Source organism: Verrucomicrobiia bacterium (genome assembly GCA_035495615.1).
In the GTDB taxonomy this organism is placed as follows: Bacteria; Omnitrophota; Omnitrophia; order Omnitrophales; family Aquincolibacteriaceae; genus DATJFP01.
In genome coordinates, this window is record DATJFP010000071.1 from 1 (window position 1) to 113,810 (window position 113,810).

The 113,810-nt window shown below is 57.5% G+C and carries 118 protein-coding genes, 3 tRNA genes and 3 pseudogenes (1 of these 124 running past the window's edge); 116 read left to right on the top strand and 8 right to left on the bottom strand.

Going from position 1 to position 113,810, the window contains the following annotated elements; genetic code table 11:
* The 80 genes and pseudogenes from VL688_08675 to VL688_09070 all read left to right on the top strand — a co-directional run.
* Window positions 1–587 (top strand): efflux RND transporter permease subunit (locus VL688_08675; GenBank protein HTL48116.1); only part of this gene is annotated, 587 nt, incomplete at its 5' end.
* 1 nt (window position 588) lies between these two features.
* Window positions 589–3,705: an efflux RND transporter permease subunit gene (locus VL688_08680; GenBank protein ID HTL48117.1), complete on the top strand. Its 3,117-nt coding sequence runs from the start codon at window positions 589–591 to the stop codon at window positions 3,703–3,705.
* Between the two features lie 30 nt (window positions 3,706–3,735).
* Window positions 3,736–4,365, top strand: coding sequence for a hypothetical protein (locus tag VL688_08685; GenBank protein HTL48118.1), 630 nt, complete (start codon window positions 3,736–3,738; stop codon window positions 4,363–4,365).
* Between the two features lie 258 nt (window positions 4,366–4,623).
* Window positions 4,624–4,696, top strand: a tRNA-Thr gene (locus VL688_08690).
* Between the two features lie 121 nt (window positions 4,697–4,817).
* Window positions 4,818–6,017: an elongation factor Tu gene (tuf, locus tag VL688_08695; GenBank protein HTL48119.1), complete on the top strand. Its 1,200-nt coding sequence runs from the start codon at window positions 4,818–4,820 to the stop codon at window positions 6,015–6,017.
* Between the two features lie 214 nt (window positions 6,018–6,231).
* Window positions 6,232–6,309: transfer RNA gene (locus VL688_08700), tRNA-Trp, on the top strand.
* Window positions 6,310–6,546: 237 nt separating this feature from the next.
* A complete protein-coding gene (gene secE, locus VL688_08705) occupies window positions 6,547–6,732 on the top strand; it encodes a preprotein translocase subunit SecE (protein HTL48120.1) in 186 nt (61 codons plus the stop codon).
* A 5-nt stretch (window positions 6,733–6,737) separates the two neighbouring features.
* On the top strand, window positions 6,738–7,271 hold the full coding sequence (nusG, locus tag VL688_08710; protein ID HTL48121.1) for a transcription termination/antitermination protein NusG: 534 nt from the start codon (window positions 6,738–6,740) through the stop codon (window positions 7,269–7,271).
* 14 nt (window positions 7,272–7,285) lie between these two features.
* Window positions 7,286–7,717 (top strand): 50S ribosomal protein L11, encoded by a 432-nt coding sequence (gene rplK / locus VL688_08715; GenBank protein ID HTL48122.1) that lies wholly within the window; start codon window positions 7,286–7,288, stop codon window positions 7,715–7,717.
* Between the two features lie 16 nt (window positions 7,718–7,733).
* A complete protein-coding gene (rplA, locus tag VL688_08720) occupies window positions 7,734–8,426 on the top strand; it encodes a 50S ribosomal protein L1 (protein HTL48123.1) in 693 nt (230 codons plus the stop codon).
* Window positions 8,427–8,433: 7 nt separating this feature from the next.
* Window positions 8,434–8,967, top strand: a complete 534-nt coding sequence (rplJ, locus tag VL688_08725; protein HTL48124.1) for a 50S ribosomal protein L10 — start codon at window positions 8,434–8,436, stop codon at window positions 8,965–8,967.
* Window positions 8,968–8,995: 28 nt separating this feature from the next.
* Window positions 8,996–9,445: a 50S ribosomal protein L7/L12 gene (rplL, locus tag VL688_08730; GenBank protein ID HTL48125.1), complete on the top strand. Its 450-nt coding sequence runs from the start codon at window positions 8,996–8,998 to the stop codon at window positions 9,443–9,445.
* Between the two features lie 84 nt (window positions 9,446–9,529).
* Window positions 9,530–13,321: a DNA-directed RNA polymerase subunit beta gene (gene rpoB, locus VL688_08735; GenBank protein ID HTL48126.1), complete on the top strand. Its 3,792-nt coding sequence runs from the start codon at window positions 9,530–9,532 to the stop codon at window positions 13,319–13,321.
* A complete protein-coding gene (gene rpoC / locus VL688_08740) occupies window positions 13,318–17,364 on the top strand; it encodes a DNA-directed RNA polymerase subunit beta' (GenBank protein ID HTL48127.1) in 4,047 nt (1,348 codons plus the stop codon). The genes rpoB and rpoC overlap by 4 nt, the downstream gene beginning before the upstream one ends.
* Window positions 17,364–17,753, top strand: a complete 390-nt coding sequence (gene rpsL / locus VL688_08745) for a 30S ribosomal protein S12 (GenBank protein HTL48128.1) — start codon at window positions 17,364–17,366, stop codon at window positions 17,751–17,753. Before rpoC ends, rpsL begins: the two co-directional genes overlap by 1 nt.
* A 9-nt stretch (window positions 17,754–17,762) precedes the next feature.
* Window positions 17,763–18,230 (top strand): 30S ribosomal protein S7, encoded by a 468-nt coding sequence (gene rpsG / locus VL688_08750; GenBank protein HTL48129.1) that lies wholly within the window; start codon window positions 17,763–17,765, stop codon window positions 18,228–18,230.
* A 13-nt stretch (window positions 18,231–18,243) separates the two neighbouring features.
* Window positions 18,244–20,334: an elongation factor G gene (gene fusA, locus VL688_08755; GenBank protein ID HTL48130.1), complete on the top strand. Its 2,091-nt coding sequence runs from the start codon at window positions 18,244–18,246 to the stop codon at window positions 20,332–20,334.
* An 18-nt stretch (window positions 20,335–20,352) separates the two neighbouring features.
* Entirely contained in the window at window positions 20,353–20,661 is a 309-nt protein-coding gene (gene rpsJ / locus VL688_08760) for a 30S ribosomal protein S10 (GenBank protein HTL48131.1), read from the top strand.
* A 9-nt stretch (window positions 20,662–20,670) separates the two neighbouring features.
* On the top strand, window positions 20,671–21,417 hold the full coding sequence (rplC, locus tag VL688_08765; GenBank protein ID HTL48132.1) for a 50S ribosomal protein L3: 747 nt from the start codon (window positions 20,671–20,673) through the stop codon (window positions 21,415–21,417).
* 31 nt (window positions 21,418–21,448) lie between these two features.
* Window positions 21,449–22,216 (top strand): 50S ribosomal protein L4, encoded by a 768-nt coding sequence (gene rplD / locus VL688_08770; protein HTL48133.1) that lies wholly within the window; start codon window positions 21,449–21,451, stop codon window positions 22,214–22,216.
* Window position 22,217: 1 nt separating this feature from the next.
* On the top strand, window positions 22,218–22,505 hold the full coding sequence (gene rplW, locus VL688_08775; GenBank protein ID HTL48134.1) for a 50S ribosomal protein L23: 288 nt from the start codon (window positions 22,218–22,220) through the stop codon (window positions 22,503–22,505).
* Between the two features lie 22 nt (window positions 22,506–22,527).
* Complete coding sequence (gene rplB / locus VL688_08780) at window positions 22,528–23,355, top strand: 50S ribosomal protein L2 (protein ID HTL48135.1); 828 nt, start codon at window positions 22,528–22,530, stop codon at window positions 23,353–23,355.
* Window positions 23,352–23,651: a 30S ribosomal protein S19 gene (gene rpsS / locus VL688_08785; protein ID HTL48136.1), complete on the top strand. Its 300-nt coding sequence runs from the start codon at window positions 23,352–23,354 to the stop codon at window positions 23,649–23,651. Before rplB ends, rpsS begins: the two co-directional genes overlap by 4 nt.
* Window positions 23,652–23,787: 136 nt before the next feature.
* Window positions 23,788–24,099, top strand: a pseudogene (rplV, locus tag VL688_08790) (50S ribosomal protein L22).
* A gap of 129 nt (window positions 24,100–24,228) precedes the next feature.
* Window positions 24,229–24,849: pseudogene (gene rpsC, locus VL688_08795) on the top strand (30S ribosomal protein S3).
* A 164-nt stretch (window positions 24,850–25,013) separates the two neighbouring features.
* The gene (gene rplP, locus VL688_08800; GenBank protein HTL48137.1) at window positions 25,014–25,424 is read left to right on the top strand and encodes a 50S ribosomal protein L16; all 411 of its coding nucleotides are present in this window, start codon (window positions 25,014–25,016) and stop codon (window positions 25,422–25,424) included.
* Between the two features lie 2 nt (window positions 25,425–25,426).
* Window positions 25,427–25,636, top strand: a complete 210-nt coding sequence (gene rpmC, locus VL688_08805; GenBank protein ID HTL48138.1) for a 50S ribosomal protein L29 — start codon at window positions 25,427–25,429, stop codon at window positions 25,634–25,636.
* A 41-nt stretch (window positions 25,637–25,677) separates the two neighbouring features.
* A complete protein-coding gene (rpsQ, locus tag VL688_08810; GenBank protein ID HTL48139.1) occupies window positions 25,678–25,923 on the top strand; it encodes a 30S ribosomal protein S17 in 246 nt (81 codons plus the stop codon).
* Complete coding sequence (gene rplN / locus VL688_08815) at window positions 25,920–26,288, top strand: 50S ribosomal protein L14 (protein HTL48140.1); 369 nt, start codon at window positions 25,920–25,922, stop codon at window positions 26,286–26,288. Before rpsQ ends, rplN begins: the two co-directional genes overlap by 4 nt.
* 2 nt (window positions 26,289–26,290) lie before the next feature.
* A complete protein-coding gene (rplX, locus tag VL688_08820; GenBank protein ID HTL48141.1) occupies window positions 26,291–26,599 on the top strand; it encodes a 50S ribosomal protein L24 in 309 nt (102 codons plus the stop codon).
* 11 nt (window positions 26,600–26,610) lie between these two features.
* Complete coding sequence (gene rplE, locus VL688_08825; protein HTL48142.1) at window positions 26,611–27,168, top strand: 50S ribosomal protein L5; 558 nt, start codon at window positions 26,611–26,613, stop codon at window positions 27,166–27,168.
* Window positions 27,169–27,174: 6 nt separating this feature from the next.
* Window positions 27,175–27,360, top strand: coding sequence for a type Z 30S ribosomal protein S14 (locus VL688_08830; GenBank protein HTL48143.1), 186 nt, complete (start codon window positions 27,175–27,177; stop codon window positions 27,358–27,360).
* Window positions 27,361–27,369: 9 nt separating this feature from the next.
* Window positions 27,370–27,768, top strand: a complete 399-nt coding sequence (rpsH, locus tag VL688_08835; GenBank protein ID HTL48144.1) for a 30S ribosomal protein S8 — start codon at window positions 27,370–27,372, stop codon at window positions 27,766–27,768.
* A 7-nt stretch (window positions 27,769–27,775) separates the two neighbouring features.
* The gene (gene rplF, locus VL688_08840) at window positions 27,776–28,312 is read left to right on the top strand and encodes a 50S ribosomal protein L6 (GenBank protein HTL48145.1); all 537 of its coding nucleotides are present in this window, start codon (window positions 27,776–27,778) and stop codon (window positions 28,310–28,312) included.
* A gap of 3 nt (window positions 28,313–28,315) precedes the next feature.
* Window positions 28,316–28,675, top strand: coding sequence for a 50S ribosomal protein L18 (gene rplR / locus VL688_08845; GenBank protein HTL48146.1), 360 nt, complete (start codon window positions 28,316–28,318; stop codon window positions 28,673–28,675).
* Window positions 28,675–29,283, top strand: a complete 609-nt coding sequence (gene rpsE / locus VL688_08850) for a 30S ribosomal protein S5 (GenBank protein HTL48147.1) — start codon at window positions 28,675–28,677, stop codon at window positions 29,281–29,283. Before rplR ends, rpsE begins: the two co-directional genes overlap by 1 nt.
* Window positions 29,280–29,711, top strand: coding sequence for a 50S ribosomal protein L15 (rplO, locus tag VL688_08855; protein ID HTL48148.1), 432 nt, complete (start codon window positions 29,280–29,282; stop codon window positions 29,709–29,711). The genes rpsE and rplO overlap by 4 nt, the downstream gene beginning before the upstream one ends.
* A gap of 16 nt (window positions 29,712–29,727) precedes the next feature.
* Window positions 29,728–31,083, top strand: coding sequence for a preprotein translocase subunit SecY (gene secY, locus VL688_08860; protein ID HTL48149.1), 1,356 nt, complete (start codon window positions 29,728–29,730; stop codon window positions 31,081–31,083).
* Window positions 31,080–31,739 carry an adenylate kinase gene (locus VL688_08865; GenBank protein HTL48150.1) on the top strand — a complete coding sequence of 220 codons (660 nt, stop codon included), beginning with the start codon at window positions 31,080–31,082 and terminating at the stop codon, window positions 31,737–31,739. The genes secY and VL688_08865 overlap by 4 nt, the downstream gene beginning before the upstream one ends.
* Window positions 31,736–32,494 carry a type I methionyl aminopeptidase gene (gene map / locus VL688_08870; protein HTL48151.1) on the top strand — a complete coding sequence of 253 codons (759 nt, stop codon included), beginning with the start codon at window positions 31,736–31,738 and terminating at the stop codon, window positions 32,492–32,494. Before VL688_08865 ends, map begins: the two co-directional genes overlap by 4 nt.
* A gap of 9 nt (window positions 32,495–32,503) precedes the next feature.
* Window positions 32,504–32,722, top strand: coding sequence for a translation initiation factor IF-1 (gene infA / locus VL688_08875; GenBank protein HTL48152.1), 219 nt, complete (start codon window positions 32,504–32,506; stop codon window positions 32,720–32,722).
* 12 nt (window positions 32,723–32,734) lie between these two features.
* Window positions 32,735–32,848, top strand: coding sequence for a 50S ribosomal protein L36 (rpmJ, locus tag VL688_08880; GenBank protein HTL48153.1), 114 nt, complete (start codon window positions 32,735–32,737; stop codon window positions 32,846–32,848).
* Between the two features lie 37 nt (window positions 32,849–32,885).
* On the top strand, window positions 32,886–33,272 hold the full coding sequence (gene rpsM, locus VL688_08885) for a 30S ribosomal protein S13 (GenBank protein ID HTL48154.1): 387 nt from the start codon (window positions 32,886–32,888) through the stop codon (window positions 33,270–33,272).
* Between the two features lie 16 nt (window positions 33,273–33,288).
* Window positions 33,289–33,660, top strand: a complete 372-nt coding sequence (gene rpsK / locus VL688_08890) for a 30S ribosomal protein S11 (GenBank protein HTL48155.1) — start codon at window positions 33,289–33,291, stop codon at window positions 33,658–33,660.
* Window positions 33,660–34,283, top strand: coding sequence for a 30S ribosomal protein S4 (gene rpsD / locus VL688_08895; protein HTL48156.1), 624 nt, complete (start codon window positions 33,660–33,662; stop codon window positions 34,281–34,283). Before rpsK ends, rpsD begins: the two co-directional genes overlap by 1 nt.
* A gap of 114 nt (window positions 34,284–34,397) precedes the next feature.
* Window positions 34,398–35,399, top strand: coding sequence for a DNA-directed RNA polymerase subunit alpha (locus tag VL688_08900; protein ID HTL48157.1), 1,002 nt, complete (start codon window positions 34,398–34,400; stop codon window positions 35,397–35,399).
* 25 nt (window positions 35,400–35,424) lie between these two features.
* On the top strand, window positions 35,425–36,039 hold the full coding sequence (gene rplQ / locus VL688_08905) for a 50S ribosomal protein L17 (protein HTL48158.1): 615 nt from the start codon (window positions 35,425–35,427) through the stop codon (window positions 36,037–36,039).
* Between the two features lie 121 nt (window positions 36,040–36,160).
* A complete protein-coding gene (locus tag VL688_08910; protein HTL48159.1) occupies window positions 36,161–37,327 on the top strand; it encodes a pyridoxal phosphate-dependent aminotransferase in 1,167 nt (388 codons plus the stop codon).
* A gap of 70 nt (window positions 37,328–37,397) precedes the next feature.
* A complete protein-coding gene (gene mfd, locus VL688_08915; protein ID HTL48160.1) occupies window positions 37,398–39,290 on the top strand; it encodes a transcription-repair coupling factor in 1,893 nt (630 codons plus the stop codon).
* Window positions 39,291–39,375: 85 nt separating this feature from the next.
* Complete coding sequence (locus VL688_08920) at window positions 39,376–40,347, top strand: peptidylprolyl isomerase (GenBank protein ID HTL48161.1); 972 nt, start codon at window positions 39,376–39,378, stop codon at window positions 40,345–40,347.
* A gap of 30 nt (window positions 40,348–40,377) precedes the next feature.
* Entirely contained in the window at window positions 40,378–41,397 is a 1,020-nt protein-coding gene (pdxA, locus tag VL688_08925) for a 4-hydroxythreonine-4-phosphate dehydrogenase PdxA (protein ID HTL48162.1), read from the top strand.
* A gap of 14 nt (window positions 41,398–41,411) precedes the next feature.
* The gene (rsmA, locus tag VL688_08930; GenBank protein HTL48163.1) at window positions 41,412–42,272 is read left to right on the top strand and encodes a 16S rRNA (adenine(1518)-N(6)/adenine(1519)-N(6))-dimethyltransferase RsmA; all 861 of its coding nucleotides are present in this window, start codon (window positions 41,412–41,414) and stop codon (window positions 42,270–42,272) included.
* 71 nt (window positions 42,273–42,343) lie between these two features.
* Window positions 42,344–42,625 (top strand): Asp-tRNA(Asn)/Glu-tRNA(Gln) amidotransferase subunit GatC, encoded by a 282-nt coding sequence (gatC, locus tag VL688_08935; GenBank protein ID HTL48164.1) that lies wholly within the window; start codon window positions 42,344–42,346, stop codon window positions 42,623–42,625.
* A 5-nt stretch (window positions 42,626–42,630) separates the two neighbouring features.
* Window positions 42,631–44,046, top strand: coding sequence for an Asp-tRNA(Asn)/Glu-tRNA(Gln) amidotransferase subunit GatA (gene gatA, locus VL688_08940; protein HTL48165.1), 1,416 nt, complete (start codon window positions 42,631–42,633; stop codon window positions 44,044–44,046).
* 7 nt (window positions 44,047–44,053) lie between these two features.
* Window positions 44,054–45,511, top strand: coding sequence for an Asp-tRNA(Asn)/Glu-tRNA(Gln) amidotransferase subunit GatB (gene gatB, locus VL688_08945; GenBank protein HTL48166.1), 1,458 nt, complete (start codon window positions 44,054–44,056; stop codon window positions 45,509–45,511).
* Window positions 45,511–46,518, top strand: a complete 1,008-nt coding sequence (tsaD, locus tag VL688_08950; protein ID HTL48167.1) for a tRNA (adenosine(37)-N6)-threonylcarbamoyltransferase complex transferase subunit TsaD — start codon at window positions 45,511–45,513, stop codon at window positions 46,516–46,518. The genes gatB and tsaD overlap by 1 nt, the downstream gene beginning before the upstream one ends.
* Window positions 46,515–46,964, top strand: coding sequence for an MgtC/SapB family protein (locus VL688_08955; protein HTL48168.1), 450 nt, complete (start codon window positions 46,515–46,517; stop codon window positions 46,962–46,964). The genes tsaD and VL688_08955 overlap by 4 nt, the downstream gene beginning before the upstream one ends.
* Window positions 46,965–47,009: 45 nt before the next feature.
* Window positions 47,010–47,882, top strand: a complete 873-nt coding sequence (gene hisG, locus VL688_08960) for an ATP phosphoribosyltransferase (GenBank protein HTL48169.1) — start codon at window positions 47,010–47,012, stop codon at window positions 47,880–47,882.
* A gap of 224 nt (window positions 47,883–48,106) precedes the next feature.
* Complete coding sequence (ispE, locus tag VL688_08965; protein HTL48170.1) at window positions 48,107–48,982, top strand: 4-(cytidine 5'-diphospho)-2-C-methyl-D-erythritol kinase; 876 nt, start codon at window positions 48,107–48,109, stop codon at window positions 48,980–48,982.
* Between the two features lie 27 nt (window positions 48,983–49,009).
* Window positions 49,010–49,330, top strand: a complete 321-nt coding sequence (locus VL688_08970) for a SpoVG family protein (protein HTL48171.1) — start codon at window positions 49,010–49,012, stop codon at window positions 49,328–49,330.
* A 102-nt stretch (window positions 49,331–49,432) separates the two neighbouring features.
* Window positions 49,433–49,503 (top strand) — tRNA-Gln (locus tag VL688_08975).
* Window positions 49,504–49,628: 125 nt separating this feature from the next.
* On the top strand, window positions 49,629–50,885 hold the full coding sequence (clpX, locus tag VL688_08980; GenBank protein HTL48172.1) for an ATP-dependent Clp protease ATP-binding subunit ClpX: 1,257 nt from the start codon (window positions 49,629–49,631) through the stop codon (window positions 50,883–50,885).
* 26 nt (window positions 50,886–50,911) lie between these two features.
* Window positions 50,912–51,808, top strand: coding sequence for a sugar ABC transporter permease (locus VL688_08985; protein HTL48173.1), 897 nt, complete (start codon window positions 50,912–50,914; stop codon window positions 51,806–51,808).
* Window positions 51,809–51,818: 10 nt separating this feature from the next.
* Window positions 51,819–52,763: a carbohydrate ABC transporter permease gene (locus VL688_08990; GenBank protein ID HTL48174.1), complete on the top strand. Its 945-nt coding sequence runs from the start codon at window positions 51,819–51,821 to the stop codon at window positions 52,761–52,763.
* Window positions 52,760–54,022 (top strand): NTP transferase domain-containing protein, encoded by a 1,263-nt coding sequence (locus VL688_08995; protein ID HTL48175.1) that lies wholly within the window; start codon window positions 52,760–52,762, stop codon window positions 54,020–54,022. Before VL688_08990 ends, VL688_08995 begins: the two co-directional genes overlap by 4 nt.
* 29 nt (window positions 54,023–54,051) lie before the next feature.
* Window positions 54,052–55,041, top strand: coding sequence for a ribose-phosphate pyrophosphokinase (locus VL688_09000; protein HTL48176.1), 990 nt, complete (start codon window positions 54,052–54,054; stop codon window positions 55,039–55,041).
* Between the two features lie 50 nt (window positions 55,042–55,091).
* A complete protein-coding gene (locus tag VL688_09005) occupies window positions 55,092–55,817 on the top strand; it encodes a 50S ribosomal protein L25/general stress protein Ctc (protein HTL48177.1) in 726 nt (241 codons plus the stop codon).
* Window positions 55,818–55,889: 72 nt separating this feature from the next.
* Entirely contained in the window at window positions 55,890–56,477 is a 588-nt protein-coding gene (gene pth / locus VL688_09010; GenBank protein ID HTL48178.1) for an aminoacyl-tRNA hydrolase, read from the top strand.
* Window positions 56,478–56,573: 96 nt separating this feature from the next.
* Window positions 56,574–56,966, top strand: a complete 393-nt coding sequence (rpsF, locus tag VL688_09015) for a 30S ribosomal protein S6 (protein HTL48179.1) — start codon at window positions 56,574–56,576, stop codon at window positions 56,964–56,966.
* 11 nt (window positions 56,967–56,977) lie between these two features.
* A complete protein-coding gene (locus VL688_09020; GenBank protein ID HTL48180.1) occupies window positions 56,978–57,448 on the top strand; it encodes a single-stranded DNA-binding protein in 471 nt (156 codons plus the stop codon).
* A 66-nt stretch (window positions 57,449–57,514) separates the two neighbouring features.
* Window positions 57,515–57,853, top strand: coding sequence for a 30S ribosomal protein S18 (rpsR, locus tag VL688_09025; protein ID HTL48181.1), 339 nt, complete (start codon window positions 57,515–57,517; stop codon window positions 57,851–57,853).
* A gap of 21 nt (window positions 57,854–57,874) precedes the next feature.
* Entirely contained in the window at window positions 57,875–58,321 is a 447-nt protein-coding gene (gene rplI, locus VL688_09030; GenBank protein HTL48182.1) for a 50S ribosomal protein L9, read from the top strand.
* A gap of 20 nt (window positions 58,322–58,341) precedes the next feature.
* Window positions 58,342–59,709: a replicative DNA helicase gene (gene dnaB / locus VL688_09035; protein HTL48183.1), complete on the top strand. Its 1,368-nt coding sequence runs from the start codon at window positions 58,342–58,344 to the stop codon at window positions 59,707–59,709.
* On the top strand, window positions 59,706–62,165 hold the full coding sequence (gene bamA / locus VL688_09040; GenBank protein HTL48184.1) for an outer membrane protein assembly factor BamA: 2,460 nt from the start codon (window positions 59,706–59,708) through the stop codon (window positions 62,163–62,165). The genes dnaB and bamA overlap by 4 nt, the downstream gene beginning before the upstream one ends.
* Before the next feature lie 24 nt (window positions 62,166–62,189).
* A complete protein-coding gene (locus tag VL688_09045) occupies window positions 62,190–62,708 on the top strand; it encodes an OmpH family outer membrane protein (GenBank protein HTL48185.1) in 519 nt (172 codons plus the stop codon).
* A gap of 24 nt (window positions 62,709–62,732) precedes the next feature.
* On the top strand, window positions 62,733–64,070 hold the full coding sequence (gene lpxC / locus VL688_09050; protein ID HTL48186.1) for a UDP-3-O-acyl-N-acetylglucosamine deacetylase: 1,338 nt from the start codon (window positions 62,733–62,735) through the stop codon (window positions 64,068–64,070).
* Window positions 64,031–64,837 carry an acyl-ACP--UDP-N-acetylglucosamine O-acyltransferase gene (gene lpxA, locus VL688_09055; GenBank protein HTL48187.1) on the top strand — a complete coding sequence of 269 codons (807 nt, stop codon included), beginning with the start codon at window positions 64,031–64,033 and terminating at the stop codon, window positions 64,835–64,837. The genes lpxC and lpxA overlap by 40 nt, the downstream gene beginning before the upstream one ends.
* A gap of 41 nt (window positions 64,838–64,878) precedes the next feature.
* Complete coding sequence (gene lpxI / locus VL688_09060; protein HTL48188.1) at window positions 64,879–65,697, top strand: UDP-2,3-diacylglucosamine diphosphatase LpxI; 819 nt, start codon at window positions 64,879–64,881, stop codon at window positions 65,695–65,697.
* Window positions 65,694–67,307: a nif-specific transcriptional activator NifA gene (gene nifA / locus VL688_09065; GenBank protein HTL48189.1), complete on the top strand. Its 1,614-nt coding sequence runs from the start codon at window positions 65,694–65,696 to the stop codon at window positions 67,305–67,307. Before lpxI ends, nifA begins: the two co-directional genes overlap by 4 nt.
* Before the next feature lie 77 nt (window positions 67,308–67,384).
* Window positions 67,385–67,756 (top strand): exosortase system-associated protein, TIGR04073 family, encoded by a 372-nt coding sequence (locus VL688_09070; protein HTL48190.1) that lies wholly within the window; start codon window positions 67,385–67,387, stop codon window positions 67,754–67,756.
* Here the strand turns inward: VL688_09070 and lpxB are convergent.
* Both lpxB and VL688_09080 read right to left on the bottom strand, forming a co-directional pair.
* Window positions 67,753–68,922: a lipid-A-disaccharide synthase gene (gene lpxB / locus VL688_09075; protein ID HTL48191.1), complete on the bottom strand. Its 1,170-nt coding sequence runs from the start codon at window positions 68,920–68,922 to the stop codon at window positions 67,753–67,755. The two genes, VL688_09070 and lpxB, sit on opposite strands and share 4 nt — an antisense overlap.
* Before the next feature lie 12 nt (window positions 68,923–68,934).
* Window positions 68,935–69,876: a Gfo/Idh/MocA family oxidoreductase gene (locus tag VL688_09080; protein ID HTL48192.1), complete on the bottom strand. Its 942-nt coding sequence runs from the start codon at window positions 69,874–69,876 to the stop codon at window positions 68,935–68,937.
* Window positions 69,877–69,970: 94 nt separating this feature from the next.
* Here VL688_09080 and VL688_09085 point away from each other — a divergent pair, with 94 nt between their 5' ends.
* Window positions 69,971–71,734, top strand: a complete 1,764-nt coding sequence (locus VL688_09085; protein ID HTL48193.1) for an ABC transporter ATP-binding protein — start codon at window positions 69,971–69,973, stop codon at window positions 71,732–71,734.
* Window positions 71,735–71,852: 118 nt separating this feature from the next.
* Here the strand turns inward: VL688_09085 and VL688_09090 are convergent, their stop codons facing one another.
* Window positions 71,853–72,275, bottom strand: coding sequence for a hypothetical protein (locus VL688_09090; protein ID HTL48194.1), 423 nt, complete (start codon window positions 72,273–72,275; stop codon window positions 71,853–71,855).
* 209 nt (window positions 72,276–72,484) lie between these two features.
* On the opposite strand from VL688_09090, the gene VL688_09095 reads away from it, so the two are divergent.
* From VL688_09095 to VL688_09125, 7 genes are read left to right on the top strand one after another with little or no spacing between them, the layout of a single operon-like run.
* Window positions 72,485–73,783, top strand: a complete 1,299-nt coding sequence (locus VL688_09095) for a homoserine dehydrogenase (GenBank protein HTL48195.1) — start codon at window positions 72,485–72,487, stop codon at window positions 73,781–73,783.
* Window positions 73,784–74,869 carry a threonine synthase gene (gene thrC / locus VL688_09100; GenBank protein HTL48196.1) on the top strand — a complete coding sequence of 362 codons (1,086 nt, stop codon included), beginning with the start codon at window positions 73,784–73,786 and terminating at the stop codon, window positions 74,867–74,869. It begins immediately after the preceding gene.
* Complete coding sequence (apgM, locus tag VL688_09105; GenBank protein ID HTL48197.1) at window positions 74,866–76,062, top strand: 2,3-bisphosphoglycerate-independent phosphoglycerate mutase; 1,197 nt, start codon at window positions 74,866–74,868, stop codon at window positions 76,060–76,062. The genes thrC and apgM overlap by 4 nt, the downstream gene beginning before the upstream one ends.
* Window positions 76,063–76,076: 14 nt before the next feature.
* Window positions 76,077–77,300 carry an aspartate kinase gene (locus tag VL688_09110; GenBank protein ID HTL48198.1) on the top strand — a complete coding sequence of 408 codons (1,224 nt, stop codon included), beginning with the start codon at window positions 76,077–76,079 and terminating at the stop codon, window positions 77,298–77,300.
* A gap of 2 nt (window positions 77,301–77,302) precedes the next feature.
* Window positions 77,303–78,889: a citramalate synthase gene (gene cimA / locus VL688_09115; GenBank protein HTL48199.1), complete on the top strand. Its 1,587-nt coding sequence runs from the start codon at window positions 77,303–77,305 to the stop codon at window positions 78,887–78,889.
* 2 nt (window positions 78,890–78,891) lie between these two features.
* Window positions 78,892–81,627, top strand: a complete 2,736-nt coding sequence (locus VL688_09120; GenBank protein ID HTL48200.1) for a valine--tRNA ligase — start codon at window positions 78,892–78,894, stop codon at window positions 81,625–81,627.
* A gap of 17 nt (window positions 81,628–81,644) precedes the next feature.
* Window positions 81,645–82,106, top strand: coding sequence for an 8-oxo-dGTP diphosphatase (locus VL688_09125; protein HTL48201.1), 462 nt, complete (start codon window positions 81,645–81,647; stop codon window positions 82,104–82,106).
* Here VL688_09125 and VL688_09130 read toward each other — a convergent pair.
* Window positions 82,100–83,575 (bottom strand): hypothetical protein, encoded by a 1,476-nt coding sequence (locus tag VL688_09130; GenBank protein ID HTL48202.1) that lies wholly within the window; start codon window positions 83,573–83,575, stop codon window positions 82,100–82,102. The two genes, VL688_09125 and VL688_09130, sit on opposite strands and share 7 nt — an antisense overlap.
* A 93-nt stretch (window positions 83,576–83,668) precedes the next feature.
* Between VL688_09130 and VL688_09135 the strand changes: the two genes are divergently transcribed.
* The 3 genes from VL688_09135 (at window position 83,669) to VL688_09145 (ending at window position 84,680) form a co-directional block, all read left to right on the top strand.
* On the top strand, window positions 83,669–84,061 hold the full coding sequence (locus VL688_09135; protein ID HTL48203.1) for a hypothetical protein: 393 nt from the start codon (window positions 83,669–83,671) through the stop codon (window positions 84,059–84,061).
* Between the two features lie 120 nt (window positions 84,062–84,181).
* Window positions 84,182–84,310, top strand: a complete 129-nt coding sequence (locus VL688_09140; protein ID HTL48204.1) for a hypothetical protein — start codon at window positions 84,182–84,184, stop codon at window positions 84,308–84,310.
* 13 nt (window positions 84,311–84,323) lie between these two features.
* Complete coding sequence (locus VL688_09145; protein HTL48205.1) at window positions 84,324–84,680, top strand: response regulator; 357 nt, start codon at window positions 84,324–84,326, stop codon at window positions 84,678–84,680.
* 6 nt (window positions 84,681–84,686) lie between these two features.
* Here VL688_09145 and VL688_09150 read toward each other — a convergent pair whose 3' ends face one another.
* The 3 genes from VL688_09150 to VL688_09160 all read right to left on the bottom strand — a co-directional run bounded on the left by VL688_09150 (window position 84,687) and on the right by VL688_09160 (window position 87,552).
* Window positions 84,687–85,634: a CBS domain-containing protein gene (locus tag VL688_09150; protein HTL48206.1), complete on the bottom strand. Its 948-nt coding sequence runs from the start codon at window positions 85,632–85,634 to the stop codon at window positions 84,687–84,689.
* 223 nt (window positions 85,635–85,857) lie between these two features.
* Complete coding sequence (locus VL688_09155; protein HTL48207.1) at window positions 85,858–86,133, bottom strand: hypothetical protein; 276 nt, start codon at window positions 86,131–86,133, stop codon at window positions 85,858–85,860.
* 273 nt (window positions 86,134–86,406) lie between these two features.
* A complete protein-coding gene (locus tag VL688_09160) occupies window positions 86,407–87,552 on the bottom strand; it encodes a hypothetical protein (protein ID HTL48208.1) in 1,146 nt (381 codons plus the stop codon).
* Window positions 87,553–87,724: 172 nt separating this feature from the next.
* Between VL688_09160 and VL688_09165 the strand changes: the two genes are divergently transcribed.
* Both VL688_09165 and VL688_09170 read left to right on the top strand, forming a co-directional pair.
* Window positions 87,725–89,692 (top strand): CHASE2 domain-containing protein, encoded by a 1,968-nt coding sequence (locus VL688_09165; GenBank protein ID HTL48209.1) that lies wholly within the window; start codon window positions 87,725–87,727, stop codon window positions 89,690–89,692.
* Window positions 89,693–90,022: 330 nt separating this feature from the next.
* Entirely contained in the window at window positions 90,023–90,961 is a 939-nt protein-coding gene (locus VL688_09170) for a L,D-transpeptidase family protein (protein ID HTL48210.1), read from the top strand.
* Between the two features lie 3 nt (window positions 90,962–90,964).
* On the opposite strand, the gene VL688_09175 is transcribed toward VL688_09170, so the two are convergent.
* Window positions 90,965–91,171 (bottom strand): hypothetical protein, encoded by a 207-nt coding sequence (locus tag VL688_09175; GenBank protein HTL48211.1) that lies wholly within the window; start codon window positions 91,169–91,171, stop codon window positions 90,965–90,967.
* 79 nt (window positions 91,172–91,250) lie between these two features.
* On the opposite strand from VL688_09175, the gene VL688_09180 reads away from it, so the two are divergent.
* The 23 genes and pseudogenes from VL688_09180 to lpxK all read left to right on the top strand — a co-directional run.
* Window positions 91,251–92,033 (top strand): glycosyltransferase, encoded by a 783-nt coding sequence (locus tag VL688_09180; protein HTL48212.1) that lies wholly within the window; start codon window positions 91,251–91,253, stop codon window positions 92,031–92,033.
* 50 nt (window positions 92,034–92,083) lie between these two features.
* Window positions 92,084–92,434: an ArsC/Spx/MgsR family protein gene (locus VL688_09185; protein ID HTL48213.1), complete on the top strand. Its 351-nt coding sequence runs from the start codon at window positions 92,084–92,086 to the stop codon at window positions 92,432–92,434.
* A complete protein-coding gene (gene nadC, locus VL688_09190; GenBank protein ID HTL48214.1) occupies window positions 92,431–93,312 on the top strand; it encodes a carboxylating nicotinate-nucleotide diphosphorylase in 882 nt (293 codons plus the stop codon). The genes VL688_09185 and nadC overlap by 4 nt, the downstream gene beginning before the upstream one ends.
* Window positions 93,313–93,344: 32 nt before the next feature.
* Window positions 93,345–95,345 carry an excinuclease ABC subunit UvrB gene (gene uvrB / locus VL688_09195; protein HTL48215.1) on the top strand — a complete coding sequence of 667 codons (2,001 nt, stop codon included), beginning with the start codon at window positions 93,345–93,347 and terminating at the stop codon, window positions 95,343–95,345.
* A 120-nt stretch (window positions 95,346–95,465) separates the two neighbouring features.
* Window positions 95,466–96,101 (top strand): bifunctional 4-hydroxy-2-oxoglutarate aldolase/2-dehydro-3-deoxy-phosphogluconate aldolase, encoded by a 636-nt coding sequence (locus VL688_09200; protein HTL48216.1) that lies wholly within the window; start codon window positions 95,466–95,468, stop codon window positions 96,099–96,101.
* Window positions 96,102–96,399: 298 nt separating this feature from the next.
* Window positions 96,400–97,209, top strand: coding sequence for a hypothetical protein (locus VL688_09205; GenBank protein HTL48217.1), 810 nt, complete (start codon window positions 96,400–96,402; stop codon window positions 97,207–97,209).
* Between the two features lie 88 nt (window positions 97,210–97,297).
* Window positions 97,298–98,980, top strand: coding sequence for a biosynthetic-type acetolactate synthase large subunit (ilvB, locus tag VL688_09210; protein ID HTL48218.1), 1,683 nt, complete (start codon window positions 97,298–97,300; stop codon window positions 98,978–98,980).
* A gap of 26 nt (window positions 98,981–99,006) precedes the next feature.
* Window positions 99,007–99,495, top strand: a pseudogene (gene ilvN, locus VL688_09215) (acetolactate synthase small subunit).
* Between the two features lie 171 nt (window positions 99,496–99,666).
* Window positions 99,667–100,701, top strand: a complete 1,035-nt coding sequence (gene ilvC, locus VL688_09220; GenBank protein HTL48219.1) for a ketol-acid reductoisomerase — start codon at window positions 99,667–99,669, stop codon at window positions 100,699–100,701.
* 5 nt (window positions 100,702–100,706) lie between these two features.
* Window positions 100,707–102,263: a 2-isopropylmalate synthase gene (locus VL688_09225; protein HTL48220.1), complete on the top strand. Its 1,557-nt coding sequence runs from the start codon at window positions 100,707–100,709 to the stop codon at window positions 102,261–102,263.
* Window positions 102,264–102,297: 34 nt separating this feature from the next.
* Window positions 102,298–103,182, top strand: coding sequence for a shikimate dehydrogenase (gene aroE / locus VL688_09230; GenBank protein ID HTL48221.1), 885 nt, complete (start codon window positions 102,298–102,300; stop codon window positions 103,180–103,182).
* Window positions 103,179–103,955 (top strand): prepilin peptidase, encoded by a 777-nt coding sequence (locus VL688_09235; GenBank protein ID HTL48222.1) that lies wholly within the window; start codon window positions 103,179–103,181, stop codon window positions 103,953–103,955. Before aroE ends, VL688_09235 begins: the two co-directional genes overlap by 4 nt.
* A gap of 25 nt (window positions 103,956–103,980) precedes the next feature.
* Complete coding sequence (gene aroC / locus VL688_09240; protein ID HTL48223.1) at window positions 103,981–105,105, top strand: chorismate synthase; 1,125 nt, start codon at window positions 103,981–103,983, stop codon at window positions 105,103–105,105.
* A 2-nt stretch (window positions 105,106–105,107) separates the two neighbouring features.
* Window positions 105,108–105,629 carry a shikimate kinase gene (locus VL688_09245; GenBank protein HTL48224.1) on the top strand — a complete coding sequence of 174 codons (522 nt, stop codon included), beginning with the start codon at window positions 105,108–105,110 and terminating at the stop codon, window positions 105,627–105,629.
* Complete coding sequence (gene aroB, locus VL688_09250; protein HTL48225.1) at window positions 105,610–106,707, top strand: 3-dehydroquinate synthase; 1,098 nt, start codon at window positions 105,610–105,612, stop codon at window positions 106,705–106,707. Before VL688_09245 ends, aroB begins: the two co-directional genes overlap by 20 nt.
* A gap of 150 nt (window positions 106,708–106,857) precedes the next feature.
* The gene (dprA, locus tag VL688_09255) at window positions 106,858–107,979 is read left to right on the top strand and encodes a DNA-processing protein DprA (GenBank protein ID HTL48226.1); all 1,122 of its coding nucleotides are present in this window, start codon (window positions 106,858–106,860) and stop codon (window positions 107,977–107,979) included.
* Window positions 107,980–108,105: 126 nt separating this feature from the next.
* Window positions 108,106–108,525, top strand: coding sequence for an RDD family protein (locus tag VL688_09260; GenBank protein HTL48227.1), 420 nt, complete (start codon window positions 108,106–108,108; stop codon window positions 108,523–108,525).
* A gap of 181 nt (window positions 108,526–108,706) precedes the next feature.
* A complete protein-coding gene (locus VL688_09265; protein ID HTL48228.1) occupies window positions 108,707–109,117 on the top strand; it encodes a hypothetical protein in 411 nt (136 codons plus the stop codon).
* 144 nt (window positions 109,118–109,261) lie between these two features.
* Window positions 109,262–109,477, top strand: a complete 216-nt coding sequence (thiS, locus tag VL688_09270) for a sulfur carrier protein ThiS (protein HTL48229.1) — start codon at window positions 109,262–109,264, stop codon at window positions 109,475–109,477.
* Window positions 109,467–111,593, top strand: a complete 2,127-nt coding sequence (gene topA, locus VL688_09275) for a type I DNA topoisomerase (GenBank protein ID HTL48230.1) — start codon at window positions 109,467–109,469, stop codon at window positions 111,591–111,593. The genes thiS and topA overlap by 11 nt, the downstream gene beginning before the upstream one ends.
* On the top strand, window positions 111,590–112,468 hold the full coding sequence (xerC, locus tag VL688_09280) for a tyrosine recombinase XerC (GenBank protein ID HTL48231.1): 879 nt from the start codon (window positions 111,590–111,592) through the stop codon (window positions 112,466–112,468). The genes topA and xerC overlap by 4 nt, the downstream gene beginning before the upstream one ends.
* Window positions 112,469–112,487: 19 nt before the next feature.
* A complete protein-coding gene (locus tag VL688_09285) occupies window positions 112,488–113,804 on the top strand; it encodes a 3-deoxy-D-manno-octulosonic acid transferase (protein ID HTL48232.1) in 1,317 nt (438 codons plus the stop codon).
* A gap of 3 nt (window positions 113,805–113,807) precedes the next feature.
* Window positions 113,808–113,810: the 5' end (the start) of a tetraacyldisaccharide 4'-kinase gene (gene lpxK / locus VL688_09290; protein HTL48233.1), read on the top strand. It continues 1,047 nt past the right edge of the window; only the first 3 of its 1,050 coding nucleotides appear in the window; its start codon is at window positions 113,808–113,810; its stop codon lies beyond the right edge, outside the window.

A 113,810-nucleotide genomic window follows, 5' to 3' on the forward strand; every position in this document is an offset into this window, starting at 1 on the left:
AAGAAAACTTCTCCCGCGTCTCGTTCGCGGTCATCCTCGCCATCGTCCTCATCTACATGATCATGGCGTCGCAGTTCGAATCGTTCCTGCAGCCGCTCATCATCATGCTGACCGTGCCGCTCGCGCTTTTCGGCGTGGCCATCGCGCTCCTGGTTTCGGGCACGACGCTGAACGTCATCTCGCTTCTCGGCATGATCTTCCTCGTCGGTACCGCGGTTAATAACGGTATCGTGCTCATCGAATACATCAACCAGGTCCGAGAAGAAGGCGTGGAGGTGGAAAAGGCCTGCATCGACGCCGCGCGCATCAGGACGCGCCCGATTCTCATGAGCGCGCTGTCTTCCGCCATCGGCCTCCTGCCTCTCGCGCTGGGACTGGGCGAAGGCGCGGAACTGCGCTCGCCCATGGCCGTTGCCATGCTCGGGGGAACGCTGTCTTCGACGTTCCTGACCCTCATCGTGATTCCGCTGTTCTACATTCTGCTTACCCGCGTTTCAGAAAAGATCTTCGGCCCGGAAGAGGAAGAGAGCGACGAAAAAGCCGGGGTGAGCGATACGCCCCCCGAAATGGAAGAAGAGAAAGACTGACATGGGGCTTCCGTCATTTTCCATTCACAGGCCGGTGTTGACGATCATGATCTTCGTGATCGGCATCCTGCTGGGCGTGATCTCGCTGACCCGGCTTCCGGTCGAACTCTACCAGGGCGGCAACCAGGGCATTATCAGCATCATCGTGCGCGCGCGCGGCGGCCTGCCTCCGCCGGAGGTCGAAAAGTCCATCACCAAGCCCGTCGAAGAAGCCGTGGCGACAGTCAGCCACCTGAAGAACCTGTACTCCTCCTCGCGTGAAGCCGAATCGCGCGTGACGCTCGAATTCGATACCGGCACGAACATGAACTTCGCGGCTCTGGAAATCCGCGAAAAGTTTTCGCGCGTGAAGCCGCTGCTTCCGAAAGAAATCGAAAAGCCCGTCATCGCCAACTACGACGACGCGCAGTCGGCCGTCTTCATTTTCGCGCTGACCTCCAACACGCTTTCGCCCGAAGACATCCGCCAGAAAGTGGAGCTGGAACTCAAGCCCGTCGTCGCGCGCGTTGACGGTGTGGCCAGCGTGGAAGTCTACGGCGGCCGCGAGCGGAAGATTCTAGTCGAGGTCGACCGCGACAAGCTGGCCATCTACAACATCTCGATCGAGAAGATCATGGACATCCTGGGGCAGGCGAACGTGAACCTGCTTTCCGGCACCGTGGACAAAGGCAAATACGAATTCGCGGTGCGCAGCATGGGCGCTTTCGAGAATGTGGAAGAAATCGGTGAGCTCGGCGTGCAGGCCACGCGCCAGGGATCCATCGTGCCCTTGAAAGAACTGGCCACGGTGAAAGACGCGTACATGGAACCGGAAGACGCGGCGCGCCTCAACCTCGAGCAGAATGTGACGGTCTACGTCAAGAAGACCAGCCTTGCCAACACCATCCCCGTCGTGCACAACTGCATCCGCGTGCTCGATGAATTCAAGCAGAAGAACAAAGAGACGCTCGACGTCGTCATCGTTTCCGACAAAGCCAAGACGATCGTGCGCGCGATCCATGACGTCCGCGACTCCATGTTCCTTGGCATCGTGTTGACGATCATCATGATCTACGTGGCGCTGCGGCAAATCGTCCTCGCGATCATCATTTCCGTCGCGATCCCGTGCTCGGTGATCATCACGTTTGCCGTCATGGGCGCGCTCGGTTTCAGCTTGAACGTCATGACGCTTTCCGGCCTCGCGCTCGCCATCGGCATCATGGTCGACAGCGCGGTCGTCGTCATGGAAAACACGTTCGTGAAAAAAGAAAAAGGAATGGGCGACGGGCAGGCCATACGCGAAGCCGCCGAAGAAGTGTGGCTGCCTCTTTTGTCGTCGCTCATCACGACCTGCATCGTGTTCGTGCCGATCACCTTCATCGACAAGAAAATCCAGGAGACCTATTCCGGTTTCGCGCTCACGGTGACGTCGTCGCTCATCATTTCCTTTTTCGTGGCGCTCATGCTGATTCCCGTCATGCTCATGCAATGGGGGCGTGGACGCATCAAAGTCGAGAAGAGGGAGCCCGGCCAGGAGCGCAGCGGCCTGCAGCGTACGTATGCGGGCATCATGAAGTTTAATCTCATGTTCCGTTATCCGGTGGCCGCCGCGACGATTGCGCTGTTCTGTCTGGCCAGCTACAACATCGTCACGCGCGATATCGACTTTCCCACGACGCTCGAAGAAAACGAATTCCAGGTCATCATCTTTCCGCTGGCCGGAGCGCGCCTGGAGGCCAACGACGAGGCCGTAACCAAGGTGGAAGAGCTCATCCACAAGGTCCCGGACGTGGACATGATCTCGTCCACGGTGAGAAAGGACGACGTCCGCGTTTTCGTCCGGCTGAAGCCCAAGGAAGAAAGGCAGTATTCGAAAGAAGAAATCATGCAGATGATCGACGAGAAAGGCAATGAACTGGTCAAGGAGATCCACGACGATTACAGTTTGATTCTGGACGAAGGCGCGTCGTCTTCCGAGCAGAAAAAACTGGTCGTGAACATCTTCGGCTACGAGAACGACGTGCTGGAAAAGCTGGCGCGCGAATTCGCCAACCGCATGTCGAAGGTGGACGGCCTGGTCAACGTGGTCATGACCGACCTGCGCAAACGCCCGGAATATTCGCTGGTGATCGACAAGGGACGCGCGGCCATCTACGGGCTGACCGTGAAAAATGTGGCGGATTCGGTTCATGCCCTTGTCCGCGGCATGCGGCCCACTAAATTTCACGAACTGACCAACGGCCAGGAGATCGAGACCATCACGCGCCTGCAGGCCATCTACCGGCAAAAGATCGAAGACCTGAAGCTGATCTACATTGCGAGTCCCAAAGACGGCCATCAGATTCCGCTGGGCGAGATCGCGTCTTTTTACGCGACGACCGGGCCTCAGACCATCGACCGCAAAGACAAATACCGCTACGTGTTCGTGAAAGGGGACTGCAAAACGGCGCTCGAAACTGTGGCCAAGCAGGTCCAGGAAGCCGTCAAAGATGTGCCGCTGCCGGACGATTATTATTGGAGGTTCGGCGGCAGCTATGAAGAGCTGGTCGGAGGAAAGTCGGACATGAACGTCGCGCTCATTCTCACGGTGGCGCTTGTCTACATGGTGCTGGCCTGCACCTTTGAGAGTTATTTTTTGCCCGCGATCCTCATGCTCTCGGTCCCGATGGCGAGTATCGGCATCTGGCTCGCGCTCACGATCGGGAGAAAGCCGCTCAGCCAGCCGGTGTTCATCGGCATGATTCTTCTGGCGGGGTACGTGGTCAATGCTTCCATTATGATGGTCGATGCCATGAAGGCGCTCATGGCGCAAAAAGGAATGTCGCGCAGGGAAGCGCTCATCGAAGCGGGCTGCGACCGCATCCGCCCGATCATGATGACAACGACGTCCACGATCCTGGGGTTCGTTCCCATGGCGATCAGTTCGAGCGAATCGAGCAATCTCTGGTCGCCGCTGGCCGTCACCGTGATCGGCGGGCTGCTCAGCTCGACCATCCTGACGCTTTTCATCATGCCTAATTTTATTTTAATTTCTGACGACTTCGGCGTGCTCGTGAGAGGGACTTTTGGAATCGCGATGAAGACGATCGAGACCGCGAAGAGCCTTGTGTTTGCGAAAATCATGAGAAAAAATACCTAACGGCACTTTTAAAATACCTTAGGAGACTTTATGGAAAATCAAGAGAACACCCACGTGACGGAAAAAACGGCGGCGAAAACGCGCCGCCGCGCCCGCAACATCCTGATCCACAAACCCATGCAGCGCGAATTTACTTTCGTGATGATCTCGCTTCTCATGGTTTCGACGCTCGCGATCGCGTTCGTCATCCATCAGACGATCCACGACGCCGCGTTCGGGGGAGGATTCCAGTTCGGAAAAATCAACCCGTACGAGGTTTTGTCGGACGTGAGCTACCAGCTCATGATCCGCGTGAGCGCGATTTTGTTCGTCACGCTCGTTATCATCGGGGTCTTCGGAATTTTCTTCCTGCACCGCGTGGCCGGGCCCGTGTACCGGTTCCGCCAGATCTTCGTGAAGATCAATGACGGCGAATATCCGAAATACGTGCGCTTGCGCGAAGGCGACTTCTTCAACGAAACTGCGTCCGAGATCAACCGGCTCGTGCATCGGCTGCGTTTCGAATACGATCGTGACAAACAGATCAAGACGAAAGTCAGCCTGATGCTCGACGTTGCCGAATCGTCCAACCCTTCGGTCAAGAAAACCTTGAACGAATTGAAGGAAATGATGGAGCAGCAGCCGCCCGATTTGCCCGAAAAGTCATCGGGGAAAGATTAGCGTTAAAGCGCTGTGAGAAACAAAACAGATTAATAAGATCCAATTTATAGCAATAAAAATCATGACGCCTTCCGCAGCTTTTGTCATTCCAGTCCTTGACACTGTAAAGGTTTTCGCCTAAAATTCCGTTACTAATTTCGCGTTTTTTTTCAGCTTCGTAAAAATAACCTTGACAGTTTCCCAGCGGTTAGTAAAATCTCCGTTTACCCCGACAAGACGGGACTGTCTTTTTTTCTGTTTACTTCACTTCAGCGTTTTGCTGGGGTAGCTCAGTTGGTAGAGCACGTCCTTGGTAAGGACGAGGTCACGGGTTCAATCCCCGTCTCCAGCTGACTTCTTCATGTTCATTGAAGATACCCCAGTCGCGAAGCAAATGTCAGGCAAAATGTTTTGCGCTTTGCTGATCCAAGCGGCGCCGACTAACAAGCAGCAATAGAGCGAGGAGAAATACCATGGCAAAGGATAAATTCGAGAGATCTAAACCGCACGTGAACGTCGGAACCATTGGACACGTTGACCATGGTAAAACGACCCTTACCTGCGCTCTGACCAAAGTGCTTGCCGCTAAAGGTATGGCCGAAGTGAAAGAATATGCGGACATTGCCAAGGGCGGAACGGTCCGCGATGCTTCGAAAATCGTGACCATCGCCGTTTCCCACGTGGAATATTCCTCCGACAAGCGCCATTATGCGCACGTCGACTGCCCGGGACACGCCGACTACATTAAGAACATGATCACCGGCGCCGCGCAGATGGACGGCGCTATTCTCGTGGTATCGGCCGTTGACGGCCCGATGCCGCAGACTCGCGAGCATATTCTCCTCGCCCGCCAGGTCGGTGTTCCCGCCATTGTCGTTTTCCTCAACAAGATTGACCTCGTCGATGATACAGAACTTCTGGACCTCGTCGAACTCGAAGTCCGCGAGCTTCTGAACAAGTACCAGTTCCCCGGTGACTCGATTCCCGTCATCCGCGGCTCCAGCCTTCCGGCTGTCCAGAATCCGACGGATGAGAAGGCCAATGCCTGCATCATGGCCCTTGTGAAGGCCCTCGACGACAGCATTCCCGAACCCAAGCGTGACATCGATAAGCCCTTCCTGATGTCGGTCGAAGACGTGTTCTCGATCTCCGGCCGTGGTACGGTCGGTACGGGCCGTGTCGAACGCGGCCGTGTGAAGGTCGGCGAAGACGTCGAAATCATCGGTCTGCGTGAAGCGTCGATGAAGTCGACCGTCACGGGTATCGAAATGTTCCGCAAGCTGCTCGATGAAGGCGTCGCCGGCGACAACCTCGGCGTGCTCCTCCGCGGCGTGGAAAAAGAACAGCTCGAACGCGGCATGGTCATTGCGAAGCCGGGTTCCGTGAAGCCGCACAAGAAGTTCAAGGCTTCCATTTACGTGTTGAGCAAGGAAGAAGGCGGACGTCATACACCGTTTTTCAACGGTTACCGCCCCCAGTTTTATTTTCGTACAACCGACGTCACCGGTATCGTGAAGCTCCCTGCTGGCACCGAAATGGTCATGCCGGGCGATAACGTTAACGTTGAAGCCGAGTTGATCATGCCGGTCGCCATGGAAAAGGAACTGCGCTTCGCTGTTCGCGAAGGCGGCAAGACCGTGGGCGCCGGTGTCGTCAGTGAGATCTTAGATTAAGTCTGTCTTAGGCGTGTTTTCCCGGTTTTATCTCACGCATGGCGAGCTTGTCTGTTGCAGGGTGTTTACCTCGCCGTAAGAAATCCTGCAACTCTCAACGTACGACAAATCAGGATTATCTGCTGGTGCGGGTTTTTGCAGCGCATCGAGGGATGTCTTTCGGCGTTTAGGCAGAGACATTCCGGGCTCATTTTGCTCTGATGCAGATTGCTGGAGGCCTGTAGCTCGAACTGGCTAGAGCGGCGGTCTCCAAAACCGCATGTTGCAGGTTCGAATCCTGCCAGGCCTGCCAGTATAAAAGCTGCAGTGCGGGGCGCAGAAGTTTGAATGTGGGGCAGGATTCGAAGGGAGCACCAGTTTTCAAACGTGACATACGTCACGGTTGATGGTGCGGGCGGTTACCGGCAAAGCCGAAACCGAATCCTGCCAGGCCGTCGCTGAAAGCGACGTTTAAGTCCCGGCGTAGCCGGTAATAAATCCCGTCGTCGTAGACGACGGCAAAAAGTAAAACTGGGAAAGCAAGAAAACGATGTTCGGCAAAGTCGGCAATTTCGTCCAGGAAACAAGACAAGAGCTCAATAAAGTCACGTGGCCTAGCCGCTCCGAACTGATCCAGGCCACCGTGGTCGTTATCATTACGACCTTTATCATGGCTCTCTACATCGGCGTGATCGATTTTTTTCTTTCCAGTTTCATGAGGCTCTTGGCTAGGTGAAAACAGTGGCAGAAGCAAAATGGTATGTAGTGCACACCCAGACCGGCGTTGAGGCGCGGGTGAAGGCTTCCCTGGAAGCCAGGGCGGAAACCTCGGGGATGAAGAAGTTCATCCATCAGGTCCTGATTCCGACGGAAAAGGTCAGCGAAGTCAAGGAAGGGAAGAAGCGCATCAGCGAGCGCAAATTTTTCCCCGGCTACATCCTGATTCAGATGGAGCTAAATGACGACAGCTGGTATCTCGTGCGCAATACCCCGGGCATTTCCGGGTTTGTGGGCTCCGGCAAGACGCCGCTGCCGCTTTCCGAGCATGACGTGGATCAGATCCTCCGTCAGCAGGAAGAAAAGACTTCGAAGCCGAAGCCGAAAGTCGATTTCGCGCTCGGCGAGAACGTGCGGGTCAAAGAAGGCTCGTTCGCGAATTTTAACGGCACCATCGAAGAAGTGAATCCTAACCGCGGCAAACTTCGCGTATCGGTCAATATTTTCGGCCGGGCAACGCCCGTCGAGCTGGAATATTGGCAGGTCGAAAAAATCTAGTTTAAGGGAAGATCATGGCAAAGGAAGTCACAGCGAAAATCAAGTTGCAGGTTACGGGCGGCCAGGCCAACCCCGCGCCCCCGATCGGTCCCGCGCTCGGCCAGCACGGCGTTAACATCATGGAATTCTGCAAGCAGTTCAACGAGCGCACGAAGGACAAGCAGGGCACGGTCCTTCCCGTTGTCATCACCGTCTATAAAGACAAATCGTTCACTTTCATTCTCAAGTCGCCTCCGGTTGCCGTGGCGCTCAAAAAGGCCGCGGGCCTTGCGAAGGCCTCGTCGGAACCGGGACGCAACATCATCGGTAAAGTCACGCGTGAGGATGTGCTCACGATCGCGCGCGGCAAAATGGCCGACCTCAACACGGCGAAGATCGAATCCGCCGTCAGGATTGTCGAAGGCACGGCCCGCAGCATGGGCCTGCAGGTCGTCGACAAGAAATAATTCTACGGAGTCTATCGTGCCGAACAAGAGAAGCAAACGTTATCAGGTCAGGGCGAAGGTCGCCGAGCGCGGCGTGCAGTATAACCTCGAAGACGCGGTGGGCCGCCTGAAAAAGGTGCCGCCCGCGAAGTTCGACGAAACCGTCTCCCTGAATTTCCAGCTCGGCATCAAGCCGGACCAGAACGACCAGCAGATCCGCGGCGCGGTGAGCCTGCCGCACGGCTCGGGCAAAGACGTCCGCGTCGTCGTGTTCTGCAAGGGCGAAGAGGCGCGCAAGGCGGAAGCCGCCGGCGCTTCGGTGGTCGGCGCGGAAGACCTCGTTCAGAAAGTTCTCGGCGGCTGGCTGGATTTCGACGCCGTCGTCGCGCACCCGGACATGATGCGTGAAGTTTCCAAGCTCGGCCGCGTGCTTGGACCCCGCGGCCTCATGCCGACGCCGAAGACCGGCACCGTGACGCCGGATGTCGGCCGCGCCGTGAAAGAACTCAAGACCGGCCGCGTGGAATTCAAGAACGACAAGACCGCCGGCGTGCATGTTGTTTGCGGCAAGCTTTCGTTTTCCGAAGATGCTCTGAAAGAAAATATCCGTGCCGTGGTCAAGGCCATCCGTGATGCGAAGCCGGCCACGAGCAAAGGCGAATATCTCAAGGCGGTGAACGTGGCCCCGACTCATGGCCCGGGTCTCCGCCTGGTAACCGGATCTCTGTGAGGAATTTATGCCATCCGTCGTGAAAGAGCTGATGATGAAGGAAATGAAGCAGGGATTCGAGAAGAATTCTTATGCTTTCGTTTCCAGCCTGGGAAAAGTGACCGTCGCCGACATCGCGGATTACCGCCGCAGCATCGAAAAGGTGGCGAGCCGTTCTTTGATGGTCAAGCACACGTTCGCCCGCAAGATTTTCCAGGAAATGAAGTACGAAGGGGCGGAAAAACTTTTGAATGGCTCTGTCCTGGTGACTTTTGGAAATAAGGACCCGCAGGTTATTTCCAAGGCCATCGTGGATTTCTGCAAGACGAACAACAAGTTCAATGCAGCCGGGGTCATTTTTGAAAGCAAAGTCTACGATCAGGAATTCATGAAGCAGCTTGCCGCGCTGCCTTCGCGCAAAGAACTTTTGACGCAGGTCGTTGTTCGCGTCAAATCGCCGATTTCGGGATTCGTGATGACGCTTTCGGCCGTGATGCGCGGTTTCGTCGTGGCGCTGAATGAAGTGAAGAAAAAGCGGGAAGCAGCGCCGGCGGCGGCGTAAAAAATATTTTATCGAGGAGGAGTGAGTCATGTCAGATCAAGCGGTTCAGGAAGTAGAAGCGAAAGAAAAGAAAGCGGGTGTCAACGTGTCTGAGAAACTGCAGGGTGTGCTCAAAACGATCGAAGAGCTGACGGTGCTCGAGCTCGCGGACCTCGTCCGTGCCCTTGAAGAGAAGTTTGGCGTCAGTGCGGCGGCGGCGGTTGCTGTTGCGGCTCCGGCTGGGGGCGGCGGTGCGGCGGCTGGCGGTGCGGCGGCGGCTGAAGAGAAGGAAGATTACACGGTCATTCTTAAGGACGGCGGAGCGAAGAAGATCCAGGTCATTAAGGAAATCCGTGCTCTTACCAATCTCGGTCTGAAAGAAGCCAAGGATCTCGTCGAAGGCGCGCCGAAGACGGTTAAGGAAGGCGTGAAGAAGGACGAGGCCGAAAAGATTAAGAAAATTCTCGAAGAACAGGGTGCGAAGGTTGAGCTTAAGTAAGAACTTTTCCGCGGCAGAACTCATGAAGGGTTCCCGCGCTGAAAGTGTTCTTGTATTCAACTTCACTCTGGAGGCTATCGCCCTATGATTCCTGTGACGGAAAGAAAAAACTTCACCAAGATCCACGATAGGATGGACATCCCGAATCTCGTCGAGATTCAGGTGGAATCCTATGAGAAGTTTCTGCAGACGGACAGCTCCAAGCGTAAGCGGAAACGGCAGGGCCTGGAAGCGGCTTTTCAGGAATGCTTCCCGATCGAAAGCGTGGACGGCACGTGCCGCCTCGAATACACCGGCTATGCCCTCGGCAAGCCCAAGTATTCGATCTCGGAATGCCATAAGCGCGGCATGACCTACGCGGCCCCCCTCAAAGTGAAGTTGCGTCTTGTCCGTAACGGAGTCGCCAAGGAACAGGAAGTCTACATCGGCGAGCTGCCGCTCATGACGGAAACCGGTACCTTCGTCATCAACGGCGCCGAGCGCGTTGTCGTCTCCCAGCTGCACCGTTCCCCGGGCGTTTCTCTCGAAGAAGGCCTTCACCCGAGCGGTAAAAAGGTCCACAGCGTCCGCATTATCCCGTACCGCGGCGCCTGGATTGAGTTCGAGTCGGACATCAATGACATTCTGTACGCGTACATTGACCGCCGCCGTAAGATCCTGGCCACGACCCTCCTCCGTGCCCTTGGATATTCGACGACGCACGACATCCTCAAGAACCTTTACCCGGTCGAGAAAGTCAGCCTCTCCGAGCGTGCGAACCTCAAGAAAATCGAAGACCAGTTCCTGGCCGACGATGTGGTTCATCCGGAATCCAAGGAAGTCATCGCGCAGGGCGGCACCCGCCTGACGAAAGACCTCCTGAGCGTCCTGACCCAGAACCACGTGGCCAGCGTCATGGTCGTGAAGCCCTCGGACGATGATTTCGCGCTGATGAACACGATCGAGCGCGATCCGTACCGCAACCTCCAGGAAGCCCAGGTCGCCATTTACCGCCGCATCCGTCCCGGCGATCCCCCGACGGAAGCCAGCGCGCGCGACCTCATTAATAAGCTGTTCTTCGATGCCCAGCGCTATGACCTCGGCAGGGTTGGCCGTTTCATGTTGAACCGCAAGCTCGGCCTGGAACAGTCGATCACCGAAACCACGCTCCGCCGCGACGACGTCATGCACGTCATCGCCATGCTCCTGAAGCTCCGTTCCGGCGAAGTGCGCAAGGACGACATCGATCACCTCGGCAACCGCCGCGTGCGTTCGGTCGGTGAACTCCTCGAAAACCAGTTCCGCGTCGGCCTCGTGCGCATGAAGCGCTCCTGCCTCGAGCGCATGTCGATCTACGATCTTGATGCCGCGATGCCGCACAACCTGATCAACCCGAAACTCATTTCCGCGGCCATCAAAGATTTCTTCGGCCGCAGCCAGCTCTCCCAGTTTATGGACCAGACCAATCCTCTGGCGGAACTGACGCATAAGCGCCGTCTCTCGGCCCTCGGGCCCGGCGGTCTTTCGCGCGAGCACGCGGGCTTCGAAGTCCGCGACGTGCACCCGTCGCATTACGGCCGTATCTGCCCGATTGAAACGCCGGAAGGCCCGAACATCGGTCTGATCGCGTCGCTGTCGACGTTTTCGCGCGTGAACGAAATCGGCTTTCTCGAAAGCCCGTACCGCAAGGTCGAAAAAGGCCGCGTGACCGACAAGATCGATTTCCTCACGGCCGACCTCGAAGACAAGTACGTCATTGCGCAGGCTAACGCGCCGCTGGATGCCAAGGGCAATTTCACCGCGGATGCCATTTCCTGCCGTATGCGCGGCGACTTCCCGAAGAAGAAGCCCGAAGAAATCGATTACATGGACGTTTCTCCGCGCCAGCTCGTCTCCGTTGCTGCCGCGCTGATCCCGTTCCTCGAACACGACGACGCCAACCGCGCGCTCATGGGTTCGAACATGCAGCGTCAGGCCGTTCCGCTTCTCATTACGGATTCGCCGCTCGTCGGCACCGGTATGGAAAAGCAGGTGGCCGTCGATTCCGGCGCCGCCATGACGTCGAAATCCCGCGGCACCGTGAAAGAAGTCTCGGGCGGCGAGATCGTCATTGATGATTTCGTTTACAAGCTCAAGAAGTTCGAACGTTCTAACGCCGGCACCTGCATCAACCAGCGCCCGCTCGTCAGCGTGGGCGACAAGGTGAAGCGCGGGGACGTGATCGCCGACGGCGCGGCCACTGAAAACGGCGAGCTCGCGCTCGGCCGCAACGTGCTGGTCGCCTTCATGCCGTGGCGCGGCTACAACTTCGAAGACGCGATCATCATCAATGAAAAGCTCTGCAAAGAAGACGTGTACACGTCGCTTCATATCGAAGAGTTCGAGATTGAAGCGCGTGACACGAAGCTCGGCAACGAGGAAATCACGCGCGACATCCCGAACGTCGGCGAAGATGCGCTGAAGGACCTCGACGAGGAAGGTATTGTCCGCGTCGGTGCGGAAGTCAAGCACGGCGACCTTCTGGCGGGCAAGATCAGCCCGAAGTCCGAGACGGAATTGTCTCCTGAAGAAAAACTCCTGCGCGCCATTTTCGGCGAAAAGGCCGGCGACGTGCGCGATGCCTCTCTTGTGGTGCCTCCGGGCGTCGAAGGCATTGTCGTCGACGTGAAGGTGTTCGCCCGCAAGGAATCCAAAGCGAAGAGCCGCGACGAGCGCCGCCAGGAAGGCAAGGAAATCGACGAAATTAAGACCCGCTATCAGGACAGGATTGACATCTTGAAGCGCGAGCGTCTCAACAAGATCTCCGGCATGATCATGGGCAAGTCCCTTTCCGAAGATCTGGTCGACGACATTCTCGGCGAAGTGCTTCTGAAATCCGGCCACACGATCACCAAGGCCGATATGAAGAAGCTCGAAAGCTGCGACTGGGAATCCATCCGGGTTGACGACGAACCGGAACTCGAAGAAAGCGTGCGCAAGATCGCGCGCGTGTGGGGCGACGAAATCGACGAGCTGATCGGCGAGCGCACCCGCGAAATCGACCGCATTAAAAAAGGCGACGAGCTTCCTCCGGGTGTGATCAAGAAGGTCGTGGTTTACGTCTGCTCGAAGAGAAAGATTTCCGTCGGTGACAAGATGGCCGGACGCCACGGTAACAAGGGTGTCATCGCCAAGATCCTTCCGGAAGAAGACATGCCGTATCTTCCGAACGGAACATCCGTGGAAATCATCCTGAATCCTCTCGGCGTGCCTTCGCGCATGAACGTGGGGCAGATTCTCGAAACGCACCTCGGCTGGGCCGCGAAGGCCCTCGGCGTGAAAGTCATGACGCCGGTCTTCAGCGGCTGCACCGAAGAAGAAATCCGCGGCATGCTGAAGGAAGCGAAGCTTCCCGAAGACGGCAAAACGGTCCTCTATGACGGCCGGACAGGCGAGCCTTTTGACGAGCGCGTGACGGTCGGCCAGATCTACATGTTGAAACTGGCCCACCTCGCCGACGACAAAATCCATGCCCGCTCAATCGGTCCTTACTCTCTTGTCACGCAGCAGCCCCTCGGCGGCAAAGCCCAGTTCGGCGGCCAGCGCTTCGGAGAGATGGAAGTGTGGGCGCTCGAGGCTTACGGAGCGGCTTATACCCTCCAGGAGCTTTTGACGGTGAAGTCCGACGACGTGGTCGGCCGCACCCGCGTGTACGAAGCCATCGTGAAAGGCGAGCCCGCGCTGCATGCCGGAACGCCTGAATCGTTCAACGTCTTGGTGAAAGAATTGCAGTCTCTTGCGCTGGACATCATCCCGGAAAAGAACCCGGGTGCGATGCCTCTCCCCGAGATCAAGAAGTCGGAAGAAGAAACCTCTGAAGCGCGCAAAGAGAAAGCGAAGGAGAAACTGAAGGTATGAGCCATCCCGACGTCAATACGTTCGACTCCGTTCTGATCCGCATCGCTTCTCCCGAAGTCATCCGCAGCTGGTCCCGCGGTGAAGTGAAGAAGCCGGAAACCATCAACTACCGTACGCTGAAGCCGGAAAAAGACGGCCTCTTCTGCGAAAAGATCTTTGGCCCCACGCGCGATTACGAATGCGCCTGCGGCAAGTACAAGAGGATCAAGCACAAGGGTATCGTCTGCGACCGCTGCGGCGTCGAAGTGACGCAGTCGAAGGTGCGCCGCGAGCGCATGGGCCACATCGAGCTCGTGACGCCTGTTTCGCACATCTGGTTCTTCAAGACCATGCCTTCGCGCATCGGCAACCTGCTCGACCTTTCGGTCCGTGCTCTCGAGAAGGTCCTTTATTATGAAGAGTTCATCGTCATCGACCCGAAGGAAACGCCGCTGAAGAAGCGCCAGCTCCTGACGGAAGAGGAATACGTGAAGGCGCAGGAACAGTACGGCGCCACGAGCTTCACGGCCGGCATGGGCGCGGACGCGATCCAGCAGCTCCTGAAGGAACTCGAACTCGAAAAGATCGCGCAGAAATTCCAGCGCCAGCTGAAGACCTCGAAGTCCAAACAGGCGCGCGCGCGCGCCGTCAAGATTCTCAAGATCGTCGACGCGTTCCGCAAGTCAGGCAACAATCCCGACTGGATGATCCTGGAATGCATTCCGGTCATTCCGCCCGACCTTCGTCCTCTCGTCGCGCTCGATGGCGGCCGTTTCGCCACCAGCGACCTGAACGACCTTTACCGCCGCGTCATCAACCGTAACAACCGCCTGAAGAAGCTCCTTGAGCTCAAGGCCCCGGACGTCATCATCCGCAACGAAAAGCGCATGCTCCAGGAAGCCGTGGACGCGCTCTTCGACAACGGACGTCACGGCCGCCCGGTGCTCGGCAGCGGCAACCGTCCTCTCAAGTCCCTCAGCGATATGCTGAAAGGCAAGCAGGGCCGTTTCCGCCAGAACCTTCTCGGTAAACGCGTCGACTACTCCGGCCGCTCGGTTATCGTCATCGGCCCGGAACTCAAAATTTATCAGTGCGGACTTCCGAAGAAGATGGCGCTCGAACTGTTCGAGCCGTTCATCATCCGGAAACTCAAGGAACGCGGCCATGTGCACACGATCCGTTCGGCCAAGAAGATGGTCGAGCGCGTGCGCCCCGAAGTGTGGGACATCCTGGAAGAAGTGATTCACGAGCACCCGGTGCTCCTGAACCGCGCTCCCACGCTGCACCGCCTCGGCATTCAGGCGTTCGAGCCGCTTCTTATCGAAGGTAAAGCCATCCGCATCCACCCGCTCGTCTGCGCGGCGTTCAACGCCGACTTCGACGGTGACCAGATGGCCGTCCACGTTCCGCTTTCCATGGAAGCCCAGATGGAAGCGCGCGTGCTCATGCTTTCGGCCAACAACATTTTTTCGCCTTCCAACGGCCAGCCTATTGCGACGCCTTCCCAGGACATCGTGCTTGGTATTTATTACCTCACGAAGATCCGCGAGACTGCGAAGGGGCATGGAACGTCTTTTGCGGACATGACCGAAGGTCTTTTCGCTTATCATGACGGGGAAGTGCACAAGCACGCGAAGGTGAAGCTGCGTCTTGAAAACGGCGAGACCGTGGAAACCACCGTGGGACGCATGATGTTCAATCTGGTCCTGCCCAAAGGTTTCCGCTACGTCAATGACATCATCAGCAAGTCGAAGATGTCCAAGATCATCGCGGAATGCTATCGCCGCTTCGGGCACAATGAAGTCATCCAGCTGCTGGACCGTCTTAAAGCGCTCGGCTTCGAAGAAGCTACCCGCTCCGGCGCTTCCATCGGCATCGACGACATTCAGATCCCGGACGAAAAGGAAAAGCTCCTGAACGAAGCCCGCGGTACCGTTGCTTCCATCGAAGCGCAATACCGCAACGGTCTCATTACCGACGGCGAACGTTACAACAAAGTGATCGACATCTGGACCCACACGACGGACCGTGTTTCGGACCGCATGTTCGAACAGCTTGACGCGTTCAACCCGGTGTTCATGATGGCCGACTCCGGCGCCCGCGGCTCGAAGCAGCAGATCCGCCAGCTGGCCGGTATGCGTGGTCTGATGGCCAAGCCCTCCGGTGAAATTATCGAAAGCCCGATTACCGCGAACTTCCGCGAAGGTCTGACCGTGCTCGAGTACTTCATCTCGACTCACGGCGCGCGCAAGGGTCTCGCGGATACGGCTCTTAAAACCGCCGACTCCGGTTATCTGACGCGCCGTCTCGTTGACGTCGCCCAGGACGTGATTATTACGGAAGACGATTGCGGCACGCTGAACGGCATCTTCCTCGAAGCCATTTACGAAGGTGAAGAAGAAATTGTAGGCCTCCGCGATCGTATCATTGGCCGCGTGGCGCTCGACAACATCGTGGACGTCGTCACCGACCAGCAGATCGTCAAGGTCGCCGAAATCATCGACGAAGAAACTGCGGACAAGTTGCTCGACGTCGGTATCGAAAAGATCCGCGTCCGTTCGGTCCTGACCTGCGAATCGAAGAAGGGCATCTGCGCCAAGTGCTATGGCCGCGACCTTTCGACGGGCCGCCTGGCCGAACTCGGATGCGCCGTCGGTATCGTGGCCGCGCAGTCGATCGGCGAGCCCGGCACGCAGCTGACCATGCGTACCTTCCACATCGGTGGTACGGCTTCCCGTATCGTCGAACAGTCTTACTTCCGCGCCCGCAACGACGGTTCGCTGAAGTACCACAACTTGAAAACGGTCGTCACGAAGACCAACGAAATCGTCGTGTTGAACCGTAACGGTCTTCTCACGATCCACGACGCGGTCGGCCGCGAACTGGAAAGCTACGTCATTCCGACCGGCGCCATCATTGCGCACAAGGACGGCGGTGCCGTGAAGAAGAACGAAATCTTCGTGAAATGGGACCCGTACACGGTTCCGATTCTGACCGAAGTTTCCGGCCGCGTGAAATACGAGGACCTGAAGCTGGGCGTCTCCATGACGGAAGAAATGGACTCGACCACCGGTCTTACCGAGCGCGTCATCATCGAGCACAAAGAAGAGCTGCACCCGCAGCTTCTTCTCGTCGGCCCGAACGAAGAGATTCTCGGCTTCTATCCGATTCCGACCGGCGCGCATATCGTCGTCAACGACGGCGAAGAAATCACGGCTGGTACGCTGCTCGCCAAGACGCCGCGCAAGATCGCGAAGACCCGCGACATCACCGGCGGTCTTCCGCGTGTCGCCGAGCTTTTCGAAGCGCGCAAGCCGAAGAACCCGGCGGTCATCTCCGAAATCGACGGCGTCGTCGAAATCGGCGACATCGTGAAGGGCCAGCGCAAGATCATCGTGAAGAGCGCCGCGGGCATGACCAAGGAATACCTCATCCCGCACGGCAAACACCTGAACGTCTACAAAGGCGACAAGGTGCAGGCCGGCGAACAGCTCGTCGACGGTCCCGTGGTCCCGCAGGACATCCTGCGCGTCTCCGGCGAAAAGAGCCTGCAGGAATATCTCGTCAACGAGGTGCAGGAAGTCTACCGTCTTCAGGGCGTCAAATTGAACGACAAGCACGTGGAAGTCATTGTGCGCCAGATGCTCCGCAAGGTGCGCATTGATGATTCGGGCGATACGGACTTCATCGTGGGTTCGCACATCGACCGCATCCGCTTCCGCGAAGAAAACGACAAGATGGAAAAGAAAGGCAAGGCGCCTGCCACGGCCACGCCGATCCTCCTGGGCATCACCAAGGCCTCGCTGACCACCGAGAGCTTCATCTCGGCCGCGAGCTTCCAGGAAACGACGCGCGTGCTTACCGAGGCGGCCTCCGCGGGCAAGAGGGATCCTCTTCTCGGCCTGAAGGAAAACGTGATCATGGGACATCTGATCCCGGCTGGAACCGGTTTTTCCGCGCATAAAGGCATCAAGCTCGTGAAAGACGTGAGCGATATCCTGCCTAATCCGGAAGCGCCGGCGCCCGAGGCTGAACCCGCCAAAAAAGAGCAGGAGAAAGAATAATGGCCCCGACGATTAATCAGCTTATCAGGACCGGACGCAGGAAGTTCAAGGCGAAGACCAAATCGCCGGCCCTGCAGGCTTGCCCCTTCCGCAAGGGCGTGTGCCTGGTTGTCCGTACGCAGACGCCGAAGAAGCCGAACTCGGCCCTTCGTAAGATTGCCCGCGTGCGGTTGACCAACGGCCAGGAAGTCACGGCGTACATCCCCGGGGTCGGCCATAACCTCCAGGAACACTCGATCGTTCTGGTGCGCGGCGGCCGCGTGAAAGACCTTCCCGGCGTCCGTTACCATATCGTCCGGGGCAAGCTGGACACCCAGGGCGTGGCTAATAGGAACCGTTCGCGGTCCAAATACGGCGCTAAAACTCCGAAAAAAGCAGCGCCCAAATAGAGGATATCCATGAGACGCAGAAGAGCACCTAAAAGACGTATTAATCCGGACCCGCTGTTTAATGACCTTGTTGTGGCGAAATTGATCAATATGGTTATGGAACGGGGTAAGAAGTCGACCGCCGAGCGTATTGTTTATGGGGCGCTGGAGCAGGTTAAGAAAAAAACCGGAAAAGAACCACTTGAAGTTTTCCGCCAAGCCGTAGATAATGTCCGACCCCTTCTTGAGACCAAATCCCGTCGAGTCGGTGGTGCGACGTATCAGGTTCCGATCAGTGTCCCGCCCGAAAGAGGCAGTTCACTCGCGATGCGCTGGATGAGAAATTACGCCCGTGAGCGCAAGGGTAAACCCATGCAGGACAAACTGGCGCAGGAAATCATCGACAGCTATAACCGCACGGGAACGTCGATGAAGAAAAAAGAAGACATGCACAAGATGGCGGAATCCAACAGGGCTTTCGCCCATTATCGCTGGTAAAAACGAGAATAAAATGGCCGAAGACACAAAAAAAATCAGCTATCCGCTCGACAAGATCCGCAACATCGGGATTGCCGCGCATATCGACGCCGGCAAGACGACGACCAGCGAGCGCATCCTTTATTATACCGGCCGTACGTACAAGATCGGCGAGGTGCATGAAGGCACCGCGGTCATGGACTGGATGGAGCAGGAGCAGGAACGCGGCATCACGATTACGTCCGCTGCCACGACGTGCTTCTGGAAAGACTGCCGCATCAACCTGATCGACACGCCGGGCCACGTGGACTTTACGATCGAAGTCGAACGTTCCATGCGCGTGCTTGACGGCTGCGTTGCTGTCTTCGGCGCGGTCGAAGGCGTCGAGCCTCAGTCCGAGACCGTATGGCGCCAGGCCGACCGTTACCGCGTCCCCAGAATCGCTTTCATTAATAAAATGGACCGCACGGGCGCGACTTTTTATCCAAACGTTCAGCAGATGAGAGATCAGTTGGGCGCCAATGTCGTTCCTATCCAGATTCCTATCGGCCAAGAAGATACGTTTAAGGGCATTATCGATCTTGTTGAGATGAAGGCCGCCATTTTCCATGATGAGACTCTCGGCGCGAAATTTGACGTCATTGATGTCCCGGCCGAATTTGTGGAAGAAGCCAAGAAGATGCGCGACCAGATGATCGAAAAGGTCTCCGAGCAGGATGAGGCCATGATGGAAAAGTATCTTGAGGGCAAGGAAATCACCAAAGAAGAAATTTACAGCGCTATCCGCCGCGCGACAATCGAATTGAAGATCACGCCGGTTATTTGCGGCTCTTCTCTCAAAAACAAAGGCGTCCAACAGCTTCTGGATTCCGTGGTTCTTTATCTTCCTTCTCCCAAAGACGTGGAAGCCATCAAGGGAACGAATCCTGACAGCGGCACCGAGATGGAATGCCATCCGGTAGAATCAGAACCTCTGGCTGGCCTGGCCTTCAAAATCGCCAGCGATAAGTTCGTCGGCAGCCTCACCTTCATTCGGATTTATTCAGGCGTGCTCGCTTCGGGTGCTTATCTTTATAATCCGCGCACCGGCCGGAAAGACCGTCTCGGCCGTCTGCTTCTGATGCATGCAAACAAACGTGAAGAAATTGAAAGCGCGGGCGCGGGCAACATCGTTGCCGCCGTCGGCCTTAAAGACGTGAAAACCGGCGATACGATTTGTGATGAAGCGCGGCCGATCGTGCTGGAAAGCATGTTCATTCCTGAGCCCGTGATCTGGATGGCGGTTGAGCCTAAGACAAAAGCGGACCGCGATAAGATGTCCGATGCCCTTCAGCGTCTCATGTCCGAAGACCCGACCTTTCGCGTGAAAACGGACCAGGAAACGCTCCAGACGCTGATCGGCGGCATGGGAGAACTTCACCTCGAAATTAAAGTCGATATCATGAAGCGTGAGTATGGAGTGCTAATCAATGTGGGTAAGCCCCAAGTCGCATATCGTGAAACAATCACGGCTCCCGCGGAAGCTGAAGGAAAATTCATCAAGCAAACCGGCGGCCGCGGTCAATACGGCCATTGTTATCTGAAGATCGAGCCTCTGCCCGCCGGGTCCGGCATCGTCTTTGAAAATGACGTTAAGGGCGGTGCGATTCCCCGTGAGTTCATTCCCGCGATCGAAGACGGCGTCAATGATGCATGTAACAATGGCGTGCTCGCCGGCTATCCGATCAATGACGTTAAAGCCATCGTTTATGACGGCAGCTTCCACGACGTCGACTCTTCAGAAATCGCTTTTAAGATGGCGGGCATTCTCGGCTTCAAGGAAGCCTTCCGCAAAGCCAAGCCGATTCTTCTGGAGCCGGTCATGAACGTTGAAGTCGTAGTTCCGGAAGAATACATGGGCGATATTATCGGTGATTTGAACTCCCGTCGCTGCGTCATTCAGGAAATGGGCAATCGCGGCCATTTGAAGAACGTGCGCGGACTTGTTCCGCTGTCGGAAATGTTCGGTTATGCCACCGCAGTGCGCTCGCTCTCTCAGGGCCGCGCGACCTATTCGATGGAGCCCCACAGTTATCAGGAAGTTCCGAGGAACCTGGCCGAAAAAATCATGGCCGAAGGTACATAAAAAGGACGAAAGCGGGATATGAGCAAAGAAAAGATTCGGATTAAATTAAGGGCGTACGACCACAGGATTCTTGATCAGTCCATTCAAGAGATCGTGGATACCGCAAAAAGAACGGGCGCCCGGGTGGTCGGTCCGATTCCTCTTCCGACGCACATCTGGAAGACGACGGTGCTCAAAGGCCCTACGATCGACAAGAAGGCGCGCAACCAGTTCGAAGTGCGCACGCACAAGCGTCTGATCGACCTCGAAGACCCGACTTCCCGCACGGTGGACGCGCTCATGAAGCTCGACCTTCCCGCGGGCGTTGACGTCGAAATCAAACTCTAAGGTGTTGAAATGTTAGGACTCTTGGCTAAAAAAGTTGGAATGACGCAGATTTTTAACGAAGAAGGCCTTCAGGTCGGCGTGACGGTGCTGGAAGTTGGCCCGTGTTTTGTGACCGATCTTCGCACGCCCGAGAAGCATGGGTATACCGCCGTCCAGATCGGTTTTTCCGCCGAACCGGAAAGAAAGCTGACGAAGGCCCAGCAGGGACACCTGAAAAAGGCCGGTCTCGCGGGGCTCAAATACGTGCGTGAAATCCGGACGGAAACGCTCGAAGGCCTCAGCGTCGGGCAGAAGCTTCTGGTGGACAATTTCGAAGAAGGCGAGTCGGTCGACGTTCAGGGCATTTCGATCGGTAAAGGATTCCAGGGCGTCGTGAAGCGCTGGCATTTCAAAGGCGCGCAGACCATGAGCCACGGCACGAAGATGGGCCGCGAACCGGGTTCTGTCGGTTCCCGCGCCGGCGGCGTCGGCTGCCGCAAGGAAACGCCTAAGGGCAAAAAACTTCCCGGCCGCATGGGCAATGAAGTGGTGACGGTCGCGAACCTGAAAATCCTGAAAGTCGATACGGAAAACAATTTGTTGGTGGTGCGCGGCGGAGTTCCGGGCCCTGAAGGTCAGTGCCTGGTGGTCCGTACCGCGTTGAAAAAAGGAGTGAAGAGGAACTGGAAAGTGTCTGCTCCTGCAGAGCAGGCGAAGGAAGCTCCCTCGAAGAAGTCCGCTAAGGAAGGCTCCGAAGCCCCGGGCGATAACTCCTAAAATCTTAAAAAGTTAATTTCATAAAGGAACTATGAAAGCGCCGCTTTATTCTGCAAATGGAAAACAAAAAGGTGAGATCGAGCTGAACGACTCCTTCTGGGCCGCGCGCGTGAACCCGCGCCTCCTGGAGCTCGTGACGAATGCGTATGCGAGAAGCCTGCGCCACGGCACGGTAAAGACCAAGACCCGCAAGGAAGTCCGCGGCGGCGGCAAGAAGCCCTGGAAACAGAAGGGCACGGGCCGCGCCCGCGCGTCGTCCATCCGTTCGCCTCTGTGGCGCGGCGGCGGTACGGTGTTCGGTCCGATTCCGAAGGATTACCGCGTGAGCCTTCCGGCCAGCATGCGCCGCAGCGCGCTGATTGCCGCGCTCAGCCAGAAGTTGAAGCAGGAGAGGGTTGTTTTCCTGGATGCTCTGGAGCTCAAGCAGCCCAAGACGAAGGACTTCATGGCCGTCGTGAACGCGCTCCCGCTCGACAAGCGCAAGACCCTTTGCGTGGTCAAGGACATCGCGGAAAACCTGAAGCGCGCTTCGGCCAACGCCGCGCATCTCGTGGAAATCCGCAAGGCGTCCGACATCAACGCGTATCATGTGATGCACCGCGAAAAACTTTTGATCTCCCAGGACGCGCTTTCCGTGATCGAAGAGCGTCTGGATCCGAACGCGGCTCCGAAGCCTCCCGCGGAAAAGAAGCCCAAGGCCGAGAAGGCCCCGAAGGCCGTCAAAATCGCGAAGCCCGCGAAGGCTGCGAAAACGTCCAAGGCTGCCAAGCCCGCGAAAAAGACAAAGAAGGAAGAATAAAATGAAGACGCACCTGTACGACGTGATCCGCGAGCCCGTGATCACCGAAAAAGTCGCGAAGGAAAGCGAAAAGTTTGGCAAGTATGCCTTTAAAGTGGATCCCAAGGCGAACAAGAAACAGATCAAGTCCGCCGTCGAGAAAATTTTTAATGTCCATGTCGTGAAAGTGAACACCCTGAATTACGACGGGAAATGGCGCCGTGTCCGGTTTCAGCCTGGCAAGACAGCCGCATGGAAAAAAGCGATCGTGACCCTGAAGAAGGGCGAAAAAATCGACATCACGACCTGATGTTGAATTAGGAGAAATAAGAATGCCGTTGATCAAATTCAAACCTACATCCGCTGGCAGAAGATTCGGCAACGTCGCCGATTTCGCGGAAATCACCACGGACAAGCCCTACAAGCCGCTTACGAAGTTCATGCGGAAGACGGGCGGACGGAACAATCACGGCCACGTGACCAGCCGCAGGATCGGCGGGGGACACAAGCAGAGGATCCGCCTCGTGGATTTCGCGCGCCTTCGTTTCAACGCGCCGGCCAAGGTGCTCACGGTTGAATATGATCCGAATCGCAGCGCCCGCATTTCGCTCGTGGAATACGAAGACGGGCAGAAGTCCTACATCCTGACGCCGGAAGGCCTTCAGGTCGGCCAGACCGTGACGAGCGGCGAAAACGTCGAAGTGAAAGTCGGCAACCATCTTCCGCTCAAGAACATTCCGGAAGGCACGCCGATTCACAACATTGAATTGCAGCCGGGGCTCGGCGGCAAACTCGTCCGCTCGGCGGGCGCGATGGCGCAGATCCTTTCCAAGGAAGAAGATTTCGCGCACGTGAAACTTCCCTCGAAGGAAGTCCGCATGATCCCGCTGAATGCTTATGCGACCGTGGGACAGTGCTCCAACATCGAGCACGAAAACCTGATGCTCGGCAAAGCGGGCCGCGCGCGCTGGCTCGGCAAGCGGCCGGTTTCCCGCGGCGTGGCGCGTAACCCTGTCGACCATCCGATGGGCGGCGGTGAAGGTAAATCCAAAGGCGGTAACCATCCGCAGAGCCCGACGGGACAGAAGGCCAAGGGCTTCAAGACCCGTAAATACAAAAAAGCCAGCACCAAATACATCGTGAAGGACCGTAGAAAATGAGTCGTTCAGCGAAAAAAGGCATTTACGTAGACGAAACGCTTTTGAAAAAGGTCCAGATCGCCGCGAAGACCAAAGATCGCCGGCCGATCAAGACGTGGGCGCGCCGTTCCTCGATCACCGCGGAATTTGTGGGCGTCACGCTGGCCGTGCATAACGGCAAGACGTTCACCAACGTGTTCATGACGGAAAACATGGTCGGGCACAAGGTTGGGGAATTTGTGCCGACCCGCACCTTCCGCAAGCACAGCGCGGCCCAGGACAAGCTCAAGGCCGTCGCCAAGGGCGCCAAGACCTAACAGGTAAATGAAAATGAAAAAAGAAACCTCGAAAGCCAAGAAAACCGAAAAGGTACAGGAAAAGCCGCAGACTCCGAAACAGCCGGTTGCGAAGCAGCCTGAGCCGCGCGCCGAGCGTCAATCCGCCAAGACGCTCATGCGCTTCCTGAGGATTTCGCCCCGCAAGGTGCGCCTCGTGATCGATGCCGTCCGCTTCAAGTCCGTGCAGGAAGCCGCGGTCATTCTCGCGAACATGAACAAGAAAGCGGCCCGCATGGCGGCCAAAGCTCTCAAGAGTGCGGTGGCCAATGCCAAGGTCCTCGGCATGGATGAGAACAGGCTTTATGTTTCCGATGTGCGCGCCAACGGCGGTCCGGTTTTCAAGCGTTTCATGTCGCGCTCCATGGGACGCGCCGACAGGCTCTTGAAGCGCACCACGCATTTGTCTCTGGCGGTTTCTGAGGGCCAGAAGATTTACAAGGATAAATTCCAGTCCGTTGCCGCGGCCGAGGCAGCCGAAGATAAGTCCGCGCCGAAGGCAAAGAAGTCCCGCGCCAAAAAAGCGGCGGCGGGAAAAAAATAGATCGAGGAGGATCTCTTGGGTCAGAAGTCACACCCGTACGGGTTAAGATTAGGATACATCAAGCCGTGGAGAGCGAAGTGGTTCGCCCGCAAAGGCCTTGACGTTCTTCTTCACGAAGACCTGAAGATCCGCGACTACATCAAGAAGAAGCTCGGCTTTGCCGGCATCGCCAACATCGAGATCGAGCGTTCGGCCAAGCGCATCCGGGTCCGTATTTTTACGGCACGTCCGGGCGTCATCATCGGCCGCCGCGGCCAGGAAATCGATAAGGTGAAGGAAGAGCTCGGCGCGCTGACCAAAAGCGAACTGTTTGTGGATATCAAGGAAATCAAGAATCCCCAGATCGACGCCCAGTTGATCGCCGAAAACATCGCGATGCAGCTCGAGAAGCGTGTGAATTTCCGCCGCGCCATGAAGAAGGCGATCCAGAGCGCGATGCAGCGCGATGCGAAGGGGATCAAGATCCTGTGCAAAGGCCGTCTCGGCGGCGCTGAAATCGCGCGCGACGAAAAATATCACGAGGGCAGCATCCCGCTCGGCACGTTCCGCGCGGACGTGGATTATGGTTTTCACGAAGCCTTCACGACCTACGGCACCATCGGATGCAAGGTGTGGGTCTATAAAGGCGACATTCTGGTGAAGAAAGAACAGGCGAGCGAAAGGCTCGAACGCGAGAAAAAGCAGGCGGAAAGATGGAAAGCAGAAGAGGCTGCCCAGCAGGCCTCCGCCGCTTCCGCCGAGGCGCAGCAGCCCGCCGCGCCTGAAGCCCCGAAAGGGACCGAGGAGAAATAGTCATGCCGATGATGCCCGCAAGAGTCAAGTTCAGGAAGCAGCAGCGCGGTTGGATGAAGGGAATCGCGACCCGCGGCAGCTCGCTCGCCTTTGGTGAGTTCGGTTTGAAAGCGCTTGACCGCGGCTATCTCACGGCCATTCAGATTGAAGCGGCCCGTGTCGCTTTGACCCGTCACGTGAAACGCGGCGGCAAGATCTGGCTTCGCTGCTTTCCGGACAAGGCTTATACAAAGAAGCCGGCCGAAGTCCGCATGGGTAAGGGTAAAGGCGCGCCTGAATATTACGTGGCCGTCGTTAAGCCGGGCAGGATTATTTTCGAGATGGGCGGTATTCCGGAATCGCTGGCGAAATCCGCCATGCGGCTGTGCGCCCACAAGATCCCGTTTCGCACTAAATTTGTCACGCGCGTGGGGCACTAATCATGTTGAAAGCCAGCGAACTTAGAAATCTCAGCGTCGAAGAATTGATCGAAAAGGCGGACAAGCTCAAGAAAGACTTGATGCAGTTCCGCTTCCAGGCCAAGACCGCGAAGCTCGAACAGCAGAACCTGCTTCGGGAGACCCGGCGCGACATCGCCCGGATTCTTACGGTTGTGAGCGAACTGAAAAACGAGAAAGAGGTTAAGGCGTGAGCACCAAGGCCCCGGTCCAAAAAGAAACCGAAGCGACGGTAGTGGCGAAGCCCAAGCGTTACCGCGAAGGCGTCGTGATTTCGGACAAGATGGAAAAGACGGTCATCGTGGAAGTGACACGTCTGACCCAGCACCCGCAGTTCAAGAAGGTCATCCGCCGCAAGATCAAGTACGCGGTGCATGACGAAAAGAATGCGGCGAAGACCGGCGACAAAGTCCGTATCCAGCAGACGCGCCCGCTTTCGAAGACCAAGCGCTGGACGCTCATCGAGGTACTCAGCAAATGATCCAGATCAGAAGTATTTTGGAAATCGCGGATAACAGCGGCGCTAAAAAAGCGGCCATGATCGGCGTGCTCGGCCGCCACGGCAAGCTTTCCGCCGAAGTCGGAGACATTATCACCGCCTCCGTGAAAGAAGCGCTTCCCCGTGCGGGCGTGAAAAAGGGCGAGGTCGTGAAGGCCGTCGTCGTGCGCACCCGCAGCCCGATCCTGCGCCAGGACGGTTCGTCGGTGAAGTTTTCGTCGAACGCCATCGTGCTCATCGACAATAGCAAAAACCCGCGCGGGACCCGCATCTTCGGCCCTGTGGCGCGTGAACTTCGCGACAAGCAGTTCATGAAAATCATTTCGCTGGCTCCGGAGGTTGTGTAGCCATGAAAATCAAGAAGGGTGACACCGTCATCATCACGACCGGTAAGGACCGCGGCAAAAAAGGCCGCGTCATGAGGATTTATCCGAAAGACAGCCAGGTCCTCGTGGAAAAGATCAACTACCGTACGGTGTTTCTGCGCCGCACCCAGGAAAATCCCAAAGGGGGAGTTTCCAAGGTTGAAGGCCGTATTCATATTTCGAACGTGAAGCTCGTGGATCCGAAAACGAACGAGCCGACGCGCGTGGGCTACTCGATCCTCGCCGACGGCACCAAATCGCGGATCAGCAAGTCTTCCGGAGAGCTCCTTTAAAGGAAAAGATCATGACGGATAAAACACAGCCTCGTTTACAGCAAAAATACCGTGACCAAATCGTCGACTCGATGATGTCGGAGTTCGGCTATAACAACGTGATGCAGGTACCGAAGCTCAAGAAAGTCGTCATCAACATGGGCGTGAAAGAAGGCGCGAGCGACGTGAAGGTGATCGAACACGTGGCGGAAGAGCTCAGCCGCATCGCCGGCCAGAAGCCCATCATGATCAAGTCGAAGAAGGCCATTTCGGCGTTCAAGCTCCGCGAAGGCGTTCCGATCGGCTTGAAGGTGACATTGCGCCGCCAGAGGATGTTCGAATTTATCGACCGCCTCTTTAACATCGCGATGCCGCGCATCCGCGACTTCCGCGGCTATTCGGACAAGAGCTTCGACGATTCCGGCAATTATTCACTCGGCATCCAGGAACAGATGATTTTCCCGGAGATCGAGTTCGACAAGATCAAAAAAGTTCAAGGCATGGACGTGACGTTCGTCACGAGCGCCAAAACTAAAAAAGAAGGCCGCAAGCTTCTCGAGCTTTTAGGCCTTCCTTTCGCGAAGAGCTAGGAAACCATGGCAAAAACGTGTCTGGTCGTAAAACAAAGAAGAGAACCTAAATTTCCGGTGAGGAAATATCATCGATGCCAGCGCTGCGGACGGCGCCGGGGTTACATCCGTAAGTATGCCCTGTGCCGTATCTGCTTCCGTGAACTCGCCGTCGTCGGGATTATTCCCGGCGTTGTTAAGTCGAGCTGGTAAGGAGAAACTATGCCGCGTACTGATTTTATTGGCGATTTTTTGACGATGGTCCGCAATGCTTCCCGTGCGCACAAGGATAAGGTGACCGTGCCTTCTTCCAAGATGACGCAGCGCATCGCGGAGCTCTTGAAGGAAGAAGGTTTCGTGGATCAGGTGAAGCCTTTTGCCGATGGCAAAAAGAATTTCATGAGGATTCAGCTGAAGTACATCCGCGGGAAAAAGTCTGCGATCCAGGGACTGAAGAGAATTTCCAAGCCCGGCCTGCGCCGTTACGTGGGCTGTGAGGAAATTCCCAAGATCCAGGGAGGCCTGGGCGTCGCAATCGTTTCGACGTCGAAGGGCATTATTACGGACCGCAAAGCGCGCCAGGACAAGCTGGGCGGCGAACTGCTTTGCACGGTGTGGTGAGGAAACCATGTCACGAATTGGAAGAAAACCTGTTGAAATTCCGAGCGGCGTAAAAGTCCAAGTGAGCGGCCAGAAGGTCCACGTGGAAGGCCCGAAGGGCAAGCTGGACCTCCTTGTTCATCCGCGCATGAAGCTTGATTCCAAGGAAAAAGAAATCAGCGTGAGCCGTCCGACGGATATCCGGACAGACCGCGCGCTTCATGGCCTGACCCGCAGCCTGATCCAGAACATGGTGGTCGGCGTGACCAAGGGCTACGTGAAGGAACTCGAAATCGTCGGCGTCGGCTTCAAGGCGGCGGTCAAGGGCAAGTTCCTCAACCTCGCTCTGGGCTTTTCGCACACGATCGACCACCCGATCCCGGACGGGATCACGGTGACTTGTCCGAACCCGACGCGCGTCGTGGTCACGGGATGCGACAAGAAAATGGTCGGTCAGGTGGCCGCGGACATCCGCCGCTACCACAAGCCGGAGCCTTATAAAGGAAAAGGCGTCATGTATGTCGGCGAACACATCCGCCGCAAACAAGGAAAGACGGTAGGCTAACCCATGAAGAGCAAAAATCATCGCCGCGAGAAGCGGCACGGGAAAATCAGGAAGAGGCTTTCGGGAACGCCGGAGCGTCCGCGTCTTTGCGTGCACCGTTCCTTGAAGAACATCTACGTCCAGGTCGTCGACGACATCGCAGCCAAGACGCTTTGCTCTTTTTCCACGCTCGACAAAGACTATGCGAAAGTGAAGCCCGCTAAAGGCAAGGTCCCGGCTTCGACGAAGCTTGGGGAATATTTTGCCGGACGCTTGAAAGAGCGCGGCATCACGAAGGTCGCCTTCGACCGCGGCGGCTATCTTTATCACGGACGCGTCAAGGCCCTGGCCGACGCCCTCAGGCAGGGAGGCATTGAATTCTAATGGCACCTAAAGGAGAACAGAACGTGGAAGAAGTGAAGCTCGGAGAGGGCGCGCAGGGCACTGAAGCCGCGGAGACCGTCGAGCGGAAGCCGGCGTCTCGTGGACACCAGCCACGGAGAGATTCGGCCCAGCCGGCCGGGCAGTTTGAAAAAATCATCCAGGTCAATCGCTGCGCGAAAGTCGTCAAAGGCGGCCGCCGCTTCAGCTTCAGCGCGCTCGTCGTGGTCGGTAACGGCAACGGTGAAGTCGGATATGCCCTCGGCAAGGCGAATGAAGTCGCGGACGCGATCCGCAAGGCGCTTACCGCGGCCCGCAAGACGAGCATCAAAATCAAGCTCCGCGGCACCACGATCCCGCACGAAGTGATCGGCCATTACGGCGCGGCCCGCGTGCTGCTCAAGCCCGCTGCTCCCGGCGCAGGCGTCATTGCCGGAGGCTCGGTCCGCGCGGTATGCGAATCCTGCGGCATCAAAGACATTCTCGCGAAGAACCTCGGCTGCGACAACGCCATCAATGTTTTGAAGGCGACGCTGAACGGCCTGCAGGCGCTCGTGGACTCGAAGGAACGGCTCGAAGAGTCGTCTCCTCAGGAAGAGGTCAAGTCATGAAGGCGAAGTTTCCTTACAGTAAGAAGGTCAAGCGCCGCGGATGCGGCATCGGCTCCGGGCACGGCAAAACGTCCTGCCGCGGACACAAGGGACAGCGCGCGCGCGCGGGCGCCACGCACCGCCCGAATTTCGAAGGCGGACAGAATCCTCTTTATCGCCGCCTCCCGAAGCGCGGCTTCAACCGCAGCGATCTCAAGGCGAAATACCGCGTGGTGAACGTCGGTCTTATCGCGGAACTGGGCGAAGCGGAAGTGACTCCCGAAGTTCTGATCAGCCGCGGCGTGATCAGCTCGGTGAAAGACGGGCTCAAGGTCCTCGGCGGCGGCGACGTGAAGAAAGCCGTTATCGTTAAGGCTCATTTTTTCAGTGAAGGCGCAAAAGAAAAACTCAGCAAGGCTGGCGGTCAGGCCATCGTCATCAACAAATAAGTTGAGTTAGGAACAAATGTTTCAAGCTTACGGAAATATTTTCAAAGTTCCTGAACTGCGCACGAAGGTTTTATTCACGCTCTTTATTATTTTTATTTACCGCATCGGCGCTCACATTCCGACTCCGGGCATTGACGGGACGGCACTTGCTCGATTTTTTGCCAGCGTTTCGAGAAGTTCCGGCGGACAGCTCTTTGGCATCATGGGACTTTTTTCGGGCGGCGCTCTCCAGAAGGCGACGATTTTCGCGCTGGGGATCATGCCGTACATTTCGTCGTCGATCATCCTGCAGCTTCTGACGGTAGTCATTCCGCAGCTTGAAAAGATGGCCAAGGAAGGCGAAGAAGGCCGGAAGCAGATCATTCAGATGACGCGCTACGGCACGATCATCCTGAGCATCATCCAGACCTTCTTCATTTCGCTGTGGCTGGAAAACCCGAACGCGTTCCAGGGTACGGTCATCGTGCCGAATCCCGGATGGGGATTCCGGCTCATGACGATCCTCACGCTCACGACGGGCTCGGCGTTCATCATGTGGCTGGGCGAACAGATCGACGAATACGGCATTGGCAACGGTATGTCGCTGGTCATCACCGCGGGCATCATCGACTCGATCCCGACGGCGCTGTGGCAGACCTACACGCTCCTTTCGCCGTTTGATCCGGCGCGGCAGCAGCTGCCCTGGTGGAAGTTCGGGCTCATGCTCGTGCTCTTTATCATCACCGTGGTCGGCGTCATCCTGATCATTCAGGGACAGAGAAAGATCCCGGTGCAGTACGCGAAGCAGATCCGGGGGCACCGGATGTACGGCGGGCAGAGCACCTACCTGCCGCTGAAGGTGAACCAGGCGGGCGTCATGCCGATCATCTTCGCCCAATCGGTGATCTTGTTTCCGGCGACGCTGGCCGGCTTTTTCCCGCATGCGGGCCCGCTTACGACGATGGCCCGGGGATTGCAGCACGGAACGATTACTTATTCGATCCTGTATGCGTTCATGATTTTCTTTTTTACGTTCTTTTATACGGCGATCACGTTCAATCCGATCGAGGTCAGCGAGAACCTCCAGAAGTTCGGTGGCTTTGTTCCAGGCATAAGGCCGGGAAAAAACACCTCGGAATACCTGGATTACGTGATGACGAGGATCGCCGCGAGCGGGGCCATTTTTCTGGCCGTGATTGCATTGTTTCCGGATTTTATGTCTTCGCCCAGGATTCTGAACATTCCGTTTCTCATCGCCAGCTTTTTCGGCGGCACGGGGCTCCTGATCATCGTAGGCGTGATTCTGGACACCGTGAAACAGATCGAATCCCAGCTGCTCATGCGTCACTACGAGGGATTCGTCAAAAAAGGAAAGTTGAAGGCCAGACGATGAGAGTGATCTTTTTGGGGCCCCCGGGCGCGGGCAAAGGAACGCATGCGAAAATGCTTGCCGGAAACTTCCACCTCGCGCATCTGGCCGCGGGCGATTGCCTCCGCCGCCATATTCGCGGCGAGACGAAGCTCGGCGCGAAGGCCAAAGACATCATCGCTAAAGGCGAGCTGGTTCCGGACGCGCTCGTGAACGAAATGATGGAAGAAGAAATCTGGCGTTCCCGAAGCATGTTCCGCGGATTTATTCTGGACGGTTATCCCAGAACGATCAAGCAGGGCGAGGCGCTGGACAAGTATTGCAAGAAGGAAAAGTTCTCGATCAATGGGGCCATTAATTTCAAGGCTACCGACGGCGTGATCGTAGAGCGCCTCGGCGGACGCCTCGCCTGTGTTCAGTGCGGTGCGAATTTTCACCTGAAAAACATTCAGCCTAAAAAAGACGGCGTCTGCGACAAATGCGGCGGCGAGTTGAAGCAGCGGGCGGACGACAAGCCCGAGACCGTAAAGCATCGTCTCGAGGTTTATCACAAGGAGTCGGAGCCGCTCATCGAGTATTACAAGAGCAAGAACATGCTGACCGAAGTGGACGGGGACCTGGCCTTGAATCCCCTTCAGGAAATTTTGACCAAGATCTTTGAAAGCTATAAGGCAAAATGATTTCGCTGAAATCCAAGCGGGAAATCGAGATCATGCGCGAGGCCGCGCAGATCTTGAAGCAGGTCTTTGTCAAAGTAAAGCCGGAAATAAGAGCGGGCATCACGACGCAGGAACTTGACCGCATCGCCGAGGACGTGATCCGCGGCATGGGCGGGGAGCCGGCCTTCAAAGGTTACCGCGGGTTTCCCGCGACCGCCTGCATCTCGGTGAACGAGGAAGTGGTCCACGGGATTCCGGGCCCCCGCAAGCTCGAAAAAGGCGACATCATCAGCGTGGATTGCGGCGTGGGGCTGAAAGGCTATTTCGTCGATGCCGCGCGGACCTGGCTCGTGGAAGGCGCAGACGCGGAAAAGCAGAAGCTGATCGATACGGCCCATGATTCTTTCGAGGCGGGACTCGCGCAGTACTCGCCGGGATGCCGCATCGGCGACATCTCGGAAGCGATCCAGAAATTGATCGAATCCCGGGGCTACGACGTGGTGCGGGATTTCGTCGGCCACGGCATCGGGCGCGCGATTCACGAAGAGCCGCAGGTGCCCAATTACGGAAAGGCCGGCCGCGGTCCCAAAATCGAAACGGGCCTTTGCCTCGCGATCGAGCCGATGGTGACCGAGGGCCATCACGCGGTGGCCGTTCTCGAGGACGGGTGGACCGTGATAACTCAGGACGGCAGCCTCTCGAGCCATTACGAAGACACGGTGGTTTTTACCGAAGAGGGCGTCGTCAATCTGACGGGGCCTGAAAGCAAGCAGTAGAGGCGGCGGATGTCAAAAGAAGATGCGATCGAAGTCGAGGGAGTCGTGGTCGAGCCGCTCCCGAACGCCATGTTTCGCGTCCAGCTTGAAAACGGGCACAAAGTGCTCGCGCACATTTCGGGAAAGATGAGGATGAATTACATCCGCATCCTCCCGGGCGACAAGGTGAAGCTTGAGCTTTCACCGTATGATTTGACGCGCGGCCGCATTACGTTTCGAATTAAATAAATCGAGGGTGTCATGAAAGTTCGCAGTTCGGTTCGCAGAATTTGTGAAAATTGCAAGATCGTTCGCCGCAAACGCACGGTCTACGTTATTTGTTCGAACCCCAAGCACAAACAGAGGCAGGGGTAAATTGACCGGCCGTTCAGGCCGCCAGAAGGAGTAAGTTATGCCGCGTATTTTGGGTGTGGACATTCCCCGTGAAAAAAATGTTTGGATCGCGTTGACCTATCTTTACGGGGTCGGCCGCACGAATTCCAAGGAAATCCTGAAGAAGGCGAAAGTGGATCCGATCAAGCGCGCCAAGGACCTCACGGAAGCCGAGATCTCCACCATCACGACGGTGATCCAGGAAAACGTGAAGATCGAGGGTGATCTGCGCCGTGAAGTGCAGCAGAACATCAAGCGTCTCATGGACATTCGCTGCTATCGCGGCATGCGCCACATCAAGGGCCTCCCTTGCCGTGGACAGAGGACCCATACCAACGCAAGAACGCGCAAGGGCCCGCGGCGCGTCGTCGGCGGAGTCAACAAGAAGCCGCCCGCGCCTAAATAAGGGATAAGAGGAAACCATGGCAAAAAAGAAAAAACTCAAGAGCGTCTCCCGGGCCCACGCCCACATCAACGCGAGCTTCAACAATACGGTGGTCACGATCACCGACCCGCAGGGCAATGCGATTTGCTGGGCCTCTTCGGGTTCCGCGGGCTTCAAGGGTTCTAAAAAGTCGACGCCTTTTGCCGCTCAGGTGGCTTCGGAACAGGCCGCGAAAAAGGCCGCCGAGTTCGGAGTTAAAGAAGTGGAAGTTTTTATTAAGGGACCCGGCGCGGGCCGGGAATCGGCGATTCGCGCTCTCCAGGCCGCCGGCCTTCAGGTGAGCGCCATTCATGACATCACGCCGATTCCGCACAACGGCTGCCGCCCCCCCAAACGGAGGAGAGTGTAATGGGAAGGTATACTGGACCCGCTGTCAGGCTTAGCCGCCGCGAGGGCGTTAACCTTTATTTGAAAGGCAGCCGCCGCTCCGACGACAAGATCGCCAAGCGCCTCGAGCTTCCTCCGGGCATGCACGGCGCGCGCCGCAAGAAATCTTCGGACTACGGCCTGCAGCTTCGCGAAAAGCAGAAGCTTAAGAGGATTTACGGCCTGCTCGAAAGGCAGTTCCGCGTTTTCTTCAACCGCGCGAACCGCAAGCAGGGCGTCACCGGCGAAAACCTGATCCAGCTTTTGGAAACGCGCCTGGACAACGTGGTCTACCGGCTTCTTTACGCGCAGACCCGCCGTGAATCCAGGCAGATGGTCAATCACGGCCACATTCAGGTGAACGGCAAGACCGTGACCATTCCCTCGTATTCCGTGAAAGTGGGCGACGTCATCACGCCCAAGAGCAAAGAAGCCACGATCGCGCGCGTGAAAGCCAGGATGGAAACGCTCGAGGATTTTCCGGTTTCGGACTGGCTTTCGCTTGACCGCAAATCGCTCGCCGGCACTGTGATGAGGCTGCCGACGAAAGCCGATGCCCAGCTTCCCGTGGAAGAATCGCTGATCGTCGAATTGTTCTCCAAGTAAGAAAGTTTTTTGTAAGAGTTTTATTTGAAGGCGCGATATCCGAGGCGTTTTCAAAATCAAGACAGGTTGGATGACCTGACCGTGACTGTTTCAGATTCTAAGGAGGAATGAAAAATGGGAATTCGCTGGAAAACCTTCGAAATGCCGAAAAGGCTCGAAGTTGAGAAACAGACCCTGACCCCGACTTACGGGAAATTCTTTGCAGAGCCTTTCGAGAGAGGATATGGAACGACGATCGGCAACGCGCTCCGCCGCGTCCTGATTTCGTCGATCGAAGGCGCTGCCGTTACGAACATCAAGGTCGAAGGCATGGCCCACGAATTTTCGGCCCTCGACGGCGTTCGTGAAGACGGTTCCCAGATCGTCCTCAATATTAAAAAGGTCGTCCTTCGCTATCACGGCAAGGGCCCGAAGACGCTCGTCATCGACGTCAAGAAAAACGGCCCTGTGCTTGCGAAAGACATCCAGACCGACGAGACCGTGGAAGTTGTGAATCCGGATATGGTCATCTGCACGCTGACCAAAGACCGTCAGTTCCGCATGGAGCTCGAAATCGGCCGCGGCCGCGGTTACGTTCCCGCGGAACGCAACAAGCCGGAAAACGCGTCCATCGGCACGATCCCGGTCGACTCGCTCTTTTCTCCGATCACGAAGGTGAACTTCATGGTCGAAGACACGCGCGTCGGTCAGATCACTGACTACGACCGCCTGATCCTCGAGATCTGGACCAACGGCGCTATGAACCCGGAGGAAGCGCTTCTTTACGCCTCCAACATCAACCAGCGCCACCTCGACATCTTCGTCAACTACGGGGAACTCCCGGAGGAAGAGGAAGAAGAGGAAGTGGTCGAAGACACCGCTTTCAAAGAACTGATTTCCAAGCCGATCAGCGAGCTGGAACTTTCGGTCCGCAGTGCGAACTGCCTGGAAGCCGCCAACATCAAGACGATCGGCGACCTGATCCAGAAGACCGAAGCTCAGATGCTCAAGTACAAGAACTTCGGCAAGAAGTCGCTTTCGGAAATTACGGCTATACTGACCGGCATGGGCCTCACGTTCGGCATGAACATCGAGGAACGCCTGAAGAAGGTCGCCGCGGAAAAGGCCAAAGTCTAAGAATTTACCTTAAGAAGAGGAAGCCATGCGCCATCGTAAACTCAGAAGAAAGCTCGGACGTAAGAACGAGCACCGGGTTGCCCTGCTGCGGAACCTGGTCCGGGCTCTCGTCGCCCACAAGAAAATCCATACCACGCTGATCAAGGCCAAAGAAGCGAGCGCTTTTTCGGATAACATGATCGAACTCGCCAAGCGGGGCGACCTGCACGCGCGGCGTCTTCTCGTGTCGCGTCTGCGCTGTGTGGAAACGACAGACCTTCTGATCAAGACGATTGCGCCGGCTTTCAAGGACCGCAAAGGCGGTTACACGCGCGTTCTGAAACTGGGCAACAGGCCCGGCGACGGCGCTCCCAAGGCGATCCTCGAATTTACAGTTCCTTTCGAAGTCCCCGTCAAGGAACCCAAGAAGAAAAAGCCCAAAAAGGAAGAACACCCGAAAGCGGCCGAAGCCGAAGCCCCTGCCAAGAAGGCCAAGGGCAAGGAAAAGGCCAAGCCCGAGCCGAAGTCCAAGGCCAAGGAACACGCCGAGGAAGCGAAGCCCGAGAAAAAGGGCGAGGCCGAGACGCCCGACAAGAAAGAGGGCGATAAGAAGGGCGGCTTTTTGGGCACGCTGCGCAAGTTCCTCAAGGGCGACGAATAACCGCGGTTTTCCGGACTAATTTCAACCACGACAAACGGAAAACAGGGAATTTTTCGTATGCTTCCCACGAAAAATTCTCATTCGAATCTAATTCCACTTTATGCTGAGTTCCGTCCCGACCATGGAATTGTCAAAGAAAGTTGCCTCTGCCGAAGCCTCGGTGACTTTGGCGATTGCCGCCAAGGCCGCGGAGCTTCAGAAAAAAGGCATCGACGTCATCTCCCTCAGCGCCGGCGAGCCGGATTTTGATACCCCGGCGTTTATTAAGCAGGCCGCGATCGACGCCCTGAACAAGGGCATCACCAAGTACACGCCCGCCACGGGAACGCTCGCAATCCGCGAAGCGGTTTGCCGCAAATTCAAACGCGACCAGAACCTTACATACCCGCCCGATCAGATCATCGTTTCCGGCGGAGCCAAGCATTCCATCTTCAATGTATTTTTCGCGCTCCTCAATGAGGGCGATGAAGTTCTCATTCCTGCGCCGTTCTGGCTGAGCTATCCGTCCATGGTCGAATACTGCGGCGGGGTTTCGATCATTGTCCCGACCGACGAGAGCACGGAGTTCAAGATCACTCCCGAGCATTTGAGAAAGTGCCTCACCCCAAAGACGAAAGTGTTCGTGCTCAACTCTCCGTCGAATCCGACGGGCGCCGTTTACACGCGCGCGGAGCTCGAAGCGCTCGTGAAAGTGCTGAAAGAATTTCCCCGCGTCGTGATCCTCTCCGACGAAATTTACGAAGCGCTCCTTTTCGACGGCCGCAAGCACGAGTCGATCGCGGCGCTCGATCCGGAAATGACGGCGCGCACCGTCATCGTGAACGGTCACAGCAAGGCCTACGCCATGACCGGCTGGAGGCTGGGTTATGCGGCCTGCCCCAACAAAGAGCTCGCAAAAGCGATTGCCGCGTTCCAGAGCCATTCGACGTCGAACCCGACGGCGTTCGCGCAGGCCGGCGGTGTCGTAGCTCTCGATCAGGGATGGGAAGAAGCCAAGAAAATGTGCGCGGTGTACGAAAAACGGCGCGGCATGTTTTACGATCTCATTGCCGCGGTGCCGCAGCTTGTGCCCTTCAAGCCGCAGGGCGCGTTTTATCTTTTCGTGAACGTGAAAAAGTCCGGCCTTTCTTCCTCGGCGCTCACGCAGAAGCTTCTGGAAGAAGCGCATGTCGCGGTCGTTCCCGGCGAACCTTTCGGCAGCGACGCGCACATCCGCATGAGCTTCGCGACTTCCGAAGCCAAACTCCAGGAAGCGGCCAAGCGCATCGCGGCCTGGTTCAAGAAGTAACCTTCCGTTCCCGCGAAATCATCCGTCCTTCTCCCTATGCTACAATAGCTCTCCGGAGGCCTGTGTTTCCATGGAGCTCGAGCGTTTGAAGGTAGGGCAGAACATCGCCTACGAACAGCTGGAAGAGGTCTTCTCCCGGCTTAATTACCAGAAAACCGACTTTGTGACCGAGCCCGCGCAGTACGCGCTGCGCGGCGCCACGGTCGACATCTATCCTCTGACTTACCGAGCGCCCGTGCGGCTCGAATTCCAGCTCGACCAGGTCGCCTCCATCCGCGACTTTTCTCCCGTGGACGGCAAGTCCATGGCGTCCTTCGAAGAAGTCTTCCTTATTCCGCTGAACGACCGCCAAAAAAACAAGATCTCGAAACTGCGCGAACGCTTTGCCTCGTTTGAAGCGCTGACCGAGACCAAGGACCTCGAGCGCGGTGATTACGTCGTCCATTTCACTTACGGCATCGGCAGGTTTCTCGGCACGAAAGTCATCCAGATCAAGGGCGTGCGGAAAAAGACGCTGGCCCTCGAATATGCGAACAAGGAAATCCTTTATGTCGACCCCGACGATCCGGTCGAGCGCTATATCGGCGGCGAGGGCACGGCACCGAGACTGACCAAGCTCAACACCAAGGAGTGGGAGCGTATCAAAGAGAAGACGCGCCTTGCGGTCAAGAACGTGGCGCATGACCTTCTCGAGCTGCAGGCGAAGCGCAGTTTTTTGAAAGGCTCGTCGTTTCCGCCGGACAATGCGTGGCAGAAAGAGTTCGAAGCGGAATTTCCTTTCGAAGAAACTCCGGACCAGCTGAAGGCCGCGGACGAAGTGAAGAAAGACATGGAAAGCCGGCAGCCCATGGACCGGCTCTTATGCGGCGACGTGGGCTACGGCAAGACTGAAGTCGCGATGCGGGCGGCGTTCAAAGCCGTGACGGGCGGGCGCCAGGCCGCCATCCTCGTGCCGACCACGGTGCTGGCGGAGCAGCATTACATCGTCCTGAAAAGGCGGGTGAAGAGTTTTCCCGTTTCCATCGGTGTGCTGTCGCGCTTCCAGTCGCGCAAGCAGCAGCTGGAAACCGTGGCCGCGGTCAAGGAAGGGAAGGTCGACATCGTGGTCGGGACGCATCGCCTGCTTTCGAAAGACGTGCAGTTCAAGGACCTGGGGCTTGTCATCATCGACGAAGAGCAGCGCTTCGGCGTGCGCCACAAAGAAAAATTGAAACAGCTCCGGCATCTTGTCGACGTGCTTTCGCTCACCGCGACGCCGATCCCCCGCACGCTCTACATGTCGCTCATGGGCGTGCGTGACATGTCGGTGATCAATACGCCGCCGAAGAACCGCCTGCCTATTGAGACCTATGTGCTCCAATATGATGAACGCAAGATTACCATGGCCGTCGAAAAGGAACTTGCGCGCGGCGGGCAGGTTTACTTCATCCACAACCGCGTGCAGTCGATCGAGAAAATCTCCGAGAACCTGCGCGAGATCATGCCTCACGTGCGGTTCTGCGTGGCACACGGCCAGATGCCGCCGCAGGAACTGGAAACGGTGATGCAGGAATTCATGGAAAGGCGCGCGGACTGCCTGATCAGCACGAACATCATCGAGTCCGGCATCGACATCCCGAACGTGAACACGATCATCGTCAACCGCGCGGATCAGTTCGGGCTCGCGGACCTTTACCAGCTGCGCGGAAGGGTGGGCCGCTTCCAGGAAAAGCGGCAGGCTTATGCGTATTTTTTTGTGCCCAAGAATTGGGTGCTCACCTCCGACGCGGAAAAACGGCTGGCCGCCATCGAGCGCTTCACGGACCTGGGGTCAGGATTCAAGATCGCGCTGGAAGACCTGGAGATTCGCGGCGCGGGAAATCTCCTGGGCCACGAGCAAAGCGGCTTCATCCATGCCGTGGGTTTTGACCTTTATTGCCGCATGCTCCGCAAGGCCATTGAAGATCAAAAGAAGCAGAAGTAAGCTCGCTCAGACCTCTCCAAGACCCCTGATTTGGCGGGCTTTCCGGCCTTGAAAAGCGTTCCTTCTTATGATATAAGAAGGCCTTATGAAATCCCGTCTTTTAGCCTTGGCACTGATCGCCTCCCAGCTTTTTTCTTCCGCGGCGTGGGCCCAAAGGGAACTCCTCGACAAGGTCGTGGCGGTCGTCAATGACGAGCCCATTACCCAGAGCGAGCTGGACCTTCTTTTGAGGCCGCTTTACGACGAATACCGGCAGGAATACAGCCAGGAAGAAGTGATGGCCAAGCTGAACGAAGCCCGTCAGAAACTGCTCAACCAGCTCATCGAAGACAAGCTCGTGGTCCAGGCGGCGGTAAAAGCAGGCGTGCAGGTCGATGCCGCGGAAGTCGACAAAGGCCTGGAAGAATTCAAAAAGCGTTTTCCCAGCCAGACCGCGATGGAAGACCTGCTTAAAGAGCAGGGCATCACGATGGGTGACCTTCGCAAGCGCCTGGAAAAGCAGGCCATGATGCGCGAAATGCACGACATGGAGATCCGCTCGAAAGTCGTGATCTCGCCCAAAGAAATCGAAGACTACTACTCGAAGAACGCGGCGAAGTTCGATAAGGAACCGCGCCTGAAGGTCCGCTCCATCACCATCAAGAAAAGCTACGAGTCCCGCGACAAAGGCCTGGCCGACGATGAGGCCCAGGGTAAGATCACGGACATCCGCAAAAAAATCCTTTCGGGGGAAGACTTCGGGGCCCTTGCCCAGCAGTTTTCCGAAGACGTGCAGGCGAAAAACGGCGGCCTGAGCGACTGGATCCCGCGCGGCGCCATGATTCCCGTCATCGACCAGGTGATTTTTTCGCTGAAGCTCGGAGAGATCTCCAACATTATCGAGACCCCGATGGGCTACCATCTCTTCCGGGTCGAAGAAAAAGAGCAGAGCGTCAAAAACACCCTGGAAAACGTCCGCGACGAAATTTACGGCGAGCTTTTCCGCGAGAAAAGCGAACTGCGTTTCAACGAGTGGATGCAGGAACTCAAGCGCGACGCCTACATCTCGATCCGTTAACCTTCCCGTTTTCTAACCCGAGTACTGCCCATGAAAAAGCCCGTCCTTGCTTTGACTTTGGGAGATCCCGGCGGCATCGGCCCGGAAGTCACGCTCAAGGCCCTCCGAAAGCTGGATTCCCGCACGGCGACCTATGTTTTGTTCGGCACCCGCGGGGCCCTGCTGCGTGCGGCGCGTTTCGCGCCCGGGCTTTCTTTCCGTGAAATTTATTCCGATTCATTCCGGAAAAAAACGGAGCATGAGGGCGAGCTTCTTTTTTACGATGTCGGTTCCGCGGCCGCGGCGCTTTTTTACGGCAAGAAGAAAACAGGTGAAGTTCCCGCTTTCAAAGTCGGCGGCGTCTCGCGCGCGAACGCATCGCTTGCCCTTGCGTCACTTTCCGAAGCCGCGCGCCTGGCCTGTGAGGGAAAAATCCATGCGATCGTGACGGCCCCGCTCAACAAGACCACCCAGCGGCTGCTGGATCCCGGATTCACGGGCCATACCGAATTCCTCGCGGAGAAAGCCAAAACAAAAAAGTTCGCCATGATGTTCGTCGGGCCGCGTCTGAAAGTCACGCTGGCCACGGTTCACGTCGCGCTGAAAAAAGTCTCGGCGCAGATCACGGCCGCGGGCGTTGTGGACAAAATCATGCTCACGCACGCTTTCCTGAAAAAGAATATGCGCCTGGCGAAACCCAGGCTCGCCGTCTGTGCTTTGAACCCGCACGGCGAGGAAACCGGCGACGAGGAAAACAGGACGATCGCGCCGGCCGTGAAAAAGGCAAGGCGGAGCGGTATCGACGTTTCCGGGCCGTTTTCCGCGGACCAGCTTTTTTACGAGGCCTACGAGGGCCGCTACGACGCGCTCATCAGCATGTATCATGACCAGGCCCTCGCGCCGTTCAAGATGGTCCATTTCAACGACGGCGTGAACGTGACGCTCGGGCTTCCGTTCGTGAGGACCTCGCCCGACCACGGCACCGCTTTCGACATCGCCTGGAAAGGGAAGGCGGACGCGTCTTCGATGACGGCCTCGATCGATCTCGCGCGCCGGCTGGCAAGCGTTTAATCCCTGAGGATACGATGAGAACCCAAATCGATCTTTTGAAGGAATACGGGATCGCCATCCGCGGCAATCTGGGGCAGCATCTTCTGATCGACCCGAACCTTCAAAGGAAAACCGTGGAGCTGCTCAACCCGGTGAAAGGCGAGAGTGTCTTCGAGATCGGGCCGGGGCTCGGCGCGCTGACCGGGCAAATGCTGGCGCGCGGGATGCGCGTGACGGCCGTCGAAAAGGACGCGCGCTTCGTCGAAGTCTTGAAAGAGGTTTTCGCCGCCGAAATCGAGGATGGGAGGCTGGAGATCCATCATGACGACGCGCTGGAAGCCGATTTCGAGAAAATCCTCGGGCGGAAGCCGTGTAAAATCCTCAGCAACCTTCCTTATTACATCACGGCGCCGCTTCTTTTTAAAATCTGCGAAAACCGGAAACTGTTCACGCGGGGCGTGTTTACCATGCAGCTCGAGGTGGCGGACCGGATTTTCGCCGGGCCGGGCAGCAAGGATTACGGCCGCCTCAGCCTGATGATGCGTCTTTTCGCGGACGTGGCCCCCGGCTTCGACGTTTCGCCCCGGTGTTTCACGCCGCCGCCGCAGGTGAAGTCGAGCGTTGTGGTCTTCGATTTTCATCAGCGGGACGATTTTGACGGTCTGACGGCGGAAGAGGTGTCGGAATTCATCAAGGCCGCTTTCAGCCATCGACGCAAGAAACTGATCTCGGTCCTGGCGCAATCGACGCTCGGTAAAACCAAAGAAGAATGGGCCGCGGCTTTCGAGAAACTCGGGATCGATCCGGGCGTGCGTTCCGAACAGCTGCTGCTGAAAGATTTTCTCGCGCTTGCCGCGCAAGTTAAAGCCCCCAAAGACGGCCGGAGGCTTGATTGACAGGGTTTGTCGGGGCGTGCTAACATCAGCCTCCTGCGCGGCCTGAGAGGCCGCGAAACAAAGGAAAAGACATGAGCTTTCAAATCGACAAAGTGGCGGAACTGGCGCGGATCAAATTAAAGCCAGCCGAAAAAGCGAAGCTCGAGGAGGACTTGAAGTCCATCCTCGCCTACGTGGAGCAGCTCCGCCAGGTGGACACGAAGAATGTCGCCGAAACCAGCCACGTGCTGGACCTGACCAACGTTTTTCGCAAGGATGAAGTCAAGCCCTCGGAAGTCCGCGACAGCGTCCTCGAGAGCGCTCCCGCCCGCCAGGGAAAATTTTTCAAAGTCCCCAAAGTCGTCGAACGCTGATCCCCATGCACCAGCTCACTTTAAAACAAGCCCTCGAGGAAGTCCGAAAAGACGGCGGCTCCGCGCTGATCAAAGCGCTGAGCGCGCGGGTGTCTTCGCTCAATCCCAAGCTGAATGCTTTTCTGCGTTTTGATCCGGCAGTGTCGGTTGTGCGCGGGGAAGGCAAAGGGCCGCTGCAGGGGCTGCCTATTTCCATCAAGGACAATATCTGCATCCAGGGATTGGAAACGACCTGCGCCTCAAAAATTTTGAAAGGCCACCGGCCTCCTTACAACGCAACGGCCGTGGAGCGCCTGAAAAATGCGGGCGCCGTGATTTTCGGCCAGTGCAATATGGATGAATTCGCGTTCGGTTCTTCGTGCGAGACTTCCGCCTACGGTGTTTGCCGCAATCCCTGGGACACGGAACGCGTTCCGGGCGGTTCGAGCGGCGGTTCTGCGGCGGCGGTGGCCTCGGACATGACGCTCGCCGCGCTGGGTTCGGATACGGGCGGCTCCATCCGTCAGCCCGCGGCATTTTGCGGCGTGGTCGGCCTCAAGCCGACTTATGGCCGCGTGTCGCGTTATGGCCTCATCGCTTTCGGTTCGAGCTTCGACCAGATTGGCCCCATCACAAAAACCGTGGAAGATGCCGCGCTTCTCATGAACGTGCTCGCGGGCCACGACGAAAAAGATTCCACGGCGTCTTCGGAGCCGGTGCCCGATTACACCAAGTCGCTTGTCCGCGACGTGAAAGGCCTGCGCATCGGGCTGCCCCAGGAATATTTTGTGGAAGGCATGGACCCCGAAGTCGAAAAGAGCGTGCGCCAGGCCGCGGAAGTTTTCAAGAAGCTGGGCGCGGAAATCAAAAGCGTGAGCCTGCCTAACACGTCGCAGGCGGTCGCGGTTTATTATATTGTGGCTGTTGCCGAGGCCAGCTCCAATCTCGGGCGTTTTGACGGCGTGCGCTTTGGCATCCGCGCTTCGGAACAGTCGCTCAAAGACCTTTATTTCGAAACGCGCGACGAGGGCTTCGGAGCCGAAGCCAAACGCCGCATCCTTCTCGGGACTTTCGTGTTGTCCGCGGGCTATTACGACGCGTATTACCGCCAGGGCCAGAAAGTCCGCACGCTGATTCGCGACGACTTCAGCCGCGCGTTCAAAGACGTCGACGTGATTCTCAGCGCCACGGCGCCGACGCCGCCGTTTAAGATCGGCGAAAAATTGTCGGACCCGCTGGCCATGTACCTTTCCGATATTTTGACGATTCCCGCGAACCTGGCCGGCGTTCCGGCCATGTCGCTGCCCTGCGGCTTCACGTCTTCCGGCCTTCCGGTGGGCATGCAGCTGATGGCGCGTCCTTTCGACGAGCCTGCGCTTTTCCGCGCGGCTTACGCGTTCGAACAGGAAACCCAGGTTTACAAAAAGAAGCCCAAACTCTGAGATCCTTATGCCGCTTGATGATTACGAACCGGTGATCGGCCTTGAAGTGCACACGCAGCTCGACACGAAGTCGAAGATTTTCTGCTCGTGCTCGACGCGTTTCGGCTGCGAGCCGAACCAGAACACCTGCCCGACCTGCATGGGCATGCCCGGATCGCTGCCCGTTCTGAACGAAGAAGCGCTCCGCCTCGGCATCAAGGTCGGCCTCGCGCTCAACTGCAAGATTTCCGAGCGGCTCAAATTCGACCGTAAAAATTATTTCTATCCCGATCTTCCCAAGGCGTATCAGATTTCGCAGTTCGACATGCCCGTCAACGGCCCGGGCTGGCTCATGATCGAGCTGAAAGGCGCGGACGGCGGGCTGGTTGAACGCAAGATCCGCGTGCACCGTGCGCATCTGGAAGAGGACGCGGGCAAACTGCTGCATGAAGGCATCGAAGGCGCGAGCCTTGTGGATTTCAACCGCGCGGGCGTGCCGCTCTTGGAAATCGTTTCCGAGCCGGACCTTCGTTCGCCGGAAGAAGCGTATGCCTATCTCACCGCGCTTAAAGCCATTCTCCAGTACCTTGAAGTCAGCGACTGCAACATGGAAGAGGGAAGCCTGCGCTGTGACGCGAACGTTTCCATCCGTAAAAAAGGCGAAACGAAACTCGGCACCAAGGCCGAGGTGAAGAACCTCAATTCGTTCAAGGCCGTCCAAAAGGCGATTCAGTACGAAATCGAGCGCCAGGCCGCGATGCTCGATAACGGCGAGCGGGTCGTACAGGAAACCCGGCTTTGGAACGACGACAAAGGCCAGACTTTTTTGATGCGGTCCAAGGAAGAGGCGCATGATTACCGATATTTTCCCGAGCCGGATCTCGTCCCGTTCACGCTTTCTGCTGAGACGGTCGAGGCGATCCGCAAAACGCTTCCGGAGCTTCCGGCGGCGCGCGCCGCGCGGCTTGCGAAAAATTATGGGCTGTCGGCCTATGATGCCGCGGTGCTGGTGCAGGAAAAACCGCTGGCGAATTATTTCGAGGATTGCCTGAAATCCAAGGCCAATCCCAAAATGGTCAGCAACTGGATCCAGTCGGAACTGCTGGCACTGCTCAATCTCAACAAGCTGACGATCGAAAATTCGCCGGTCAAAGCGGAAGCGCTGGCCGGCCTCATCGCGCTCATCGAAAACAACACGATCAACGGCAAGATCGCCAAAGACGTGCTGCCGCTCATGTTCGAGACCGGCAAGCCCGCCGGGGAAATCGTGAAGGAAAAAGGCTGGGTGCAGGTGACGGACACCAAGTTCATCGAAGAGATCGCCGACGGCGTCATCGAGGCCAATCCCAAATCAGTGACTGATTTCCGCGCGGGGAAAAACCAGGCGCTCGGATTCCTGGTGGGCCAGGTCATGAAAGCTTCCCAGGGCAAGGCCAATCCCAAGCTGGCCAACGAAATCCTGGTCAAAAAACTGCAGCCGCAATAATGATCACGCTCGGCATCGAAACTTCCTGCGACGAAACGTCCGTGGCCGTTCTGGAAGGCAAGCACGGCATCCGCTCCAACGTGGTATCCTCCAGCCTTTTCCGCCATCAGCCCTTCGGCGGCGTGGTTCCCGAAATCGCGTGCCGGCACAGCCTTGAGCAAATCGACTTTGTGCTCGAGCAGGCGCTGAAGCAGGCCAATGCAAAAATCCAAGACGTGGATCTCATCGCGGTGACGCAGGGGCCCGGGCTCATCGGGTCCTTGTTCGTGGGCGTATGCTTCGCCAAGGCGCTGAGCTTTCACCTCAAGAAGCCGCTCGTCGGCGTCAATCACCTGGAAGCGCACCTCACCGCCAATTTCATCGGGCACGAAGCGCCGGAACGTTATCTCGGGCTGCTCGTGTCGGGCGGGCATACCAGCATTTCCTATCATGAAGGCGCGCAGATGAAGATTATCGGCGAGACTGTGGATGATGCGTGCGGCGAGGCTTACGACAAAGTCGCGAAGATCCTGGGTCTTGGGTTTCCGGGCGGCCCCATCATCGACAAGCTCGCGGCCCAGGGCAATGAAAAGGCGTATAAGTTCACAAGGCCGAAACAAGAAAATTCCTATGACTTCAGTTTCAGCGGCGTAAAGACGGCCGTGCTTTACCTGACGCGCAGGCAAAAGAGCATGACGGATGAATTCAAGCGTGACGTGGCCGCGAGCTTCCAGCGCGCCGCCGTCAGCTGGCTGGTTGAGAAATCGATCGCGGCGGCCGAAGATATGAGAGTCTCGGACATCGTCGTGGGCGGGGGCGTGAGCGCCAATTCCCGTCTGAGAAAAGATCTCCAGGAAGCTGCGGGCCGGGAAGGCATTCGCACCTGGTTTCCGCCGCTCGCGCTGACGGGCGACAACGCGGCCATGATTGCGCGGCAGGGCCTCGACCTTTATGAAAAGGGCGTGCGGGACACGATCCGCCTGAATGCGGATCCCAACCTCAGAGTTAAAGGGAGGAAAGCTTCATGACTCACAATCTCGACGTCGTCATCCGCCTTGCGGCGGCCACGATTTTGGGCGCGCTTATCGGGCTCGAACGCGAAAGGCACGGCAAGGAAGCAGGTTTCCGCACTTACACCATCGTTTGTTTGGGGTCTGCTCTTGTCATGCTGGTGTCGACGCACATCGCCGAACTTTATAAGGACACGGATGCTTCCCGCATTTCCGCCCAAGTTGTCAGCGGTATCGGCTTTTTGGGCGCCGGCGCGATTATCCGCAACCCCGCGGGAGTCAAAGGCATTACGACAGCCGCGGGCATCTGGATTGCGGCCGGTATCGGACTGGCATGCGGCCTTGGAGATTTTTTCGAAGCCACGGTTTCAACGCTTCTTGTGCTCGTTATTCTCATGATTTTCTCGCGCGTGGATCGCTGGTTCGAACAAAGAAAGGCCAGCGGCGGCTCCCAAGGCGGATAGCCGCGGTTGACACCCCCCAGCCAAACCGTTAGAATCCCCCTTCCTATGAATAAACTCAAAATCGCTTTGCCCAAAGGAAGCCTCGAAGAGGCCACTTACCGCCTGTTCACTAAGGCCGGTTTCAAGGTCTCCGTGGGCTCCCGCTCCTATTTCCCCTCCGTCAATGATCCGGAACTGGAAGTCATCCTTTTCCGCCCGCAGGAGATGCCGCGTTATATCGAAGACGGCGTCGTCGATTGCGGCCTCACGGGCCATGACTGGATCTGCGAGAACAAGGCCAAAGTGACCGAGCTTTGCGAGCTGCAGTACTCGAAGCGCACGAAGAACCCCGTCCGTTGGGTGCTTTGCGTGCACAACGATTCTCCCTTCAAGAAGGTGCAGGACCTTGAAGGAAAGAAGATCGCCACCGAGCTGGTGGAAGTCACGAAGGAGTACCTGAAAAAGAACAAGGTCAACGCCGAAGTGGAATTTTCCTGGGGCGCCACGGAAGTGAAGCCGCCGCGCCTTGCCGACGCCATCGTCGAAGCCACGGAAACCGGCTCGAGCCTGCGCGCCAATAATCTCCGCATCATCGAGACGCTTTTGACCTCGGTGCCCAAGTTTATCGCCAATAAAGACAGCTATAAGGACGAATGGAAAAAGCGCAAGATGGACAACATCGTGCTGCTGCTCGAAGGCGCGATCCGCGCTGAGGACAAAGTCGGCCTCAAGATGAACGTGGAAAAGAAAAATCTGCCGGCCGTCCTGAAAATCCTTCCCGCGCTGAAAAATCCGACCGTGTCTTCGCTTTCCAGCGAAGGCTGGTACGACGTGGATACGATCATCGACGAATCGGTCGTGCGCGAGCTCATTCCCGAACTCAAGAAGAACGGCGCGTCCGGAATTATCGAATACCCGCTGAACAAAGTCATTCCGTAAGATCAACCCAACAAGAAGGAGAAAAGCTTCGATGCCTTGGGCTCATAAACAGCGCAAAAAGAAAATGAACAAGCACAAGCGCAAAAAAAAGCTCCGGAAACACCGCCACAAGAAGAAGTCCTGGTCCTAAGCCGCGGTTTTTCCGCTCTTTCGTACTGAAGAGACGTCCTCTCTTCGGGAATCCTCTTCCCGGCCCTCCTCCGGAGGGCCGGGTTTTCTCTTCCATGAACACTCTAACCGTTTCAAGTCCGGCCAAGCTCAATCTCCATTTGCGCGTCACGCGCAAGCGGCCCGACGGCTATCACGAGCTCGTCACGCTTTTCCACCGCATTTCGCTGAAAGACACGATCACGCTCAAAAAAATCCCGCGAGGCATTGTTCTGACCTGCGATTATCCGGGGCTTCCCACGGACGAACGCAACATCGTGGTCCGCGCCTACGGCTTGCTGCAAGCGCGATTTCCCAGGCTGGGCGGGGTGCGTGTCCGGCTGCAAAAAAAGATCCCGGTCGGCGCCGGCCTTGGCGGGGGATCGAGCAATGCCGCCTTTTTTCTCCTGGGGATGAACCGGCTTTACCGGCTGGGGCTTTCCCGGAAGGCCCTGGTAGCCATGGGGAAGAAGCTGGGAGCAGATGTTCCGTTCTTTCTTTATGAGACGAATCAGGCACTCGCGGTGGGACGCGGCGACAGAATCTATCCCCGGCCCGCAAGGTGCCGCCAAGGTTTTCTCTTACTCCTTTCAGAGAAATCACTTAGCACAAAAGATGTCTTCCGGTCAAGACACCTCAAGCCCGGGGCGGTTTCCTTGACAAAAGCAACCGGCGAGGTTAGAATGCTCTGCCATTTTTCCGGCCTGCAAAAGTATCAGGAAATAGCGGCGTTGATCCGTAATGATTTGGAACCGCCTGCTTTTTCTTTAAGGCCCTCGATTTCAAAGCAGATACAAAAACTGACAAGGGCGGGGTATCCCTTGGTCAGGATGTCCGGAAGCGGGCCAACGGTCTTTATCATGTTTTCTCATGAGCAAGAGATCAAGCGTCATCGGACGCTTGTGCGCCAGCTTTTTCCCGCCGTGCGGCTGGAAAAAGTGTTCACGTTCTAAACCCCGAGAGGGTGAGCGAGGTGCTGCATGAAGATCACAGAGGTCCGGGTTTTCCCCCGGAAAGATGGCGACAAGAAACTCAAGGCATTCGTTACGATTACCTTGGATGAGTGTTTCGTCATCCGCGATCTGAAGGTGATCGAAGGCAGCAAAGGCCTGTTCGTGGCCATGCCCTCGCGGAAAGTTGAAAAGCGGGGCGATGGCGAGCTGGGTGATTTCGGCAGGGTGGATCATCGGGATATTGCCCATCCCATTACGTCGGAGTGCCGGGAATATATCCAGAAAAGCGTGCTCGACGCCTATTATTCTCTTCAAGGCACCTCGGAAGAGGCGGCCGCGCGGAGATAAGAGCCGGGATTGCCAGCGGATTTGTGATCCGGCCCAATAAGGCTCTCGCGGAGAAACCGGTTTTTTTTCTGTTGGAACTCGGGCCAAGATAAAAAAGTCGATTGCCCGGTGGTGAAATGGTATCACACTGCCCTTTGGAGGCATGATTCCTGGTTCGAGTCCAGGCCGGGCAGTGTTTGAGAGTGCGCAAGGTTCCATAGGACTTGTGACGCAGTAAATAAGCAGAGCACAGGGACAGGCTGGACGGGCGCCGTTCTTGATTGACCTGAATGGAATTTAAACGGAGTTGTGAATACTTATGACCAACATTTCAGAGCGGTGTTCCTTTTGCGGGCGTGACAAGCGTAAGGATGTGCGGAAAATTTTTTCCGGACCCGGCGTTTACATTTGCGACATCTGCATCAAGATTTGTAATGACATCCTCCTCAAGGACCAGGCCCGCACCGTCAAGCCTTACGAGGGCATCGCCCGCCTCGCGGTTTCCAAGCCCCGCGAGATCAAGGCCAAGCTGGATGAGCACATCATCGGCCAGGAAAAGGCCAAGAAGCAGATATCCGTCAGCGTTCACAATCACTATAAGCGTATCAAGAGCGCGGCGCAGTCCGAAGACAACATTGAGCTGGAAAAGAGCAACATCCTGCTCATCGGGCCCACGGGCTCCGGCAAAACGCTTTTCGCGCGCACGCTCGCGAAGCTGCTCGACGTGCCTCTGGCCATCGCGGACGCGACCACGCTGACCGAAGCCGGCTACGTCGGCGAAGACGTGGAAAACGTCCTGCTTCGTCTTTTGCAGGCCGCGAACTTTGACGTGAAGCGCGCTGAGCTCGGTATCGTCTACATCGACGAAATCGACAAGATCGCCCGCACCTCCGAAAACGTCTCCATCACGCGCGACGTTTCCGGTGAAGGCGTGCAGCAGGCGCTGCTCAAAATTCTGGAAGGGACCATTGCCAACGTGCCTCCGCAGGGCGGCCGCAAGCATCCCCAGCAGGAATACATCCAGATCAACACGCGCAACATCCTGTTCATCTGCGGCGGGACCTTCGCGCACCTGGATCAGCTCATCAGCAAACGTGTTTCCAAGAAATCGCTGGGCTTCGGCGCGCACCGCAATGCGGCCGAGAAGGAAATGAGCCTGGGAGAATTGCTCGATCTCGTCGAGACCGAAGACCTGTTGAAGTTCGGGTTTATTCCCGAGTTCATCGGCCGCTTTGCCGTGCTTTCGACCCTTCATGGATTGAATGAAGGCGACCTCGTGCGCGTCTTAACGGAACCCAAGAACGCGCTCGTCAAACAGTACGAGAAGCTTTTCAAGATGGAAAACGTGGACCTGAAGTTCACGCCGGATGCGCTGGAAGAAGTGGCCAAGAAGGCCCTCCGCAAGGGCACCGGCGCGCGGGCGCTGCGTTCCATTCTCGAGACGGTCATGATGGACGTCATGTACGACATCCCGTCGGAATCGGGGATCACCGAGTGCCTGATCAACCGCAGGGTGATTGAGGGAAAAGAAAAGCCTTCCCTGATCCGTCCCGACGAATGGGCGCGTTCCGCCTGAGCATCTATAAGGAAGCGCCCATGAAAATGAAAAATTCAACAAAAGAAGCGTTGGCGGCATATGGCTTTTTGATGCCGAATCTGCTGGGTTTTCTGATCTTCACCTCGATCCCGGTCGGCGCCTCGCTTTTCCTCAGCTTCGTGAAGTGGGACCTGCTTTCGCCGCCGCGTTTTGTCGGCCTCACAAACTTCGTCGAGCTTTTTCAGGACCCTTTTTTCTGGAAATACTGCTGGAACACGGTGTACCTCATGGCCGCGATTCCGCTGGGCATGGCGGGCTCGCTGATCCTCGCGCTGGGCATGAACCAGAAGCTGAAAGGGATCGTCGTTTTCCGGACGGTCTACTTTCTGCCGACGCTTTGCGCGGGTGTCGCCATCTACATGCTGTGGCGGCTGATCTACAATCCCGAGTTCGGCGTGCTCAATTCGATCATCGCCAAAACCGGGCAGATCCTCGGCGTGCCGCTGAAAGGCCCGTATTGGCTGACCGACGAGGCGTGGGCGAAACCCGCGCTCATCATCATGAGCGTCTGGCAGACGGTGGGCGGCTACAACATGATCCTGTATCTCGCCGCCTTGCAGGGCGTGCCGCGCGATCTTTACGACGCGGCGGAAGTGGACGGCGCGAACTCGTGGCAGAAATTCTGGGCCGTGACCTGGCCGCAGATTTCCCCGACCACGTTTTTCATCGCGATCATGAGCGTGATCGGCGGGTTCCAGGCGGGTTTTGATCCGGCTTACATCATGACGGGCGGCGGCCCGAACGGGTCGACGACCACGATCATTTATTACATTTACAACAATGCCTTCGAGTGGCACAAGATGGGCGAGGCGGCGGCGATCGCGTGGGTGCTTTTCGTGATCGTATTTCTTTTCACGCTGATGCAGTGGCGCTTTTTCGGGAAACAAGTCTACTACAGTTAAAAGGACGGACATGAATTCCGCATTCCATACAACAGGCGGCGCTTTGAAAGACGCCCAGACCGTTCTCGCGGTCGAGCAGCTGACCCGGGAGTCGGCCAAGAAGAACAAGCAGGGGAAAAAAATCCGCCAGTTCTGGGAGAAGGCGGGCCTGTATTTTCTTCTCTGCCTGGGCGCGCTGACCATGGTCGGGCCGTTCATGTGGATGATCACGACTTCGCTCAAGGAACCGAGCCAGGTATTTTCGTTTTCGAAGAATTGGTGGGAAGAGTGGATCCCCACGGCGTTTGTCTGGCGGAATTATTTGGAGCCGTGGAAAGTGGTGCCGTTCGCGCGCTTTTATCTCAATTCGATTTTCGTGGCCATCATGGTTACGCTCGCGCAAGTCGCGACGAGCGCGCTTGCGGCGTACCCGTTCGCGCGCCTGACGTTCCCGGGCCGCGACAAAATTTTCTTCGGCTACCTGGCCACGATGATGGTCCCGGGCGCGGTGACGATGATTCCCGTTTTCATTCTGCTGCGTTACCTGGGATGGATCGACAGCTACAAGGCGCTCATCCTTCCGGCCGCGTTCACGGCCTACGGCACGTTCATGCTGCGGCAGTTTTTCCTGACGCTGCCTAAAGATCTCGAAGATGCGGCCAAGATCGACGGCTGTAATTATCTCGGCATTTTTTGGCGGATCATTCTTCCGCTGTCGAAGCCGGCGCTGGCCACGCTGACGACATTCACGTTCATGGGAACGTGGATGAACTTCATGTGGCCGCTGATTGTTTTGAACACGCACGAGAAATTTACGCTGCCCGTGGGCCTCGCGTACTTCCAGAGTTTGCACCATACGGACTGGACGCTTTTGATGGCTGCGTCCATGCTGATGATCATTCCCATCCTGCTCGTTTTCATTTTCAACCAGCGGTTCTTCGTCGAAGGCATCAAGCTGACGGGTATCAAGGGATGAGCGCGATGCAGGCCGTGGTCCTTGCCGCCGGCAAGGGAACGCGCATGCGTTCGGAAAAGCCCAAGGTACTCCACGAAGTCCTGGGCCGTACCCTGCTGGATTGCGTGCTCGACACGCTTTCGCAGGCGGGCGTGCGGAAGCCGGTGCTGGTGGTAGGCGCGGGCGCGGATCAAGTGAAGCGTCATACGGCCGGGCGTGTCACGCCGGTCCTGCAGTCAGTGCAGCGCGGCACGGGTCATGCGGTCATGATGACGCGCAAGGCGCTCGCGGGTTTCAAGGGCGACATCCTGATCTGGCCGGGCGACATGCCGCTCGTGAAACTGGAAACGCTGAAAAGTTTCATCCGCGCGCACCGCGAAAACAAATGCGATGTGAGCGTTCTTTCGTCGGTCCGCGAAGACCCGAAAAGCTACGGCCGGATCCTCCGGGCAAACGGCGCTTTTTGCGGCATTCGCGAAGAACTCGACGCGGCCGAGCACGAGAAAAACATCAAGGAAGTAAACACCGGCGTTTATCTGTTCAAGAGCGACAAGCTTTTTTCGAGCCTCGCCCTGATCAAGCCGGAGAACCAGAAGAACGAGCTGTACCTGACCGACACGATCGAGATCCTCGATGGGCAGGGCGCGAAAGTCGAAGCTTTTCCTTTCGCCGCGGCGGAAGAAGGGCAGGGCGTGAATTCGCGCGTCGACCTGGCCATGGTCATGGAAAAGCTGAATCAGCGCGAAATCGCGGCGCATCAGGCGGCCGGCGTCACATTCGTTTCTCCGGAACAGACTTTTGTCGCGCCCGGTGTGAAGATCGGACCGGACACGACGGTTTATCCGTGGTGCTACATTGAAAAAGGCGTGACGATCGGGAGCGGCTGCGAGATCGGGCCTTTCGCCAAGATCCGCAAGGGCACGGTGCTCGGCAACGGCGTGACGGTCGGTAGTTTCGTGGAAGTGAACCGTTCGAAGCTCGGTAATAAGGTCCAGGCCAAGCATCTGGCCTACCTCGGCGACGCGATCATCGGTGACGAGACCAATATCGGCGCCGGCACGATCACCGCGAATTACGACGGCAGGAACAAGCACGTGACGCGCATCGGCAAGAAAGTGCTCGTCGGTTCGGACACGGTTTTCGTCGCGCCTGTTTCGGTGGATGATTTCGCCAAAACCGGCGCCGGGGCAGTCGTCAGGGGCCGCGTGAAAAAGGGCGAAGTCGTGGTCGGGGTTCCGGCGCGGCCGATCAAATCTCTGAAAGCATCGAAAAGTAAATAAACAGGCATTGACGTTCAAGGGAGAGCAGCATGTTTGGAAATCAGAAAACGATCAAGCACCGCGGTGATCCGACGATGGTCATTCTCGGCGGCCGTTCGAATCCGGATCTTACCAACGAAATCGCGGAAATGCTCGGCAATCAGCCCGGGGACGTGTTGTGCGGGCGTTTTCCCGAAGGTGAAATCCAGATCCAGATCCGCGACAACGTGCGCGGCAAGGACGTCTTCATCCTGCAGTCGACCTGCACGCCGCCAAATGATAACCTGATGGAGCTTTTAATCCTGATCGACGCGGCCAAGCGCGCGTCCGCCAAGCGCGTGACGGCAGTGCTTCCGTTTTTCGGCTATGCGCGCCAGGACCGCAAAGACAGGCCGCGCGTTCCGATCACAGCCAAGCTTGTGGCCAACCTGCTTACGAAGGCCGGAGCGGACAGGATCCTGACGATGGACCTGCACGCGGGCCAGATCCAGGGCTTCTTTGACATCCCGGTCGATCACCTTTACTCGATCAGCGTGCTCAGCGAGTACCTTGAAAAAAAGCAGCTGCAAAATCTCGTGGTGGTTTCGCCCGACATCGGCGGCATCCGCATGGCGCGCGCTTATGCGACCATTCTCAATGCGAAGCTCGCCATCGTGGACAAAAAACGCGAAGATGCGACCAAGACGCACGTCATGAACATCATCGGTTCCGTGGAAGATAAAAACGTCGTGATTACCGACGACCTGGTTTCGACCGGCGGTTCGCTCGTCGAAGCCGCGCGCGCGCTGAAAGAGGCGGGCGCCCTCGACGTTTACGCGGCCGTGGTGCATCCGATCCTCGCGGGCCCCGCGATCGACCGGCTGAAGAAATCCGACATCAAAGAGCTTATCGTGACCAACTCGATCCCACTCGGAGAAGAGAAAAAGATTCCGGTCATCAAACAGCTTTCCGTGGCCGGGCTGCTTGCGGAGGCCATTTTCCGCATCCACAACAACGAATCCGTGAGCTCGCTGTTCTCCAAGGTTGGAGTGGAAGCATAGCCCGGAAGCAATTCTAAATTTAAAAGAGATTTTCCAAGGAGGAAGTGAAAATGAACACGATCGAACTCGAAGCTAAAGTAAGAAAGGCGGACGGCTCCAGAAACGCGCGCCGCCTGCGCCGCTCGGGCCAGCTGCCCGCGGTTCTTTACGGCCACGGCATGACGCCGCTCGCGCTGGAAATAAATTACCGTGCCTTTGCGCAGATCCTTTCCACCAAGGCCGGCGGAAACGCGGTGATCCAGCTCAAGGCCGAAGGCGCGAAGCTGAAGGAATCCACCTGCCTTATCAAGGACCTTCAGCATGATCCCGTCACCGACCTGATCCAGCACGTCGACTTTACCGTGATTTCGCTCACGGAAAAGATCGAAGTCGAAGTCCCCATCATCGTGAAGAACGCGGAAGATTGCGCCGGCGTGAAAGCGGGCGGCATTCTCGACATGATTTACCACGAGATCGAAGTGACCTGCTTGCCGACGCAGATTCCGGAAAGCATCACCGTCGACGTGAAGGTCATGCAGGTGGGCGATTCCATCCATGCCCGCGATCTGAAAGTGCCCGAGGGGGTCAGCATCAACCTCGAGCCGGACGAAGTCGTCATCGCCGTCCACGCCCCGCGCAAGGAAGAAGTTCCGGGCGCCGAAGGCGCGGAAGCTGCGACCCAGCCCGAAGTCATCGAGAAGGGCAAGAAGCCCGAAGAAGGCGAAGCTGCGCCGGCTGCTGCCGCGAAGCCCGCTGCTGCGGCTGCGAAACCCGCTGCGGAGAAGAAGGCAAAATAATTTTTGTCCGGAGGGCGGGGCAAAACCCCGCTCTCCGTTTAGAACCTTCTCCACGGGAGTGGTGTCCGTCCGATGAAACTTATTCTGGGGCTTGGGAATCCGGGAAGGAAATACGCCGGAACCCGGCATAACTACGGCCGCATGCTGGTCGAATATGCGGCAGAAGCGGAATTCCTTCAGTTCCGGCAGGATAAGGAGCTTAAGGCTTTTCTTTGTTCCACGGCTTGGAACGGCGAAGAAATTTTTATGGCCTATCCGGATGTTTACATGAATCACTCCGGGAAAACCGCCGCCGCTCTCGCGAGTCATTTCCGCCTGGATCTTCAGAAGGACCTTTTGGTCGTCGTGGACGATTTGGCCCTGCCTTTCGGAAAACTCCGGCTGAGAGCCAAAGGTTCGGACGGCGGGCATAACGGCCTCAAGTCTATTCACGCGCTGTTGGGAACCCCGGTTTATGCAAGGCTGCGCTGCGGCATCGGCCATCCGAGGGATCTTCCGCTTTCGGAAGAGGACCCTGAGGTGAGCCGCTATGTTCTGGCTCCTTTTCCCTCTCCGGAGAAGAAGGAGCTGCAAGTGCTCATGCGCAAAGGCCTTGAGGCCTGCCGGCTCTGGGCCGGCGGCACTTTCGAAAAGGCTGCAAACGCACTAACCCAAGTCTAGTCAATCGGTTGCGGGTTAAAACTTAGCTTGCCTCGCGGCCGTGCTTATGTTACATTACACCCTCATTTTCAAGAGGATGATCAAGGAGAAAGAAGCATGAAACTGTACGAAGGCATTTTCGTTTTTTCCCCGCAGGTTGGCCCTGACGACCGCAAGACTCAGGAGCAGAGCGTCGAAGCCCTCATTAAAAAATTCGAAGGCAAGATCACCGAACGCCACGACTGGGGAAAGCGTTCTTTGGGGTATCAGATCAAAAAATTCCGCGACGGTTATTTTTGGGTCGTGAACGTCGAGCTTCCCCCCGCGAAACTCGTGGAATTCCGCAAAGCCCTCGAGCTGCATCCCGATCTTGTGAAGTTCATGCTGACCGTGAAAAATCCCAAATTGAGCACGCTGCCTTCCGCGCGGCCTGCTCCCAGCGAATCCGACGCTCCGGGGAGAAACTACGATGCTCCTGCGAGAAGTTACGACGCTCCCGCGAGAAGCTAAAAGAGGACACCATGGCTGCCAGCTTCAACAAAGTCTTATTGATGGGAAATTTGACGCGCGACCCGGAACTCCGCTACGTTCCGTCCGGACAACCGGTCACTACGTTCACCGTGGCCTGCAATAGGACTTACGTTTCGCAGTCGGGAGAAAAAAAGGAAGAAGTAAGCTTCATTCGCTGCGTGGTGTGGGGCAAGACCGCCGAAAACTGCAACGAGTATCTCAAGAAGGGCAGCCCCGTTTTCGTGGAAGGGCGCCTTCAGAGCCGCAGCTGGGAAGCCCAGGACGGCACGAAGAAATCGACGATCGAAGTCCAGGCCCAGAGCGTGCAGTTTCTTTCCCGCGGCGGCAAGAGCCAGGATGGCGCCCCGGATGCCGACGTGGGCGATTTCGAAGGAGCGAGCGCTCCCAAGTCCAAAGGTTCCAAGGGATCGGTTTCGGTTTCGGATTCCGAACTCCAGCCTGACGAAGAAATTCCTTTCTAGGTGCCGGCCTCGATTTCCGGTCCGCAAAACACCGCAAAATTTAAATTTGAATAAGGAGTTTGGGTTATGCCATACGTGAAAAGGGAAGGGCGCAGCAGCGAAGGCGGCGACCGTTTTGAAAGAGGCCCGCGGCCTGGCGGTCGTCCGGGACAGGACGGCAAAGGTCCTCGCGGAAAAGGCCGGGGTTTCCTCCGCAAGAAGCAGAACCGCTTCAACATGGTTTTCGCGCCGAAGCAGGAAGCCGTCGATTACAAGGACACGGAGCGTCTCGGACGCTTTCTGACCGAAAAAGGAAAAATCATCCCGCGCCGCATCACGGGACTCACGGCCAAGCAGCAGCGCGTTCTTGCCCGGGCCATCCGGCGCGCGCGCCACGCGGGACTTCTGCCTTTCCAGGCGGACTAATCAATCTAAAGAGGTGTTGTTATGGAGCTTATTCTCCTTCAGGACGTTGAAAAAGTAGGACGCAAAGGCGAGGTGGTCAGAGTGAAAGAAGGCTTCGGCCGGAATTTCCTCCTGCCCCGCGGCTATGGCTTGGTTGCCAACTCGGCCAATAAAAAATTCGTCGATGATTTGAAGGCGCGTGCCGCGAAAAGGCGCGAGCAGGAAAAAGACGAAGCCGAGGGCGTGGCCCAGAAGCTCAAGAACGTCAAGATCAAGCTCGAGCGGCAGGCAGGCGAGAACGAGAAGCTTTTCGGCTCCGTGACCGCGGACGACATCCGCGAGGCCCTCGAAGAACGCAGCTACAAATTCGATAAGAAACAGATTCAGCTCAAGGACCCGATCCGCACCTTGGGGGCTCACCAGGTTACGGTCGAAGTTTATCCCCAAGTCAAGGCGACCCTTTCGATAGAAGTCGTTGCTAAAGCCTGATCCTTTAAACAAGGAACATCATGGCTCGTGCTGAAACCTTAAATAACCTGATCGAAAAGGTCCCTCCTCAGAATCGCGATGCCGAGATGAGCGTTCTCGGCGCCATGCTGTTCGATGTTACGGCCCAGCTGCAGGCCATGCAGACTCTCCGCAGCGAATACTTCTACGAAGAAGCCCACCGCCGCATTTTTTCCGCCATGAATGCGCTGTTCGACCACAATCAGCCCATCGACCTGATCACGGTTTCCGAACAGCTCAAGAGGCAGGATTCGCTGGAAGCGGCGGGCGGCACGGCTTATCTGACCCAGCTCACGACCATTGTGCCGACGGCCGCGCACATCCAGCAGTATTGCCGCATCGTGAAGGAAAAGGCGCTGACTCGCGGTCTCATCAAGAACGCGACCATGATCGTGGAGAAATGCTTCGATGCGGGCGAAGACTCCAAGAAGCTGCTCGATGATGCCGAGCGGATGATCTTCGAGATCACGCAAAACCAGATCGAAGGAAAGTTCTACCATCTCCGCGAAATCATCCACGACAGCATGGAGCGGATCGACCAGCTCTATCAGCGCAAAGAGCACGTGACCGGTCTCGCTACCGGTTTTTCGGAGTTCGACGTGAAGACCGCCGGGCTTCAGCCGTCCGACCTTATCATCGCCGCGGGCCGTCCCTCCATGGGAAAATCCGCGTGGGTCTCGAACGTCTGCGAGAACGTAGGCGTAAAGCTGAAAAAAGGCGTGGCCTTTTTCTCACTCGAAATGAGCCGGGAACAGCTCGTGCAGCGTCTTCTTTGCTCCTACGCGCGCGTGGACGCCCAGGCCGTCAGAACCGGCTATCTCTCGCACCAGGACTGGCCCAAACTCACGAAGGCCGCAGGCATTTTGTCCGAGTCGCCCATTTTTATCGACGACACACCCGGCCAATCCGTCACGGAAATCCGCGCCAAGGCGCGCCGCATGAAGATGCAGCACGACATCCAGCTCGTCGTAATCGACTACCTTCAGCTGATCCGCGGCGGCGGAAGCGTTGAGAGCCGTCAGCAGGAAATTTCCCAGATTTCAATGTCGCTCAAGGAACTCGCGCGTGAGCTGCGGGTCCCGGTTATCGCGGTTTCCCAATTGTCCCGCGCCGTGGAAAACCGCCAGGGCAACCGGCCCATGCTTTCCGATCTCCGCGAATCAGGCGCGATCGAGCAGGACGCTGATTTAGTAGTTTTCCTTTTTCGAGAAGAGTATTACAATCCTAAACCGGAGAACGAGAACAAAGCCGAGGCCATCATCGCCAAGCAGCGTAACGGACCGATCGGGACCGTGGAAATGGTCTTTCAGAAAAAGTTCACCCGATTTGAAAACATGGAAACCCACAGAACCGAGGAGACCACGTTGTGAGAAAGTTTTGGTTGGTGGCGTTTTTTGTTCTTCTCCCGCTGTCTTGGAACGTAAGATTCGCCGCCGCAGAGGAAACTCCCCCGAAGGCGAGCGAAGACAAGGATCTCGATAACCTCCAGCAGGACCTGGAAACCCTTTCCTCCGAAAAGTCCCAGCCGGGCGCTCCGGCCGAAGAAGCCGCCGCTCCGCAGAACGAAGAAGCCCAGCCGGGCGCGGAGCAGCAGCCCCAGCCCGAACCCAGCAAGCCTCCCAAGGAAGTCGTCGGAGTCGAAGTCCGCGGCAACCAGATCGTCAGCACGAATACCATTCTCGCGAAGATCAAGACCCAGAAGGGCATGAGGCTGACGCAGGACACTATTAATGAAGACGTGAAGCGCCTCTATGCCACCGGCTTTTTCCAGGACATCAAAATGGAAGTCGAAGACGAGGCGAACGGCTATGTCGTCGTGGTCACGGTCTTCGAAAAACCCATCATCCGGCAGATCAATCTCAAAGGATTCACGAGATTCAAGGAAGACAAGCTGCGCAAGACGCTGAAGGTGATCGAAGGGCAGATCCTGGACCGCAAGGCGATCAAGGAAGGCGTCGAGGCCATCCGGAAGCTGTACGGCGACAAGGGATATAAGTTCGTAGACATTGACTCCCAGGTCGACGTCAACGAGAAGACCAAGGAAGCCGCGGTCACGATCGTCATTACCGAGGGCAATAAATTCAAAATCAAGAGCATCGACTTCGAAGGTGTCAACGCGTTCAAGGTCAAGAAGCTGACCAAGCTCATGAAGACCAAACGCAAGAAGCTCTTCAGCTCCGGCATTTTCAAGGAAGAGAACTTCGACAAGGACATCGAGCGCATCGTCTTCTTTTACCAGCAGGAAGGTTATCTCGACGTGAAGGTCCAGCCCGACTTCCAGTACGACGAGAAAGACAAGATGATGGTCATCAAGATTTCCGTCGAAGAAGGTCCGCATTACGTGACCGGCGAGATCAAGCTGCAGGGCAACGAACTTTTCCCGGAATCGGAATTGTGGCAGAAGCTCGAGATGCTGCCGGGCCTTACGTACTCCCAGTATTACCTGTCGAAAGACATCGAGAAGATCCGCGATTATTACCATGATCAGGGCCACATCGACGTCAGGATCGTTCCCGATGTGAAGCTCAACCGCGATTCCGGCAAGGTGGACGTGACCTACAAGATCGAAGAGGGCGACCTCTACTTCGTCGAAAAGGTCATTATCCGCGGCAATACCAAAACGCGCGACATCGTGATCCGCCGCGAGCTGAGGATCCGCCCGGGCGAAAAATTCGACGGCGAAAAAATCCGCAAATCCAAGCAGCGCCTGGAAAACCTCGGTTTCTTCGAGGACGTCACTTACGATACGCAGCCTTCCGGCGAGGCCTCGAACCGCAAGGACTTGATTTTCCGCGTGAAGGAAAAGAGGACGGGCGAGCTGTCGTTCGGCGGCGGCGTGAGTTCTGTCGACCGCTTCGTGGGATTCGCGGAAATTTCCCAGCGCAACTTCGACATCTTCAACTTTCCGCGCTTCACCGGCGACGGGCAGACGCTCGCGCTGCGCGCGCGCGTCGGTTCCATCAGCAAGGACTTCAGCCTGAATTTCGTGGAGCCTTATCTTTTCAACAAACCGATCGCCTGGGGCAATGAGCTTTACGACATCCGCCGCGACGCCGAAAACACGGATTTCGAGGAAGAGCGGCTGGGCGCGGGCACTACGCTGTCGCGTACGTTCAAGGATACGATCACGCTTGGCGGCGGCTACACGCTGGAACGCGTGAAGCTCGATCAGCTGTCCGACGACGCGCCGGCCATCGTGCGCGAATTCGAAGGCAGCAACTGGCTTTCGCGCATCAAGGCCTTCACCAACTACGACACGCGCGATAACGTTTACAATCCGACCAAAGGTTTTCTGGCCACCCTGCAGGGCGACCTGATTGGAAGCTTTCTCGGCGGCGACCAGGATTACTACATCCTCCAGACCAGCCTGACGAAGTATTGGACCTTCTTTAAAAAGCACATCCTGGAATTCAGGACGCGTCTCGGTGCCGCGCAGTCTTTCGGCGATTCGGACAACGTGCCTGTTTTCGACCGGTTCTATGCGGGCGGTCTGGGTACGGTGCGCGGCTATAACTACCGCCGCGTCGGCCCGCTCGAAGCCGGAGACGCGGTCGGCGGCGAGTCGCTTGCCATCGTGAACCTGGAATACACGTTCCCCATCTTGAAGCTCGACTCGTTCCGCGGCGCGATTTTCGTGGATGCCGGCCAAGTGAGCGAAGATGCCTACAAGTTCGATTTCGGTGAAACCGCCATCAGTATCGGACCGGGCATCAAGATCAAAACCCCCGTTGGTCCCGTCGCATTCTACTATGGTTTCCCCATTGCCAACCGCGACACGGAAGACAAAAACGGCCGCTTTGAATTCAGTTTGAGCCGCGGATTCTAAAATAACCCACAGGAGAAGAAAGTCATGAAAGCCGTCAGAATTTATGCAACCGCCATCGTTTTGATATTCACCGCCGCGGCTTTCGCGAAACCCTTGCGCGCCGCCGAGCCGACCTATGTTTACGTCGATGTGGCTGTCCTCTTCGACGAATACCAGAAGACCAAAGACAACGACGAAGTGCTGAAGAATCTCGGACAGAGCAAAGAGCAGGAACGCGACACGCTCGTCAATGAAGTTCGGGCGATCAAGGACGAAATGGTTCTCCTGAATGACGATGCCAAGACCGCCAAGCAGGAAGCGCTCGACGAAAAGATCCGCAAGCTGCAGGATTTCGATCAGTCCGCCAAGCGCGAGCTCGGGGAAAAGCGCAACAAGCTGGTCCGCGAAATCTTCAAGGACATCGACGACACGGTGCAGCGCTTCGGCGAAAGAAAAGGCTATGACATGATCCTGAACGAGCGCGCGCTGCTTTACCGCAATCCGAAGCTCGACGTGACGCAGGAAATCCTGAAAGAACTGAACAAAGGCTACAAGAAAGCGTAACCGGAATTTGTAGCCGGGCAGGCCATGGAAACGATGCAAAAGGAAACCGAAGGGGAAACCAGGACGGAAACGGCGACGGCCGTTTACCAGCGCACACTTCTGCGCCCCGTGTCTTTCCACGGTAAAGGCATCCACACGGGCCAGGAAGTGGAATTCAGCGTGCTTCCGGCGCCGGCGAATTCGGGCATCCTTTTTTGCCGCAAGGATCTGAACCCGAACCTGCGGGTGAAGGCCTCGGTGGAAAATGTCCGCAGTGACGAGCTGCGCCAGACCGCGCTTGTCATCGGCAACGGCGTCGTACGCACCATCGAGCATCTCATGGCCACGTTTCACGGGCTCGGGATCGATAACGCCATCGTGGAAGTGAGCGGTGACGAGATTCCGGCCATGGACGGAAGCGCGCGCGAATTTGCCAACGCATTTTTGGAGATCGGTTTCGAAGAGCAGTCCGCCCCGCGGCGCTGGGTCGAGGCGAAAAACCCGGTTTTCGTGGACCTGGGAGACCAGAGCATCATCCTGCTGCCGGGCAAAGGCCTGACCCTTTCGTATACCCTCAGCTACCGGCACGAGGACCTGCAGGACCAGTTTTTGACCCTGCCGATCGTGCCCGAGGTTTTCGAAAGGGAGCTGGCACCGGCCCGGACGTTCTGCCTCAAGCAGGAAGCGCAATACCTTTTGTCCCAAGGCTTTGGGAAAGGTGCCAGCGTGGAAAATACCCTGATTTTCGAGCGCAACCGCCCCATGGGCAATACATTGCGCTTTGAAAATGAGGCCTGCCGGCATAAAATGATGGATTTATTGGGGGACCTCTTCCTGGCCTGCGGTTTTGTGCGCGGCCACGTGATCGCCACGCGAAGCGGCCACACCCTTAATCTGAAACTGGTGAGAGAACTGCTCATGGGAAATCAGCCGTCTAGGGCCGAATGGCCTTCGGTCCTTTCCGTCGAAGACATCCAAAAAGTCATACCGCACCGGTATCCGTTCTTGTTCGTCGACAAGATCGAGAACTTCAAGCCTGGCGTGAGCGCCACGGGCTTCAAGCAAGTCAGCATGAACGATTATTTCTTCCAGGGGCATTTTCCCGGCCATCCGGTAATGCCCGGGGTCCTGATTATCGAGGCCATGGCCCAGGTGGGCGGCGTCATCATGCTCAGCAAGCCGGAGAACAACGGCAAGATCGCGTATTTCATGAGCATCGATTATGCGAAATTTCGCCAGCCCGTCCATCCGGGAGACGAACTCCGGATGGAAGTTGAGATCGGAAAAATCCGCGCCCGCACCGGTCAATGCACCGGCAGCGCGTTTGTGGGAGATAAACTTGTATGCGAAGCACAAGTGAAGTTCGCAGTCGTCGATCGGTAGTCATCCATCCGACAGCGATCGTCCATCCCGACGCCGACCTCGGCGAAGGGGTCAAGGTCGGCCCTTTTTCACTGATCGCCGGAACCGTGAAGGTCGGCGACCGTTCCGTGATCGGCGCGCGCGTGAGCCTGGAAGGGCACACGACGCTCGGCGCGGACAACGAGATTTTTACCGGGGCCGTGCTCGGAAGCGTGACGCAGGACAAGAAATACGACGGCGGTATCAGCTACCTCAAGATCGGCGACGGCAACAAAATCCGCGAATACGTGACGATCAATCCCGGCACGAAAGACGGCACCAGCACGATCATCGGCAACCAGAACCTGCTCATGGCCTACAGCCATGTCGCACATGACTGCGTGCTCGGCAATCACACCGTGCTCGCCAACCAGGGCACGCTTGCCGGCCACGTGAGCGTCGAAGACGGCGCCATCATCGGCGGCCTCAGCGCCGTGCATCAGTTTGTCCGCATCGGCAAGCTTTCCATCATCGGCGGCTGTTCCAAGGTCGTGCAGGACGTGCCGCCCTTCATGATGGTGGACGGGCATCCGGCCCGCGCTTACGGCATCAATTCCGTGGGCATGGACCGCGCCGGCTATTCCTCGGACGACAAATCGCTTCTCAAGAAGGCGTTCCGCATCGTTTTCAAGTCGCGGCTGACTTTGAAAAACGCCATGGTGAAGCTGGAGCAGGAACTTCCCGCCACGCCTACCCGCGACATCTTGCTGAATTTTCTGAAAGCCTCTGACCGCGGCATCTGCCGCTAGGCGGGTTTTTTTCCGGGCCGCCCATCCCAGGCAAAGGAACCATGAAGACCATCGGAATCATCGCCGGTAACGGACGTTTTCCCATCCTCGTCGCCAACGAAGCACGCAGGTCCGGCCACCGCGTCGTCGTCTGCGCCATCGAAAAAGAAGCCGATCCTGCCCTGGAAAAAATCGCCGATGCCTGCACGTGGACCAAGATCGGACAGCTTTCCAGACTCAAAAAATTTTTCCGCCATGAAGGCGTAAGCGAAGCCGTGATGGCCGGCAAGATCGAAAAGGTGCGCCTCTTCCAGGAAAACGTCAGCCCGGACCTCGACATGGTCGGCGTCCTGATGAAGACGCGAGACTTCAAGGATGACTCGCTTCTCGGCGGCATTGCCGATTATCTCGGAGGCCAGGGGATTACACTCTTGGACTCGACCACCTTTACCAAAGATCTCATGCCCGGCGAAGGGGTGCTGGGAAAGAAAAAGCCCTCCCGTGAAGTCCTCGAAGACATTCAGTTCGGCTTCAAAATGGCCAAATCCATTGCCGGCCTGGACATAGGGCAAACCGTCGTCGTCAAAAAGAAGGCGGTTCTGGCAGTGGAAGCCATTGAAGGCACGGATCTTGCAATAAAACGGGGCGCTGAACTTGGCGCTTACAAAATTGTAGTTGTCAAAGTTGCAAAGCCGTCTCAAGATATGCGTTTTGACGTCCCGGCGGTAGGCCTGAAGACGCTTTCCGAGCTGATTCGGGCCAAGGCCGAGGCTTTTGCCTTTGAGGCCGGCAAGACCTTGTTTCTGGATCTCAAGGAATTCATCCAGCAGGCGGACAAACATAAGATCGCGCTTGTCGGAACTTTGGGAAAACAACCATGACGCAAAAAACAAAAAAAGAAGGAAACGCACCCACGAGTGAAACGCAGGCGCTCAAGCTGACGGCCCTGCATGATGTTTCGCAGGCCGTGACCTCGTCGCTCGACCTCGAGCAGGTCATGGCCAAGATCATGGACATCCTTCACGAGAAAATGGGCATGGAGCGCGGCACCCTCACGCTTCTCGACGCGAAAACGGGCGAGCTGATGATCGAAATGGCGCACGGCCTCGAAAAGCAGCAGATCGAGCGCGGCCGCTACCGCATCGGCGAAGGCATCACGGGAAAAGTGGTGGCCGCCGGCGAACCTATCGTCGTTCCGAACGTGGGGAAGGAGCCGCTGTTCCTCAACCGCACGGGCGCGCGCGATATCGAGCGCAGTAACATCTCTTTCATCTGCGTCCCCATCAAGCTCGACGAAAAAACGATCGGCGCGCTCAGCGTGGACCGCCTGTTCACCGAAGACATTTCGTTCGAGGAGGACGTCCGCTTCCTTGCGATCATCAGCTCGATGATTGCCCAGGCTGTCCGCATCCAGCAGATGGTGGCCAAGGAAAAGGAAACGCTCACCACCGAAAACCTGCGCCTGAAAAGCGAGCTGAAGAAAAAATTCCGTCCTTCGAACATCATCGGCGAATCCAAGCGCATGGCCGACGTTTACGCGTCCATCGACCTGGTGAGCCAGAGCCGCGCGACGGTACTCCTCCGCGGCGAGAGCGGGACCGGAAAAGAGCTGGTGGCGCATGCCGTCCATTACAGCAGCGACCGCGCCGAAGGGCCTTTCGTGAAAGTTTCCTGCGCCGCGCTTCCCGACACGCTGCTCGAGAGCGAACTCTTCGGCTATGAAAAAGGCGCGTTCACCGGCGCCACCAACAGCAAGAAAGGCCGCTTTGAACTGGCCAACGGCGGCACGCTTTTCCTGGACGAGATTGGCGACATTTCCGCGAGCACGCAGATCAAGCTGCTCCGCGTCCTGCAGGAGAGGGAATTCGAAAGGCTCGGCGGCACGCAGACGATCCGCGTGGACATCCGCTTGATCGCGGCCACGAACAAAAATCTCGAAAAGGACGTGCAGGCCGGCAATTTCCGCCAGGATTTGTATTACCGCCTGAACGTCATCCCGATCTTCATGCCTGCCCTGCGCGAGCGCAAGGAAGACATCCCGATGCTGGTGAATCATTTCTTGAAAAAATCCAGCGAAGACAACGGTAAGGGCGTGAAATACATTTCCAATGAGGCTATGGACTATTTGATTCATTATGCATGGCCTGGCAACGTGCGCGAGCTGGAGAACGCGGTCGAGCGGGCGGTCGTGCTTTGCAAGAGCGACACGCTGACTCCGGACCTTTTCCCGATTCCCGGCACGAAGACCAATCCCGTGCTTGTCGGCATGCAGTCGCCCGAACCTTTCAAGGACATCGAAACGCTCGCCAAGGAATCTTCGCTGACGGACGCCGTGACTAACCTGGAAAAGCGGATGATCCAGGACGCCATGCGGCAGAGCAGCAACAACCAGCGGCAGGCCGCGAAGATCCTCGGTATTACCGAGCGCATCCTGGGCTACAAATTGAAAATCTACGGACTGAAATCGGACTCCCAAGAGGAAGAGGAATAGTGTTGCCCCTGATTTCCAGCCTCTTTATTTCGATGTGCGAGTTGCTTTAGGCAAGGGTTTGTGTTAGCTTGCTCGCTATGAAAAGAATCCCCGTCCTTTTCACACTCTTTTTTTTCCTCTGCCCGTTCGTTCATGCCGCGGAACTTGAACCTGCCGGAAGCCCGCTGCGCAAACTTCAGCGCGGTTTTCTGAACATCGCGCTTTCCCCGATCGAAATCGTCCATGAGCTCGACCGTCAAAAGAATGTGGACAGCCTGGTTCCGAGCTGGTTTACGGGGGTGGGAATGGGTAGCGCTTACATGGCGGGGCGGATTGCGGCGGGAGCGTATGAGATGGTGACCTTCCCGGTCCCTCTTCCTTCAGGCTACCAGCCTCTCGTCGAGCCGGAATTCGAGTGGCAGCATCTCGATAACCAGACCGGCTACCAAACTCCGGTAAAGAAACACTAAGCCCGCGAGGGCTGAGGACGGACGTTCTTCCGGCTGTCCATGAATCCTACCACCGCTTCGGCGGCGCGGCGCGAGGCGCCGGAATTTCCCAGCAGCGCGCGCACTTCACGGAACGATTCCCGCATCTTCCCGCACAACTCCGGATTCTGCAGGAAAATTTCGATTTCATGGGCCATGGTTTCCGGATGCATGTCGCCCTGGATGAATTCCGGCACGACAAGCCTTCCGGCCAGCAGGTTCACGAGCCCCAGGTACTTCACGCGGATCAGACGCTTTCCCAGAAAATACGTGGTGGGACTTGCCTTGTACAAAAGAAAGAAGGGCGTTTCCAGCAGCGCGGCTTCGAGCGTGGCCGTGCCGGACGCGATCATGGCGAAATCCATGGCATGCACCAGGTCATGAAAGGAAAGATTTGAACGCGACGTCTTCAGGTTGGGGTATTGCCGCAGCAGCGATTCAAAGGCCTGCGCGTCAATGCCCGGCGGCTCCTTCAGATAAAAAACAACGTCCGGCCTTTTGCGGGCCAGGATCGAAGCGGTAGCGAGCATGGCCGGGAAGATGCGCTGGACTTCTTTGGCGCGGGAGCCGGGAAAAAGCCCGACGGCCGTGCTGCCCTCTTTCAATCCGAGTTTCGCGCGCAAGGCCGCGCGTTCGGCGGACGTTTCCACCTGGTCCAGGAGCGGATGCCCGACGAATTCGCAGGGCACTTTGGCCTTTTCGTAAATTTCGGTTTCGAACGGCAGGATGGAGAGCATCTTCGAGACGTGCCTGCGGATGACATGGATGCGCCGGCCGCCCCAGGCCCAGATCTGCGGCGAGATGTAATAGAGAACCGGAACCTGCCCGGAAATTTTTTTCGCAAGCCGCAGGTTGAACGCGGGGGAGTCGATCACGACCGCGGCGTCGGGCTTCCAGGCGCGGATCGCATCGATGGCCTGATAAAAGATTTTCCGGTATTTGAAATACTGGCGGACTACGTCGCCGAAACCCAGCGCGGAAATCGTGGTCATGTCGAAGAGGAGATCGAGGCCGGCCGCTTGCATCTGCGGGCCGCCGAGACCGCGGAACTCCGCGTCCGGCGCGAGACGCCGGATCTCCCGGATGAGATGGGCCCCGTGATTGTCGCCCGAGGCCTCGCAGGCGACCATGAAAATTTTCAAAGGCATGAAGCGGATCCGCTACCGGGCCAGGCCCGAAACAGCCTGGTCGTTGTTGTTCTTGATCGCGGCCACGATGTCCAGCGCAAGCGCCAGCGCGTCGCGCGCGGCCGTGTCGGGATTGCCGGGGCTTTTACCGGCGAGGATTTCTCTGAGGAAAAACGAAAGCTCTTCTTTCAGGGGCTCGGCTTTTTCGATCTCCACGTTTTCCTGCGTGATCTGCAGGCCCTGCTTGCGGAAAATTTTTCCGGCCTGGGCGCCGTAATCCAGCGAAATGTAGGCATCTTCCTGGAAGATCCGGATCTTGCGCTGTTTTTCCGGCGTGAGGCGCGAGGCCGTGACGTCGGCGACCGCGCCGTTTTTGAATTTGATGCGCGCGTTGGCGATGTCTTCGAAAGGCGTCAGCACGTTGATGCCGACCGCGTCGAAGCTCGCGATTTCACTTTGGACGAGGCTGAGCACGATGTCGAGGTCATGGATCATGAGGTCCAGCACCACGCCGCAGTCGTTGATGCGCGGGTTGAAAGGCCCAAGCCTGTGGATTTCGAAGAAGCGGATATTTTTAGCGATTTCGCCGACGCGTTTCAGTCCGGGATTGTGGCGTTCGATGTGGCCGACCTGCAGCGCGCAGCGGTTGATCCTGGAAAGTTCGATCAGGTCGTCGGCGTCCGCCAGATGCATGGTAATCGGCTTTTCGATCAGGGTATGGACCCCGGCGGCCAGGAATTCACGGGCAATGGCGTAATGAGTGGAGGTGGGCGTCGCGATGCTCACGGCCTCAACTTGGGGGATGACCTTCCGGAAATCCTGGAAAAAGGGGACGCCCAGAGTATCGGCCACGGCTTTTTTGGAAGCATCGGAATCGCAGATCCCGATCAGCTCGGACTCTTTGATTTCTTTATAGAGGCGGGCATGCTCTTTTCCCAGATGTCCGACGCCGACCACGGCGGTTTTGAGCCGCATTTATTCTAAGTCCTTTCAAAACCTAAACTTGGGAGTAAAAATAGCTTGGGTATCCTAGCAAATGCTCTTGAGGGGTGTCAATGAATATGTTACAGTGTCCGCTTCCATGGGCATTTACCGTCGACTCCTCCAATACATCAAACCTCACAAGGGACGCCTTATTCTGGCTGCTTTGGCTGCCCAGGGCTATGCTTTATCCACATCCCTCGTTTCGGCAACGCTTTACGTCATCATAAATGGGCTTCAGAACAAGAGCGAGGTCCGGCTTACCAACCTGCCTCATATCCGGTTCCTGCAGGACATCGCATTTCCTTCGGCCTGGATTCCTTACATTATCGTGACCGTATTCCTGCTCCGCAGCTTTTTTGAGTACATCTCCCAGTATCAGATGGCCAGCGTAGGCATCCGTGTCATCCGGAGGGTCCGTGACGACCTCTTCCGGCATCTGACCTATCTTTCGAGCGATTTTTATTCCAAGGGACGCACCGGGGATTTCCTGAGCCGCATCCTGAACGACGTCGGGCAAATTCAGGGCGCGATCACCGACGTGCTCACCGATCTCATTAAACAGCCGTTCATCATCCTCTACAACATCCCCATGGTTTTCATTTGGGGCGGCCCTTACGCCATTTTCGCGATCATTATCTTTCCCGTCGTGGCCGTGCCCATCGTTTTTCTCGGACGCCAGCTGCGCAAGACAACCAAGCGCATGCAGGAGCGGGCCGCCGACATCACCGCCTTCATCGGGGAAACGCTGGCCGGCATCCACATCGTCAAGGCCTTCAACCGCGAAGAAGAAGAAATCCGCACCTTCGAAAAGATCAATCGCAGCGTTTTCGATTTTTTCAAGAGCACGATCAAGCTCACCATGATCCAGCGGCCGCTCATCGAAGTCATGGGCGCGATCGGCGCGGCCATTGCAGTAGCTTTCGCGCTGAAGACTCTTCCGCCCGATCGTTTCGGCGCTTTCGTCATTTCCCTTTTCGTGTTCTACGAACCTTTGAAGAAGCTGAGCAAGGTGAACAGCACGATTCAGCAGTCGCTGGCCGCGGGCGGGCGCATCTTCGAGATTCTGGATTCCGAGCCGAGCATCAAAGATGCTCCCGATGCCGAGGTGTTCAAGGGGCCGATCGAGACTATCCGCTACCGCAACGTGCATTTTTACTATGAGGCGGGCAAAGAAGTGCTGCGAGGCATCGACCTCAACGTCAAGCACGGCGAAGTGGTCGCGCTGGTCGGCCCGAGCGGCGCGGGAAAAAGTACGATGGCAAACCTGCTGCTGCGTTTTTACGATCCGGCGGCCGGAAGCCTCGAGATCAACGACTGCGACATCCGCAAGATGACGCTCAAATCGCTGCGCGAAAAAATCGGCATCGTGGCGCAGGATACGATCCTTTTCAATATGACGGTCGCGGAGAACATCGCCTTCGGCGCGCCGAACGCAAGCCGGGAAGACATTGAAAAGGCTGCGCACGCGGCTTACGCCCACGGGTTCATCGAGGCGCTGCCTCAAGGCTATGAGACGCCGCTCGGCGAGCGCGGATTAAAACTCTCGGGCGGACAGCGCCAGAGGATCTCGATCGCGCGCGCCATCCTGAAAAACGCGCCCATCCTCATTCTGGACGAAGCCACGTCTCACCTGGACGCGGACAGCGAGCGCATGATTCAGGACGCTCTGGAAAATCTCATGGTCGGCCGCACGGTATTCGTCATCGCGCACCGTCTGGCCACGGTGCAGCGCGCTACGCGCATTCTCGTCCTCGACGACGGCAAGATCATCCAGCAGGGGACGAACGAATCGCTGCTCGAGCAGGGCGGGACTTACAAGAGGTTGTACGATTTGCAATTCAACGTTTAGGCAGGGGGACAAGCCTAAAGGCATGTCCCCGATTTTCGGCATAAAAAAACCCCCGAAGCTTCTGCTCCGGGGGTTTGCTTTTAATACCGGGAACAAGCCTAAAGGCATGTCCCCATTTTTATGTGCCGGGAATCTTGATCGTGATCTTCGTGGTGTCTTCGCTGTTGTCTTCCGGTTCTTCCACTTCGTAATTCTGCAGGTCGGCCTGGCCGAGCGTGGCCACTTTCACCGCGCCCTTTACGGCATTGTCGAGGATCTTGCCGGTGCCTTTGGCCGCGCCTTCGAGCGTTCCGGCCACGGCGCCGCCTTCACGCGTGCCGTCCGCGGTTTCGGAAACAAAGCCGGTCGTAGAATCGACGGTCGCGCCTTTGATGCCGCTGGCGATTCCGGTCGCGGGATTTTCGAAGGACCGTCCCTGTTTCGCGGCCTTCTGTTCCTGCCGGGCTTCTTCGTCGTACTGGTCGGCCCGGCGGCCCATGCCCATCTGAAGCGTTGCGAGAACGAGAACGAAAGTGATGGTGAGATAAGTGCTGGCCTTCATCCCGCTTCCTCCGTGGTGGTCTGGACCTGTGAAAAAAGGAGAGGCTAGTATAGCGTATCCCCTGGAGGAATCAAAGGTTTTGGTGGAGGAAGCGGCGGGGGCAAGGATTGCATTTTGAGGAAGGCTAAGATATACTGACCCATTTATTGGGGCATTTTACCGCATGAGTCCCGCCGGAAGTCGGGCCTAACCTCTGGATTCGCTGGATCATGGAAAAAATCCGTATCGGCCTTCTCGGCCTGGGACAGGTGGGCGGAGGCGTCTATTCGCTCCTCACCCGGAAAAAGGCTTATTTCGAGCGCGAAGTCGGCGTCTCTTTCGAGATCCGGAAAGTGGCGGTCCGGAACCTTTCGAAGAAAAGGCCGGTGAAAATCCCCAAGAGCCTGCTGACGACGAATCCGCTCGAAGTCGTGGAAGATCCTTCGGTGGACGTGGTCGTGGAACTCATCGGCGGAACGACGGACGCGGCAAAGCTCATCAAGAAAGCGCTGCAGGCAGGCAAGCACGTCGTGACCGCGAACAAGGCGCTGCTCGCCGAGCGGGGCGACGAGATTTTCGAGCTGGCCGGAAAATTGAACCGCTGGGTTTTTTTCGAGGCCAGTGTGGGCGGCGGCATCCCGATCATCAAGACGCTGCGCGAAGGGCTTGTCGCGAACCGGCTCGAGTCCCTGCACGCGATCATCAATGGGACCTGCAATTATATTTTGAGCAAGATGACGTCGGAAAAGACCGACTTCGCCGTGGCGCTCCGCGAGGCGCAGCAGAAAGGCTACGCGGAACCCGATCCCACGCTGGACGTGGACGGCTCTGACGCCGCGCACAAGCTCGCGGTGCTCGTGCGCTTCGGCTTCGGCGGACGCATCCGCTACAAGGACATTTATAAAGAAGGCATCCGTTCGATCAGCGCGGAAGACATCGCGTTCGCGGACGAATTCGGTTACAGGATCAAGCTTCTGGCGATCGCCAAAAATGGCGGCAAAGTCGTGGAGGCGCGCGTGCAGCCGTCGCTTCTGCCCAAAGACCACATCCTGGCCAACGTGAACGGGTCGTTCAACGCGATCCTGCTTCACGGCGATCACGTGGGCGACGTGCTGCTGTACGGCAGGGGCGCGGGTTCTTTTCCCACGGCGAGCGCGGTCGTGAGCGACCTGACTGATCTCGCGCGGCGGTTTTCGTCGATGAACGAAAGCGACGCGTTCCTGATGCGCGCGAACGCGCAGCGTCTCAAAGTAAAAAGCATTTCGCAGGTGTTGACGCGGTATTACCTGCGCTTTCACGTGCTAGACAGGCCGGGCGTCCTGGCCATGATCTCGAAAGTGCTGGGAAGCCACGGCATCAGCATCTCGGACTGCGTTCAGAAAGAACGCCGGCACGGCGGCGTAGTGCCGCTCATCATGCTGACGCACGGCGCGAATGAAAAAGACGTGCGCAACGCGGTGCGCTCGATCGACCGGCTCAAATTCGTGCGCGGCAAATCGCAGGTCATCAGGATCGAAGGGGACAATTAAATGACGGTTCCGACCAAAAAATTCGCGGTCAAAAAAATCGGGATCATCGAGCGCTACCAGGAATTCATGCCGGTGACGGACAAGACGCCGATCATCTCGCTCAACGAGGGCAATACGCCGCTCATCCTGGCCGAAGCCCTGCCCGTGAAGCTCGGGCTGAAGAATATCCGGATTTATTACAAGTTCGAGGGGCTGAATCCCACGGGTTCGTTCAAGGACCGCGGCATGACCATGGCGATCTCGAAGGCCATGGAAGACAAATCGAAGGCGGTGATCTGCGCGTCGACCGGCAACACGTCGGCTTCGGCCGCCGCGTATGCGTCGCGCTGCGGCATGAAATGCTTTGTGCTGATCCCGGAAGGCAAGATCGCCAAGGGCAAGCTCATGCAGGCCTACCGTTACGGCGCGAAAGTCATCATCATCAAAGGGAACTTCGACCAGGCCTTAGAACTGGTGAAAAAAGTGGGCGAGAAGACGCCGATCACGATCGTCAATTCGATCAATCCCTTCAGAATCGAAGGGCAAAAGTCAGGGGCTTTTGAAATCGTGGACGACTTGGGCGACGCGCCGGAATATCATGCGATCCCGGTCGGCAATGCGGGCAACATCACGGCATACTGGAAAGGCTACAAAGAATACAAGCGTGCGGGTAAATCCGAGATCCTGCCGAAGATGCTGGGCTTTCAGGCGGCCGGGTCCGCGCCCATCGTTCAGGGAAAGCCCGTGGCAAACCCCGAAACCATCGCGACCGCCATCCGCATCGGCAATCCCGCGAGCTGGAAGGGCGCGCTGGAAGCCCGCGACGAATCCGGCGGCCTGATCGAGGCTGTGACGGACAAGGAAATCACGGACGCGTACCGGTTCATTGCCGAGCGCGAAGGCGTTTTTGCGGAGCCTGCTTCGGCCGCGGCGGTTGCCGGCGTGGTCAAGCTGGCGGAACGGAATTATTTTCAGGAAGGCACGCGCATTGTCATCACCCTGACGGGGTCGGGTCTGAAAGACCCCGATTTTGCGTTGAGCTTTGACGAAAAAATGGAAGCGGTCGAGCCTGATTTCGACGCGGTCCGGAAGGTCATTGGCGTATGAAATATCTCATGATCAGCTTTTCCGGCGCGGCCGATCAGCCCGCCGAGGAACTGGGCGGCAAGACGCCGCTGGAAGTGGCGAAAATCCCGAACATGAATCATTTCACCAAGGTCGGCAAGCTCGGCTCGGTGAAACTTTCGCCGGACCGCCATGAGCCGTCTTCGGACACGGCCTTTTTGAATCTGCTCGGCTACGACGCGGACAAGGTTTACACGGGGCGCGGCCCGCTCGAAGCGGCGAATCTGGATCTCGAGCTGGAAGAAAACGAAATTCCGTTCCGGATGAATTTCATCACCGAGTCTTCGGGCAACCTCGCGGACCCGACGGCCGGCGCGATCAGCACCAAAGAGGGCAAAGCTTTGATCAACTTTCTCAACAAGAAAGTGGCGAGCGGCTTTGTACGGTTTTTCGCGGGAAGCGGTTACAAGCATGTGGCCGTCCTCAAGGATTCGCACGGCTACAATGCGCTTTCGGCGCGTACCGTGAGCCCTGAAGCGATCATCGGCGAGCCGATTGAAGCGAATTTTCCGAAAGGCCCGGGCGAAGAGCTTTTGAAAAAATTGATGTTTGACGCGCGGCTTCTCCTGCAGGACCACGAAGTCAACCAGGTGCGCGTGGACCTGGGGGAAAATCCTGCGAACATGATCTGGCTGTGGGGCCAGGGCCAGCCGCCGAAGCTTGAAAAGTTTTCGGAGCGCCACGGCTTGTCCGGAGCCCTGGTGTCGCCCGCGGAATACGCCAAAGGCGCGGCGCGCCTGGCCGGATTGACGGTGGTCGACCTCGCCGAAGAGACCGGCGTTCCGGAAGTCGACAACGAACGCATGGCCAAGGCCGTCATTGAGGCCTTGAAAGAAAAAGATTTCGTGTGCTGCCACGCGCCGTCCTGCGATGAGGCCTCCCGCTTCGGCGACCTGAAGGGCAAGATCTCGGCCATCGAGGCGCTGGATTATTTCTTTTTGTCGCACGTGCGCGATTATCTTGATGCGCACAAAGACACGCGTGTGCTGATCACGCCGGCGCTTGCCGCGCCGTGGAAGATGCGCAAGCATGTGCGCGACGCGGTCCCGTTTCTCGTCACGGGTAAGAACATCATGCCCGACGAAGCGGAGAAATTTTCGGAACTTGCCGCGAAGTCCGTGGAAAACAAAGTCGCCAACGGCCGGGAACTCATCGATTCTTTCCTGGCGAAATAATTAGGAAGAAGAAAATGTCTTTGATCGTCCAGAAGTACGGCGGAAGTTCCGTCGGAAATGCCGACCGGATCCGCAACGTGGCGCGCCGCGTCGCCGCGAAGAAAAAGCAGGGCCATAAGCTGGTCGTCGTGGTGTCGGCCATGGGCGACACAACCGATGACCTGATCACGCTGGCCGAGCAGATCACGAAGACGCCGAACGAGCGCGAGATGGACATGCTGCTCTCGACGGGTGAGCAAATTTCGGTGGCGCTGCTCGCCATGGCGATCCATGAACTGGGCGTGAAGGCCATGTCGTTTACGGGGCCGCAGGTCGGCATCATCACGGACAAGTTTCACACGAAGGCGAAGATTCTCGACATCAATACGGACCGCATGCAGAAAGCGCTCGCGCAGGGTAATGTCGTGATCGTCGCGGGCTTCCAGGGCAAGACGTGCGAAGAAGAAGTGACGACACTCGGCCGCGGCGGCTCGGACCTCACGGCCGTCGCGCTGGCGAAAGCGCTGAAGGCCAAGTGCTGCGAGATCTACACGGACGTGGACGGCATTTACACCGCGGATCCGCGCCTCGTGCCGGACGCGCAGAAGATCGAACAGATCAGCTACGACGAAATCCTGGAGCTGGCCGCACTGGGGGCCAAGGTCATGCATTCGCGCTCGATCGAAGTCGGAAAAAAATTCAACGTTCCCATCTACGTGCGCAATTCGATGAATAATCACGAAGGCACGTTGATCACAAAGGAGAGTAAGCAAATGGAAGACGTCGTTGTCAGCGGCGTGGCGCTCACCGATGATGAGGCCAAGATCACGCTTTTCAAAGTCCCGGACCGTCCCGGCGTCGCGGCGAAGCTTTTCGCGAAGCTGTCGGATGCGAACGTCAACATCGATATGATCATCCAGAACAAGACGAGCACGAGCACGACCGACATTTCCTTCACGGTCTTCAAAAACGAGCTGAACCGCGCGCTTGCGGTCGTAAAAAAAGCCGCGCAGTCGCTCGGCGCGCACAGCATCCATCACGATTCCGACATCGCCAAGATCAGCGTGGTCGGCGTGGGCATGCGCTCGCATTCGGGCGTGGCGTCCAAGATGTTCGGCTGCCTTGCCCGCAAGAAGATCAATATCGACATGATCTCCACCTCCGAGATCAAGATTTCCTGCGTCATCAGCGGGAAAAAAGGCAAAGAAGCTCTCCGGGCCATTCACTCCGAATTCGGCCTGGGGAAAAAGAGCAAATAACCATGGCCGCTTCGAAGGGGAAATCCTTCCCTAAAAAAATCCTTTTCTATGACACGACCCTGCGCGACGGAACGCAGTCGGAGGGCATCAGCCTGTCCCTGCAGGACAAACTCATGATCGCCAAGCGCCTCGACGAGTTCGGCATGCATTACATCGAAGGCGGCTGGCCCGGCTCGAACCCCAAGGATCTCGCCTTTTTCAAGGAAGTCAAAAACATCGGCATTCGTCACGCCAAGATCGCGGCGTTCGGCTCCACGCGGCGCATGCACACGCGCGTGCAGGAAGACGTCAACGTCAAGGCCCTGCTGGAATCGAAGACCAAGGTGGTCACGATCTTCGGCAAGTCGTGGGATTTTCACGTGACGGAAGTCTTCAAGGTCTCGCTGAAAGAAAACCTGAACATGATTTACGAGACCGTGGCTTATCTCAAATCCAAAAAGCTGGAAGTCATTTACGACGCCGAGCATTTCTTCGACGGCTTCAAGGCCAATCCGGAATACGCGATCAAGGCGCTGCAGGCCGCGGTGCGCGGCGGCGCGGACAACCTCACGCTCTGCGACACGAACGGCGGCACGCTGCCGCACGAAGTGCGCCGCGCGATCCTGCGCGTGAAGCGCTCGTTCAAGACGCCGCTCGGCATTCACTGCCACAACGACGGCGAGCATGCGGCCGCCAATTCCATCCAGGCCGCGGGCGAAGGCGCGGTCCTCATCCAGGGCACGGTCAACGGGCTGGGCGAGCGCTGCGGCAACGCGAACCTCATGAGCATCATCCCGATCCTGCAGCTCAAAATGAAGCAGAACTGTTTTTCGCCCAAGAAGCTGAAGGAGCTGACGCAGGTTTCCTATTATGTCGCCGAGATCTGCAACATGCCGATCCCGCTGAACCAGCCGTTCACCGGCCGGGCGGCTTTTGCCCACAAGGGCGGCGTGCACATCAACGCCATGATGAAAAACCCCGGCACATACGAGCACATGGACCCGCGGGTCATCGGCAATCACCGCCGTTTCCTCGTTTCCGAGCTCGGCGGCAAGACCAACATCATGATGAAGGCCAAAGAGCTGCAGCTGAATCTGGATAAGGAATCGCCGGAAACGCGCAAGATTCTCACCGAAATCCAGAAGCGGGAGAACGAAGGCTATCAGTATGAGGCGGCCGAGGCCAGCTTTGAGCTCATGGTCCAGAAAATCCTGGGCAAAGAGAAGACTTTTTTTGCGGCGTCCGACGTTTATATTTCCGCGGAAAGCATCGGCGATGCGAATCCCACGGTGCACGCAAACGTCACGGTGAAAGTGAAGAACAAGGTGAAGCAGGGCAAGGCCCTGGGCGACGGCCCCGTCGACGCGCTTTACAAGGCGCTGCGCGAAGGGCTGATCAAGTTCTATCCCGTCATCGGTGAAATCCGCCTGACCGATTATAAAGTGCGCGTCGTCAACTCCGAGGCGGGCACGGCCGCGAAGGTGCGCGTCTTTATCGAGTTCCAGGACAAGGACCGCATCTGGACCACGGTGGGCGTGGACAAGAACATCATCGAGGCCAGCTGGATCGCGCTTGTGGACGCCATTCAGTACAAATTGCTGAAGGGTTAGCGATGAGTCTCATGGAACTCGAAAAGCAGTACAATTCGAAAGAAGTCGAGGCGCGCTGGTACCAGGTTTGGGAAGAAAAAGGCTGGTTCCGCCCGCGCTCGGACCGTGAAGGCAAGGCCGCCCACAAGAAGAAGTACGTCATCGTCATCCCGCCCCCTAACGTGACCGGCGTCCTGCACATGGGACACGCGCTCAACAACTCCATCCAGGATATTCTCACGCGCTGGCATCGCATGAAAGGCGAGGACACGCTCTGGGTGCCGGGCGTGGACCACGCGGGCATTGCCACGCAGAACGTCGTCGAGAAAAAACTCGCCAAAGAAAAGATCACGCGCAATCAGCTCGGCCGCGAAAAATTCCTCGAGCAGGTCTGGAAATGGAAAGAGGAGCACGGCAGCACGATCACGCGCCAGCTCCGCCGCCTCGGCGCTTCCTGCGACTGGACGCGCGAGCGTTTCACCATGGATGAAGGCCTTTCGAAGGCCGTGCGCGAATGCTTTGTCACGCTCTACAAACGCGGCCTGATTTACCAGGGCCATTACATTATTAATTGGTGCCCGCGCTGCCAGACCGCGCTTTCGGACGAAGAAGCCGCGCACAAGGACACGCAGGGCGCGCTTTACCACATCAAATATCCCATCGCGGGCAAGGGCAAGAAGGCCGAAGAGCCGGGCGTGGACCATATCGTGGTGGCCACGACGCGTCCTGAGACGCTGCTCGGCGACACCGCGGTCGCGATCAATCCGAAAGATCCCCGCTACAAATCGTTGATCGGCAAGAAAGTCGTACTGCCGCTGCTGGGCCGTGAAATCCCGGTGATCACGGACGAATTTGTGGATCCGGAATTCGGCACCGGCGTCGTGAAGGTGACGCCCGCGCATGATCCGAACGACTTCGAAATGGGGCGCCGCCACAAGCTGCCCGAAATCAATGTCATGCATCCCAACGGTTCCATCAACGAAAACGGCGGGCCTTATAACGGCCTCGACCGTTTCGAGGCGCGCAAGCGCGTGGTCGAAGATCTCGAGGCCCAGGGCCTTTTCGTGAAGCGCGTCGCGCACGGCCACGCGGTGGGCCATTGCTACCGCTGCGACACGGTCGTCGAGCCGTACCTTTCCAAGCAGTGGTTCGTGAAAATGAAACCGCTCGCGGAAAAAGCGCTGAAGGCGCATGCCGCGGGCAAGACAAAGTTCTATCCGGACCGCTGGACCAAGGTTTACACGAACTGGCTGGAAGGCATCCGCGACTGGTGCATCTCGCGCCAGATCTGGTGGGGCCACCGCATTCCGGTCTGGTACTGCGAGCCTTGCCGCGCCAAAGCCAAAGGCGCCGGAGACAAAGGCGTGATCGTCAGCAGCGCGGACCCGCAGAAATGCCCGCAATGCGGAAACGCGTCGCTCACGCAGGACCCGGACGTGCTGGATACCTGGTTTTCTTCCTGGCTCTGGCCTTTTTCCACGCTGGGCTGGCCGGAACAAAGCGAAGACCTGAAACATTTCTATCCCACGTCCGATCTCGTGACCGCGCCGGAAATTCTTTTCTTCTGGGTGGCGCGCATGATCATGGCCGGCCTGGAATTCATGGGCGAGGTCCCGTTCAACCGGATTTATCTTCACGGCACGGTGCGGGCGCAGAGCGGGCTCAAAATGTCCAAGTCGCTGGGCAATGCCATCGACCCGCTGGAAGTGATCGACGAAACCGGCGCGGACGCGCTGCGCTACAGCATGGTCATGCTTTCCGCGCAGGATGTTTACCTTTCCCGCGAAAAATTCGAGATGGGCCGTAACTTCACGAACAAACTGTGGAACGCGGCGCGCTTCGTGCTCATGAAGCTTGAAGGCTTCGAGACCGGCGCTTCGGAACTGGACATCCATTTGAAAAGCGCGCCCATCACCACGCGCTGGATTCTCTCGAAACTGGAAAAAACCGTGAACGAAGTGGAAAGTTACCTGCGCGCGTTCGGCATGGCCCAGGCTTCTTCAGCGGCCTATCACTTCGTGTGGAACGATTACTGCGACTGGTTTATCGAGCTGGCCAAGCCGTCGCTCGGCGAAGGTTCGCTGCACGACAAGGAAGAAACGCAGAAAGTCCTCTTTTACGTGCTCGAGCGGATTTGCAGGCTCCTGCATCCTTTCATGCCGTTCATTACCGAAGAGCTCTGGCAGAAGCTGCGCGGCATGGCCAAAGACAAGGACAAGTGGCCGGAAACGCTGCTGCTGGCCGCATGGCCCCATTCGGAAAAGCCCAGGTTCGAGGACGCGGAAGCCGAGCGCTCGATCGAAGTGCTCCAGCGCGCGGTCATCGCGATCCGCGACCTGCGCTCCAGCTTCAACATTCCGCCGATCCAGAAGCTCGATGCGGTCATTAATTCGCGCGACGCCGCGGTCCTTAAAACGCTCGAACTGTATAAAACCGAAATTGCGACCCTTGGCCGCCTTTCCGACGTCGGGATCAGCCAGGGAATTTCCAAGGCCAAAACCCACGTGGGTAATTCTTACGCGGACATGGACGTCTTCCTTAATGTGGAAGGCCTCATTGACCGCGAAAAGGAAAAAGAACGCATCGCCGGCAAGATCAAGGAAAAGGAAACGTATCTCGCCGTGCAGGAAAAGAAACTCTCGAACGAGAACTTCGTGAAGAACGCCCCCAAAGACGTCGTCGATGCCGAGCGCGCCAAGATGGATGAGGCCAAGCAGGTCATCGAATCCTATCGCAGGCAGCTTTCCTTTTTTCAATGACGGACCTTCCCGGCGGCATGATCCTCGCCACGCTCTGTTATGTCAAAAAAAACGGCAAGACCCTCATGATGCAGCGGGGCAAGCGCCCCGGGGACATGCACGCGGGCAAATGGAACGGCCTGGGCGGCAAGATGAATCCCGGGGAAACGCCGGAAGAATGCTGCGTCCGCGAAGTGCGCGAGGAATCCGGCCTCGAAGTCCGCCGGCCCAAGCTCCACGGGATCATCACCTTCCCGAAATTCAATGAGAAGCACGATTGGTACGCGTTCGTGTTTACGGCGGACGAATTCGACGGCGAGCCGTTTGCGGAATGCGACGAAGGGCGTCTGGAGTGGATCGGGGACGCGAAGGTGCCGGAGCTGCCGCTTTGGGAAGGGGACCGCGTGTTTCTAAAGTGGCTGGATCAGGAAAAGTTTTTTTCCGCGAAATTTATTTATCAGCACGGCCAGTACATCCGCCATGAGGTTGTTTTTTACTGAGCGGGAGCTTCGCCGGTTTTGGTCAGGAGGGCCGCTTCGATGCCGGGCCCTTCGAACACGCGGGTTTCGTAACCCGCGGTGGACGCGCGCAGCAGCTCGGAAAGCCCCGGCCAATGGCGCGCCGCGCGGAAGCGCCCGCTTTGCACGACCAGGATTTTTTTCCCCGCATCCATCCTCTGAGCCCCGCCTTCCGCGAGCCACTGAAACGCGTCATAGCCTTCGACTTTGGCGGCGGCCTTTCCTTCGGGCGGGGGAAAAACCGAAAAATCCAGCCCCAGGTCGGTTTCGACGTCCAGCACGATTTGATCGACGGGGTCCGGCGAGCCGGCGGCGGTGTCGCGCAGGAAATGCTGGAGCGTTTCCTTTTGGCGGACAAGACGGATGTGCGCGGCTTTGGAGCGGTATTGCCCGGCGATCAGCGGGAAATTGCCCGCGAGATTGGCAGCCAGCGTCGCGGCGATCAAAACCCGTGCGAGCCTCGTCTCGGCGCGCATGTCTTGAGCGAGGACAAGGAGCAGCGAGATCGCGGGAAACCAGTACCATCCGACGTACCGCGCATTGAACGCGCTCATGAGAAAGGAAGTCCCGGCGGCCAGAAACCAGGCTGCGAGAAAAGATCGCCTCAGGCCCGCGGCCCAGGCAAGGAAGAGGAACCACAGGAAAGCGGGCGGGTTCAGACCCCAATTAAAAAAACCGCCGTTGAACATGGCGTCCCAATGCCAGTCCTGATTCCAGAGGATCCCGGCGATGTGGCTCAGGGAATAGACTTTGTCCGGGCTGTAATGCTGCACGCGCAGCCAGTAATATTCGGGATGCAGGATCATGAAAGGATTGGCGAGATAGAATCCGATCAGGCAGCCCAGCAAAAGGCCCGGCACGAATGTCCTGGGTTTTCGCGCGGCAAGTCCCGCGGCCACGGCGAAAACCGCGTAGCAAACGCCGTTCAGTTTGAGCCCGATCGAGAAGCCGATCAAAACGGCCGCCAGCATGACCGCAGCGAAGCGTTCCGCGCGCAGCGCCGCGAAACAGCCGGCCAGTCCCGCCAGCACGGAAAAAAATTCAGGACCTGATATTTTTCCCGTCCACCACGCCATCGGAAATGTGAGCCATAAGAGCAAGACGAAAAGCCCGGAGCGCCCCTGCCGCCGGGCTTCGGCTGCGGCGGTAAGCGGGACCGCGAGGCAGGCCGCATAGGCCAGGGCGCGGAAAATCAGAAGCGGGGCCGGCGGCGCGAGGAACGCGGCCAGCAGGCTATACGCGATCCAATAGACCGCGCCGTAGATGAGGTAGCTTTCCTGCCAGAAAAAATAGCGCCAGAATCCCTGGCCCTGGAAAATGCCCGCGAAATAATAAGCGTCTTTCAGGAACCACGATTCGTCATTAGCCCACGCGCGCAGGAAATAAACCGGGACGAGGGCCAGGGCATAACCCAGGAAAAGAAAAAAAGCGGCGGTCGTTTTTTTGCTCATGAAGGCCGGATCCTCGAATGTCTTTTTATCGGCCGGAAACGCGGGTTTTAAAGAAGTCTCAGTTTTGACGGCCTCGAGCCGATAGATTGGGGCATGATGACGGAACAGAAAATAACGCGTTTGGCCGTGGTCGCCGGCGCCGGCGCCGCCTTCCTGTTCGCGGGCTGGGGGATCAGCCAGGACGAAGGACTGTCCTGGTGGAACGCGTCCTTCGCGGCCTACCTTATTCTGATTCCCTGGACGGCTTTCGGCATGCTGAAGTTCCGTTACCGCTCCATGGTCATCGGCAATTTTCTGACGGCCGGCCTGCTTGCCTTCGGCGTTTATGCCGCGCATTTTGCCTGGAGCTTCTGGCTTTTCAAAGAACCCACGGTGACCGACCGCATTCTGGCGCTTTTCCGCCCGCAGGTTTTCTGTCTGGTCGCGGGGCCCGTGATCTGGTTCCTTTATTTTTCCCGCCGCAGCGTCCGCCAGCTTTTCTCCTGAGTTTCCCGTAGGACCCCGGTAAATTTTTCGCCGCTCCTTTATTTGCGGTCTCCGCATGCCGATATTTAAGAGCCGAACGAAACTTGCTCATAAATTTATTTATAGACGAAAAGGTGCCTTATGACCATGCCTCACGAAGATCAAGCTTCGAACCATGACGCGGACCAGGTCCTGACCATGACGGGACGCAGGAAAAAGGAAACGCCCGAGCCGCTTTCCGCCGGGCAAGGCCGGATGAAAAAGCGGTAAGGAGGAGGAAAACATGACAAAGATTCTGATTGTCGACGATGAAAAAGAAATTTGCAGCCGCCTGAAGCACTACTTCACGGCCGCGGGGTATCAGGTTTTTACTGCGGGCAGGACGGCCGAGGCTTTGGGCGTGATCCGTGCTGAATCTCCGGAAGTGGTGCTGCTCGACGTTCCGGAAAAAGGATCGAGCCTGGAACTCCTCCAGCACGCGGGAAGCGAAACGCAGGTGATTCTGGTCGCCGCGGACGCGGACAATGAAAAAGTGCGCCGCGCGCTGATCTCCGGGGCTGCGGGATGCGTTGCGAAACCGTACACGATGGACGATTTGGAAGATGCCGTGCGCCGGCAGACGGGCTGCATCGCGGCGTGACCCGGCTTATTCCAGCCAGATCCGCATGACTTTCAGAATGTCGATCTGCGACAAGATGCCGACCAGCGTGTTGTCGGAATCCACGACGGGCAGCGCTCCGTACTTTTCCCTCGCCATGATGCTGACGGCCTTGTAAAGCGGGTCCTCCGGACGCACCGTCACGGGATTGGGCGTCATGACGTGTTCCAGGATCAGCGAGTCGAGTTCGGTCTCTTCGAAATAATACCCTTCCTCCGTGCGCTTGGGCGTGATGTGGCGCAGCAGATTGTCCTCCGAAACCAGCCCCACCAGTTTAAAGCGGTTGTCGACTACGGGAATGTGCCGGATGTGGTACTCCCGCAATTTCTCGACCACGGCGCTCAGCTTGTCCGAAATTTGTTCGTGCATGCCGAGCGTCGAAGAGGCCGCGCGCGCGGTGATGACCCGCCGGCTCATGACGTCCTGCACCAGGATGCTTTTCGTGAAATGATGCGGGACGAGAGAAGGGGGAAGATGCGAAGCGGGCATAGCTTCTTCGTGGGGCTTCGGCGGCGTTTCGGCCGTTTCGTGTTCCCCGGCAAAAGAAGGCTGAAGATGCGACACGGTCTTTTTTTCCGTGATGCTCCGGATGAGCTCTAAAAGCTCCGGAACCTTGAACGGTTTGGTCATGAAGCCGCTGACCGGGAGATCGTGAAAGAGGTTCCGGAATTCGTTGCGTCCGGTCATGACGATGATGGGGTAACGCGGCTTGCCGTCCACGCGGCTGGCGATGCTGTGATAAAACGCGATGCCGCCCATCTTGGGCATGGCAATGTCGAGGATGATGACGTCGGGTTTGATTTTTTCGAGAGTCTTCAGCGCTTCTTTGCCGTTGACGGCCGTGACGACTTCGTAGCCTTCGCCGCTCAGGATCTCTTCCACGAGACAGAGGAAATCCTCTTCATCGTCGATGACCAGGATTTTGGACTGCGACATGATCCCCTCCGCAAGCCCGGGCATTTTCCTTGGAAAACGCCTCTATAATTAACCCTATCACGGTTGTCCCGGCCTACAAGCAGATGCTAGAAGAAGTAATGATTGATAGTTTGCCGGGAGGGTTTTTCCCGGGGCTTGATATGCCGCGGAATTAAGTTTAATCGCTTCGGAGACAAGCAGATAGCGGGCGCCGTCCGGCAAAACCCGCGGCGGGGGGCCGGTTTCAGCGGCCCGTTTTTTGCGGATTTTCGTCAGGGCCGTCTTCTCCGCCGTGTCCCAGCCGCCGGCGCCAGGCCCCCAGTTTTTCGCGAAGGACCGGAAAGCGGTTTTCGAGCCGTACGACGAAACGATGGAAAAAAGGAATGTCCACGGAGAGCAGCAGAAGCCCCGTTCCGAGAAAAAGAATTCCCTGCAGCACGGGAAGGAAGAGCCCGAGAAAACCCAGGATCAGGAAAAGAATGCCTGAGGTGATCCGGAATATTTTGAGGAGGGGTTTCATGGAGAAATAAAATAGGGCGCACCCGTTGGAAAATCCAGGGATTTTTGCGCCCTTCTCGGCGTGCCCCGAGAGAGGGGATTGGCTCCCGGGGCACATACAAGGGAGGTCTAACACAATCTAAGGCAGCCGTCCCTTTATATGAAAGCGCCTACTCCTACGGTATCACATGGAAAGACGTGATCAAGGCCGAGGGAAAAAATGATCGAAAATACTGGAACAGAAAAAAAGGCTTGTTTGGTTTCTTAAAGAAGTGGTCCTCGAAATCCGCGGCTTCTATTGGCGTTTGACGGCCTTGCCTTCGGGGTCGTACACATCTCCCTGCACAGCCATCTCTTCTTTCGTGGGTCCTGTGGGAACGTCCGCGGCCTTTTGTTCCGCAGGGGCCTGCGCCTGCGCCGCGGTTTGCGCGGGCTGCGCAGCGGGAGCTTGAGCCGGGACCGGCTGGGCCGCAGCCGCAGCCGTGGGAGCGGGCACGACGGGCGCGGCAGGATGAGGAGCGGCGTTTTTTTCGTAGCGCTGATGGAACATCGCGATTTCGTTCTTGGCCTTGATCTCGGCCATTTTCTTCGTGTCGCTTTTCAGCGCCTGCCAGGAATCCCGCCCCTTTTGCAGGACGTCTTCGCCGGCAAAAGCCGCCGCATTCTGCTTCGTTTCCGCCATGACCGCCTTCAGGCTTTCGCGTGCTTCGGCGGAAGCGGGCTGGGGCGCCAGACTCTTGACCTCCCCGGAAGCAACCTGGGCCTGAGAAAAGGACAAGGCCTCGTCCGGCTTGACGTTGATGATGTCGCTGTCGGCGGCCTTGGTCAGGGAATCCGCCCCCGGCACCACGTAGACCGTTCCGTTCGCGACCACGGTATTGTCGGATTCGGTGGCGGCATCGAACGAGCGCATGAAGGTCGTGGAGCGCACGCCTCCGACCGCGGTCGGCGTGATCACGTCGTAGGTCGAGCCTTCGGGCAGCCCGCCGAGATCATTGTAAATCGCGCCGTTGGAAATATAAATGCGCGTGGGCTCGATCGAGAGAAATTCTGCGAGGCTGTTGGCCGCGATCCTGGCCGTGTTCAGGAAAAAAGCGTCGTAATGGATTTCGACGAAGGAGTTTTCCGAGGTCTTGATCTGATCTCCGTTTTCGATGACCGTTCCTTTGACGACGGGCTCCCAGGTATCCTTACCCTTTTTGAGGATCATGACTTCGCCCTGGAGATTGAACACGTCGGCCTTCTGGTCCACGAGGCTGTTCTCGGAAAGATCGGGGCCTGCGGGAGACGGCGCCGACGGAGCGGCGGGAATTTCGGCGGCGGGCTGCGGTGCCGCGGCTTCGGGGACCGGTGCCGCCGGAGGATGGGCTTTCTTCAGAAACACGACGGCGACTGCGGCGGCCGCAAGCAACACGGCCAAAAAAAGGATTTTGTTCTTCATGGGTCCCCCTCTTTATTCCCCCGCGGCTGCGCGGTGGATGCTATGGATACGTACCCCGAAAACGGTCTCATTCTACGAGCAAGCCGGTCGGAGTCAACGGTAATCCGCCGGGCGGCGGCCGGGAACCGGGCCTTTGGCAGGGACCCGGGGATGCCGATAATCAAGCACCTCCATGAAACCTAAGGATCGCAGACGCAACATCGAAATCCTCCTCGGAGCAGGCTTGATGCTGCTCCTGGCCGCGCTTACTTCGGCCAGGGGATTCGAGCCTTTCGAAAAACTTTTCCTGGACGCCCATTTCCGCCTTCAATCCGGGAAAAAATTTCCGGAAGACATTGCCGTGATCGGCATCGACGAGGCCAGCCTGGACGTCATCGGGCGCTGGCCCTGGTCCCGTGATCTTCATGCCGCGCTCATCGGCCTTTTCCGGCACGAATCCTTTCAGCCTGCCGCACTCGGGTACGACGTCCTTTTCGAAGTCAAAAGCACGGCTTCCCCGGAAGGCGACGAACTGCTCGTCCATCAGGCCGGCGCTTTGGAGGGAAGGGCCGTGACCGCCTATTTTTTCGAAAAGGGAAAACCCGCCGCGGAAGAGGTCAACGAATCAAAGGAAAAGGAACTGGAGCGGTTCGCGCTCCGCGTTTCGGGCCCGGCGCCGGAACATCTGGAAGAGGCGCAGAAGGTCTCGCTTCCTTTCCTCGATCTTGCCAGGGCGAGCAGCCTCGCCTTCGTAAATACGCCGATGGATACCGACGGCCGCACGCGCCATGCCCAGCTGCTCATCCGTTATAAAGGAAAGGTGTATCCGTCCATGGATCTCCTGATCGCCCTGATTTATCTCCGGACGAATCTCGCGGACGTGCATGTCGAAAGGCGCGGCGTGGTCCTGGAAAAAAGCAGCCGGGGACGCATCGTGATTCCCGTGGACGAAGAAGGCAAGATGATCATTAATTATTTCGGAAGCTCGCGCGTCATTCCCACGTATTCCTTTGTGCAGGTCATGAACGAAGGCAAGGCCTGGATGGAGGGCGGCAAGCCGCCGCCGCTTTTGCGCGCGTTGAAAGGGAAGATCGTTCTGGTCGGCGTCACCGCGCTCGGGCTGGGCGACCGGCGTGTCACGCCGCTTGCCCAGTATGAGACCGGCATCAGCCTCCATGCGCACGCCATCGGCAACATCCTGCGGGGCAATTTTCTGGTGAAGGCTTCGGAGCCGCTGGCCTGGGGCGCGTTCGTGCTGCTGGGGCTCACCGCGCTGTGGCTCACCATGCAGCTTCCCGTGCAGCGGGCCTTGCCCGCCATGCTCGCGCTCGGCGTTTTGTATTTCGCGGCCACGCATTTCTTTTTTATCCAGGGCCTGTGGCTTCCCATGGCGGGCCCGGTGGCGGAAATGACCGCGGTTTTTATCGGCGTGACCTGTTTCCGTTATTTCACCGCGCTGGAAGAATTGAAGCGTACGCAGCAGCAGCTGATCCAGTCCGCGAAAATGGCGGCGCTTGGAGAGCTGTCCTCAGGCATGGCGCACGAATTCCGGAACATCCTTTCTTCTATAAGCCTGCACGTGGAGTACGCGCTGAGACCCGGAATGCCGCCGGACAAGACGCAGAAGAACGCGGTCATGGCCCGTCAGGTCATCCGGAACGCCGTCGACATCTTGAACGGGCTGCTGACCTTCGCGAGAAAAAAAGAATCGGTGAAGGTCCGCGGCAATCTCAAGAAGACGGTCGAAGACGCGCTGATGCTCGTGGAAAAGGACCTGGCGGTCCGCAACGTGAAAGTGGTTTTGGAGCTGCAGGACGTGGAAGACGTGGCCTTCGACGCGGGCCAGATTTCTCAAGTCGTGCTGAACATGGTCCAGAACGCCCGCGACGCGATGGAGAAGCAGGAAGACAAGCGGCTTGTGCTGCGCCTTGCCCGGCAGCCGGACGGCGCGCGAATCGAGATCGCGGACAACGGCCCGGGAATAGCGCCGTCCGTCCTCAAGCATCTTTTCCAGCCTTTTGTGACGACCAAGCCCGAAGGCCATGGGACGGGACTCGGACTTTCCGTCTGTCACGGCATCGTCGAAAACCATGGCGGCAGAATCACGGTCGAGACTTCCCCCGCCAAAGGCACGGCCTGGTCGATTTTTATTCCCGCGTAGTTAAGCCCTCAGAAAGGTAGCGCCTCCGAAGATAAGGGCGTAGAGCAGAAAGCACATCCACGCAAAAGTGATACAGATTTGAGTTTTCATATTTCCCCCTTGGAAATAGGTAAAACTATTGAAAATTTACCCGTTTTGGAGGCGTAAAAAAGGGCCTGAAAATACGCACTAGGGCCTGCTAGACCTTAGTAGGACATGGCAGAAAACCGCGCTAAAAAAGTTATAAGAAGTTTGAAACTTACCCGCCCCGGAAGCCTCAAAACCGTTGTCCCGTACAAAACTTAGCGCGAATGCTTTTAGTCCCGCCCGGCTCTGGCCGATAAACGGGGCATGCGCCTGCGTTTTTGGACTTTTATCCTGACCTTCGTGCTGATCGCCCCGGCGGCTTATGCCGCGCCGGCGCCGGAGTCCCGTCCTGCCGCTGCCGAGGCCAAAGCCGCGCCGCAGGACCCGGTTCCGTCCCGTACCCCCGCGCCCAAGGCCCCGGATTTCAGATCGCTTCTCGAGCAGGCCCGCGCGCTCGCGGACCAGAAAAATTGGGACGATTCTGAGGCCCTTTATCTGAAGATCACCCAAAGCCCTGTCGTCGAAGACCGCATCAAGGCCTACGAAGGATTGATCGAGGTGTATAATAAATTGCGCTTTTCGAAGAAAGCCGGCCGCGTGGAAAAGAAGCTCGAAGAGGAAAAGAAGTTTGTGGAGCGGCTTGTACCGGCGGGCGATTCCTATTATCAGAAATACACCGTGCGCAAAGGCGACACGTACGGGAAAATCGCGGCCCGAAACGGCATCAGCCAGAAATGGCTGGAGCGCGCGAACAGCGGCAAGCTCCTGAAAGCGGATGACGAAATTCTTCTGCCCCGCACGCGTTACGAACTGGTCGTGGACAAGGCCAGCAAAACGCTGACCTGGAAACGCGGCGAAGAGGTCATCAAGACTTACTCCGTTTCCGTGGGGCGCGAAGGCATGGAAACGCCGGAAGGGGAATTCCGGGTCGAGCATAAGGTCAAGGATCCGGTCTGGTACTGGATGAAGAAGGAAATTCCGGCGGGGAGCGTGAAGAATCTTTTGGGAACGCGGTGGCTGGGGCTGAACCACAAAGGTTACGGCATCCACGGAACGCGAAACCCGAAAAGCATCGGAGCGGCCATGAGCCATGGCTGTATCCGGATGCACAACCAGGACGTGGAAGAAATTTTTCCCTGGATCCCGGTAGGCACGCCGGTCATCATTCAGAACGGGGCAGCCTCTCCGCGGAGTGCGGGCTAAGAGCTATTTTGCGGCGACGATCTTCTCGAAAAACATGCCCTGGAAGCAAAAAACCATGAAAAGGGCGAACCCGCCGAGCACGAGGACCGCCGCGATGATCATGATCGTCGCAAATGCCTTATTGTCCGGCTCTCCGGGTTCGATCAATTCGCGCTGGCGTTTCGGCTTTTGGGGGGGCTCCGCTTCGGGAGTTTCGGTGGGGTCGGCCATGATGTCTCCTCGGGTTCAACGGCTTAAAATACGGAAAAGGGCGGATACGGCCTGAGCCGTCCGTTCTTAATAAAAATACATGGCAAATCCTGAAAATTCAAAATCTCAAGCCTCCCGAAGCCCCAGAGTTCTGGTCGTCGTCCCTTGTTATAATGAAGAAGCCCGCCTTCCTTCCGACCGGTACACGGAGTTCATGCGCCGGGAAAAGGACTTCGGATTCCTCTTCGTCGACGACGGCAGCGGAGACCGGACCTTCGACGTCCTCCAAAAGCTGGCCGCCCAGAATCCCGGCTCCTGCCAGATCCTGAAACTCGAAAAAAATTCCGGCAAGGCCGAGGCCGTGCGCCGGGGATTCGTCCAGGGGCTGACTTCCGGTTCCGACTACCTGGCCTTCTGGGATGCGGACCTTGCCACGCCTCTGGAAGTCCTTCCCACGTTCCTGAAAATTTTCGAAGAACGCCCGGTGCTGGAAATGATCTTCGGCGCGCGCGTCAAGCTCATGGGCCATGACATCAGGCGCCAGACCACGCGTCATTATCTGGGACGCATTTTTGCCACGTTCGCCTCGCATACGCTTCGCCTGGAAATTTACGACACGCAGTGCGGCGCCAAGATGTTCCGGAAGACCGACACGCTGGTCCGGATGTTCGAGACGCCCTTTTTGTCCAAGTGGATTTTCGACGTGGAATTGATCGCCCGGTTCCTCAAAGACAAAAAGCCCATCCGCCGGGACCAGATCGAAGCCCTTATCTATGAAATGCCTCTTCCCGCCTGGTACGACGTGGCCGGATCCAAAGTGAAACCCGGGGATTTCTTCAAAGCCATCGGCGAGCTCTGGCGCATCCGCAGCGCTTACAAGTAAGTTTCCCCCGGAATTGATCGTCCCTCGGCCCTGTGATAAGATGGCCCCTTATGAGCAAGATCACCGTTTACCAAAAGCCAACCTGCACCACCTGCCGCGAGGTCTACAAGGCCTTGCAGGAAAGCGGCGTGGCTTTCGACGCGGTCAATTATTACGTGGACCCGATCCCGAAAACCAAGCTTAAGGAGCTGCTCAAAAAGATGGGCATCAAGGGGCAGGAACTTTTCCGGACCAAGGAAGAGATTTACAAAAAGCTCAAGCTCTCCGGCCGCGACGTGAGTGACGAAGAAGCCTTGGACCTGATGGCAAAATATCCCGACCTCATCCAGCGGCCCATCGTGGAAAAAGGCGCGAAGGCCATCCTCGCCCGGCCTGCCGAGCGTCTCAAGGAAATTTTATGATGACGGCCGAGCGCGCCCCGAAAGCCCAAAAAGAAAAGAAAGCTTCTCCGGTTTCCTCGTTTATTCCGTCTGAAAAAACCCGTGCCCTTTTGCGCGCGGCCTTTGACGAAGATTTTGGCCGCGGCGATCTCACGTCGGAGCTTGTGGTCTCCAAAACCGCGGTCGCCACCGCGAAAATTTTCGCCCGCGAACCCGGCATTTTCTGCGGTGCCCCAGCGCTGCTCGAAATTTTTAAATGCGCGGACCCGGCCCTGCGCGCCGAGTTTCCGGTGAAAGAAGGCGCGAAGTTTCGCAAGAACACGGTGGTTCTCATCCTCGAAGGCCCCGTGCAGTCGATCCTCAGAGCCGAGCGCACCGCCCTGAACCTGCTCGGGCATCTTTCCGGGATCGCCACCATGACGCGCGCTTTTGTCGATGCCGTGAAAGGCTATCCGGTCCTCATTCTTGACACGAGAAAAACGATGCCGCTGTGGCGCGAGCTCGAAAAATACGCGGTGCGCGCGGGCGGTGGACGCAACCATCGCATGGGGCTTTACGACGCTGTTTTCGTGAAAGAGAACCACCGCCCGTACGGCGACCTGAAAAAACTCAGCGGTTTCAAGGGCAGCGTCGAGATCGAGGTGCGCAACCGCGAGGAGCTGCGCGAAGCCGTGAAGCTGCATCCGCGCGTCATCCTCTTCGATAATTTTCCGCCTTTCCGCCTCAAGCAGGTCGTGCAGATCGCGCGCCGGCTCGCGCCCGAGACCATCCTCGAGGCTTCCGGCGGCATCACGCTGGAAAACGTCGGCCATTACGCGGCCATGGGCGTGGACTGGATTTCCGTGGGCGCGCTCACGCACTCGGTGCGCTCGCTGGATTTTTCGCTTCTCCTGAAATAAGCTTTCAAACCCTCCCAAAGAACAAGGGACCCATGCCGGTTTTCCAACTCTCCTCCAAGATGAAACCCAAAGGCGACCAGCCGCAGGCCATCGAAAAGCTCGTGCGCGGTTTCCAAGAGGGAAAAAAAGAGCAGGTGCTGGTCGGCGTGACCGGTTCGGGCAAGACCTTTGCCATGGCCAACGTGATCGCGCAGGTCGGCAAGCCCGCGCTGGTGATCTGCCACAACAAGACGCTCGCGGCGCAGCTCTACTCCGAAATGAAAGACCTGTTCCCCGAAAACGCCGTGGAGTATTTCGTTTCCTATTACGATTATTATCAGCCCGAGGCGTACATCGCGCACACGGATACCTACATCGAAAAAGATTCGTCGATCAACGACAATCTGGACCGGCTGCGGCTTTCGGCCACGAGCTCGGTTTTGTCGCGGCCCGACACGATCATTGTGGCCAGTGTTTCATGTATTTACGGTTTGGGTTCGCCGGAAGACTGGAAGGGCATGCTGGTCCGGCTGGAAAAAGGCCAGGTCTTTGACCGCGACGCGTTCATCGACGCGCTGATCGGCATTCAGTATTCGCGCGTGGAAACTGAATTGACGCGCGGCACGTTCCGCGTACGCGGCAACCGCGTGGACCTTTATCCTGCGTATGGGCAAAACCCCGAACGCATCGAATTCGACGCGGAGCGCGTGACCAGCCTGGTGCTGCTCGAAAAGATCAAGCTGACGCCGCTGCGCGAGCTGGACCAGGTCGCGGTGTATCCGGCCAAGCATTTCGTGACGCCGTCCGAACGCATGGAACCTGCGCTCGAAGGCATTCGTCTGGAGCTGGCGCAGCGCATCAAAGAGCTCACATTGCAGGGAAAAGACCTCGAGGCGAAAAGGCTGGAGTCACGCACGCGCTACGATTTGGAGATGCTGCGCGAAGTGGGCTTTTGCTCGGGGGTGGAAAATTATTCGCGGCATTTGAGCGGGCGCGCGCCCGGCTCCACGCCATCGACGCTGATCAATTATTTCCCGAAAGACTTTCTCACGCTCGTCGACGAATCGCACCAGACGCTCCCGCAGATCCGCGGCATGTTCAACGGCGACCAGGCGCGCAAGAAAGTGCTCGTCGAGCACGGTTTCCGCCTGCCGTCGGCGCTCGACAACCGGCCGCTGCGATTCGAGGAATTCGAGCGCGCGATAGGGCAAGTGCTCTACGTTTCCGCGACGCCGTCCGAGTATGAGCTCAGCCGCGCAGACCAGAAAGTCGAGCAGATCATCCGGCCCACGGGACTCCTCGATCCTGAAATTGAAGTCCGGGCGACAGAAGGGCAGATCGACGACTTGATCGGCGAGATCAAAGCGCGCGCGAAGAAAAACGAGCGCGTGCTGGTCACGACGCTCACGAAAAAAATGGCCGAAGACCTGAGCCGCTACCTCAAGGAAGCGGGCATCAAAGTGAATTACCTTCATTCGGAGTTCGACGCCTTCGAGCGCGTGGAAATCCTACGCGACCTGCGCCTGCAAAAGTACGATTGCATTGTCGGGATTAACCTTCTTAGAGAAGGGCTGGACCTTCCGGAGGTATCGCTTGTCGCGGTGCTGGACGCGGACAAGGAAGGTTTTCTTCGCAGCGATGTTTCTTTGATCCAAACCGCGGGCCGGGCGGCCCGCAACGTCAACGGCAAGGTCATCATGTACGGGGACAAGATCACGGATTCCATGAAAAGGGCCATGGACGAGACTTCCCGGCGCCGCCGCATCCAGATGGATTACAACGAAAAGAACGGGATCACGCCGGCCACCATCAAAAAGGAAATCCGGGAAGGCATCGAGAAGTGGAACGACGCCGAGGAGATGGTCGCCGAGGTGGTGGGGGAAAGCCAAAAGGAATATGAGATCAAGAGTTACCTCGCGTATCTGAAAAAGCGCATGGAAACCGCGGCCCGCGCGCTGGAGTTCGACAAGGCCGCCCGCTACCGCGATGAAATCCGCCGTTTGGAGGAAAAAGAGGGCGTTGCGGAGAGTATTTTGAAGCCCCGCAAAGCCTGATGGGGCGGGGAAAAGCCGGATGCGAAAAAAAATATAAAATCCTCGTAATACCGATTGACACAGACTCTTGGCCGACCCTATAATTCCGGCTTAATGGCACCAATTACAAAGGAATTAACAGTGAATGCATTGAAGATGATCGAAGAAAACAAGCTCATCGCCGTCATTCGTTCCAGCTCCGCGGACGATGCCGAAGCGATGATCAAAGCCGCCATTACGGGCGGTTTTCGCATTTTCGAAATCTCCATGCAGACCCCGCAGGTCATTCGCCTCCTGGAAACGTATTCCAAGAAGGAGAATTTCCTCTTTGGTGCGGGCGCGGTGACCGACGGCGAGATGGCCCAGCGCGCCATCAACGCGGGTGCCCAGTTCGTTTCTACCCCGTATACCGATGACGAAGTCATCAATGTGGCCAAGCACAACAACACGTTCGTGATCCAGGGCGCGTTGACTCCCACCGAAATCATCAACGCCTATCAGCTGGGCGCCGACCTGGTGATGGTTTATCCCATCGCTCCTTCGGGCGGGCCGCAGTATCTCAAGGCGATTCGCAATTCTCTTCCTTCCGTTAAGCTCATCACCGCCGGGGGCGTCAACCTTGACAGCCTCTTCGAATACCTTAAGGACAGCATCGCGGTCTGCATCAAGCAGTCGCTTTTCGAGCGTCCGCTTGTACGAACTGACAACTGGCAGGAAATCACGGAAAGAGCCAGGCAGTTCAACCAGAAGCTCGAAACCATTAAGGTATCCCGGTAATTCTTCCCTGAAGTTCTTTCCGAATCATTTCCTGAAGAATCCCGAACTGTTTTTTCAGGGGGAGCGTGTCTTTTTTAAGCTAAGTCCTTGTTGTGCCGTTATTTAGGTTTTGATGGGCAGCCTGGCCGCAGGGCGGCAAAGGCAAGAACGTGGATTGACTTTGCGGGTCGGATGATTATAATAACCTGTGTCTTTCCATAGAGTTACGTCAAAGCGTTCAAGAAATTTCGAGGCCAAAGTCTGTCTTTTTTTCAGGTCCCGTCAGGATTCGTTTTAACTTCCAACGGAAGGATCGAAATTGAGATTTAATCTCAGGCGGAACTTTTTTTTCTTTTTGTCGCTGGCGGTGAGCCTTGCGGGATTTAAATCCCCGGCGGGCGCGGACACGTTTTACGGGAACTCACCGACCGGACTTTTGGATTTGTCGGCGGAGTACCGGTATCCGGTGTTTTTGTACGTGCCTCAGAATTACAAGCCGGACCGGAAATACCCGCTGATTATTACCGTGCCGGACGAAGGCGAATCGCCGGAAAAGAACATCGAATACTGGACGAACCTGGCCAAGCGCCGGAGCCTTTTGGTTTTGAGCGCCACGAACCTCTGGCCCGAAGATACACCGTACAGCATGGACGAGTGGATCCTGAAGATCAAGCGGGAGATCAGCCAGCGGTATCAGGTCGATCCGAGCAAGATTTTTCTGACGGGGAAAAAGGGCGGAGCTCAGTACGCGGGATACCTCGCCACGAATTATCCCGAGGAATTCTCGGCCGTCGTGCTGATGAACGGCCATTGGGACGGAAAATTCGGAAAGCTGCTGCATTTGAGAAATCGTCCCGCGAAGCAGATTCCATTTCTGGTCGTAGCGAACGAAGGCGATCAGCCGTTGATCGACGCCGTGGAAAAAAGCGCGGCCAAGTTTGAAAAGAAGGGTTATCTCGTCACCCTGATGAAAGCGAAAGAAGATGAGCAGAATTCCCAGGAATTCAAAGAAAAACTTCTGGAATGGGGACAGACGAGCTCCGAGACGTGGGGACGCAAGATCCGCGACAGCCAGAAATCCTGGAAAGAAAAAAGCCTGAATTGGATGGAAAAATTTTTCAGAGTTTGAGGTCCCTTCTTTGGGGGCTCATCCTGAATGAAACGCTTCTTCGGCGCAAAGCTGAAGGGTCATTAAAAAACGAAGGGATTAATTTTTTATGAAGCTGACCGGCGCGCAAATCATGATCAAGTCCTTGGAACTGGAAGGGGTGGACGCTATTTTCGGGCTGCCCGGCGGAGCCATTCTGCCGACCTTCGATGCCCTTTATGATTCCAAGAAAATTAAATTCTACCTGGTGCGCCACGAACAGGGCGCGTCCCACATGGCGGACGGCTACGGCCGCGCCACGGGAAAACCCGGCGTTTGCCTTGTGACCTCCGGCCCCGCGGCCACGAACACGGTGACGGGACTTGCGACGGCATTCATGGATTCGGCGCCGATGATCTGCATCACGGGCCAGGTCGCGACGACGGCCATCGGCAGCGACGCGTTCCAGGAAGCCGACGTGGTCGGCATCACGCGCCCGGTCACCAAGCACAATTATCTCATCACGAACGCGAATGACGTCGCGCGCATCGTGCGTGAGGCGTTCCACATCGCGCGCACCGGCCGCCCCGGCCCCGTGCTGATCGATTTTCCTGTCGACGTGAGCCGCCAGGTCGTGGATTTCGAATGGCCGGAAGAAGTGCAGCTGCGCGGCTACAGCATCCCGAGCCATGGCGACGCGGAACAGATCCGTAAGGCCGCGGAACTGATCAAGCAGGCCAAGCGTCCCGTGCTGTACGTGGGCGGCGGCGCCGTGGGTTCGGGCGCGAACAAAGAAGTTCTGGAGCTCGTGGAAAAAACCGGCATTCCGATTACTACGACGGTGCTGGGTCTCGGCATTTTCCCGGAAGATCATCCGTCTTCCTTGCGCATGCTGGGCATGCACGGCACCGTGTACGCCAACTACGCCGTGCAGAAATCCGATCTCTTGATTGCCGTGGGCGCGCGCTTTGACGACCGCGTCACGGGCAAGATCGACAAATTCTGCCCGCACGCGAAGATCGTGCACATCGACATCGATCCCGCGTCCATTTCCAAGACCGTGAAGGTGGACGTTTCGATTGTCGGCGACGTGAAGCCTGTCCTGCGCCAGCTGAATAAGCTCGTCACCAACAAGCGCAAAGACATCAAAGAGTGGCTGGACCAGATCGCGGAGTGGAAGAAGAAGCATCCGCTGAAATACCGCAAGGACGGCGAAGCGCTGCGCCAGGAAGAAATCATCGCCAGGCTCGGCGAGATCACCAAGCACAACGCGGTCGTGACGACCGGCGTCGGCCAGCACCAGATGTGGGCGGCGCAGTGGTACCAGTTTAAGGCCATGCGCAGCATGCTGACTTCCGGCGGCTTGGGCACGATGGGTTACGGCCTTCCCGCGGCGATCGGCGCGCAAATTGGCAGGCCGGGCGAGCCGGTGATCTGTATCGATGGTGACGGTTCCATCCAGATGACGATGTGCGAACTGACGACGGCGGCGTACTACAACATTCCCGTGAAGCTTTTCATCATGGACAATTCGCATCACGGCATGGTTCGCCAGTGGCAGGAGCTTTTTTATAATCAGAGATTTTCCGGCTCCGTGCTCGGGCCGTCGAACCCCGACTTCCTGAAAATTGCCGAAGGCCACAGGGTCCTCGGGCTGCGCATGGAAACGCACGATGAAGTCGACAGCGTGATCAAGAAGGCCCTGGCCCACAAAGGCCCGGTGCTGGTCCACTGCATCGTCGCGAAATCCGACAACGTTTATCCGATGGTGCCTACCGGGGCCGCCCTCGACCAAGTCATGGACATGGCGTAATCCTTCACTCAAACAGAGGAGTTGTTATGAAGCAAAAGCATATCATTTCGGCGCTGGTGGAAAATCATTCGGGCGTTCTCTCCCGCGTTTCGACGCTCGTGTCCGGCCGCGGTTTCAACATCGATTCGCTGGCCGTGGGTGAAACGCATGACCCGACGGTTTCCCGCATGACGATCGTCACGGTGGGCGATGCCCGCGCGCTGGAGCAGGTGATCAAGCAGCTCGGCAAGCTGATCGACGTCATCAAGGTCGTCGACATCAACACCGACGAAATGATCGACCGCGAGCTGATGCTGGTCAAAGTGAACGCTGCGACCCAGAGCCGCAGCGACGTCATGCAGATCGTGAACACCTTCCGCGCCAAGGTCGTCGACGTGAATCCCAACAGCATGGTCATCGAAGTGACCGGCGGGGAAAGCAAAGTCGACGCCATGCTCGAACTTCTCACGCCGTACGGCATCAGCGAAGTCGTACGCACGGGGCTTGTCGCCATGTCGCGCCGCAGCACGCTCGTCGCGCCCGCCAAGGTCGCGCTGAAGACGAAAAAGCTGAAGGCGACCAAGGAAGAAGCCCTTGCCCTCCGCAAGAGAGAAGCGGCGAAGAAAAAGTCTCGCCAGATGGCGAAAGACGGCCTTTAATCCACTTCCAGAAATTATTCTGAGATCAAAAAACGAGAGGAAATAACCATGGCAAAAATCTATTACGACAAAGACGCTGATTTGAACGTGCTGAAAGGCAAGAAAGTGGCCATCGTCGGCTACGGCATCCAGGGCCGCGGGCAGGGACTCAACCTGCGCGACTCCGGCGTGGACGTGATCATCGCCCAGCGCAAGGGCGGCAAGAACTACGACCAGGCCGTCGAAGACGGTTTCAAGCCGGTGGAAGCGGACGAAGCCGCGAAGCAGGCGGACGTCATCCAGATCCTCACGCAGGACCACCTGCAGGCCGAGATTTACGAAAAGAGCATCAAGCCCCATCTGAAGCCCGGCAAGGCGCTCCTTTTTTCGCACGGTTTCAACATTCACTTCGGTTACATCAAGCCGCCGAAGGAAGTCGACGTGTACATGATCGCCCCCAAGGGCCCGGGCGCGCTGGTGCGCACCCAGTTTCTCGAAGGCGGCGGTGTTCCGTGCCTCGTGGCGATTCATCAGGACGCTTCCGGCACCGCGCTGAAGCATGCGCTGGCCTATGCGAAAGCGATCGGCGGCACGCGCGCCGGCGTGATCGAAACGAATTTCAAGGAAGAGACGGAAACCGATCTCTTCGGCGAACAGGTCGTGCTGTGCGGCGGCCTCTCCGAACTGATCCGCGCGGGCTACGACACGCTCGTGAAAGCGGGCTACCAGCCGGAAATGGCGTACTTCGAATGCCAGCACGAAGTGAAGCTGATCGTCGACGCGATTTTCGCCGAAGGCATCAGCGGCATGCACCGCCGCGTGTCCGACACGGCCGAGTACGGCGATTATTCCCGCGGCAAGCGCATCATCACCGATGAAACGCGCAAGACCATGGCGAAGATCCTGGACGAAGTCCGTACCGGCAAGTTCGCGCAGGAATGGATGGACGAGAACAAGAACGGCCGTCCTAACTACAACAAGATGCGCAAAGAATGCGACGAGCACCCGATCGAAAAAGTCGGGACTGAGCTGCGTTCCATGATGCACTGGATTAAGAATCCGACCGCCAAGGTTCCGGCGGCCAAAGCGGGGGCTGCAAGGTAAACAAAATGGTTTCGAACAGACGTAAAATCCACATCTTCGACACGACGCTGCGCGACGGCGAGCAGTCTCCCGGCGCGTCGTTGACACCCGAAGAAAAACTCAAGATCGCCGTGCAGCTCGAGCGTCTCAACGTGGACGTGATCGAGGCGGGCTTTCCCGCGTCGTCACCCGGCGAACTCCGCGCGGTCAGCATGATCGCCGAGCGCGTGCGCAAGCCCGTCATCTGCGGCCTCGCGCGCATGGTGGAGCGCGACATCGAAGCCTGCCGCCAGGCCCTGGAAAAGGCCCGGCGCAAGCGCCTGCATGTTTTTCTGGCGACCTCGCAGATCCATCGCGAGTTCAAATTGAAGAAGGACAAGAAGGAAATCCTGCACCTGGTCTCGCGCATGATCAAGGACGCGCGCCGGCATTTCGACCAGCTGGAATTTTCGCCCGAAGACGCATCGAGGACCGAGCCTCAGTTTTTGACGCAGGTCGTTTCCGCGGCCATCGACGCGGGTGCCACGTCCATCAATGTTCCGGACACGGTCGGCTACGCCGTGCCCCGCGAATTCGGCGAGCTCATTTCCTTTTTGGTAAAGAAAAATCCCGGCCTCGGCAAAAAAGTGGTGCTGTCGGTCCACTGCCACAATGACCTGGGCCTGGCCGTCGCCAATTCGCTGGCCGCGATCATGGCCGGGGCGAATCAGGTGGAATGCACCGTGAACGGCATCGGCGAGCGCGCCGGAAACGCGGCCATGGAAGAAATCGCCATGGCCATCGACACGCGCCGTGATTTGATCGACTGTTTTACCGAGTTGAAGCTGAACGAGATCTCGAAGGCCTCGAGGCTCGTCTCGTCGCTCACCGGCATGGTCGTCCAGCCGAACAAAGCGATCGTGGGCCGCAACGCGTTCTGGCATGCCTCGGGCATTCATCAGGACGGTGTCCTGAAAAAGCGGCAGACGTACGAGATCATGGACCCGAAGAAAATCGGGCTGAAAGGCAACCAACTCATGCTGGGCAAGCTGTCCGGCCGCCACGCGTTCGTCGAGCGCGTGAAGAAAATGGGCTTCAAGGTCAGCGAAGACGACATGGACCGCGCGTTTGCGGCGTTCAAGAAGCTGGCGGACAAGAAAAAATACGTGTTCGACGAAGATATCGAATCGATCATGGAAGACGTGGGCGCGAACGTTCCCGAGATCTGGAAGCTGGATTACCTGAAGGTCACGACCGAAAGCGCGCGCGCCGCTTCCGCGGACATCCGGCTGTCGCATGAGGGAACCCTGCGCGAGGCTTCTTCGCATGGCGACGGCCCCGTGGATGCGTGTTATAAGGCCATTGAAAAAATCGTGAAGTCCGGCGCGGCACTTGCCAATTACGGGATCCGTTCCGTGACCGCGGGAAAAGACGCGCTCGGCGAAGTGGTCGTGAAGCTGAGCCTCCAGTCCGAGGAAGTCACGGGCCGCGGCACGAGCACCGACATCATCGAAGCAAGCGTGAAAGCTTATCTTTTCGCCCTCAATAAAATCTTTTCCCAGAGCGTGCCGGGAAGACGGCCCGGTTCTTTGTCCGGACTGTAATCAGGGACGAAAAGCGGTAATGGCGGGACCCAGGGTGAAAAAAAACGAAGCATTCAGTCTGTTCGGCATTTTCGGCTACCCTTTGGCGCATTCCCTTTCTCCCGACATGCAGGAAGCGGCTTTCGAAAAGCTCGGCATGCAGGCCTTTTATCTCGTCCTCGAGCTGGGACCCCGGCGTTTCCGGAACGTGATGGCGCGCCTTCGAAAGGCGCCGCTCCAGGGTTTCAATGTCACGGTTCCTTATAAAGAAACCGTGCTTCCTTACCTGGACAAGGTCAGCCTCGAGGCCTCGCGCATCGGCGCGGTCAATACGGTTTACCGGCGCGGAAAATCCTGGCGAGGCGCGAACACCGATGTCCATGGTTTTTTGAAATCGCTGGAAGATGAGGCGGGTTTTAAAGTCCGCGGCTGTAAGGCCGCGGTGCTCGGCGCGGGAGGCGCGGCGCGAGCGGTCACCTACGCGCTCGCGGAACGCGGCGCCCGCGAAATCACGCTGATTAACCGTAACAGGGCCCGGGCCTCGCGTCTTGCCCGTGAATTCGGAAGTATTTTCAAGCGCGTGCGCCTGAACGCTCTGCCGCTGGATCCGAAAGCGGCCCCGGTGTTGGCGGATGCCGCGCTGGTCGTGAATGCGACGTCCGTCGGCCTGAAGGGCGGATCTCCGGTGCCCGGTGCCTGGATTCCGAAGGCGGCCGGCAAACCGAAGCTTTTTTTCGATCTGATTTATTTTCCGCGGGAAACACAATTTCTCAAAGAGGCCCGGAAAAAGGGCCACCGCGTGCTGAACGGCACGGGCATGCTTGTGCACCAGGGCGCGCGCGCCTTAGAATACTGGACCGGCAAAAAAGCACCGGCCGGCGTGATGCGCGCGGCGCTTTTGAAAGCGCTCGAAGCGAGGGAAGGGAAGAAAACGGCATGATCGCCGCCATGTTCTTTTTGTTCGGCATTATTTTTGGCAGCTTTTTGAACGTCTGCATCCACCGCTTCCCCCGGGAAGAATCGATCGTTTGGCCCGGTTCGCATTGCCCGGGCTGCAACGGCGCCATCGCGTGGTACGATAACATTCCGCTGTTCAGTTTTCTGGCGCTGCGGGGCAAGTGCCGGAAGTGCAAGGCGCCGATTCCCATGCGGTATTTCTGGGTGGAACTGGCGACCGGCGTCATCTGGATGATGTTCGGCATGCAGTACGGCCTTTCGCTCATGACCGCGGCCGGCATTGTTTATTTCACGATCCTGCTGGCAATCACGGCCACGGATTTCGAAACCGGATACATTCCGGACAAGCTCACGTTTCCCGGCATGGCCGCGGGCCTGGTGCTCAGCGCGTTTTTTCCGGGGCTGCATGGGCAGGCGTCGCTGCTAAGGGGGCTGCTGCATTCGTTTCTCGGACTCTTGACCGGCGGCGGCATCCTGCTGCTGATGGGCATGGCCGGGAACCTGATTTATAAAAAAGAAAGCATGGGCGGCGGCGACATCAAACTCATGGCCATGATGGGCGCCTTTCTCGGGATCAAAAAAATATTGATCGCGTTTCTCCTGGGCCCGATCCTGGCGCTGCCCTTCGCCCTGTACGCGAAATGGGTGAAGCGGGACGAGACCATCCCGTACGGCCCTTTTCTGGCGCTCGCCGGCGCCTGGCTGTTTTTTTTCGGCGATGTGATCTGGAATTATTTTTTTCTGCTTCCTTCATAAAGACGACAACGGAACGGAGCTCAACATGCTGAATTACATCACGACCGGGGAATCGCACGGGCAGTACCTTGCGACGATCCTCGAGGGAATGCCCAGCGGCCTTGAAGTCGACCTTGAATTCATCAACGGGCAGCTCCGTTTGCGCCAGCAGGGCTACGGCAGGGGCGGCCGCCAGAAAATCGAGACAGACGAAGTCAAGATCATGGGCGGCGTGGTGAAAGGCAAGACGACCGGCGCGCCCATCGGGTTCGTGCTGTTCAACAAGGATTTCAAAATCGAAACCATGCCGGAGCTTTTCCGTCCGCGGCCGGGCCATGCGGACCTGGTCGGTTCCTTGAAATACAACCAGGGCATCCGCCCGGTGCTGGAACGCGCGAGCGCGCGAGAGACCGCGATGCGCGTGGCCGTGGGCGCGCTGTGCCGGGTGTTCCTGAAAGAATTCGGCATCGAGGTGGAGTCGCATGTGGTCGGCATCGGCGCGGTGCAGGTTCCTTTCGAAGACAAGCTTTCGGCGCAGGACATCCGCAAGAAAATCGCGGACTCGGATCTGCGCTGCATCTCGCCCGAAAAGGAAAAACAGATGAGGGCGGCCATCGACGAGGCCCGGCGCAAAAAGGACACGCTCGGCGGCGTTTACGAAGTCCGCGTGTCCGGCGTGCCGATCGGTCTGGGCAGCCATGTGCATTACGAGCGCAAGCTGGACGGCCGTCTGGCCCAGCATCTCATGGGCATGCAGTCGGTCAAGGCCGTGGAGATCGGTTACGGCACGCGCGCCGGCGAAGTATTCGGGTCCGAGGCGCACGACGAAATTTTCTACGACAAGAAAAAAGGTTATTACCACGAGACCAACCGCGCGGGCGGCATCGAAGGCGGCACGTCGAACGGCGCGGAGATCGTAGTCCGCGCCACGATGAAGCCGATCTCGACCTTGGCGCAGCCGCTTGCGTCCGTCAACATGGCCACGAAGAAAGCGGAAAAGGCGGACTTCGAGCGCTCCGACACGTGCGCGGTGGCGGCCGGAAGCGTGATCGGCGCGTCGATCGCGGCTTACGTCATCGCGGACGCCTTCCTCGAAAAATTCGGCGGCGATTCCGTCGCGGAGATCGAGAGAAATTACCAGGGCTACCTGAAGCAAATCCGGGAAAGTTGAGCGTGAACGTTTATCTGGTCGGCATGATGGGTTCCGGCAAATCCTCGACCGGGCAGGCGCTGGCCTCCCTGCTTGACCTCCGCTTCGTGGATGTGGACCGGGAAATCCAGAAAAGCGAAAGCGCGGCGGTCGCCGAGATTTTCGAGAAAAAAGGCGAGCCGTATTTCCGCGAGGCGGAATCCCGGGAACTCGAACGCGTGAGCCGCGAAAGCGGGCAAGTGGTCGCGACAGGCGGCGGCGTCGTGCTGAAAGAATCAAATATTCGCGTCATGCGCAGGACCGGAAAGATTGTTTATCTGAAGACTTCCGTGGATTGGCTGGTTTCAAGGCTGGCGCATGACACGGAGCGGCCGCTTCTCAAAGGGGAAGACCTCGAGGTGCGGCTCGGCAAGCTCGCCCGCCAGCGCGCTTCGTATTACGATAAAGCCGGCGACTTTGTTTTTGTGACCGACGGTAAAACGCCCGAGGCCGTGGCCGTGGAAATCAGCGCGAGTGGACTTTTGAATGAAAAAAATAAAAGTTAAAAGCTCCAAGCACGACTACACGGTCTGGGTGGGTAAGGGCGCGCTGGGGATGGCCGGCAAAGTGCTCAAGAGCCTCGTGTTCCAGGGCAAAGTCTTTGTGCTCACGCAGAAAAAAGTGGCGCGGCATCATCTTCCCGCGCTGCGCGGATCGCTTGCCGCGGCCGGATACAAGCCCGAGGTCTTCGAAGTTCCCGACGGCGAAAAGGCGAAATCGATGGGAACGCTGGCCGCGGTCTACAGCCGGCTCCTTGCGAAGGGCTTCGAACGGCGCGACATGCTCCTTGCCCTGGGCGGCGGAGTTGCCGGCGACCTGGGCGGCTATGCGGCGTCAACGTATCTGCGGGGCATCCGCTTCGTAAACGCGGGGACGACGCTTCTTGCTCAGGTGGACAGCTCGATCGGGGGCAAGACGGGCGTGAATCTCGCGGAAGGAAAAAATCTCGCGGGAACTTTTTATCCGCCGCACGCGGTGCTGTCGGACATCGACGTTTTGAAAACGCTTCCCGAGCCGGAACTGCGCGCGTCTTACGCGGAAGTCGTGAAGTACGGCGTGATCCGCGACGTGAGTCTCTTCCGCCTGCTGGAGAGGGAAACGGAAAGCGCGCTTCTGCGCAACCCGGCGGTACTGGAAGAAGTGGTTGTGCGTTCCGCCTCGATCAAGGCGGCCGTCGTCAGCCGCGACGAATTCGAAACGCGCGGCGAGCGCATGATCCTGAACTACGGACATACGTTCGGCCACGGGTTCGAGAAAAACGCGCGATACCGCATGTTTCACGGCGACGCGGTGAGCCTCGGCATGGCCTGCGCCGCGCGTTTGGCGGTGCGGATGAAAATGCTGGACCCCTTCGCGGAACTCAGGCAGCTCGCGGTGCTGAGAAAACTGGGCCTCCCGGTGCTGCTGGACGCCAAGCGCTTTCAGAGCGCCGCGATCATGAAAGCCATGATGCATGACAAGAAAAAACGGGCCGGCAAACTCCGGTTCGTGCTTCCCGAAAACATCGGAAGCGTTACCGTACGGCAGGACGTCCCGCTTTCCCGGGTGCGCAGCATTCTCCGGGAGATGGGCGCAGGCCGCTGACGGAGAGGAGAAAACAATGAAAAAAAGAGAAGCGTTCAAGTTCGCGCTGGGCGTTGCTATCGGATACAGCTTCATCCACGGCGTCTCTTATCTCCAGAGCCATTATCTCTGGACCTTGTTCTACCGCTAACCCATCAGGTTCAGCCAACCATGGACTCACGGGACCTCCCATCCCTTCTCGTGCTCAACCAGCTGTCCGCGGGCGCCGTCGCGCGCGAGTGGACAGACTTGCTTTTGAGCGGCGAATCCGCGTCGCGCCTCTTGAAGAAAATCCGCGAGGAAAATTTCGCGGGCAAAAGAGACGCGCTTGTGCAGCTGGAAAGACGCTTTGACCCGTACCGGGAAATCGAGGCCTGTCTGTCCGCGAAGGTCTCGCTGGTTGCGATCACCGATCCCGCTTATCCCGCCTTGCTGCGCGAGATTTACGACCCGCCGCTTGTCCTCTATGTCAAAGGCAGCCTGGTGCAGGAAGATGCCGCTGCGCTTGCCGTCGTCGGATCGCGGCATGCGACGGCCTATGGCCTGTATCACGCGCGCTCTTTTTCTTCGGAAATCGCGGCGGCCGGATGGACCATCGTTTCGGGCCTTGCCCGCGGCATCGACCAGGCCGCGCATGAAGGTGCGCTGCAGACGGCGCGGGGCCGCACCGTGGCCGTTCTCGGCTGCGGCGTGGACGTGGTTTACCCGCGCGAGAGCCGCCGGCTGTATGAGGAAATCGGCGAGCGGGGAGCGGTGCTGAGCGAATTTTCGCTTGGCTCGCTTCCTCTGCCGCATCACTTTCCCCGCAGGAACAGAATTATTTCCGGACTCTCGCTCGGCGTCTGGGTCGTCGAAGCTCATGTGAAAAGCGGTTCGCTGATTACTGCCCGCGAAGCCCTGGAGCAGGGGCGGGAAGTCTTTGCCATGCCGGGCAGGATCGACCAGCTCACATCGAGCGGAACGCACCAGCTTCTCCGCGACGGCGCGATTCTCGTGGACAGCGTCGAATCGATCTTGGTTCCCCTGGCCCAGGCCACGGTAAACTTCAGGGAACCCGGCCGCCTGTTTGCCGCGCACGCGGCGGCTGGAAAACCTGCAGCACCTTCTGCAGCGGCGCCGTCCCTTCGCGAACAGGATCTCATCAGCTCTTTATTAAAGGAAGGGGACCTGACTCCGGACGAGATCGCGGACAAATTGGGCTTAGGCACCGCGGATCTCGCGGGCCGGCTGATGGAACTCGAACTTGGCGGAGCCGTCAAAAAAAAGCCGAACGGCCGCTTTGCGCTGCGTTGAAAACGAAAGATACGGCTTTTTAAGCAGTTTAACTTTCATTAAAGATGTTTGCAGCCCCGGCCGTAACAGGTTATAGTATTTCCAGTGCTTTTATTGTCTTTAAAAACACGATGAAAGGAGTTTCATATGGAACCCGTGAGTGGTGAAGTGGTTAGCCAGTCGGTACCGGCGCCAAAAGGCCGCCGTTTTGCAGCGGCGTTTATCGACTTGTTCATTATCCCGATCGTTCTGGGATTGATCATCGGCTTGATGATCATCACGGTTCCTGATGCCGTGCGCAGCGTGATTCTGGTCGTGGTTAACATTGCCTGGCTTGTTTTTCGCGATACGGTTTATTCGCCGGGACGCGCCATGGTCGGAACCAAGCTGGTCAGCCTCACGGGCCCGAAAGTCACGGTAAGCCAGGCTTTCGTCCGCAACATCCTCATCGTGATTCCGTTTCTGCTGGTGGCCGGCTACATCGTCGAGATCATTTCTTTGATGACCAAGGGCGAGCGCGTCGCCGACGTCTGGGCCAAAACCCGGGTGGTGAGCGTCAACGGTTAAGCAAAGGCGAAAGTCTTTGGCCCATGAAAAATAACAGGTTACGACAGGAATAACGGAAACCCCCTTCGCAGGAAGGGGGTTTTTTGTTCGATTCCGAGCATTGTTTGCCAAACCGCGTCATGATAAACTTGGATAGATTAAGGCGAGAGCATTTCAAGGCCTTCAAGAGATGGACCCTATCGTGAAAAAAAATCCGAATCAAGGCCCACGGAAGCCGAAAAAGAAGAATACGCAGGCGGAAAATGCCGCCCAGGCCCTGCAAAATGCCCTCTCGCTCCATTCTGAATTGGCCGCCCTCAAAAAAGACGCCAAAAAAAGAACAGACGAAAACAAGGCCATTCAGGAAAGAATCCAGGATATCGAGATTCACGTCAATCTTCTAACGCGCTTGCTCACAACGCTTTGCGTCGAAAAGTTCGGAATGCGGGTAGGCGTGCTGAAGCGGCTGATCAAGCGAATCGAAAAAGAAGCGATCCGGGATTCTCAAATCCTTCACCTGGAATCTCTCTACAATCTTTCCCCGAACGCGGAAAAAAAAGACGAAGAAACGCCGCCGCCGGCGAAAGACGATCCGTGGGAAGATATCGCTTAATTTTGCCTTCTGCCCGTTTTTCCTGCTCCGCTTGTAACCCTTTCGGCAATAGCCAGTTATAAACGTCCTATAATCGAAATTGTTTACAACCCATCTTTTTCTGCTACAATGTGCCGTTAAATTGGCAGCGGAGTGCTATCTTTTATGGAAATATTCGTCAACGGTGACAAGCGGCAGATCCATTCCGGCTGGAATGTCGGGATGCTCTTAAAGGAATTTCACGTGGATCCCCGCAGCGTGGTCGTAGAACATAATGAAGTCGTGCTCTCGCGGAGCCATTTCGACGAAACGCTCCTGGCCGAGGGGGACAAAATTGAAATCGTACGGTTCATCGGAGGGGGCAGCATTCATGGCCGGTAAAACCAAGGCGGAGCCGAAGAAAACCTCCCGCGGCGCCAAGAATCTCGTCATCGTCGAATCTCCCGCCAAAGCCAAGACCATCAACAAATTCCTCGGCAAGAACTTCCAGGTCGAAGCGTCCATGGGGCATGTCCGCGATCTCCCCAAGAGCAAGATGGGCATCGACGTCCAGAACGACTTCACGCCGCATTACGTCATCGTGGCCAAGTCCCGCAAAATCGTCAGCCACCTGAAAAAGCAGGCCAAGGGAAAAGAGAATATCTACCTCGCGCCTGACCCTGACCGCGAGGGCGAAGCCATCAGCTGGCACCTGGCCCATATCTTAAAGGAAGCTGACGGCGAGGTGGCCATCCGGCGCGTGGTGTTCAACGAAATCACCAAAGAAGCGGTGCAGAAGGCTTTCGAAAAAACGCGCGAGATCGAAATGAATCTCGTCAACTCGCAGCAGGCGCGCCGAATCCTCGACCGCGTTGTGGGCTACGAGCTCAGTCCGCTTCTCTGGCACAAAGTCGGACGGGGACTGAGCGCGGGACGCGTGCAGTCCGTGGCGCTGCGCCTCATCGTCGAGCGCGAGCGCGAAATCCGCAAATTCGTCCCGCAGGAATACTGGAGCCTGGAAGCGAAGCTGTCGCCCGAAGACCCCAAGCGTTCTGACAAAGCTTTCATCGCCAAGCTGGAAAAAATCGGCGACGAAAAAGCGGACCTGAAAAATAAAGAGCAGACCAAAAAGATCCGCGACGAAATCCTGACGCTTCCGTTCAAGGTCGACAAGCTCGAGAAGAAAGAGCGCAAGCGCCTGCCGCAGGCGCCGTACACCACCAGCAAGCTGCAGCAGGAAGCCTTCAACCGGCTCGGCTTTCCCGCGGCCAAGACCATGAGCATCGCCCAGAAACTTTACGAAGGTATCGAGATCGGGGACGAAGGCAGCGTCGGTCTTATCACGTACATGAGAACGGACTCCGTGAACATTGCAGTGTCCGCGCAGGCGGAAGCCTCGGCTTTTATCAAAGAAAAATACGGCGACAATTATCTGCCGGAAAAACCGCCGGTCTATAAATCGAAAAAAGGCGCGCAGGAAGCGCACGAAGCCATTCGCCCTTCGTCCATCCGCCGCGATCCCGAGGATATCAAGTCCTTCCTGTCCGACGACGAGTACCGGCTTTACCGTTTGATCTGGAGAAAATTCGTCTCCTCGCAGATGATGCCCGCCATCGACGAGCATGTCGTCCTGTGGACCGTGGCCGGCGAAAAATATTATTTCAAGACCACCGGCCGCCGGAACCTCTTTCCCGGTTTCAGCGCGGTGTTCGAGGACGTGAAAAAGCCGGAAGAAGACAAAAAGGAAGGCGACGAGGAAGACGCCGACGAGTTGAATAAAGACCTTCCCGAGCTAATTATGGGGGAGGCGCTCAAGCTCCATGAGTTGATCGGCTACCAGCATTTCACGAAGCCGCCCGCGCGCTTCAACGATGCGAGCCTCGTGAAAATCCTCGAAGAAAGAGGGATCGGCCGTCCCAGCACGTACGCGCCCACGATCCATACGCTGCTTTACCGCGATTACGTCACGCGCCGCGGCACGGCGCTCATGCCCACGGAGCTCGGCGAAAAAGTCCTCGACCTGCTGGTGGAATATTTCCCCAGCATTCTCGATGTCCAGTTCACCGCGAACATGGAAGAAGAGCTCGATAAAATCGAAGAAGGGGACCTGGAATGGGTCGCGGTCCTGAAACAATTTTACAAGCCTTTCGAGGAAAGCCTTACGGCCGCCCGCGCGCAGATGCAGAACCTGAAGCAGGAGCCGGTGCCCACGGAATTCAAATGCGACATCTGCGGCAAGCAGATGCTGGAAAAGAACGGGCGTTTCGGCAAGTTTCTGGCGTGCTCGGGCTTTCCGGACTGCCGCTACACGCGGTCCATGCCGACCGGCTTCCGCTGTCCGGTCGAAGGCTGCGGCGGCGAGCTCGTGAAGAGAATGTCCAAGATGCGCCGCGCCTTTTACGGCTGTTCGAAATATCCCACGTGCACGCACATCGAGAACAAGCTTCCGAAAAAGGAAGGCGAGCCTGACGAGCCCGAAAAGGCCGCGGAAAAGCAGCTCGAGAGGCTCGGGCCATGATCGAAACGAACGTTGAGTCCTTCCTGAATTTCCTGACTGCGGAAAAAAACGCCTCGCCCCACACGATCAAAAACTACGCCGTCGATCTCCGCGAGTTCGTCCAGTTCTTCGGCAAGAAAAGTTCCTCGGAAGTCTCCTATGTCGACATCCGCTCGTTCCTGGCCGTCCTGAAAAATAAAAATTATTCGAAGAGCACGATCTCGCGGAAGCTGGCCTGCCTCCGGTCTTTTTTCAAGTTCCTGGCCCGGGAAAATCACATCCCGACCAATCCCGCGGCGGGCATTGCCACGCCGAAGCGTGAAAAAAGGCTTCCCCAGTTCCTGGATGCCGAAGAAGTCGTGAAGCTTATGGAAGCGCCTTCCCGCGACACGTGGGAGGAAAAGCGCGACCGCGCGATCCTGGAAACACTCTACACTTCCGGGCTGCGCGTGAGCGAGCTGGTCGGACTCAACCAGGAGGACGTGGACTTTTTCGGCGGGCTCGTGCGCGTCCGGGGCAAAGGGAAAAAAGAGCGGATCGTGCCGCTCGGACAGATGGCGCTGAAGGCGCTGCGTTCCTATTTGGATCACAAGGCGCTCAGGGAGCGGGCCATGATCAAGTCGCCGCTTTATCTCAACAGGTCCGGCGGCCGCCTGACCGACCGCAGCGTGCGCCGCATGATTTTGAAATACGTCCGCCGCATCTCACTCAAAAAGGAAGTCTCGCCTCACACGCTGAGGCATTCGTTCGCAACGCACATGCTCGACAAGGGCGCGGACCTCCGGAGCGTCCAGGAATTATTGGGGCATGAAAATTTGTCCACGACCCAGATCTACACGCATGTCACCACGAAGCGGCTCAAGGAAGCTTACGACGCTGCCCATCCCCGTGCTTGAAGTTCCAAAGGACTAGACGATGCTTTTTTTGTATAACCTGGCTTATTTCGTGATGTCGCTTTTTTACCTGCCTTCTTTCGCGGTTCGTCTGCGGCAGGCCGACAACGCGCCGCAGCTGGTCAAGCAGCGGTTCGGGATCCTCGAGCCCGCGTGGAAAGAGCGCCTCATCGGAAAGAAAATTATCTGGGTCCATGCCGTGAGCGTGGGCGAAGTGCTCGCCGTCGAGAATTTTCTCCGGCGCCTGCTGGTCTCGTTTCCCGGCATTCACGTGGTGCTCAGCACGGTCACGCCCACGGGACAGAAGATGGCGCAGAAGATCAAAGACGAGAGGATCTCGGCCGTTTATTTCCCCTTCGATTTTTCTTTCGCGGTCCGGAGTTTTTTCCGCGAGCTGGAACCGGAATGCGTGATCCTCGCGGAAACGGAAATGTGGCCGAACCTTCTCGCGGAAGCCGGACGCTTCCGCGTTCCCGTGGGCATCGTGAACGCGCGCCTTTCGCCGCGCTCGGCTAAAAACTACGGACGCTTTTCCTGGATTTTCCGCCCTCTATTCGGAGCGCTTGCTTTCGTCATGGCCCAGACTGACGCCGATGCGGAGCGCTTTCAGCAGCTCGGCACGGCTCCCGAAAGAATCCGCGTCATGGGCAACATGAAATACGATAACGTGGAGCTTGGCAAGGACAGGGCCTCGCTTTCCCGGCGCTTCCGCGCGCAGTGGGGAATTCCTGAGACCTCGCGTGTCCTCGTGGCCGGCAGCACGCATCCGGGCGAAGAAAAAATCCTGGGCCAGGTGCTTTCCAGCCTGCGGGAAAAAGGTTCCGATTATGCCGACGTGAAGATGATCGTCGCGCCGCGCCACATCGAGCGCTCGCACGCGCTTGCCAAGGAGCTTACGGCCATGGGCCTGAGGACGGCGCTGGCCACGGAATATAAAGAAGGCGCGGAATTCGAAGTCCTGCTCGTGGACCAGCTTGGCGTTTTGAAGGACCTTTACGCCATGGCCGACGTGGTGTTCATGGGAGGCAGCCTCATTCCCAAGGGCGGCCAGAATCCCATTGAGCCCGCGGCGTTCGAGCGCGCGCTGACGCACGGGCCGTATGTTTTCAATTTTGAACGCGTCTATCGCGTCCTCGGCGACGAAGGCGGGGCCGTGATGGTGCGCGACGAAGACGACCTGCTTTTTGCTTTGGAAAGATTGCTTTCTCATCCCGCGGAGCTCGTCTCCCTGGGAAAAAATGCTTGTCAGACCGTGCGCTCGCTTCGCGGGGCCACGGACCGTTCCCTTGAATGGCTTGTCCAGCTTTTGGCCCCTGAGCCGCAACTAGTGAAAGGATGACTTATG

Bases quoted from the DNA above. Each gene is read 5' to 3' on its own strand.
- VL688_09045 (HTL48185.1), top strand. From the start codon at position 62,190: ATGAAAGCCGTCAGAATTTATGCAACCGCCATCGTTTTGATATTCACC.
- pth (HTL48178.1), top strand. From the start codon at position 55,890: ATGAAACTTATTCTGGGGCTTGGGAATCCGGGAAGGAAATACGCCGGA.
- VL688_09170 (HTL48210.1), top strand. From the start codon at position 90,023: ATGCGCCTGCGTTTTTGGACTTTTATCCTGACCTTCGTGCTGATCGCC.
- rplF (HTL48145.1), top strand. From the start codon at position 27,776: ATGTCACGAATTGGAAGAAAACCTGTTGAAATTCCGAGCGGCGTAAAA.
- VL688_08865 (HTL48150.1), top strand. From the start codon at position 31,080: ATGAGAGTGATCTTTTTGGGGCCCCCGGGCGCGGGCAAAGGAACGCAT.
- VL688_09285 (HTL48232.1), top strand. From the start codon at position 112,488: ATGCTTTTTTTGTATAACCTGGCTTATTTCGTGATGTCGCTTTTTTAC.
- rplE (HTL48142.1), top strand. From the start codon at position 26,611: ATGACGGATAAAACACAGCCTCGTTTACAGCAAAAATACCGTGACCAA.
- pdxA (HTL48162.1), top strand. From the start codon at position 40,378: ATGAAAAAGCCCGTCCTTGCTTTGACTTTGGGAGATCCCGGCGGCATC.
- apgM (HTL48197.1), top strand. From the start codon at position 74,866: ATGAAATATCTCATGATCAGCTTTTCCGGCGCGGCCGATCAGCCCGCC.
- rplC (HTL48132.1), top strand. From the start codon at position 20,671: ATGTTAGGACTCTTGGCTAAAAAAGTTGGAATGACGCAGATTTTTAAC.
- VL688_09260 (HTL48227.1), top strand. From the start codon at position 108,106: ATGGAACCCGTGAGTGGTGAAGTGGTTAGCCAGTCGGTACCGGCGCCA.
- infA (HTL48152.1), top strand. From the start codon at position 32,504: ATGTCAAAAGAAGATGCGATCGAAGTCGAGGGAGTCGTGGTCGAGCCG.
- rplD (HTL48133.1), top strand. From the start codon at position 21,449: ATGAAAGCGCCGCTTTATTCTGCAAATGGAAAACAAAAAGGTGAGATC.
- uvrB (HTL48215.1), top strand. From the start codon at position 93,345: ATGCCGGTTTTCCAACTCTCCTCCAAGATGAAACCCAAAGGCGACCAG.
- VL688_09080 (HTL48192.1), bottom strand. From the start codon at position 69,876: ATGCGGCTCAAAACCGCCGTGGTCGGCGTCGGACATCTGGGAAAAGAG.
- rplJ (HTL48124.1), top strand. From the start codon at position 8,434: ATGCCATCCGTCGTGAAAGAGCTGATGATGAAGGAAATGAAGCAGGGA.
- rplB (HTL48135.1), top strand. From the start codon at position 22,528: ATGCCGTTGATCAAATTCAAACCTACATCCGCTGGCAGAAGATTCGGC.
- dprA (HTL48226.1), top strand. From the start codon at position 106,858: ATGGACTCACGGGACCTCCCATCCCTTCTCGTGCTCAACCAGCTGTCC.
- rpsE (HTL48147.1), top strand. From the start codon at position 28,675: ATGGCACCTAAAGGAGAACAGAACGTGGAAGAAGTGAAGCTCGGAGAG.
- rplN (HTL48140.1), top strand. From the start codon at position 25,920: ATGATCCAGATCAGAAGTATTTTGGAAATCGCGGATAACAGCGGCGCT.
- VL688_09225 (HTL48220.1), top strand. From the start codon at position 100,707: ATGGTTTCGAACAGACGTAAAATCCACATCTTCGACACGACGCTGCGC.
- gatC (HTL48164.1), top strand. From the start codon at position 42,344: ATGAGCTTTCAAATCGACAAAGTGGCGGAACTGGCGCGGATCAAATTA.
- nifA (HTL48189.1), top strand. From the start codon at position 65,694: ATGACGCAAAAAACAAAAAAAGAAGGAAACGCACCCACGAGTGAAACG.
- VL688_09160 (HTL48208.1), bottom strand. From the start codon at position 87,552: ATGAAGAACAAAATCCTTTTTTTGGCCGTGTTGCTTGCGGCCGCCGCA.
- rplO (HTL48148.1), top strand. From the start codon at position 29,280: ATGAAGGCGAAGTTTCCTTACAGTAAGAAGGTCAAGCGCCGCGGATGC.
- rplK (HTL48122.1), top strand. From the start codon at position 7,286: ATGGCAAAGGAAGTCACAGCGAAAATCAAGTTGCAGGTTACGGGCGGC.
- VL688_08680 (HTL48117.1), top strand. From the start codon at position 589: ATGGGGCTTCCGTCATTTTCCATTCACAGGCCGGTGTTGACGATCATG.
- VL688_09175 (HTL48211.1), bottom strand. From the start codon at position 91,171: ATGGCCGACCCCACCGAAACTCCCGAAGCGGAGCCCCCCCAAAAGCCG.
- secY (HTL48149.1), top strand. From the start codon at position 29,728: ATGTTTCAAGCTTACGGAAATATTTTCAAAGTTCCTGAACTGCGCACG.
- VL688_09020 (HTL48180.1), top strand. From the start codon at position 56,978: ATGGCTGCCAGCTTCAACAAAGTCTTATTGATGGGAAATTTGACGCGC.
- rpsG (HTL48129.1), top strand. From the start codon at position 17,763: ATGAGACGCAGAAGAGCACCTAAAAGACGTATTAATCCGGACCCGCTG.
- rpmC (HTL48138.1), top strand. From the start codon at position 25,427: ATGTTGAAAGCCAGCGAACTTAGAAATCTCAGCGTCGAAGAATTGATC.
- secE (HTL48120.1), top strand. From the start codon at position 6,547: ATGTTCGGCAAAGTCGGCAATTTCGTCCAGGAAACAAGACAAGAGCTC.
- rplQ (HTL48158.1), top strand. From the start codon at position 35,425: ATGCGCCATCGTAAACTCAGAAGAAAGCTCGGACGTAAGAACGAGCAC.
- VL688_09180 (HTL48212.1), top strand. From the start codon at position 91,251: ATGGCAAATCCTGAAAATTCAAAATCTCAAGCCTCCCGAAGCCCCAGA.
- rpsD (HTL48156.1), top strand. From the start codon at position 33,660: ATGGGAAGGTATACTGGACCCGCTGTCAGGCTTAGCCGCCGCGAGGGC.
- thiS (HTL48229.1), top strand. From the start codon at position 109,262: ATGGAAATATTCGTCAACGGTGACAAGCGGCAGATCCATTCCGGCTGG.
- rpsF (HTL48179.1), top strand. From the start codon at position 56,574: ATGAAACTGTACGAAGGCATTTTCGTTTTTTCCCCGCAGGTTGGCCCT.
- VL688_09125 (HTL48201.1), top strand. From the start codon at position 81,645: ATGATCCTCGCCACGCTCTGTTATGTCAAAAAAAACGGCAAGACCCTC.
- ispE (HTL48170.1), top strand. From the start codon at position 48,107: ATGAACACTCTAACCGTTTCAAGTCCGGCCAAGCTCAATCTCCATTTG.
- mfd (HTL48160.1), top strand. From the start codon at position 37,398: ATGGAGCTCGAGCGTTTGAAGGTAGGGCAGAACATCGCCTACGAACAG.
- aroB (HTL48225.1), top strand. From the start codon at position 105,610: ATGAAAAAAATAAAAGTTAAAAGCTCCAAGCACGACTACACGGTCTGG.
- rplX (HTL48141.1), top strand. From the start codon at position 26,291: ATGAAAATCAAGAAGGGTGACACCGTCATCATCACGACCGGTAAGGAC.
- dnaB (HTL48183.1), top strand. From the start codon at position 58,342: ATGGCTCGTGCTGAAACCTTAAATAACCTGATCGAAAAGGTCCCTCCT.
- rpoB (HTL48126.1), top strand. From the start codon at position 9,530: ATGATTCCTGTGACGGAAAGAAAAAACTTCACCAAGATCCACGATAGG.
- VL688_09070 (HTL48190.1), top strand. From the start codon at position 67,385: ATGAAAAGAATCCCCGTCCTTTTCACACTCTTTTTTTTCCTCTGCCCG.
- VL688_09120 (HTL48200.1), top strand. From the start codon at position 78,892: ATGAGTCTCATGGAACTCGAAAAGCAGTACAATTCGAAAGAAGTCGAG.
- map (HTL48151.1), top strand. From the start codon at position 31,736: ATGATTTCGCTGAAATCCAAGCGGGAAATCGAGATCATGCGCGAGGCC.
- rpsR (HTL48181.1), top strand. From the start codon at position 57,515: ATGCCATACGTGAAAAGGGAAGGGCGCAGCAGCGAAGGCGGCGACCGT.
- rplI (HTL48182.1), top strand. From the start codon at position 57,875: ATGGAGCTTATTCTCCTTCAGGACGTTGAAAAAGTAGGACGCAAAGGC.
- rplP (HTL48137.1), top strand. From the start codon at position 25,014: ATGATGCCCGCAAGAGTCAAGTTCAGGAAGCAGCAGCGCGGTTGGATG.
- rplW (HTL48134.1), top strand. From the start codon at position 22,218: ATGAAGACGCACCTGTACGACGTGATCCGCGAGCCCGTGATCACCGAA.
- rpsS (HTL48136.1), top strand. From the start codon at position 23,352: ATGAGTCGTTCAGCGAAAAAAGGCATTTACGTAGACGAAACGCTTTTG.
- VL688_08955 (HTL48168.1), top strand. From the start codon at position 46,515: ATGACTCACAATCTCGACGTCGTCATCCGCCTTGCGGCGGCCACGATT.
- rpoC (HTL48127.1), top strand. From the start codon at position 13,318: ATGAGCCATCCCGACGTCAATACGTTCGACTCCGTTCTGATCCGCATC.
- VL688_09150 (HTL48206.1), bottom strand. From the start codon at position 85,634: ATGTCGCAGTCCAAAATCCTGGTCATCGACGATGAAGAGGATTTCCTC.
- ilvC (HTL48219.1), top strand. From the start codon at position 99,667: ATGGCAAAAATCTATTACGACAAAGACGCTGATTTGAACGTGCTGAAA.
- VL688_09155 (HTL48207.1), bottom strand. From the start codon at position 86,133: ATGAAACCCCTCCTCAAAATATTCCGGATCACCTCAGGCATTCTTTTC.
- rpsK (HTL48155.1), top strand. From the start codon at position 33,289: ATGGCAAAAAAGAAAAAACTCAAGAGCGTCTCCCGGGCCCACGCCCAC.
- lpxI (HTL48188.1), top strand. From the start codon at position 64,879: ATGAAGACCATCGGAATCATCGCCGGTAACGGACGTTTTCCCATCCTC.
- VL688_08990 (HTL48174.1), top strand. From the start codon at position 51,819: ATGAATTCCGCATTCCATACAACAGGCGGCGCTTTGAAAGACGCCCAG.
- topA (HTL48230.1), top strand. From the start codon at position 109,467: ATGGCCGGTAAAACCAAGGCGGAGCCGAAGAAAACCTCCCGCGGCGCC.
- VL688_08995 (HTL48175.1), top strand. From the start codon at position 52,760: ATGAGCGCGATGCAGGCCGTGGTCCTTGCCGCCGGCAAGGGAACGCGC.
- VL688_09095 (HTL48195.1), top strand. From the start codon at position 72,485: ATGGAAAAAATCCGTATCGGCCTTCTCGGCCTGGGACAGGTGGGCGGA.
- VL688_08970 (HTL48171.1), top strand. From the start codon at position 49,010: ATGAAGATCACAGAGGTCCGGGTTTTCCCCCGGAAAGATGGCGACAAG.
- VL688_09235 (HTL48222.1), top strand. From the start codon at position 103,179: ATGATCGCCGCCATGTTCTTTTTGTTCGGCATTATTTTTGGCAGCTTT.
- clpX (HTL48172.1), top strand. From the start codon at position 49,629: ATGACCAACATTTCAGAGCGGTGTTCCTTTTGCGGGCGTGACAAGCGT.
- rpmJ (HTL48153.1), top strand. From the start codon at position 32,735: ATGAAAGTTCGCAGTTCGGTTCGCAGAATTTGTGAAAATTGCAAGATC.
- VL688_09185 (HTL48213.1), top strand. From the start codon at position 92,084: ATGAGCAAGATCACCGTTTACCAAAAGCCAACCTGCACCACCTGCCGC.
- aroC (HTL48223.1), top strand. From the start codon at position 103,981: ATGCTGAATTACATCACGACCGGGGAATCGCACGGGCAGTACCTTGCG.
- VL688_08920 (HTL48161.1), top strand. From the start codon at position 39,376: ATGAAATCCCGTCTTTTAGCCTTGGCACTGATCGCCTCCCAGCTTTTT.
- VL688_09090 (HTL48194.1), bottom strand. From the start codon at position 72,275: ATGAAGGCCAGCACTTATCTCACCATCACTTTCGTTCTCGTTCTCGCA.
- VL688_09165 (HTL48209.1), top strand. From the start codon at position 87,725: ATGAAACCTAAGGATCGCAGACGCAACATCGAAATCCTCCTCGGAGCA.
- hisG (HTL48169.1), top strand. From the start codon at position 47,010: ATGAATAAACTCAAAATCGCTTTGCCCAAAGGAAGCCTCGAAGAGGCC.
- rpsJ (HTL48131.1), top strand. From the start codon at position 20,353: ATGAGCAAAGAAAAGATTCGGATTAAATTAAGGGCGTACGACCACAGG.
- tuf (HTL48119.1), top strand. From the start codon at position 4,818: ATGGCAAAGGATAAATTCGAGAGATCTAAACCGCACGTGAACGTCGGA.
- VL688_08910 (HTL48159.1), top strand. From the start codon at position 36,161: ATGGAATTGTCAAAGAAAGTTGCCTCTGCCGAAGCCTCGGTGACTTTG.
- VL688_08985 (HTL48173.1), top strand. From the start codon at position 50,912: ATGAAAAATTCAACAAAAGAAGCGTTGGCGGCATATGGCTTTTTGATG.
- VL688_09135 (HTL48203.1), top strand. From the start codon at position 83,669: ATGATGACGGAACAGAAAATAACGCGTTTGGCCGTGGTCGCCGGCGCC.
- VL688_09130 (HTL48202.1), bottom strand. From the start codon at position 83,575: ATGAGCAAAAAAACGACCGCCGCTTTTTTTCTTTTCCTGGGTTATGCC.
- rpsM (HTL48154.1), top strand. From the start codon at position 32,886: ATGCCGCGTATTTTGGGTGTGGACATTCCCCGTGAAAAAAATGTTTGG.
- gatA (HTL48165.1), top strand. From the start codon at position 42,631: ATGCACCAGCTCACTTTAAAACAAGCCCTCGAGGAAGTCCGAAAAGAC.
- ilvB (HTL48218.1), top strand. From the start codon at position 97,298: ATGAAGCTGACCGGCGCGCAAATCATGATCAAGTCCTTGGAACTGGAA.
- gatB (HTL48166.1), top strand. From the start codon at position 44,054: ATGCCGCTTGATGATTACGAACCGGTGATCGGCCTTGAAGTGCACACG.
- rplL (HTL48125.1), top strand. From the start codon at position 8,996: ATGTCAGATCAAGCGGTTCAGGAAGTAGAAGCGAAAGAAAAGAAAGCG.
- lpxA (HTL48187.1), top strand. From the start codon at position 64,031: ATGCGAAGCACAAGTGAAGTTCGCAGTCGTCGATCGGTAGTCATCCAT.
- VL688_08830 (HTL48143.1), top strand. From the start codon at position 27,175: ATGGCAAAAACGTGTCTGGTCGTAAAACAAAGAAGAGAACCTAAATTT.
- cimA (HTL48199.1), top strand. From the start codon at position 77,303: ATGGCCGCTTCGAAGGGGAAATCCTTCCCTAAAAAAATCCTTTTCTAT.
- rsmA (HTL48163.1), top strand. From the start codon at position 41,412: ATGAGAACCCAAATCGATCTTTTGAAGGAATACGGGATCGCCATCCGC.
- rpsL (HTL48128.1), top strand. From the start codon at position 17,364: ATGGCCCCGACGATTAATCAGCTTATCAGGACCGGACGCAGGAAGTTC.
- rplR (HTL48146.1), top strand. From the start codon at position 28,316: ATGAAGAGCAAAAATCATCGCCGCGAGAAGCGGCACGGGAAAATCAGG.
- thrC (HTL48196.1), top strand. From the start codon at position 73,784: ATGACGGTTCCGACCAAAAAATTCGCGGTCAAAAAAATCGGGATCATC.
- lpxC (HTL48186.1), top strand. From the start codon at position 62,733: ATGGAAACGATGCAAAAGGAAACCGAAGGGGAAACCAGGACGGAAACG.
- VL688_09000 (HTL48176.1), top strand. From the start codon at position 54,052: ATGTTTGGAAATCAGAAAACGATCAAGCACCGCGGTGATCCGACGATG.
- VL688_08900 (HTL48157.1), top strand. From the start codon at position 34,398: ATGGGAATTCGCTGGAAAACCTTCGAAATGCCGAAAAGGCTCGAAGTT.
- nadC (HTL48214.1), top strand. From the start codon at position 92,431: ATGATGACGGCCGAGCGCGCCCCGAAAGCCCAAAAAGAAAAGAAAGCT.
- xerC (HTL48231.1), top strand. From the start codon at position 111,590: ATGATCGAAACGAACGTTGAGTCCTTCCTGAATTTCCTGACTGCGGAA.
- VL688_09110 (HTL48198.1), top strand. From the start codon at position 76,077: ATGTCTTTGATCGTCCAGAAGTACGGCGGAAGTTCCGTCGGAAATGCC.
- lpxB (HTL48191.1), bottom strand. From the start codon at position 68,922: ATGCCTTTGAAAATTTTCATGGTCGCCTGCGAGGCCTCGGGCGACAAT.
- VL688_08685 (HTL48118.1), top strand. From the start codon at position 3,736: ATGGAAAATCAAGAGAACACCCACGTGACGGAAAAAACGGCGGCGAAA.
- fusA (HTL48130.1), top strand. From the start codon at position 18,244: ATGGCCGAAGACACAAAAAAAATCAGCTATCCGCTCGACAAGATCCGC.
- tsaD (HTL48167.1), top strand. From the start codon at position 45,511: ATGATCACGCTCGGCATCGAAACTTCCTGCGACGAAACGTCCGTGGCC.
- VL688_09145 (HTL48205.1), top strand. From the start codon at position 84,324: ATGACAAAGATTCTGATTGTCGACGATGAAAAAGAAATTTGCAGCCGC.
- VL688_09140 (HTL48204.1), top strand. From the start codon at position 84,182: ATGACCATGCCTCACGAAGATCAAGCTTCGAACCATGACGCGGACCAG.
- rpsH (HTL48144.1), top strand. From the start codon at position 27,370: ATGCCGCGTACTGATTTTATTGGCGATTTTTTGACGATGGTCCGCAAT.
- VL688_09005 (HTL48177.1), top strand. From the start codon at position 55,092: ATGAACACGATCGAACTCGAAGCTAAAGTAAGAAAGGCGGACGGCTCC.